This window comes from Azospirillum sp. OGB3 (genome assembly GCF_014192915.1).
Classification (GTDB): Bacteria; Pseudomonadota; Alphaproteobacteria; order Azospirillales; family Azospirillaceae; genus Azospirillum.
The window spans coordinates 1-109,839 of the sequence record NZ_JACHYN010000011.1 but is presented as its reverse complement, the minus strand read 5'-3'; the positions used below and the strand labels follow the sequence as shown (position 1 = coordinate 109,839).

The 109,839-nt window shown below is 69.5% G+C and carries 111 protein-coding genes, 1 other RNA gene and 1 riboswitch; of the genes, 40 read left to right on the top strand and 72 right to left on the bottom strand.

What is annotated here, in order from left to right; translation table 11 throughout:
• Positions 1-46: 46 nt before the first annotated feature.
• Complete coding sequence (locus FHW79_RS20890) at positions 47-598, top strand: NUDIX domain-containing protein (protein ID WP_183180720.1); 552 nt, start codon at positions 47-49, stop codon at positions 596-598.
• A 16-nt stretch (positions 599-614) separates the two neighbouring features.
• Here the strand turns inward: FHW79_RS20890 and FHW79_RS20885 are convergent, their stop codons facing one another.
• The gene (locus FHW79_RS20885) at positions 615-1,208 is read right to left on the bottom strand and encodes a hypothetical protein (protein ID WP_183180719.1); all 594 of its coding nucleotides are present in this window, start codon (positions 1,206-1,208) and stop codon (positions 615-617) included.
• A 67-nt stretch (positions 1,209-1,275) separates the two neighbouring features.
• A complete protein-coding gene (locus FHW79_RS20880) occupies positions 1,276-1,722 on the bottom strand; it encodes a hypothetical protein (protein ID WP_038528459.1) in 447 nt (148 codons plus the stop codon).
• 312 nt (positions 1,723-2,034) lie between these two features.
• On the opposite strand from FHW79_RS20880, the gene FHW79_RS20875 reads away from it, so the two are divergent.
• A complete protein-coding gene (locus tag FHW79_RS20875; RefSeq protein ID WP_183180718.1) occupies positions 2,035-2,445 on the top strand; it encodes a hypothetical protein in 411 nt (136 codons plus the stop codon).
• 78 nt (positions 2,446-2,523) lie between these two features.
• Here FHW79_RS20875 and FHW79_RS20870 read toward each other — a convergent pair whose 3' ends face one another.
• From FHW79_RS20870 to FHW79_RS20855, 4 genes are all read right to left on the bottom strand, one after another.
• Positions 2,524-3,600 (bottom strand): BMP family ABC transporter substrate-binding protein, encoded by a 1,077-nt coding sequence (locus tag FHW79_RS20870; protein WP_183180795.1) that lies wholly within the window; start codon positions 3,598-3,600, stop codon positions 2,524-2,526.
• Positions 3,601-3,694: 94 nt separating this feature from the next.
• On the bottom strand, positions 3,695-4,627 hold the full coding sequence (locus tag FHW79_RS20865) for an ABC transporter permease (RefSeq protein ID WP_183180717.1): 933 nt from the start codon (positions 4,625-4,627) through the stop codon (positions 3,695-3,697).
• A complete protein-coding gene (locus FHW79_RS20860; RefSeq protein ID WP_183180716.1) occupies positions 4,624-5,715 on the bottom strand; it encodes an ABC transporter permease in 1,092 nt (363 codons plus the stop codon). Before FHW79_RS20860 ends, FHW79_RS20865 begins: the two co-directional genes overlap by 4 nt.
• A 177-nt stretch (positions 5,716-5,892) precedes the next feature.
• A complete protein-coding gene (locus tag FHW79_RS20855; RefSeq protein WP_183180715.1) occupies positions 5,893-7,440 on the bottom strand; it encodes an ABC transporter ATP-binding protein in 1,548 nt (515 codons plus the stop codon).
• 318 nt (positions 7,441-7,758) lie between these two features.
• On the opposite strand from FHW79_RS20855, the gene FHW79_RS20850 reads away from it, so the two are divergent.
• From FHW79_RS20850 to FHW79_RS20840, 3 genes are all read left to right on the top strand, one after another.
• Entirely contained in the window at positions 7,759-8,166 is a 408-nt protein-coding gene (locus FHW79_RS20850) for a GreA/GreB family elongation factor (RefSeq protein WP_183180714.1), read from the top strand.
• Between the two features lie 157 nt (positions 8,167-8,323).
• Positions 8,324-9,229: a folate-binding protein YgfZ gene (locus FHW79_RS20845; RefSeq protein WP_183180713.1), complete on the top strand. Its 906-nt coding sequence runs from the start codon at positions 8,324-8,326 to the stop codon at positions 9,227-9,229.
• A gap of 160 nt (positions 9,230-9,389) precedes the next feature.
• Positions 9,390-10,010 (top strand): PRC-barrel domain-containing protein, encoded by a 621-nt coding sequence (locus FHW79_RS20840; protein ID WP_183180712.1) that lies wholly within the window; start codon positions 9,390-9,392, stop codon positions 10,008-10,010.
• Between the two features lie 70 nt (positions 10,011-10,080).
• On the opposite strand, the gene FHW79_RS20835 is transcribed toward FHW79_RS20840, so the two are convergent.
• The 4 genes from FHW79_RS20835 to FHW79_RS20820 all read right to left on the bottom strand — a co-directional run bounded on the left by FHW79_RS20835 (position 10,081) and on the right by FHW79_RS20820 (position 13,374).
• The gene (locus FHW79_RS20835) at positions 10,081-10,479 is read right to left on the bottom strand and encodes a hypothetical protein (protein ID WP_183180711.1); all 399 of its coding nucleotides are present in this window, start codon (positions 10,477-10,479) and stop codon (positions 10,081-10,083) included.
• A gap of 101 nt (positions 10,480-10,580) precedes the next feature.
• On the bottom strand, positions 10,581-11,279 hold the full coding sequence (locus FHW79_RS20830; protein ID WP_183180710.1) for an ATP12 family protein: 699 nt from the start codon (positions 11,277-11,279) through the stop codon (positions 10,581-10,583).
• A 21-nt stretch (positions 11,280-11,300) separates the two neighbouring features.
• Positions 11,301-11,996, bottom strand: coding sequence for an HAD-IA family hydrolase (locus FHW79_RS20825; protein WP_183180709.1), 696 nt, complete (start codon positions 11,994-11,996; stop codon positions 11,301-11,303).
• A gap of 154 nt (positions 11,997-12,150) precedes the next feature.
• On the bottom strand, positions 12,151-13,374 hold the full coding sequence (locus FHW79_RS20820; protein WP_183180708.1) for a benzoate/H(+) symporter BenE family transporter: 1,224 nt from the start codon (positions 13,372-13,374) through the stop codon (positions 12,151-12,153).
• Positions 13,375-13,457: 83 nt separating this feature from the next.
• On the opposite strand from FHW79_RS20820, the gene FHW79_RS20815 reads away from it, so the two are divergent.
• Positions 13,458-14,147: a GntR family transcriptional regulator gene (locus FHW79_RS20815; protein WP_183180707.1), complete on the top strand. Its 690-nt coding sequence runs from the start codon at positions 13,458-13,460 to the stop codon at positions 14,145-14,147.
• Positions 14,148-14,156: 9 nt separating this feature from the next.
• Here FHW79_RS20815 and FHW79_RS20810 read toward each other — a convergent pair whose 3' ends face one another.
• The 3 genes from FHW79_RS20810 to FHW79_RS20800 form a co-directional block, all read right to left on the bottom strand.
• Positions 14,157-15,176: an RluA family pseudouridine synthase gene (locus FHW79_RS20810; protein ID WP_183180706.1), complete on the bottom strand. Its 1,020-nt coding sequence runs from the start codon at positions 15,174-15,176 to the stop codon at positions 14,157-14,159.
• Positions 15,176-15,577, bottom strand: a complete 402-nt coding sequence (gene crcB, locus FHW79_RS20805) for a fluoride efflux transporter CrcB (RefSeq protein WP_014240063.1) — start codon at positions 15,575-15,577, stop codon at positions 15,176-15,178. Before crcB ends, FHW79_RS20810 begins: the two co-directional genes overlap by 1 nt.
• A gap of 67 nt (positions 15,578-15,644) precedes the next feature.
• Positions 15,645-16,556: a hypothetical protein gene (locus FHW79_RS20800; protein WP_183180705.1), complete on the bottom strand. Its 912-nt coding sequence runs from the start codon at positions 16,554-16,556 to the stop codon at positions 15,645-15,647.
• Between the two features lie 84 nt (positions 16,557-16,640).
• On the opposite strand from FHW79_RS20800, the gene FHW79_RS20795 reads away from it, so the two are divergent.
• Positions 16,641-17,117, top strand: coding sequence for a hypothetical protein (locus tag FHW79_RS20795; protein ID WP_183180704.1), 477 nt, complete (start codon positions 16,641-16,643; stop codon positions 17,115-17,117).
• Positions 17,118-17,124: 7 nt separating this feature from the next.
• Here FHW79_RS20795 and FHW79_RS20790 read toward each other — a convergent pair whose 3' ends face one another.
• Together FHW79_RS20790 and FHW79_RS20785 are read right to left on the bottom strand one after the other, a co-directional pair.
• Positions 17,125-18,462, bottom strand: a complete 1,338-nt coding sequence (locus FHW79_RS20790) for a replication-associated recombination protein A (protein ID WP_183180703.1) — start codon at positions 18,460-18,462, stop codon at positions 17,125-17,127.
• Positions 18,463-18,490: 28 nt separating this feature from the next.
• Positions 18,491-18,895 (bottom strand): hypothetical protein, encoded by a 405-nt coding sequence (locus FHW79_RS20785; protein WP_183180702.1) that lies wholly within the window; start codon positions 18,893-18,895, stop codon positions 18,491-18,493.
• Positions 18,896-19,019: 124 nt separating this feature from the next.
• Here FHW79_RS20785 and FHW79_RS20780 point away from each other — a divergent pair, with 124 nt between their 5' ends.
• The gene (locus FHW79_RS20780; protein ID WP_183180701.1) at positions 19,020-19,283 is read left to right on the top strand and encodes a hypothetical protein; all 264 of its coding nucleotides are present in this window, start codon (positions 19,020-19,022) and stop codon (positions 19,281-19,283) included.
• Between the two features lie 76 nt (positions 19,284-19,359).
• On the opposite strand, the gene FHW79_RS20775 is transcribed toward FHW79_RS20780, so the two are convergent.
• From FHW79_RS20775 to rpsM, 5 genes are all read right to left on the bottom strand, one after another.
• Positions 19,360-19,938, bottom strand: coding sequence for a YqaA family protein (locus FHW79_RS20775; protein ID WP_183180700.1), 579 nt, complete (start codon positions 19,936-19,938; stop codon positions 19,360-19,362).
• Between the two features lie 161 nt (positions 19,939-20,099).
• On the bottom strand, positions 20,100-20,522 hold the full coding sequence (gene rplQ / locus FHW79_RS20770; RefSeq protein ID WP_183180699.1) for a 50S ribosomal protein L17: 423 nt from the start codon (positions 20,520-20,522) through the stop codon (positions 20,100-20,102).
• Positions 20,523-20,738: 216 nt separating this feature from the next.
• Positions 20,739-21,758 carry a DNA-directed RNA polymerase subunit alpha gene (locus FHW79_RS20765; protein WP_183180698.1) on the bottom strand — a complete coding sequence of 340 codons (1,020 nt, stop codon included), beginning with the start codon at positions 21,756-21,758 and terminating at the stop codon, positions 20,739-20,741.
• 131 nt (positions 21,759-21,889) lie between these two features.
• A complete protein-coding gene (gene rpsK / locus FHW79_RS20760; protein WP_012974490.1) occupies positions 21,890-22,288 on the bottom strand; it encodes a 30S ribosomal protein S11 in 399 nt (132 codons plus the stop codon).
• 15 nt (positions 22,289-22,303) lie between these two features.
• The gene (rpsM, locus tag FHW79_RS20755; RefSeq protein ID WP_014240054.1) at positions 22,304-22,672 is read right to left on the bottom strand and encodes a 30S ribosomal protein S13; all 369 of its coding nucleotides are present in this window, start codon (positions 22,670-22,672) and stop codon (positions 22,304-22,306) included.
• Between the two features lie 334 nt (positions 22,673-23,006).
• On the opposite strand from rpsM, the gene pyk reads away from it, so the two are divergent.
• Complete coding sequence (gene pyk, locus FHW79_RS20750; protein ID WP_183180697.1) at positions 23,007-24,449, top strand: pyruvate kinase; 1,443 nt, start codon at positions 23,007-23,009, stop codon at positions 24,447-24,449.
• 15 nt (positions 24,450-24,464) lie between these two features.
• Here the strand turns inward: pyk and FHW79_RS20745 are convergent, their stop codons facing one another.
• The gene (locus FHW79_RS20745) at positions 24,465-26,426 is read right to left on the bottom strand and encodes an ATP-binding protein (protein ID WP_247884524.1); all 1,962 of its coding nucleotides are present in this window, start codon (positions 26,424-26,426) and stop codon (positions 24,465-24,467) included.
• A 203-nt stretch (positions 26,427-26,629) separates the two neighbouring features.
• On the opposite strand from FHW79_RS20745, the gene FHW79_RS20740 reads away from it, so the two are divergent.
• From FHW79_RS20740 to FHW79_RS20715, 6 genes are all read left to right on the top strand, one after another.
• Positions 26,630-27,055, top strand: a complete 426-nt coding sequence (locus FHW79_RS20740) for a YqaA family protein (protein ID WP_183180696.1) — start codon at positions 26,630-26,632, stop codon at positions 27,053-27,055.
• A gap of 18 nt (positions 27,056-27,073) precedes the next feature.
• Entirely contained in the window at positions 27,074-27,565 is a 492-nt protein-coding gene (locus FHW79_RS20735) for a YbaN family protein (RefSeq protein ID WP_183180695.1), read from the top strand.
• Between the two features lie 184 nt (positions 27,566-27,749).
• Positions 27,750-29,213, top strand: a complete 1,464-nt coding sequence (gene ccoG / locus FHW79_RS20730; RefSeq protein WP_183180694.1) for a cytochrome c oxidase accessory protein CcoG — start codon at positions 27,750-27,752, stop codon at positions 29,211-29,213.
• 32 nt (positions 29,214-29,245) lie between these two features.
• Entirely contained in the window at positions 29,246-29,785 is a 540-nt protein-coding gene (gene mog, locus FHW79_RS20725) for a molybdopterin adenylyltransferase (RefSeq protein WP_183180693.1), read from the top strand.
• A gap of 129 nt (positions 29,786-29,914) precedes the next feature.
• Entirely contained in the window at positions 29,915-30,481 is a 567-nt protein-coding gene (locus tag FHW79_RS20720; RefSeq protein WP_183180692.1) for a hypothetical protein, read from the top strand.
• A gap of 127 nt (positions 30,482-30,608) precedes the next feature.
• Positions 30,609-31,817 (top strand): NnrS family protein, encoded by a 1,209-nt coding sequence (locus FHW79_RS20715; protein ID WP_183180691.1) that lies wholly within the window; start codon positions 30,609-30,611, stop codon positions 31,815-31,817.
• Here FHW79_RS20715 and FHW79_RS20710 read toward each other — a convergent pair.
• Positions 31,769-32,527: an HAD family hydrolase gene (locus FHW79_RS20710; protein ID WP_183180690.1), complete on the bottom strand. Its 759-nt coding sequence runs from the start codon at positions 32,525-32,527 to the stop codon at positions 31,769-31,771. The two genes, FHW79_RS20715 and FHW79_RS20710, sit on opposite strands and share 49 nt — an antisense overlap.
• 167 nt (positions 32,528-32,694) lie before the next feature.
• Here FHW79_RS20710 and FHW79_RS20705 point away from each other — a divergent pair, with 167 nt between their 5' ends.
• Both FHW79_RS20705 and FHW79_RS20700 read left to right on the top strand, forming a co-directional pair.
• Entirely contained in the window at positions 32,695-32,835 is a 141-nt protein-coding gene (locus FHW79_RS20705; protein ID WP_170295928.1) for a hypothetical protein, read from the top strand.
• 168 nt (positions 32,836-33,003) lie between these two features.
• The gene (locus FHW79_RS20700) at positions 33,004-33,882 is read left to right on the top strand and encodes a methyltransferase domain-containing protein (protein WP_183180689.1); all 879 of its coding nucleotides are present in this window, start codon (positions 33,004-33,006) and stop codon (positions 33,880-33,882) included.
• Here FHW79_RS20700 and FHW79_RS20695 read toward each other — a convergent pair.
• The 5 genes from FHW79_RS20695 to FHW79_RS20675 form a co-directional block, all read right to left on the bottom strand.
• Positions 33,857-34,849: a threonine/serine dehydratase gene (locus tag FHW79_RS20695; protein ID WP_183180688.1), complete on the bottom strand. Its 993-nt coding sequence runs from the start codon at positions 34,847-34,849 to the stop codon at positions 33,857-33,859. The two genes, FHW79_RS20700 and FHW79_RS20695, sit on opposite strands and share 26 nt — an antisense overlap.
• A gap of 3 nt (positions 34,850-34,852) precedes the next feature.
• Entirely contained in the window at positions 34,853-35,608 is a 756-nt protein-coding gene (locus FHW79_RS20690) for an SDR family oxidoreductase (RefSeq protein WP_183180687.1), read from the bottom strand.
• Between the two features lie 6 nt (positions 35,609-35,614).
• Positions 35,615-36,481: an NAD(P)-dependent oxidoreductase gene (locus FHW79_RS20685; protein ID WP_183180686.1), complete on the bottom strand. Its 867-nt coding sequence runs from the start codon at positions 36,479-36,481 to the stop codon at positions 35,615-35,617.
• A 100-nt stretch (positions 36,482-36,581) separates the two neighbouring features.
• On the bottom strand, positions 36,582-37,700 hold the full coding sequence (locus FHW79_RS20680; protein WP_183180685.1) for an NnrS family protein: 1,119 nt from the start codon (positions 37,698-37,700) through the stop codon (positions 36,582-36,584).
• Positions 37,697-38,077: a helix-turn-helix domain-containing protein gene (locus FHW79_RS20675; protein WP_183180684.1), complete on the bottom strand. Its 381-nt coding sequence runs from the start codon at positions 38,075-38,077 to the stop codon at positions 37,697-37,699. Before FHW79_RS20675 ends, FHW79_RS20680 begins: the two co-directional genes overlap by 4 nt.
• A gap of 146 nt (positions 38,078-38,223) precedes the next feature.
• On the opposite strand from FHW79_RS20675, the gene FHW79_RS20670 reads away from it, so the two are divergent.
• The 4 genes from FHW79_RS20670 (at position 38,224) to FHW79_RS20655 (ending at position 40,958) form a co-directional block, all read left to right on the top strand.
• A complete protein-coding gene (locus tag FHW79_RS20670) occupies positions 38,224-39,237 on the top strand; it encodes a zinc-binding alcohol dehydrogenase family protein (RefSeq protein ID WP_183180683.1) in 1,014 nt (337 codons plus the stop codon).
• 133 nt (positions 39,238-39,370) lie between these two features.
• Entirely contained in the window at positions 39,371-39,790 is a 420-nt protein-coding gene (locus FHW79_RS20665; protein WP_183180682.1) for a winged helix-turn-helix domain-containing protein, read from the top strand.
• A 109-nt stretch (positions 39,791-39,899) separates the two neighbouring features.
• On the top strand, positions 39,900-40,556 hold the full coding sequence (gene rpe / locus FHW79_RS20660) for a ribulose-phosphate 3-epimerase (protein WP_183180681.1): 657 nt from the start codon (positions 39,900-39,902) through the stop codon (positions 40,554-40,556).
• Between the two features lie 144 nt (positions 40,557-40,700).
• Positions 40,701-40,958: a GlsB/YeaQ/YmgE family stress response membrane protein gene (locus FHW79_RS20655; protein WP_014240033.1), complete on the top strand. Its 258-nt coding sequence runs from the start codon at positions 40,701-40,703 to the stop codon at positions 40,956-40,958.
• A 77-nt stretch (positions 40,959-41,035) separates the two neighbouring features.
• Here the strand turns inward: FHW79_RS20655 and FHW79_RS20650 are convergent, their stop codons facing one another.
• From FHW79_RS20650 to FHW79_RS20640, 3 genes are all read right to left on the bottom strand, one after another.
• Complete coding sequence (locus tag FHW79_RS20650; protein WP_183180680.1) at positions 41,036-41,815, bottom strand: response regulator; 780 nt, start codon at positions 41,813-41,815, stop codon at positions 41,036-41,038.
• Between the two features lie 194 nt (positions 41,816-42,009).
• Positions 42,010-42,411: a thermonuclease family protein gene (locus tag FHW79_RS20645; protein WP_183180679.1), complete on the bottom strand. Its 402-nt coding sequence runs from the start codon at positions 42,409-42,411 to the stop codon at positions 42,010-42,012.
• Positions 42,412-42,538: 127 nt separating this feature from the next.
• Positions 42,539-43,237: an SOS response-associated peptidase gene (locus FHW79_RS20640; RefSeq protein ID WP_183180678.1), complete on the bottom strand. Its 699-nt coding sequence runs from the start codon at positions 43,235-43,237 to the stop codon at positions 42,539-42,541.
• 154 nt (positions 43,238-43,391) lie between these two features.
• Between FHW79_RS20640 and FHW79_RS20635 the strand changes: the two genes are divergently transcribed.
• A complete protein-coding gene (locus FHW79_RS20635) occupies positions 43,392-45,710 on the top strand; it encodes a xanthine dehydrogenase family protein molybdopterin-binding subunit (protein ID WP_183180677.1) in 2,319 nt (772 codons plus the stop codon).
• Positions 45,711-45,839: 129 nt separating this feature from the next.
• Positions 45,840-46,625 carry an EAL domain-containing protein gene (locus tag FHW79_RS20630; RefSeq protein ID WP_183180676.1) on the top strand — a complete coding sequence of 262 codons (786 nt, stop codon included), beginning with the start codon at positions 45,840-45,842 and terminating at the stop codon, positions 46,623-46,625.
• A gap of 13 nt (positions 46,626-46,638) precedes the next feature.
• Here the strand turns inward: FHW79_RS20630 and FHW79_RS20625 are convergent, their stop codons facing one another.
• Positions 46,639-46,935, bottom strand: coding sequence for a hypothetical protein (locus FHW79_RS20625; protein WP_183180675.1), 297 nt, complete (start codon positions 46,933-46,935; stop codon positions 46,639-46,641).
• A 280-nt stretch (positions 46,936-47,215) separates the two neighbouring features.
• Positions 47,216-50,575: a maltotransferase domain-containing protein gene (locus FHW79_RS20620; RefSeq protein ID WP_183180674.1), complete on the bottom strand. Its 3,360-nt coding sequence runs from the start codon at positions 50,573-50,575 to the stop codon at positions 47,216-47,218.
• A 230-nt stretch (positions 50,576-50,805) separates the two neighbouring features.
• Here FHW79_RS20620 and FHW79_RS20615 point away from each other — a divergent pair, with 230 nt between their 5' ends.
• Together FHW79_RS20615 and ppk2 are read left to right on the top strand one after the other, a co-directional pair.
• Positions 50,806-51,633 (top strand): PPK2 family polyphosphate kinase, encoded by an 828-nt coding sequence (locus tag FHW79_RS20615; RefSeq protein ID WP_183180673.1) that lies wholly within the window; start codon positions 50,806-50,808, stop codon positions 51,631-51,633.
• A 123-nt stretch (positions 51,634-51,756) separates the two neighbouring features.
• The gene (gene ppk2, locus FHW79_RS20610) at positions 51,757-52,719 is read left to right on the top strand and encodes a polyphosphate kinase 2 (protein ID WP_211108407.1); all 963 of its coding nucleotides are present in this window, start codon (positions 51,757-51,759) and stop codon (positions 52,717-52,719) included.
• Positions 52,720-52,792: 73 nt separating this feature from the next.
• Here ppk2 and FHW79_RS20605 read toward each other — a convergent pair whose 3' ends face one another.
• The 6 genes from FHW79_RS20605 to FHW79_RS20580 form a co-directional block, all read right to left on the bottom strand.
• Entirely contained in the window at positions 52,793-54,541 is a 1,749-nt protein-coding gene (locus FHW79_RS20605; RefSeq protein ID WP_348984232.1) for a chloride channel protein, read from the bottom strand.
• A 151-nt stretch (positions 54,542-54,692) separates the two neighbouring features.
• Positions 54,693-55,901: a hypothetical protein gene (locus tag FHW79_RS20600; RefSeq protein ID WP_183180671.1), complete on the bottom strand. Its 1,209-nt coding sequence runs from the start codon at positions 55,899-55,901 to the stop codon at positions 54,693-54,695.
• Positions 55,902-56,049: 148 nt separating this feature from the next.
• The gene (locus FHW79_RS20595) at positions 56,050-56,757 is read right to left on the bottom strand and encodes an ABC transporter ATP-binding protein (protein WP_183180670.1); all 708 of its coding nucleotides are present in this window, start codon (positions 56,755-56,757) and stop codon (positions 56,050-56,052) included.
• Positions 56,754-58,421: a branched-chain amino acid ABC transporter ATP-binding protein/permease gene (locus FHW79_RS20590; RefSeq protein ID WP_247884523.1), complete on the bottom strand. Its 1,668-nt coding sequence runs from the start codon at positions 58,419-58,421 to the stop codon at positions 56,754-56,756. The genes FHW79_RS20595 and FHW79_RS20590 overlap by 4 nt, the downstream gene beginning before the upstream one ends.
• A 67-nt stretch (positions 58,422-58,488) precedes the next feature.
• On the bottom strand, positions 58,489-59,373 hold the full coding sequence (locus FHW79_RS20585) for a branched-chain amino acid ABC transporter permease (protein ID WP_183180669.1): 885 nt from the start codon (positions 59,371-59,373) through the stop codon (positions 58,489-58,491).
• Between the two features lie 7 nt (positions 59,374-59,380).
• Complete coding sequence (locus FHW79_RS20580; RefSeq protein ID WP_183180668.1) at positions 59,381-60,535, bottom strand: ABC transporter substrate-binding protein; 1,155 nt, start codon at positions 60,533-60,535, stop codon at positions 59,381-59,383.
• Positions 60,536-60,604: 69 nt separating this feature from the next.
• Positions 60,605-60,702: riboswitch (TPP riboswitch) on the bottom strand.
• 160 nt (positions 60,703-60,862) lie between these two features.
• On the opposite strand from FHW79_RS20580, the gene FHW79_RS20575 reads away from it, so the two are divergent.
• The gene (locus FHW79_RS20575; protein WP_183180667.1) at positions 60,863-61,240 is read left to right on the top strand and encodes an STAS domain-containing protein; all 378 of its coding nucleotides are present in this window, start codon (positions 60,863-60,865) and stop codon (positions 61,238-61,240) included.
• Between the two features lie 4 nt (positions 61,241-61,244).
• Here FHW79_RS20575 and FHW79_RS20570 read toward each other — a convergent pair whose 3' ends face one another.
• Complete coding sequence (locus FHW79_RS20570) at positions 61,245-62,138, bottom strand: DMT family transporter (protein ID WP_183180666.1); 894 nt, start codon at positions 62,136-62,138, stop codon at positions 61,245-61,247.
• A gap of 213 nt (positions 62,139-62,351) precedes the next feature.
• Here FHW79_RS20570 and FHW79_RS20565 point away from each other — a divergent pair, with 213 nt between their 5' ends.
• Complete coding sequence (locus tag FHW79_RS20565; RefSeq protein ID WP_183180665.1) at positions 62,352-64,406, top strand: NAD(P)/FAD-dependent oxidoreductase; 2,055 nt, start codon at positions 62,352-62,354, stop codon at positions 64,404-64,406.
• An 8-nt stretch (positions 64,407-64,414) separates the two neighbouring features.
• Here FHW79_RS20565 and deoA read toward each other — a convergent pair whose 3' ends face one another.
• From deoA to FHW79_RS20525, 8 genes are all read right to left on the bottom strand, one after another.
• Positions 64,415-65,737 carry a thymidine phosphorylase gene (deoA, locus tag FHW79_RS20560; RefSeq protein ID WP_183180664.1) on the bottom strand — a complete coding sequence of 441 codons (1,323 nt, stop codon included), beginning with the start codon at positions 65,735-65,737 and terminating at the stop codon, positions 64,415-64,417.
• Positions 65,738-65,774: 37 nt separating this feature from the next.
• On the bottom strand, positions 65,775-66,650 hold the full coding sequence (gene deoC / locus FHW79_RS20555) for a deoxyribose-phosphate aldolase (protein ID WP_183180663.1): 876 nt from the start codon (positions 66,648-66,650) through the stop codon (positions 65,775-65,777).
• Positions 66,647-67,480 (bottom strand): purine-nucleoside phosphorylase, encoded by an 834-nt coding sequence (locus FHW79_RS20550; RefSeq protein ID WP_183180662.1) that lies wholly within the window; start codon positions 67,478-67,480, stop codon positions 66,647-66,649. The genes deoC and FHW79_RS20550 overlap by 4 nt, the downstream gene beginning before the upstream one ends.
• A 15-nt stretch (positions 67,481-67,495) precedes the next feature.
• The gene (cdd, locus tag FHW79_RS20545) at positions 67,496-67,924 is read right to left on the bottom strand and encodes a cytidine deaminase (RefSeq protein ID WP_183180661.1); all 429 of its coding nucleotides are present in this window, start codon (positions 67,922-67,924) and stop codon (positions 67,496-67,498) included.
• On the bottom strand, positions 67,924-68,898 hold the full coding sequence (locus FHW79_RS20540; RefSeq protein ID WP_183180660.1) for an ABC transporter permease: 975 nt from the start codon (positions 68,896-68,898) through the stop codon (positions 67,924-67,926). Before FHW79_RS20540 ends, cdd begins: the two co-directional genes overlap by 1 nt.
• Entirely contained in the window at positions 68,891-70,066 is a 1,176-nt protein-coding gene (locus tag FHW79_RS20535; RefSeq protein ID WP_183180659.1) for an ABC transporter permease, read from the bottom strand. The genes FHW79_RS20540 and FHW79_RS20535 overlap by 8 nt, the downstream gene beginning before the upstream one ends.
• Positions 70,067-70,181: 115 nt before the next feature.
• Entirely contained in the window at positions 70,182-71,717 is a 1,536-nt protein-coding gene (locus tag FHW79_RS20530) for an ABC transporter ATP-binding protein (protein WP_183180658.1), read from the bottom strand.
• Positions 71,718-71,846: 129 nt separating this feature from the next.
• Complete coding sequence (locus tag FHW79_RS20525) at positions 71,847-72,839, bottom strand: BMP family ABC transporter substrate-binding protein (protein ID WP_211108406.1); 993 nt, start codon at positions 72,837-72,839, stop codon at positions 71,847-71,849.
• Positions 72,840-73,076: 237 nt separating this feature from the next.
• On the opposite strand from FHW79_RS20525, the gene FHW79_RS20520 reads away from it, so the two are divergent.
• On the top strand, positions 73,077-73,739 hold the full coding sequence (locus FHW79_RS20520; RefSeq protein ID WP_236778199.1) for a LysE family transporter: 663 nt from the start codon (positions 73,077-73,079) through the stop codon (positions 73,737-73,739).
• Between the two features lie 18 nt (positions 73,740-73,757).
• On the opposite strand, the gene FHW79_RS20515 is transcribed toward FHW79_RS20520, so the two are convergent.
• On the bottom strand, positions 73,758-74,435 hold the full coding sequence (locus FHW79_RS20515) for a DedA family protein (RefSeq protein ID WP_119510012.1): 678 nt from the start codon (positions 74,433-74,435) through the stop codon (positions 73,758-73,760).
• Between the two features lie 196 nt (positions 74,436-74,631).
• Between FHW79_RS20515 and FHW79_RS20510 the strand changes: the two genes are divergently transcribed.
• On the top strand, positions 74,632-76,353 hold the full coding sequence (locus FHW79_RS20510; protein ID WP_348984230.1) for a methyl-accepting chemotaxis protein: 1,722 nt from the start codon (positions 74,632-74,634) through the stop codon (positions 76,351-76,353).
• 30 nt (positions 76,354-76,383) lie between these two features.
• Here FHW79_RS20510 and mrdA read toward each other — a convergent pair whose 3' ends face one another.
• The 5 genes from mrdA to FHW79_RS20485 all read right to left on the bottom strand — a co-directional run bounded on the left by mrdA (position 76,384) and on the right by FHW79_RS20485 (position 81,795).
• A complete protein-coding gene (mrdA, locus tag FHW79_RS20505) occupies positions 76,384-78,261 on the bottom strand; it encodes a penicillin-binding protein 2 (RefSeq protein WP_014240003.1) in 1,878 nt (625 codons plus the stop codon).
• Between the two features lie 43 nt (positions 78,262-78,304).
• The gene (gene mreD / locus FHW79_RS20500; protein WP_183180655.1) at positions 78,305-78,817 is read right to left on the bottom strand and encodes a rod shape-determining protein MreD; all 513 of its coding nucleotides are present in this window, start codon (positions 78,815-78,817) and stop codon (positions 78,305-78,307) included.
• Positions 78,814-79,683, bottom strand: a complete 870-nt coding sequence (mreC, locus tag FHW79_RS20495) for a rod shape-determining protein MreC (protein ID WP_183180654.1) — start codon at positions 79,681-79,683, stop codon at positions 78,814-78,816. The genes mreD and mreC overlap by 4 nt, the downstream gene beginning before the upstream one ends.
• A gap of 90 nt (positions 79,684-79,773) precedes the next feature.
• Positions 79,774-80,814 carry a rod shape-determining protein gene (locus tag FHW79_RS20490; protein WP_014240000.1) on the bottom strand — a complete coding sequence of 347 codons (1,041 nt, stop codon included), beginning with the start codon at positions 80,812-80,814 and terminating at the stop codon, positions 79,774-79,776.
• 441 nt (positions 80,815-81,255) lie between these two features.
• A complete protein-coding gene (locus tag FHW79_RS20485; protein ID WP_348984238.1) occupies positions 81,256-81,795 on the bottom strand; it encodes a TIGR00645 family protein in 540 nt (179 codons plus the stop codon).
• A 197-nt stretch (positions 81,796-81,992) separates the two neighbouring features.
• On the opposite strand from FHW79_RS20485, the gene phoU reads away from it, so the two are divergent.
• The gene (gene phoU, locus FHW79_RS20480; RefSeq protein ID WP_014239997.1) at positions 81,993-82,697 is read left to right on the top strand and encodes a phosphate signaling complex protein PhoU; all 705 of its coding nucleotides are present in this window, start codon (positions 81,993-81,995) and stop codon (positions 82,695-82,697) included.
• Positions 82,698-82,875: 178 nt separating this feature from the next.
• On the opposite strand, the gene ilvC is transcribed toward phoU, so the two are convergent.
• The 6 genes from ilvC to FHW79_RS20450 all read right to left on the bottom strand — a co-directional run bounded on the left by ilvC (position 82,876) and on the right by FHW79_RS20450 (position 89,494).
• Positions 82,876-83,895: a ketol-acid reductoisomerase gene (gene ilvC, locus FHW79_RS20475; protein WP_035672698.1), complete on the bottom strand. Its 1,020-nt coding sequence runs from the start codon at positions 83,893-83,895 to the stop codon at positions 82,876-82,878.
• A 177-nt stretch (positions 83,896-84,072) separates the two neighbouring features.
• The gene (gene ilvN, locus FHW79_RS20470) at positions 84,073-84,579 is read right to left on the bottom strand and encodes an acetolactate synthase small subunit (protein ID WP_174440724.1); all 507 of its coding nucleotides are present in this window, start codon (positions 84,577-84,579) and stop codon (positions 84,073-84,075) included.
• 50 nt (positions 84,580-84,629) lie between these two features.
• Positions 84,630-86,393 (bottom strand): acetolactate synthase 3 large subunit, encoded by a 1,764-nt coding sequence (locus FHW79_RS20465; RefSeq protein WP_014239994.1) that lies wholly within the window; start codon positions 86,391-86,393, stop codon positions 84,630-84,632.
• Positions 86,394-86,699: 306 nt separating this feature from the next.
• Positions 86,700-87,914: a PLP-dependent aminotransferase family protein gene (locus tag FHW79_RS20460; RefSeq protein ID WP_348984229.1), complete on the bottom strand. Its 1,215-nt coding sequence runs from the start codon at positions 87,912-87,914 to the stop codon at positions 86,700-86,702.
• A gap of 18 nt (positions 87,915-87,932) precedes the next feature.
• On the bottom strand, positions 87,933-88,925 hold the full coding sequence (gene miaA / locus FHW79_RS20455) for a tRNA (adenosine(37)-N6)-dimethylallyltransferase MiaA (protein ID WP_183180652.1): 993 nt from the start codon (positions 88,923-88,925) through the stop codon (positions 87,933-87,935).
• Between the two features lie 80 nt (positions 88,926-89,005).
• On the bottom strand, positions 89,006-89,494 hold the full coding sequence (locus FHW79_RS20450) for a cupredoxin domain-containing protein (protein WP_183180651.1): 489 nt from the start codon (positions 89,492-89,494) through the stop codon (positions 89,006-89,008).
• A 161-nt stretch (positions 89,495-89,655) separates the two neighbouring features.
• On the opposite strand from FHW79_RS20450, the gene serB reads away from it, so the two are divergent.
• A complete protein-coding gene (serB, locus tag FHW79_RS20445) occupies positions 89,656-90,567 on the top strand; it encodes a phosphoserine phosphatase SerB (protein ID WP_183180650.1) in 912 nt (303 codons plus the stop codon).
• Positions 90,568-90,666: 99 nt separating this feature from the next.
• Here the strand turns inward: serB and FHW79_RS20440 are convergent, their stop codons facing one another.
• The 4 genes from FHW79_RS20440 to hflK all read right to left on the bottom strand — a co-directional run bounded on the left by FHW79_RS20440 (position 90,667) and on the right by hflK (position 94,918).
• Positions 90,667-92,223 (bottom strand): DegQ family serine endoprotease, encoded by a 1,557-nt coding sequence (locus FHW79_RS20440; protein WP_183180649.1) that lies wholly within the window; start codon positions 92,221-92,223, stop codon positions 90,667-90,669.
• 257 nt (positions 92,224-92,480) lie between these two features.
• A complete protein-coding gene (locus tag FHW79_RS20435) occupies positions 92,481-92,669 on the bottom strand; it encodes a DUF2065 domain-containing protein (RefSeq protein WP_183180648.1) in 189 nt (62 codons plus the stop codon).
• A 123-nt stretch (positions 92,670-92,792) separates the two neighbouring features.
• Entirely contained in the window at positions 92,793-93,740 is a 948-nt protein-coding gene (hflC, locus tag FHW79_RS20430; RefSeq protein WP_183180647.1) for a protease modulator HflC, read from the bottom strand.
• A gap of 11 nt (positions 93,741-93,751) precedes the next feature.
• Positions 93,752-94,918 carry an FtsH protease activity modulator HflK gene (gene hflK, locus FHW79_RS20425; RefSeq protein WP_183180646.1) on the bottom strand — a complete coding sequence of 389 codons (1,167 nt, stop codon included), beginning with the start codon at positions 94,916-94,918 and terminating at the stop codon, positions 93,752-93,754.
• Between the two features lie 184 nt (positions 94,919-95,102).
• Between hflK and apbC the strand changes: the two genes are divergently transcribed.
• Positions 95,103-96,272: an iron-sulfur cluster carrier protein ApbC gene (gene apbC / locus FHW79_RS20420; protein ID WP_183180645.1), complete on the top strand. Its 1,170-nt coding sequence runs from the start codon at positions 95,103-95,105 to the stop codon at positions 96,270-96,272.
• 135 nt (positions 96,273-96,407) lie between these two features.
• The gene (locus tag FHW79_RS20415) at positions 96,408-98,216 is read left to right on the top strand and encodes a monovalent cation:proton antiporter-2 (CPA2) family protein (protein WP_183180644.1); all 1,809 of its coding nucleotides are present in this window, start codon (positions 96,408-96,410) and stop codon (positions 98,214-98,216) included.
• 31 nt (positions 98,217-98,247) lie between these two features.
• Here the strand turns inward: FHW79_RS20415 and FHW79_RS20410 are convergent, their stop codons facing one another.
• The 3 genes from FHW79_RS20410 to FHW79_RS20400 form a co-directional block, all read right to left on the bottom strand.
• Complete coding sequence (locus FHW79_RS20410) at positions 98,248-99,045, bottom strand: ABC transporter ATP-binding protein (protein WP_183180643.1); 798 nt, start codon at positions 99,043-99,045, stop codon at positions 98,248-98,250.
• Positions 99,042-99,941, bottom strand: coding sequence for an ABC transporter permease (locus FHW79_RS20405; RefSeq protein WP_183180642.1), 900 nt, complete (start codon positions 99,939-99,941; stop codon positions 99,042-99,044). The genes FHW79_RS20410 and FHW79_RS20405 overlap by 4 nt, the downstream gene beginning before the upstream one ends.
• Positions 99,942-100,082: 141 nt before the next feature.
• Positions 100,083-101,051 carry an ABC transporter substrate-binding protein gene (locus tag FHW79_RS20400; protein ID WP_183180641.1) on the bottom strand — a complete coding sequence of 323 codons (969 nt, stop codon included), beginning with the start codon at positions 101,049-101,051 and terminating at the stop codon, positions 100,083-100,085.
• Between the two features lie 81 nt (positions 101,052-101,132).
• On the opposite strand from FHW79_RS20400, the gene FHW79_RS20395 reads away from it, so the two are divergent.
• Positions 101,133-101,324 carry a hypothetical protein gene (locus tag FHW79_RS20395; RefSeq protein WP_183180640.1) on the top strand — a complete coding sequence of 64 codons (192 nt, stop codon included), beginning with the start codon at positions 101,133-101,135 and terminating at the stop codon, positions 101,322-101,324.
• A gap of 60 nt (positions 101,325-101,384) precedes the next feature.
• Complete coding sequence (locus tag FHW79_RS20390) at positions 101,385-101,789, top strand: DUF983 domain-containing protein (RefSeq protein WP_183180639.1); 405 nt, start codon at positions 101,385-101,387, stop codon at positions 101,787-101,789.
• 6 nt (positions 101,790-101,795) lie between these two features.
• On the opposite strand, the gene FHW79_RS20385 is transcribed toward FHW79_RS20390, so the two are convergent.
• A complete protein-coding gene (locus FHW79_RS20385) occupies positions 101,796-103,706 on the bottom strand; it encodes a glycosyltransferase family 41 protein (protein ID WP_183180638.1) in 1,911 nt (636 codons plus the stop codon).
• Between the two features lie 31 nt (positions 103,707-103,737).
• A complete protein-coding gene (gene thyX / locus FHW79_RS20380) occupies positions 103,738-104,676 on the bottom strand; it encodes an FAD-dependent thymidylate synthase (RefSeq protein WP_145678343.1) in 939 nt (312 codons plus the stop codon).
• A gap of 95 nt (positions 104,677-104,771) precedes the next feature.
• On the opposite strand from thyX, the gene ssrA reads away from it, so the two are divergent.
• From ssrA to FHW79_RS20365, 3 genes are all read left to right on the top strand, one after another.
• Positions 104,772-105,148, top strand: a transfer-messenger RNA (tmRNA) gene (gene ssrA, locus FHW79_RS20375).
• A gap of 31 nt (positions 105,149-105,179) precedes the next feature.
• The gene (locus FHW79_RS20370) at positions 105,180-105,755 is read left to right on the top strand and encodes a ClpXP protease specificity-enhancing factor SspB (RefSeq protein WP_183180637.1); all 576 of its coding nucleotides are present in this window, start codon (positions 105,180-105,182) and stop codon (positions 105,753-105,755) included.
• Positions 105,756-105,765: 10 nt separating this feature from the next.
• The gene (locus tag FHW79_RS20365) at positions 105,766-106,143 is read left to right on the top strand and encodes a TfoX/Sxy family protein (protein WP_183180636.1); all 378 of its coding nucleotides are present in this window, start codon (positions 105,766-105,768) and stop codon (positions 106,141-106,143) included.
• A gap of 4 nt (positions 106,144-106,147) precedes the next feature.
• On the opposite strand, the gene FHW79_RS20360 is transcribed toward FHW79_RS20365, so the two are convergent.
• A complete protein-coding gene (locus FHW79_RS20360) occupies positions 106,148-106,855 on the bottom strand; it encodes a COQ9 family protein (RefSeq protein WP_183180635.1) in 708 nt (235 codons plus the stop codon).
• Between the two features lies 1 nt (position 106,856).
• Complete coding sequence (gene def / locus FHW79_RS20355) at positions 106,857-107,399, bottom strand: peptide deformylase (RefSeq protein ID WP_183180634.1); 543 nt, start codon at positions 107,397-107,399, stop codon at positions 106,857-106,859.
• Between the two features lie 216 nt (positions 107,400-107,615).
• Between def and rpsU the strand changes: the two genes are divergently transcribed.
• Together rpsU and panB are read left to right on the top strand one after the other, a co-directional pair.
• Positions 107,616-107,819 (top strand): 30S ribosomal protein S21, encoded by a 204-nt coding sequence (gene rpsU, locus FHW79_RS32810; protein ID WP_012974546.1) that lies wholly within the window; start codon positions 107,616-107,618, stop codon positions 107,817-107,819.
• Between the two features lie 193 nt (positions 107,820-108,012).
• Positions 108,013-108,837: a 3-methyl-2-oxobutanoate hydroxymethyltransferase gene (gene panB, locus FHW79_RS20345; RefSeq protein WP_183180633.1), complete on the top strand. Its 825-nt coding sequence runs from the start codon at positions 108,013-108,015 to the stop codon at positions 108,835-108,837.
• Between the two features lie 69 nt (positions 108,838-108,906).
• Here panB and FHW79_RS20340 read toward each other — a convergent pair whose 3' ends face one another.
• The gene (locus FHW79_RS20340) at positions 108,907-109,194 is read right to left on the bottom strand and encodes a DUF1330 domain-containing protein (RefSeq protein WP_183180632.1); all 288 of its coding nucleotides are present in this window, start codon (positions 109,192-109,194) and stop codon (positions 108,907-108,909) included.
• Positions 109,195-109,290: 96 nt separating this feature from the next.
• The coding region (locus FHW79_RS20335; RefSeq protein WP_183180631.1) for an NAD(P)(+) transhydrogenase (Re/Si-specific) subunit beta at positions 109,291-109,839 on the bottom strand (549 nt) is incomplete at its 5' end.

Below are 109,839 nucleotides of genomic sequence, written 5' to 3'. Positions count from 1 at the left end.
CACCCGTCTCCGGCAGCGGAGCCAACGGGATGCGGGGGAAAAGGCGATGCGCCATGTCCATGTGGCGTTTCTGGAGGGGACGAAGGTCCTGATCGTCCGGCGGCGCGAGGTCAGCACCTGGTGGGGCCGCGGTCCGGCGGAGCCGCGGGTCGTCGACGCGGCGGGCCAATGGGCGGTTCCCGGCGGCGGCTACGAGAGCGTCACCAGCCCGCTCGCAGCACTTCAACGCCTGTTCCACGAGCAGACCGGACTCGCCTTCCCCGATTGCCGCTCGGCGGAGCCCTGGCGCCCGACATCGCGGAGTTTCACGCTGTATTTCGTTCCGGTGACCGGGCTGGAGTCGCTGGCCTCCTCGATCACCCTGCGGGTCGCGCCATCCGCCGTCACGCCCGGGCGCCCGGCGGGCGGCGCCATCGTGAATTGGGAACTGTCCTCAGCCCACGTCGTACCGCTTGCCAAGGTTGTCGCCCATCTGGGGGTGCGGCAGCCCGTTTCCCATGAGAATCAGCTCGCCATCACCCGGCAGGCGATGCGTTTGCCATCCTCCCAGTCGATCGAGCGCTACGCGACCATGGCCGCCATCATCGCCCTGCAGTAAGTCCGTCGCGGCGGCCTCAGCCCTTGCCTTCGGGCGGGGTGCGGGCAGCGGTGGCGGCGAGGTACTGCGCCGCCGTGCGCAGCAGGAACTCCGCCACCGCCATGTCGCCGAGGTCGCGGTCGGGACCGCCCAGCCGGTGGCGGCGGTCGGCGTCGATCAGGCCGGTGGCGATCACCTGCGCGGTCAGCCACGCCCGCTGCTCATCATCCGGCACCCCGGCCATGCGCTCCAGCATCTCGTTGCAGGCATGGTCGATCGTCCCCAGGCCGGGCCGGTCGGACGACAGGTAGCTGGTCTCGTTGCGCGGCGCCGGCTCCCCGACGTAGGAGCGGGCGAGCAGCGCCGTCTCCAAGGTCAGGCGGAAGGCGGTGCGGCGCGGCCGTCCCTTCCGCCGCAGGCGCAGCGCCATCATGGTGAAGAGTTGGGCCACCGCCTCGACCCGCTCCGCCGGCACCTCGTCGAGAATGTCGACGATCTCGGCGCTGACGGCGTTGCGCGGCGCCGTCTCGCCGGGCCGCACCACCGCGGTGGCGAAGACGGCGATCAAGGTGCGCAAGGCGTCGGCCTGCTCCACGGGAGAGATGCGGCCGATCTGGGCGGGGTCGAACATGGGGCGCTCCGCTCTGGCTGGGAGGGATCAACAACTCCTCCCAGCAATGTTGGAACGCGGAGGGCGGTCAGGAATCCCCCTCCTTCGGGTCGATGGTCTCCGCCCGACGGCTGATCAGCTGGTAGAGTCCGAGCCCAAGCACCATGAAGACGATGACCATCAGGAGGATGGCCGGATAGACCATGTCGCTCATCTGCGAGGTCCGCGCCTCGAACACCAGCACCAGCCCTTCCAGGCTGGCGGCGATGATGATGGTGGTCAGGAACTTGGTCAGGGTGCGCCGCGCCTCGTCGGCGTGCCGCAACTCGCGGTCGTGCTCCAGCTCCTCCTCGTAGAGATACTTGGCGATTTCGAAGACGGCGATGGCCAGAACGATCATGCCGACACCGTCCAGCAGCCCGTGCGTCGTCGCCTCGATGTCGAGGAGCAGAAGGCTGTGAAAGACCGAGTAAGCGGCGACGCCGATGAACACCAGGGCGAACAGCATCAACACGCCGGTCGCCAGAAAATACATGACCCGCGATGCCTTCTGAAATCCGTTCCCCACGATGCGCTTCCCTTCCCGACGCCGGTGTCTGTCCTGCGGCTGTCAACGCATAGTCCCGGCTTTCGGACCGCAGCCTTGCGGGTCACCCCGGAAGGGAAGGTGGAACCGGCGGCCCGGCGGGCGTGTTTGGATCAAGGCAGCACAGGGGATTGTGCCTCCTCGACAGGCTCCGCCGCGCTCCCTGAAGCGGCGGAGCCTTTCTTTTCCTGCCCCTTGTCTTCTCCTGCCCCTTGCGTTTATGGCTGCGGTGCCGGACCACGCCGACCACGGAACCGCCCCATGCCCGAGACCCCGCCGCCCTCCGCCGAGTCCCTTCACGCCCTGCTCGACCGCTACCTGCGCTGCCCGTCCGAGCCGCTGCGCGGGGAATTGAACCAAGCTCTGACCGCCTTCCAGACGGCCTGGATACACGCCCGCGCCGGGCTGGACGCCCCGCCGGCGGCTCCACCCGCCCCCACCGCGCCGAACCGCACCCCACCGAAGCCCAAATTCCCCATCGCCGCCGCCGATCTGGCGGTGCTGGAGCGGATGGCCGAGGGCTGGGTCCCCACCGCGGCCGAGGTTCCCCGCTGGGTCTGGTTCGAGAACCGGGAACTGGTGACGATGGAGCCCAACCCCGCCGGCAGCGGGCCGGAGGTGATGCGCCTCGCCGCCGCCGGCTGGGCCGCGCTGGGCCGCCGGCCGGGCTGAGGACCGGCCGCCAAGAGGTGCGGCCAACAAAAAAGGGAGGCCGAAGCCTCCCTTTTCCTCTCAGCGACCGGCTCCGGCTTACTTCGGAACCTTGCCCTGCACACCCTCGACATACCAGTCCATCTTCAGGATCTGCTCGTCGGTGGCCTGCTTGCCCTCGGCGATCACGACCTTGCCGGACTGGTCCTTCACCGGCCCCTGGAAGGAGTGGCGCTTGCCTTCCATGATGTCGGTGCGGGTCTTCTCCGCCGCCGCGACGACATCCGCCGGGAGCGCCGGGTTGTAAGGGGCCAGGAACAGCATGTGGTCCTTGAAGCCGCCCCAGGTGTCCTGCGACTTCCAGGAGCCGTCCAGAGCCGCCTTGACGCGGTTCACGTAATACTCGCGCCAGTCGTCCACGATGGCGGTCAGGTGCGCCTTCGGGCCGAAGCGGGTCATGTCCGACGACTGGCCGAACACCCACAGGCCACGCTCCTGCGCGACCTGGATGGCCGCCGGGCTGTCGGTGTGCAGGGAGATCACGTCGGCGCCCTGGTCGATCAGCGCCTTGGCGGCCTCGGCTTCCTTGCCGGGATCGTACCAGCTGTTCACCCAGACGACGCGCACCTCGGCCTTCGGGTTCACCTCGCGCATGGCGATGGTGAAGGCGTTGATGCCGCTGACCACCTCGGGGATCGGGAAGGAGCCGATGTAGCCGATGATGTTCGACTTGGTCATCTTGCCGGCGATCTGGCCGATGACCGTGCGGGCCTCGTAGAAGCGCGCCGAGTAGGTGGCGACGTTGGCCGAGCGCTTGTAGCCGGTGGCGTGCTCGAACTTCACGTCGGGATGGCGCTGCGCGACCTTCAACGTCGGGTTCATGAAGCCGAAGGAGGTCGTGAAGATCAGCTTGTGGCCGGAAGAGGCCAGCTGCTCAATCACGCGCTCGGCGTCGGCGCCCTCGGGCACGTTCTCGACGAAGGTGGTGGTGACCTTGTCGCCCAGTTCCTTCTCCACGGCCAGGCGGCCCTGGTCGTGCTGGTAGCTGTAGCCGTGGTCGCTGATCGGACCGACGTAGACGAAGCCGACCTTCATCTTCTCCTGCGCGCCGGCCGCGCCGACGCCCAGCGCCAGCATGGCGGCGCCGGTGGCCAGACCCATCAGGGCCTTGCCCATGGTCCTTCTGTTCACGTGTTTGCTCCCTGATCCAATTGATTGAGCACGAACGTAAGACTTGCGAACATCCCGGAGCCTGTCAGGCATCGGCCCATCAGGCGTCCGGATGGAAAACCTTCCCGAGGCTGGCCGGCGCGTTCAGCCGGATCCGGGCGACATCCCGTGAAATCACCACCAGGACGATGACGGTAGCCAGATAAGGCAGCATCGACAAGAGTTGTGACGGAATGTCGATTCCCAGCCCCTGGACGTGGAGCTGCGCGATGGTCACCCCGCCGAACAGCCAGGCTCCGAGCAGCACGCGGCCCGGCTTCCAGGTGGCGAAGACCACCAGCGCCAGCGCGATCCAGCCGCGCCCGGAGGAAATGCCCTCCGCCCACATCGGGGTGTAGTCGAGTGACAGAAAGGCCCCGGCCATGCCGCTCATCGCGCCGCCGAACAGCACGGCGAGGAAGCGGATGCGGATGACCTTGTAGCCGAGCGCGTGGGCGGCCGCGTGGTTCTCGCCGACCGCGCGCAGGATCAGCCCCTTGCGCGTGGCGTAGAGGAACCAGTGCACCGCCGGCACCGCCGCCAGCGCCAGATAGACCAGCGCGTCCTGCCCGAACAGCGCCTTGCCGATCACCGGCAGGTCGGTCAGGCCGGGGATGTAGAGTTCCGGCACGTCGGCGATGGGGATGCCGACGAAGCCCTGCCCGATCAGCGCCGACAGGCCGACGCCGAACAGCGTCAGCGCGAGGCCGGTCGCCACCTGGTTGGCGAGCAGGAGCAGGGTCAGCACGCCGAACAGCGCCGCCATGCCCGCCCCCGCCGCAGCCCCTGCGACGAATCCGGCGGTGGAACTGCCGGTCTGCACTGCCACGGCGAAGCCGCAGACGGCGCCCACCAGCATCATGCCCTCGACGCCGAGGTTCAGGACGCCGGACTTCTCCACCACCAGTTCGCCGAGGGCTGCGAACAGCAGCGGCGTGGCGGCCGCCAGCATGGCTGCGAGGATCGGGCCGAGAAGGGCCAGTTCGGCGCTCATGCCGCAGCCCTCCCAACGACGGCCCGTTTTGCGCCGAAGCGCACGCGGTAGCGGATCAGCACGTCGGTCGCCAGCAGGAAGAACAGCAGCATGCCTTGGAACACGCCGGTGATGGCTTTGGGCAGGCCGAGCGCGATCTGCGCCGCCTCGCCGCCGATGAAGGAGAGCGCCATCAGGAAGCCGGCCAGCAGGATGCCCACCGGGTGCAGCCGCCCCAGGAAGGCGACGATGATGGCGGTGTAGCCGTAGCCGGGGGAGATGGTCGGGTTCATCTGGCCGATCGGCCCGGCGACCTCGCCCAGACCGGCCAGACCGGCCAGCGCGCCGGACAGCAGCAGCGTCAGCCAGATGATCTTCTTCTGGTTGAAGCCGGCGTAGCCCGCCGCCGTCGGGGTCAGGCCGATGACCTTGATCTGGAAGCCGATGAAGGTCCGCGCCATCAGGAACCAGCCCGCCGCCACAGCCAGCAGGGCGAACAGCGATCCCAGATGGACGCGCGTCCCGGCGACGAGCAGCGGCAGCACCGCGTCGGCCTCGAACAGGCGGGATTCCGGGAAGGCGAAGCCGTCCGGGTCGCGGTAGGGGCCGTGCATCAGGTAGTTCAGCAGATGCAGCGCCACATAGTTCAGCATCAGGCTGGTCAGGATTTCGCTGGCGTTGAAGCGCACCCGCAGGAAGGCGGGGATCGCCGCCCACAGCGCGCCGCCGGCCATGCCCGCGACGATCATCAGCGGCAGCAGCCACCAGCCGCCCTCGCCGTAGAAGGCCAGCGCCAGACCGCCGCCGGTGATGGCGCCGAGCGTGAGCTGCCCTTCGGCCCCGATGTTCCAAACGTTGGCGCGGAAGCCGATGGCGAGGCCGATCGCGCAGAGCACCAGCGGGGTCGCCTTGACCGCCAGCTCACCGAGGCCGCGCAGCGACATCAGCGGCGCGATGAAGAAGGCGTGCAGCGCCTTCACCGGGTCGAAGCCCATGGCCCAGAACAGCAGGAAGCCGCTGGCGAGCGTGAGCGCGACCGCCAGCAGCGGCGTGGCGTAGACCATCGCGCGCGACGCCTCGCCGCGGGGTTCGAGACGGAGGAGGGTCATGAAAAGGCTCCGACGCACGTCGTCCCCTCTCCCGCCCCGGGAGAGGGTGGCCGCCGCAGGCGGCCGGGTGAGGGTGACGCGAGGATCAGGCGCTTTTTCCACGCCGAACCCTCACCCTTCCCGCGCGCGGCGCGGGCCCCTTCCCTCTCCCGGGACGGGAGAGGGGGCAAGTCGCGTTCACACCGCACGGTCCACCTCATCCTCATCGGGCGGGTGGTTGAACAGGCCGCCCATCAGCAGACCGATCTCCTCCACGCTGGTGTGGTGGGTGGGGCGGCTCTCCGACAAATGGCCGTGAAACAGCACGGCGATGCGGTCGCTCAGCACGAACAGCTCGTCCAGGTCCTGGCTGATCACTAGGACGGCGGCGCCGGAACGCGCGAGGTCGATCAGCGCCCGGTGGATCGCCGCCGCGGCACCCGCGTCCACGCCCCAGGTCGGCTGGCCGACCACCAGCAGGCGCGGCTTCTGAAGGATCTCGCGGCCGATGATGAATTTCTGGAGATTGCCGCCCGACAGCGACCGCGCCTCCGCCCGATGACCGTGGGTGACCACGTTGAAGGCGCCGATGATCCGCTCGGCGTAGGAGCGGGCGCGCCCGAAATGGACCAGCCCGCTGCGCACCAGCGGCTCGCGGGCGTAGCCGGAGAGCAGCGCGTTCTCCGACAGGCTCAGCTCCGGCACGGCGCCGCGGCCCAGCCGCTCCTCCGGCACGAAGGCGAGGCCGAGCAGGCGCCGCTCGCGCGGGCCGAGATGCCCGGCGGGCCGCCCTTCGATGGCGACCGACGCCGGGTCCGGCACCAGCGCCTCGCCGCTCAGGGCGGCCATCAGCTCCGCCTGCCCGTTGCCGGCCACGCCGGCGATGCCCAGGATCTCGCCGGCCCGCACCTCGAAGGACACGTCCTTCAGGTTGGTGGCGAAGGGGTTGTCGGAGGTGGTGGAGAGGTGCCGCACCTGGAGCTTCGCCGCCCCGGCCTCGCCCTGCGGCAACCGTTCCGGGGTTGACAGCTCGGTGCCGATCATCATCTCGGCGAGGCTGCGCGCCGTCTCCCGGCGCGGGTCGCAACTCCCCACCACGCGCCCGCCGCGCAGCACCGTGGCGGTGTCGCAGAGCGCGCGGATCTCCTCCAGCTTGTGGCTGATGTAGAGGATCGTGCAGCCCTCCGCCGCCAGCCGGCGCAGAGTCTCGAACAGGCGGGTCGCCTCCTGCGGCGTCAGGACCGAGGTCGGTTCGTCCATGATCAGCAGCTTGGGGTCCTGGAGGAGGCAGCGCACGATCTCCACCCGCTGCCGCTCGCCGACCGACAGGTTGTGGACGTGGCGGCGCGGGTCCAGCGACAGGCCGTAGCGTTCCGACACCTCGGCGATGCGCGCCGACAGCGCGTCCATCGGTCCGGGCTGGTCGAGGCCGAGCGAGATGTTCTCGGCGACCGTCAGCGTGTCGAACAGGGAGAAATGCTGGAACACCATCCCGATGCCCAGCCGGCGGGCGCCCGCCGGGTCTGGGATGTGCGTGTCCTGCCCGTTCCATTGGATCCGGCCGGCGTCGGCGTGCAGGACGCCGTAGATGATCTTCACCAGCGTCGACTTGCCGGCGCCGTTCTCGCCCAGCAGCGCGTGGATCTCGCCCGGCCGAAGGACGAGATCGACCTGATCGTTCGCCAGACAGCCCGGAAAGCGCTTGGTGACGCCGCGCAGTTCGAGCCGGTGCGGTGGGGATGACACGGATGGGGAATCCAAGGAGGCGGACCGGGTAGGGGTGAAGTCGGCAGGGCATTGCCAAAGCCATGCCACTTTCGGAGAGTCTTGCCCGTCAAGGCTGTTCGCCGTCAACAGGGGAAGCGGTTGCCCAGCCTGCGGTCATTCGCCCCGTTTCGGGCGCCTGTCGCAGCCCAACAAAGCGGCAGATGACCCAACAAATCAGCAGTTGCTTCGCACACGGACAGATGCCACGCCGCCGCACGGTTGACAAGAGGCCGCCGTCGTCCTCAGCTATGGGAAGGGCCGCCATTTCCGGCGGCCTTTCCTTATGGAGCTTTTGGAATGAACCGCAAGTCGATGCTCGGCGATCCGCCGCCGATCCGAATCACCCCTCATGACCTCGGGCGTCTCGACGTCCTTCTCGCCCATCTCAGCCAGCCCGCCGGCGTCATCGACTTCCTCCAGCGCGAGGTCGACCGCGCCGATGTCGCGGATTCTTCCGACGGCGGCGGCACGCCCTTCGTCCGGCTCGGCAGCCGGGTCACCTTCGCGGACGACCGGGGCACGCGGCACACCGCCACACTCATCACACCGGACGAAGCGGCCCGGCGCCAGGACGGCATCTCGATCCTGACCCCGGTGGGCGCCGCCCTGCTCGGCCTGTCCGAGGGGCAATCCATCGCCTACGGCACGCTCGACGGCCGCACCAAGTCGGTGCAGGTCCTGCGGATCGAACCTCCAGCCGGCTGACCGCCTACCTGAAGGTCCATCGACCACGGCTTGCACCGTGGCGCGTCCGCGGAAAAGGCGGACGCGCCATGCAAGGGCACAGACCTCGCCACCCTTGCCTCCCCTGCCCCCTTCGCCCAACTATCGGGGACTTGAACGGGACGATCGGAGCAAGGGCATGACGGCGGAACAGGCGGGCTACGCGATCCTGGAGGACCGGGGCGTCATCGCGGTCGCGGGCGAGGACCGGGCGGCCTTCCTGCAAGGGCTGGTGTCCAACGACGTGCGCCGCGTCGCCGAGGACCGCGCCGTCTACGCCCTGTTCCTGACCCCGCAGGGCAAGTTCCTGCACGATTTCCGCATCGCCGAATCGGACGGCGCCCTTCTGCTCGACCCCGAGACGGAGCGGCGCGAGGAATTCCTGCGCCGGCTGAAGATGTACAAGCTGCGCTCCAGGATCACGCTGGAGGACCGCGCCGGCGCCATGCTGGCCGTCGTCCTGTTCGGCGGCGACGCGCTGGCCCGGCTGGGTTTGCCGGAGGAGGCCGGGGCCGCGATCCCCTTCGCGGGCGGCGTCGCCTTCACCGACCCGCGCCTGCCGGCGCTGGGTGCCCGCGCCTTCCTGCCGCGCGACGGCGCCGCTGCGGCGCTGGAGGCGGCGGGCTTCGCGCCGAGCGGGGCGGAGGACTACGACCGGCTGCGCCTGTCGCTCGGCGTTCCGGAGGGCAGCCGCGACCTCACGCCCGACAAGTCGCTGCCCCTGGAGAACGATCTGGACGACCTCAACGCCATCTCCTGGGACAAGGGCTGCTACATGGGGCAGGAACTGACCGCCCGCACCAAGTACCGCGCCCTGATCAAGAAGAAGCTGTTCCCGGTGACGCTGGACGGCCCCCTGCCCGCCCCCGGCACGCCGGTGACGCTGGAGGGCAAGGAAGTCGGCGAGATCCGCAGCGGTTCCGGCTCCTCCGCCCTGGCTTTGTTGCGGCTGGAAGACCTCACCCGTGCGGGGCAAGACGGATTGGTCTTGACAGCCGGAGAGGCCACAGTCACGCCGGCAAAGCCAGTCTGGGCAAGCTTTTGAGTTCTTCGCCACTTTTATTCCCGAAACTTGCACGGACTAGCCGAAAGATTTTTTCGATTTTCCGCGTGACCATTCCCGCCGAGGCCCTGTTGTTGAACTGCCTTACCGAGACAAACCAAGGCACTCGACAGAAACGCCGAAACACGGAGAGGAGTGAGTTATGCGTAGGGAAATCATCGCGGCTGCGTCCGTCCTGGCGCTGATGACCGGCACGGCGATGGCGCAGACCACGTCGCCGACCACCGGCAGCCCCACCACCGGCGCCCCCACCGCGACCGAGATGAACAAAAGCGGCAGCGCCCCGGGTAGCGCCGCGACCGGCAGCGCCACGACCGGCAGCGCCTCGGGCCTGACCGGCGGCACGCTCGCCAGCGCCGAGAACATGATGGGCAAGAACGTCTACGGCACCGACAACGAGAAGGTCGGCGAGGTCGAGGACATCATCCTCGACAGCAACGGCAAGGCCCAGCAGCTCGTGATCTCCTCGGGCGGCTTCCTCGGCATCGGCGAGAAGCAGATCGCCGTGGACATCGGCAACGCCACCTGGGACGCCCAGCAGGAGCGCGTCCAGCTCTCGGGCATGACCCGCGACCAGGTGAAGGACATGGCGGAGTTCGAGTACTCCGACACCACCACCTCGCTGAACCGCAACAAGGACAAGGCCGGCGACACGGTGAACGGCGCGGCGAGCCGCTCCTCCACCGGCACCTCCGGCAGCATGACCGCCCCGGGCGGCGCCACCGGCACCCCGCCGGCCGCCCCGTCGGGCACCGGCCAGTAATCGCCGGTCCGGTCACGAGAAGCCCCCGCGGCCAAGCGCCGCGGGGGCTTTTTCCTGTTCGGAGTCGTGCTTACGGACGGGCGACGTGCCAGACGTTGTTCACACCATCACCGGTGGTGTCGCCCGGCTTGCCGTCCTTGGCCCAACCGTAGAGCGGCTTGCCCTTGTAGGCCCACTGCATGGAACCGTCGTCGCGGGTGACGACGGAATAGTCGCCCATCGCCTTGGCCCCCGCCGGGGCCATCAGCGGCGGCCAGTTGGTGGCGCACTGCCCGTTGCAGGCGGATTTGCCGCCCGAATCGCGGTCGAAGACGTAGAGCGTCATGCCCTTGCTGTCGGTCAGCACGGGGCCGCCGGCCGACTGGCCGGTCTTGGCGGGCATGGCGCCCTGTGCAAAGACGGACGGCGCAACAAGGCCGAGCGTCAAAGCGGTCGCCGCGGCGGCGGCGAAGCGGGTGAAGCGGTGCATGGACGGAACCTCCCTGTCGTGACGGGGCGGGTGATGGAACCCGGCCCTCACTGACAGGACGCCCGCCGCGGCGCTTTATTCCGTCCTCACCCGATGGAGGATCACGCCCGCAGCAGATCGACGAAGCGGCGGCAGGCGGCGATGTCCACGCGCAGGGCGGCGCGGCGCTTGGTCGTCTCCGGGTCCTCGCCCCAGGCTTCGATCTGGAAGGTCTCGTCGAGCTGCGACACCGCGAAGGCCTCCTCGGCGTCGATGTGCCCCTCGACCAGCGCCAGCGCGACGATCAGCGAGCCGCAGGAGCCGGTGGCGGTCTGGAGCGCCGACAGCGTCCAGTCGTCGTAGGCCTCCACCGCGTTGCGCAGGGCGCGCAGCGCCTCGGGCGGTTGCGGCTTGGGCATCAGCCCGGCGTTGACGTGCAGCGGCGCGTCGTAGCGCAGCGTCGCCCAGTCGAGCAGCGGCTGCCAGCGCTGCGCCTGCAACTCCACCAGATTCCGGGGATGCTCCGCGCGGTAGCAGAGCAGGTCCGTCTCCGCATAGGCGGCCACGCCGTCGACGATGGCCGCGCGGCCCTTGCCCATCAGGTCCACCGCCGTGCTGGCGAGCTGCATCAGCGGCATGCTGTCCGGGGCGATGTCCTCGGGCTGCGCGTCCCATTCGGCGGCGACGGCCTGGGCCAGCGGCCAGCTCGCGAAGACCAGCGGCGCCTTGGCCGGGCTGCGGATCGGGCGGTTGTCCAGGCGCACCTCGAAGCCGCCGCCGGCGGCCTCGTCGACGGAGGCGGTCTTGTAGAAGCGCTTCATCAGGGTCCTTCGAATGCTCTCTTAACGGTGCAACAGGTCCAGCACGGCGCCGGCCACCTCGCGCCCGCGATGGACGATGCGGTCGGCCCCGGCGCCCTCCAGCTCGGCCACCGCGTGATAGCCCCAGGAGACGCCGACCGACGCGACCCGCGCGTTGCGGGCCATCTGAATGTCGTAGGTGGTGTCGCCGATCACAACCGTCCGCGCCGCCACCACCCCGGTTTCGGCCAGGGCGCGGTAGACCATGTCGGGGTGCGGCTTGCCGGGGCCGATGTCGCTGGTCTGGAGCGTGACGAAACGGTGCGCCAGCCCGTGGTGGGCCAGCACGGCGTCCAGTCCACGGCGCGACTTGCCGGTCGCCACGCCGAGCAGAACGCCTTCGGCCTCCAGCGCGTCCAGCGTGTCGCGCAGGCCGGGAAACAGCGGCTCGTGCAGGTCGCCGCGGTGGCGCAGCGCCGCGAAGGCGTCCTTGTAGCTTTCCGCGACGGCCACATGGCGCTCGGTGTCGAGGTTCGGCAGCAGGTGCGACACCGCCTGCACCAGCGGCAGCCCGACCATGCGGCGCACCTCCAGCGGGTCCGGCTCGCCCAGTCCGTGAGCGGCCCAGGCGGTGGTCATGGCGTCGATGATGGCGAACTGGCTGTCCACCAGCGTGCCGTCGCAATCGAACAGGGCCAGCCGCAGGGAACGGGCATTCTCTGAGCTGCTCACGGGCATCGCCTCCGGGACACGGGTCGTACCGGACTTATGCGGCTCGCATTGGGAAAGCGCAACTCATACGGCCGGAAAATTATCATTTGAATCGTTTTCCGGCCGTATAATCCGACAGATCAATGCCAGAGCATTGATCGATAGGGTGATGCCAAAGGCATCACTTTGCCGGCTGCGACACCGGGGAGCGCCAATGGAGCAGGTGGACCGCCCCGCCCAGCAGCAGCCCCCAGAAGGCCGAGCCCACCCCGGCGAAGGACAGGCCGGAGGCGGTGACCAGCATGGTGACCAGCGCGGCGGTGCGGTTCGCCTCCACCTGCACGGCGCCCATCAGGGCGGAGCCGAAGGCGCCGACCAGGGCCAGCCCGGCCACCGCCTCGATCAGGATCGGCGGGGAGCGGGTGACCATCACCGCCGTCACCCCGGCCAGCCCGGCGAACAGGATGTAGCCGACGCCGCCGACGAAGGCCGCCTGCCAGCGCCGCGCCGGGTTCGGGTCGGCGTCCGGGCTGGCGCAGAGCGCCGCGGTGATCGCCGCGAGGTTGACGGTCGGTGCACCGCCCAGCGCCGTCAGGGCGGAGGCTGCTCCCGTCGCCAGGAAGATCGGGCGGGTCGGCGGCGCGTAGTTGTAGGTCGCCAGCACGGCGAGGCCGGGGATGTTCTGCGACGCCATGGTGACGACGAACAGCGGCAGCGCGATGCCGACCATCGCCTCCCAGGTGAACACCGGCTGGACGAAGGTCACGCCCGGCCACAGCGCACCGGACAGCGCCGCCCCGCCGGTCGAACCGCCGGAGGAGTCCAGCGCCATCGCCCCCAGCGCCACCGCCACCGCGGCGGGCACGGCGTAGAGACGCGCCACCCGCCCCACCACCGCCCAGGTCGCCAGCACCAGCAGCGCCATCCCCGGCACCTGCGACACCGCCAGGAAGGGGGCCAGGCACAGCTTCAGCAGGATGCCCGCCAGCATGCCGTTGGCCAGCGGCTTGGGGATCGCGGCGATCCAGCGGCCGAGCGGCGACCACAGCCCGGCCAGGACGATCAGCACCCCCGTCACCACGAAGGCCCCCACCGCGGCAGGGAACCCGCCCTCCACCGCGCCGGTGGCGGCGAGCAGCGCCATGCCCGGCGTCGTCCAGGCGATGCTGATCGGCTTGCGCCGGTGCAGGCTGAGCCCCATCGCCGTCAGGCCCATGGCGAGGCCGACCAGGACGAGGCCCGACACCACCTGCTCCGTACTCGCCCCCACGGCGGTCAGGCCATGGATGACCACCGCCACCGAACTGGCGTAGCCGACCAGCGCCGCCAGCAGGCCGGCGCCGACCGCGCGCAGGGAAAGCCCCGTCGAAAGGCCCGTTGCCGGGACGGTGTCGGAAGAGGACATGGCTTGGGACCCTCCATCGGGGGTGCAGGATGATGAGACCGGTGATAGATTGGATCCAATATCCTGGCAAGGGGAGATCACGCATGGCGGTCAACGACGGGCTGTCGCGCCTCGTGGCGCGCGCGCGGCCGCGCCACCGCACCACCACGGAGTTCGTGGAGGCGACGCTGCGCGAGGCGATCCTGACCGGGGTCATCGCGCCGGGGACGCCGCTGCGGCAGGAGGAGCTGGCGGAGACCTTCGGGGTCAGCCGCATGCCGGTGCGCGAGGCGCTGCGCCAATTGGAGGCGCGGGCGCTGGCCGAGTTCCACCCGCACCGCGGGGCGGTCGTCGCGGAAATTTCGGCGGCGGACGGCGCCGACATCGGGGCGATCCGCATGGCGCTGGAACCGATGGCGCTGCGCCTGTCGCTGCCCGGCCTGACGGCGGCGGACCTCGATCAGGCGGAGGAGCTGATCGCGGAGATGGATGGGGAGGCCGATCCGGGACGCATGGGGGAGCTGAACCGGCGCTTCCACATGACGCTTTACGCGCGGGCCGGGCGGCCCCGGCTGCTGGCGCTGACGGAGCAGCATCTGCTGGCCGCCGACCGCTATCTGCGCTTCCAGTTCGCGGCGCTGGGCTACCGGCCGCGATCGCAGGACGAGCACCGAGTGCTGCTGGCGGCCTGCCGGGCGGGGGACGCGGATACCGCCTGCCGGCTCGTCACCGAGCATGTCGGGCAGGCGGCGGAGCAGCTTACGGCGTTTCTGGAGGCGCGCGAGGCGGGGTAAACCCCGCCCTTACTCGACCCCCTCGAACGGGTCGCCCTTCAGGCTGGCGCTGAAGCCCAGATACTTCCAGGTCGTCAGCATGTGGTCCGGCAGCGGCGCCGTCACGTCGATCATCCGGTTGCCGCCGCGCGGGTGCGGCAGGATCAGGCGGCGGGCGTGCAGGTGCAGCTTCTTCTGGACCTCGGCGCCCGGAAGATAGGCCCCCTGCCCGGCGTACTTGCCGTCGCCGAGGATCGGCGTGCCGATGGCGTTCATGTGGACGCGGAGCTGGTGGGTGCGGCCCGTGCGCGGCCACATGGCGACGAAGGCCGCCTGCTTGCCCAGGTTTTCCAGCACCGAATAGTAGGTGACGGCGCGCTTGCCGTCGTCCTCGTCGCCGGCCACCCGCTCGCCCTGCGGCCCGCCTTCCTTGGCCAGCGCGAGGTCGATCTTGCCCTGGTAGGGCTTCGGCACGCCGACCGTGGCGGCCCAGTAGATCTTGCGCACGTCGCGGCCGCGGAACTGCTCGGTCAGCTTGGACGCCGCGAAGGTGTTGCGCGCCAGCAGCAGGACGCCCGAGGTGTCCTTGTCCAGCCGGTGCACCAGCTTGGGCCGCTCCTTCGCGTCGAAGCGCAGGGCGTCCAGCATGGCGTCGAGATGCTTGGTAGTGTTGGTGCCACCCTGAACGGCCAGCCCGGCCGGCTTGTTCAGCGCGATGACGTCGCCGTCCTTGAAGAGAACCAGCGCCTGGAGCGCCGCGACGTCCTTGTCCGACATGGCCGGCTTCTTCGGCGCCGGGGCCGCGGGGGCGCCCTCCGGCTTGGCCCAGTCGGCCAGCGGCGGGATGCGGATGGACTGGCCGGCGGCGAGCCGGGTCGAGGTCTCCGCCCGCTTGCCGTCCACGCGGATCTGGCCGGTGCGCAGCAGCTTCTGCAGATAGCCGTGCCCCACATCGGGGAAATGGCGCTTGAACCAGCGGTCGAGGCGGACGTCGGCCTCGTCGGACGTTACGGTCCGGGTTTCCACGCTGGGGGTTTTGTTCTCACTCATCAAACGGGCACCGAAACAAGAGAACGCACGACCGCGAGGCCGGCAAAGAAACCCGCGATGGTCAGCACCATCGAGGCCAGGATGTAACCCGCCGCCGCCGGCAGGGCGTTCCGCTCCACCAGCAGCCCGACGTCGAGCGTGAAGGAGGAGAAGGTCGTGAATCCCCCCAGCACCCCGACCATCAGCAGCGCCCGCAGCTCCGGCGAGGGCGACCACACCAGCGCGGCCAGCTCCGCCAGCGCGCCCATGGTGAAGCAGCCGACGGCGTTCACGATCAGCGTCCCGTAGGGAAACTGCGTGCCCAGCCAATGGCCGACCGCCGTCATCAGAAGATAGCGCGCCATGGACCCGACGGCACCACCGACGGCGACCGCGGCGAGCGTGGACGGTGATGCGATCACGGAACCTCCGGAGCGGATGGGACGACGGGCATCCCGCGCGGATTAGAGCCAGAATTGCGGCGGCTTGTCACGCGCCGGGCGCAGGAAGCCCCGCATTCCGGTCGCCGACCCCGAAGATCCAGCCCTCCTGCCGCCGCGCCCGCGCGTCCATCGCCGGCGGGCTCCACACCGTCTCCCGCCCGGCCAGCCAGCGCAGCCCCGCCGCGGAAACCAGCGCGTCCGCGTCATGGTCGGTCACCGCGCCGGACAAACCGGCGGGCGGCGCGCCGAGGGCGGCCAGCGCGGCATCCACCGCCGCCCCGTCGCGGATCTTGCGCAGACCGAAGCCGGCGCGGATCAGGAACAGGCGCGGGTAGATCTCGCAGAAGACGGTGCGCCCCGGCAACGGCGGGTCGAAGGGCCAGACGGCCACTTGGTCCGGCGCCGCTTGCTTCAGCGCACGCAGCATGCGCATTCCGGCCAGCCCGCCCTTCCCCACCTGCTTGGCGCCGATCAGCTTGTAGGGGCTCTGCGGGCTGCCATAGCCGTCGGCGCGGCACACCCGCTCGGTCAGCCGGTGCGGGTCGCGGTACCAGTCCGGCTGCGTCCCGGCGCGCCAGAAATCCGCGCCATAGTCGGGATGGGCCGCGAAGCCGCCCCCGGTGAAATCCGGTTCCGCCCCGACCACCGCCTCCACCCGGTCCCACAAATCGAAGGCCGTCGCCGCCTCGGGGTCGGGGAAGTAGCGCCCGGCGACGTCGAAGGGCAGCGAGAAGGCGCAGTCGATGCCGACCAGCGCCGGCCCGCGCGCCAAGCCATCCAGCAGCCAGTCGAACACGGCGGAGCGTGACCAGAGGCGGTCCATCGGCGCAACGATCCGGGGCGGCCCCTCTGCGCCGCATTCCGCCACCGCTACCCCGGCGTAGCGCCTGCCGGCGGCGCCCGACCAGTCGATGGCGATGAAGCGCCCCAGCTCCGGCACCGCGCCGCCCGTCGTCATTCCTGATCGCCCCAATCCAATTTCACGATGCTGAAAACGGAACGTCCGACTGTCAGCGCAGGATCATTGCACTGGAGTATCGCCATGCCCACCCTCAAGATCGCCGGACTGCTCATCGTCGGTTTGCTCTTGTCCACCGCTCCGGCGCGGAGCGCTCCCTGCCTGGAAATCCAAAGCGTCCGGCTTTCCGCCGATCCCGAACGCAACATGGCGGAGGGCGGGCGTCTCGCGCGACACATTCTGGGCGCGGTGCCACTGCCCAAGGCCGGGCAGAGCGTCGGCATGCCGATGTTCGCCGACCGCCGGGCCTGGGATGCGGCATGGCAGGCCTTGACCGGCTATCCGGGACAATTGCTGTGCGACCACGAACTTGGCAGCAGCCAATACGGCAAGACGCTGAGCGTTCAGGTCCCCTCGATGCGGTGCGAAGAAGCCGACGGCGCGGGGCGCTGCGTTCGCGCGCAGCCCTTCACGAGCGAAACCGTGACCTATGTGTTCGAGGTTTCCGGTCCGCCGGAAGCGCCGGCCTGGATTCTGGGAACCGCCTATCCGAAACCGTGAAACCCGCCTACTCGTCCCCGTCCACGGCTTTGCGTTCGCGCAGGCGCGCCCAGTAATCCTGGCGCTTCTTGATCTCGCGCTCGAAGCCGCGCTCCACCGGCTGGTAGAAGGCGCGCCGCGCCATGCCCTCCGGGAAGTAGTTCTGGCCGGAGAAACCGTCCGCCGTGTCGTGGTCGTATTCGTAGCCCTTGCCGTAGCCGATCTGCTTCATCAGCTTCGTCGGGGCGTTCAGGATGTGCTTGGGCGGCATCAGGCTGCCGGTTTCCTTGGCGGCGCGCACCGCGCTCTTGTAGGCGGTGTAGCCGGCGTTCGACTTGGGCGCTGTCCCCAGATAGATGACAAGCTGGGCGATGGCGAGTTCACCCTCCGGGCTGCCCAGCCGCTCGTAGGCCTCCCAGGCGGCGGTGGCCTGCGCCAGCGCGTTGGGGTCGGCCATGCCGATGTCCTCCACCGCGAAGCGCGTTAGCCGGCGGGCGATGTAGCGCGGGTCCTCGCCGCCCTCCAGCATGCGGGCGTACCAGTAGAGCGCCGCGTCGGTGTCGGACCCGCGCAGCGACTTGTGCAGCGCGCTGATGAGGTTGTAATGCCCCTCCTGCGCCTTGTCGTAGAGCGGGGCGCGGCGCTGGATGGCTGTGGCGAGCGCGTTGTTGTCGAGAAGCGCGCCGTCCTCCGGAACCGGCAGGGCGAACAGCTCCTCGCAGAGGTTCAGGCAAAAGCGCCCGTCGCCGTCGGCCATCGCCTTCAGCGCGGATCGGGCGTCCGGCGTCAGCGGCAGCGGACGGCCCATCTCCGCCTCGGCCCGCGACAGCAGCTTTTCCAGCGCCGCGTCGTCGAGCCGGTTCAGCACGAAGACCTGGGCGCGGGACAGAAGCGCCGCGTTCAGCTCGAAGGACGGATTCTCGGTGGTGGCGCCGACCAGCGTGACGGTGCCGTCCTCCACATAGGGCAGGAAGCCGTCCTGCTGGGAGCGGTTGAAGCGGTGGATCTCGTCGATGAACAGCAGCGTGCCCTGCCCGGCCGCGCGCCGTGCCCGGGCGGCGTCGAAGACCTTGCGCAGGTCGGCCACGCCGGAGAAGACCGCCGACAGCGGCTCGAAATGCAGGTCGGTGGACAGGGCCAGCAGCCGCGCGATGGTCGTCTTGCCGCAGCCGGGCGGCCCCCACAGGATCATGGAGGCCAGCCGGCGCGCGGCGACCATGCGGCCCAGCGGCCCGTCGGGCTTCAGCAGATGCTCCTGCCCGACGACCTCGCCGAGGCTGCGCGGGCGCAGCCGGTCGGCCAGCGGGCGCGGGGCGCCCGCCTCGAACAGGCCACCGGTGGCGCCGGAGTCGCCGCGCTTGCTCATCGTTGATCCACCGATCGCACCGGACCGGTCACTGGTTGGTGGGCGCGCCGCAGCGCTGGTAGCACATGCGCAGCGAATGCTGGCAATTGTCGGTCGGCGAGAAGATGCCGCCGCGATCCGGGCGGTCGAGCCCGCTCTGCGTGCGCGCAGCCACCGAGTCCATGCAGGAGTTGTTGCTGCGCTCGCACTGGGCGCGGCAGGAATCGTCGCTGCCGACACCGCCATCCAGGCGCAGCGACGGGTCTTCGACACCGCGAGCCTGCCCCTGGGCCGGGCGCGGCGTGGACGGGGCTCCCGTGGAGGTCGTGGTGGAGGCCGCCGGAGCACCGCCCACGGCGGCGCCGGACGAACGCCCCGGCGCGTCCGCGCAGGCGGCGAGCGCAACCAGGGCGAGGGCCAGCACCGGCCCCAGAATGAGTTTTGGACGGAACATCTCGGCTTTGACTCCCATTGTTCTTGCGTGACCCCGGACGTTGGCGGATGGTCCCCCGCATGGACCATGCCGCGGGCTCGGCGCCCACTATGCCGGGAACGCAAGCGATAAGGGAATGCCTCAAATGAGTCCCAACAATCCCGGCCCGTCTCCGCGCCGCCGGACCTCAACCACCATCTTCGTGGCACTGCTGATCGGCGGCCTGTTGCTGCTTGTCGTGCGCATGCTCGCCATGCCCACCGTCAGTGCCGGCGAGGTCGTCCTGCCCCTGCTGGCCGGCATCGGCATGGCGCTGGCCATCGGCGTGATGGTCATGCGCGACCGCCGCGAGCGCAACGCCCTGCCCCCGTCGGAGCGCAACCGCCAGGACCACGGCATGCCGGATTGATTTGGCCGGCCGGATTGATTTGGCCGGATTGATTCTTGGTGGATGCGGATGACGCGCGGGGCAAGCCCCGCGCCGCTCACACGAACTTGAAGCTGAGCAATCCGCCGATGATGATGACCAGCAGAACGGTCGTCACCAGCATCAGCCGCTTCTCGATGATGTCGCGCACCTGCGGCCCATAGAAGTGCAGCAGGATCGCGATCATGTAGAATCGCGAGAATCGTGCGACGATCGAGCACAGGATGAAAACCGTCAGGTCGAGGTGTGCGAATCCCGCGGTGATCGTCAGCAATTTGTAGGGTATGGGCGTGATGCCCTTGAGGATCAGGAACCAGGGGCCGAACTCGGCGAACATGTCCTGGAAGCGCTGGAACGAGTCCTGCGCGTTGTAGAAGTCGATGATCAGCCGTCCGACACTCTCGAACAGGTAGAACCCGACCGCATAGCCGAACAGCCCGCCGATCAGCGAGGCCAGTGCGCAGATGTTGGTGTAGCGCCAGAGCTTCTTGGGCTCCGCCAGACACATCGGCACCAGCATGATGTCGGGCGGCAGAGGGAAGAAGGAGCTTTCCGCGAAGGAGACGGCGGACATCCACCAGACGGCGTCCTTGCGGGCGGAGAGCTTGAGTATCCGGTTGTAGAGAGGCTTCAGCATACCGCGCGCGCGGCGCCCTCCCGAAGTGACGGAACCCGAAAACCGGAAACCCTCCCTCCGGGGGTGAACCCGAAGGGAGGGCCGGTCGGTCACCTATATCGTCGTCCGAAACCCGGTGGGCAACGGCGGCGACAAGATTTCACGATCGCTCAACCGTGGGCTCAGCCCTCGGCCTCGACCTCTTCCTTGATCTCCACCGGGCCCGAGTCCTGGCCCTTGGCGGCGACGTCGCGGTCGACCAGCTCGATCACGCCCATGGCGGCGGCGTCGCCGTAGCGGAAGCCGGCCTTCAGGACGCGGCTGTAGCCACCCTGGCGGTCCTTGTAGCGGTCGGCCAGGACGGTGAACAGCTTGGTCACCATCGCGTCGTCGCGCAGCTGCGCGAAGGCGAGACGGCGGTTGGCGAGGCCACCCCTCTTGCCGAGCGTGATCAGACGCTCGACGATCGGGCGCAGATCCTTGGCCTTCGGCAGGGTCGTCTTGATCTGCTCGTGCTTGATCAGCGCATTCGCCATGTTCGAGAACATGGCCTTGCGGTGGCTGGTGGTCTTGCTGAACTTACGTCCGGAAACGCCGTGACGCATGACGGTCCTCCTTCATGGCGTGGCCCCCCTCGGGGAGCCGGTGGTGAACCCGACCGCCCAGTTTTCGGCTGGTACGGCGCGGGGCGGGCCGGTTGGTGGCCCTGGGAACATTTGCCCCCTCCCCGGCCCTCCCCCGCCTTCGGCAAGGGAGGGAGCTTGTCCCCTCCCCTGCGGAGCGGGGGAGGGTCAGGGAGGGGGCAATGGAACGTGCGAGACTTAGTACGGCTCTTCCAGACGCTTGGCCAGCTCTTCGATGTTCTCGGGCGGCCAGTTCGGGATTTCCATACCGAGGTGCAGACCCATCTGGGCCAGCACTTCCTTGATCTCGTTCAGCGACTTGCGGCCGAAGTTCGGCGTGCGGAGCATCTCCGCCTCCGTCTTCTGCACCAGATCGCCGATGTAGACGATGTTGTCGTTCTTGAGGCAGTTGGCCGAACGGACCGACAGTTCCAGCTCGTCCACCTTGCGGAGCAGGTTCTTGTTGAACGGAACCTCCTCGTGCTTCTCCTCGGCGACCGCGTGGGTCGGCTCCTCGAAGTTGATGAACAGCTGCAGCTGGTCCTGGAGGATGCGGGCGGCCAGAGCCACCGCGTCGTCCGGCTTCACGGCGCCGTTGGTCTCGACGACCATCGACAGGCGGTCATAGTCGGTGACCTGCCCGACGCGGGCGTTGTCGACCTTGTAGGAGATCTTGCGCACCGGCGAGAACAGCGCGTCGACCGGGATCAGGCCGATCGGGGCGTCCTCCGGACGGTTCTGGCTGGCCGGGACGTAGCCCTTGCCGGTCTCGACCGTCAGTTCCATGTTCAGGCGGGCGCCGGTGTCCAGCGTGCAGATCACCAGATCCGGGTCCATCACCTGGATGTCCGCGCCGGTCTCGATCATGCCGGCCTTCACCTCGCCGGGGCCTTCCGCGCGCAGGCGCATGCGCTTCGGGCCGTCGCCGCCCATGCGCAGACCCATCGACTTGATGTTGAGGACGATGTCGGTCACGTCCTCGCGCACGCCGGGGATCGAGGAGAACTCGTGCAGCACGCCGTCGATGTGGATCGCCGTGACGGCCGCACCCTGCAGCGAGGAGAGCAGCACGCGGCGCAGCGCGTTGCCGAGCGTCAGACCGAAGCCGCGCTCCAGCGGCTCGGCCACGACGGTCGCCACGCGGTCGGCGTCGTCACCGGGCTGGATGTCCAGCTTGTTCGGCTTGATCAGTTCCTGCCAGTTCTTCTGAAGAGCCACGGTATTACCTCATGCCATCGGGGTGGACACACGTCCGCGGGGACCGGCCGTTCCCATCCGATGGCGCCGCGATGGCTGCGGCGCCTGTCCCGGAACGGCGGGTCCCCGCGGGTGCGGAGTAGCGATGCTTCTTAGACGCGACGCTTCTTCGGCGGACGGACGCCGTTGTGCGGAATCGGCGTGACGTCGCGGATCGAGGTGATCTGGAAGCCGATCGACTGCAGAGCGCGCAACGCCGACTCACGGCCCGAACCCGGACCCTTCACCTCGACCTCGAGGGTCTTCATGCCGTGCTCCTGGGCCTTGCGGCCCGCGTCCTCGGCGGCGACCTGAGCGGCGTAGGGGGTCGACTTGCGCGAACCCTTGAAGCCCATCGTGCCCGACGACGACCAGGCGATGGTGTTGCCCTGCGCGTCGGTGATGGTGATCATCGTGTTGTTGAAGGAGGCGTTCACGTGAGCGACGCCGGCGGTGATGTTCTTGCGCTCGCGACGACGAAGACGCTGCGAAGCGGCTGAGGGCTTGGCCATGGTCCGTGCGTCCTCTTACTTCTTCTTGCCGGCGATCGGCTTGGCCGGACCCTTGCGGGTGCGGGCGTTCGTGTGGGTGCGCTGGCCGCGGACCGGCAGGCCCTTGCGGTGACGCAGACCACGGTAGCAGGCCATGTCCATCAGACGCTTGATGTTCATGGCGACCGAACGGCGCAGGTCGCCCTCGACGCGGTAGTCGGCGTCGATGGTCTCGCGGATCTTGAGGATCTCGTCGTCCGTGAGCTGGTTCACACGGCGCTCCGCCGGGATCTCCAGCTTCGTGCAGATTTCCTTAGCCTTGAAGGGGCCGATGCCATGAATGTAGGTCAACGCAATCTCCACGCGCTTCTGCGCGGGGATGTTGACGCCAGCGATACGCGCCACGCCTGCTCTCCTCGATATCTCAACGGCAGCCCTCATGGGCCGCCTACACACCGATTGATCCCCGATCCGGACGCCGGGACCCGAAAGCCGGACGACGAAACACGGATACGGGACGCACAATGTCTCCCGCCGGGCCGGTTGGGCCGCGGGAGGGTGCGACTATAGAAAAAGCCGGAAATCTGTCAAGGCCGTTCTGCGGCGTTACCGTGCTTTTCCCGGTGCCCGACCATTGTGGGGAGGATGGCCGCGGTTGACAAGCCGGACGGCAGAACTTGAGATGAACGGCCCGCCCCGAACGGAACAACCCGAACGGCACATATCAGAAGGCAGTCCCATGACCCGCAAAGGCATCCCCTTCCGGCGCTTCCGCCTGACCAAGATCGTCGCCACGCTGGGGCCGGCCACCGCGACGCCGGAGATGATCCGCGCGCTGTTCGAGGCGGGCGTGGACGTCTTCCGCCTGAACTTCAGCCACGGCACGCACGAGGACCATGGCCAGCGCCTCGCCACGCTGCGCGCGCTGGAGGCGGAACTCGACCACCCCATCGCGGTCATGGCCGACCTGCAGGGGCCGAAGCTGCGGCTCGGCACCTTCGCCGAAGGTCCGGTCACCGTCGAGCCGGGGCACCGCCTCCGCCTCGACCTCTCTACCGAGCCGGGCGACGCGACCCGCGTCGGCCTGCCCCACCCGGAGATCTTCGCGGCTCTGGAACCGGAGGCGGAACTGCTGGTGGACGACGGCAAGGTCCGCCTGCGCGTCGTCGATTGCAGCCCGGACCATGCCGACTGCGTCGTGCTGTCCGGCAGCCGCCTGTCCGACCGCAAGGGCGTCAACGTGCCGGGCGTCGTCCTGCCGCTGACGCCGCTGACCCCGAAGGATCACGAGGATCTGGCCTTCGCGCTCGACCAGGGGGTGGATTGGGTGGCCCTGTCCTTCGTGCAGCGGCCGGAGGATGTGGCCGAGGCGCGCAAGCTGGTCGCCGGGCGCGCCGCCCTGCTGTCGAAGATGGAGAAGCCGCAGGCCATCCAGCATCTGGAGCGCATCGTCGAGTTGTCGGATGGCGTGATGGTCGCCCGCGGCGACCTCGGCGTGGAAATGCCGGCGGAGGACGTGCCGAGCATCCAGAAGCGGATCATCCGCGAATCGCGCAAGGCCGGAAAGCCGGTGATCGTCGCGACACAGATGCTCGAATCGATGATCGGCTCCCCCGCCCCCACCCGCGCCGAGGCGTCGGACGTGGCGACTGCGGTCTATGACGGGGCGGACGCGGTGATGCTCTCGGCCGAGACGGCGGCGGGCACCTACCCCATCGAGGCGGTGTCGATGATGGACCGCATCGCCCGCCGGGTGGAGCAGGACCCGCTCTACCGCACCATCACCGACGCCCAGCATCCCGACCCGCAGCAGACCTCGACCGACGCCGTCACCGCCGCGGCGCGGCAGGTCGCCCACACCATCCAGGCCGCGGCCATCGTCACCTACACCACCAGCGGCTCCACCACCCTGCGCGCCGCCCGCGAGCGGCCGGAGGTGCCGATCATGTGCCTGACCTCCAGCCTGGAGACGGCGCGGCGGCTCCAGCTCGCCTACGGGGTGCACAGCGTGCATTCCGCCGACGTGGCCGACTTCAACGAGATGGTCCAGAAGGCCGCCCGCTGCGCCTACGAGGACGGGCTGGCGGTGGAGGGGCAGCGGCTGGTCATCACCGCCGGCGTGCCCTTCGGCACCCCCGGCAACACCAACATCCTGCGCATCGCCTGGGTGGACGCGCAGTGAAGCATCGAGCGGACCTCAGGCGGTGGCACGCTCCGCCGGCGCGACGCGGGGAAAGCGCAAGGTGAAGGCCGTGCCGCGGCCCGGCGCGCTGTCGAGCGCGATGCGGCCCTTCAGCTTGCGGGTGGCGATGTTGTAGACGATGTTCAGACCCAACCCGCTGCCGCCCGCTCCACGGCTGGTGGTGAAGAAGGGCTCGAACACCTTCCCGTGGAGTGCGGGCGGGATGCCGCGTCCGTCGTCGGCGTAGACCAGCTCGACCTCGTCGGCACCCACCGAGCGCACGGCGACGCGCAGCGTCCCGTGCTGCCCCGGCGCGTAGCCGTGAATGATCGAGTTCATGACAAGGTTGGTCAGCACCTGGCTGAGCGCCCCCGGATAGCCGTCGATCAGCAGATCCGCCGGGCAATCCACCTCCACGCCGTGGGCCGCCCGCTTGATGCGGACGCCCAGGCTGCGCAGCACCTCGTCGATATAGTCGCGCAAGTCGAAGACGCGGCGCTCCTCGCTCGCCTGGTCCACGGCGATCTGCTTGAAGCTCTGGATCAGCTGGGCGGCGCGGTCGATGTTCAGCAGCATCAGCTGCGCCGCCTCCCCCGCCGTGTCGAGGAAGTCGGCGAAGTCGGGCCGGCGCAGCGTTCCCGCCTCGAAATCGCGCCGGATGAGGCGGGTGCGCTCCGCCACCAGCGAGGCGCCGGTTAGGGCGATGCCGATGGGGGTGTTGATTTCGTGCGCCACCCCCGCCACCAGCGAGCCGAGCGCGGCCATCTTCTCGGACTGGATCAGATGGGCCTGCGCCTCCTTCAGGTTGCGGAGCGCGCGCTCGGCCTCCTTCCGCGCCGCGTGGGCGCGCTCCTCCGCATGGACCCGTTCCGACACGTCGGTGTGGGTGAGGACAAAGCCGCCGTCGGGCAGGGGCCGGATCAGGCATTCCAGCACCTGCCCGTCGGACCGTGTGCACTCCCATGACCGCTCGTCCGGAGCGGGCCGGGCAGGAAGCGGCGATCCCAACGCTGCGGACGGACCGCTTCCTGCCCGGCCCGCTCCGGACGAGGTGTCGGGGCACACGCCCCCCGGGCCGAAGGCCACCCCCTCCCCGACCCTCCCGGCGATGGTGCCATAGGGCCTGTGGTAGGTCAGAAACTCCGGTTCCAGCCCGAGAAGCTCACCAGCCCGCCCGTTCCAGGCGACGAGGCGGAGCCCCCGGTCGAAAGCCATCACCCCCTGGCCCAGCCCGTTGAGGACCGCCCGCGTCTGGTCCCACTGGGCTTCGAGCGCCTGTTCGGTGCGCTTGCGGGCGGAGATGTCGCTGATGCAGGCGAGCATGGCGTCCTCGCCCCGGAACCGGAACCGCCGCGCGGAGACCATCGCCCAGAGATCGCTGCCGTCGGGCCGGCACAGCCGCGTCTCGAAGCCGTCCACGCCGCCCGCCCCGTCGCGCAGGGCGGCGAGCAGCCGCTCCCGCTCCGCCGGGTCGGTGTAGTAGGCCTTTGCGAAGCTGCGTCCGACCACATCGTCGAGCGGCACCTTGAACAGCAGCCCGGCGGGCTGGTTGACCGCCATGACCAGACCGTCGGACAGCCGCGTCACCACCAAGGGCACGGCGATGGCCTGCATGATCGCCCGCTCCGCCTCGCCGGCCCGGTCGCCCAGCAGTCCCTCCAGTCCGATGAAGCCCGTCTCATCCGGAGGCCCCGCCGGGGCAACGCTGCCATCGGTGAGGGTCAGCACCAGCTCGCCGCCCTCACCCTCGGCGGGGATCAGCGTCGCATGCGGACCACCGTCGGGCGACACAAGGATCAACGGTTGTCCGGCGCGCAGCCGGCCTGCCGCCCCGGCACCGCCACCCTGCACCGGAAGCGCGGCCAGAAGGGCGTCGAGCCTGTCCCCCGGGCAACCGCCCAGCGACGCCCGGAAGGCGGCGTTGGCCCAGATCAGACGCCCCTCGGCATCGAAGCGGGCAAGGCCGGCAGCGGCCATCCGCGAACACTCCCCTCATTTCCCCAAGACGGCGCCCGCCAGCCAAGATCTGGTCGGACGCCCCGAATCCATCCGCTGCGAATCCAGTCAAAATGAATCTACACCAGATCAACGCGGCCGCACCATGGCGCCTCCCGCATTCCTGTATGCACACCCATGTTCTAGCCTCCGCCACCCCCGAGCCCGGAAGGACCGACCGCCGCATGTCCGAGATTGCCGCCTACGGCGGGCTGTTCCTGACCGCGTTCCTGGCCGCGACCATCTTTCCGGCCCAATCGGAAATCCTGCTGGTCGGCATGCACGCCTCCGGCCATTACGACCATCTGGCGCTCCTGCTGTTCGCCACGGTGGGCAACGTGCTGGGGTCTGTGGTCAATTGGGCGCTCGGGCGCTACCTGATGCATTTCCAGGACCGCCGCTGGTTTCCGGTTCCCGCGTCGATGGTGGTGCGGGCCACCGGCTGGTATCAGCGCTTCGGGGTGTGGTCGCTTCTGCTGGCCTGGATGCCCTTTATCGGCGATCCGCTGACGCTGGTGGCCGGCATCCTGCGGGTGGACCTCCGGCTGTTCCTGCTGCTGGTCACGGCGGGCAAGGCCGCCCGCTACGCGGTGCTGGTCCTGGCCGTGTGAGCGTTCTATCTTCACCTCATGGATGACCCGACCGCCCTTCCTGAGGACGCCCCCGTCTGCGCCTCCCCCCTGCGGCGCCGGCTGTGGCTGGCGCTGGGCTACGCCGCGGTCGGGCTGGGCATCGCCGGGACGGTGCTGCCGCTCCTGCCGACCACCCCGTTCCTGCTGTTGGCAGCCGGGGCCTTTGCCAAGAGCAGCCCGGCGCTCCGCGACCGGCTGTACCGCGACCCGCGCTTCGGCCCGCTGCTGCGCGACTGGCAGTCCGAAGGAGCGATCCCTCGCAAGGCCAAGGCGGCGGCGCTGATCGGCATGAGCGCGAGTTGGGCGATCGTGGCCCTGACCGCCAGTCGGCCGCTGGTCCCCATCCTGGCCGGAACCTGCATGGCGGCGGTCGCCGTCTACATCGTCACCCGCCCCTCTCCCTCCCGGCCGGGACCACAGGACGCGGCGCCCGACGGCGTCGCGGCGGCGGAGGGCGGAAACGTTTCCGCATTGCGAAACGAAGCTTGAGCCAATCGGCCGATGGACGTATTACAGCCGGCGATCCCGGCCGGTCACCAGCGCCGCTGAAAAATCCTTATAATCCATATGGATTTTTCGAATCCGTTCTCGTCTTGATCCCGATCAAGAGGCGATCGGGTCCTGTCCGCTATTGTCCGGTCTTGCGTCCCTATCCGGAGCCAAGGCAGACGATATGCCAGACGGAAGCGCTGTCACGCCGGCGAAAATCCAGTTTTTCGAAAGCCAGAAGAAGATCCACCCGAAGGCCGTCTCCGGACGCTACCGGCGGTGGAAGACCATCCTGACCTGGGTGCTTCTGGCAGTCTTCTTCATCGCCCCGTGGATTCGCTGGGAACGCGGCCCCGACGCGCCGGCCCAGGCGGTGCTGTTCGACCTGACGACGCCCCGCTTCTTCATCTTCTGGATCGAGATCTGGCCGCAGGAGATCTACTACCTGACCGGCGTCCTGATCGTGGCGGCGCTGGGGCTGTTCCTGGCGACGGCGCTGGCCGGGCGCGTGTGGTGCGGCTTCACCTGCCCGCAGACGGTGTGGACCGACCTGTTCGTCTGGATCGAGCGCGCTTTCGAGGGCGACCGGGCGGAGCGCATCCGCCTGGACAAGGCCCAGTGGAGCGCGAAGAAGGTCCTGCGCAAGACCGGCAAGCACGCCGGCTGGCTGGCGCTGTCCGTCATCACCGGCTTCGGCTTCGTCGCCTTCTTCACCGACGCGCCGCGGCTCGCCGTCGATCTGCTGACCTTCAACGCGTCCTACGAGGCGGCGGGCTTCTTCGCGCTGTTCGCGGGCATGACCTACGTCATGGCCGGCTGGACGCGCGAGCAGATGTGCTACTACATGTGCCCGTGGCCGCGCATCCAGACCGCGATGCTGGACGAGCACAGCCTCGTCGTCACCTACGACACGCTGCGCGGCGACACCCGCGGCCCGAAGCGCAAGTCGCAGAGCTGGGACGAGCGCCGTTCCAAGGGCTTCGGGGACTGCATCGACTGCGGCCAGTGCGTGCAGGTCTGCCCGGTCGGCGTCGACATCCGCACCGGCGAGCAGGCGGACTGCATCAATTGCGGCCTGTGCGCCGACGCCTGCGACAACATCATGGTGTCGCAGGAGCTGCCGAAGGGCCTGATCCGCTTCGACAGCCTGGCCGCCCAGGACACCCGCGCCCAGGGCAAGACCTACCAGTGGCGGCTGATCCGCCCGCGCACCATCGTCTACGGGCTGCTGATGCTGGTGATCACCGGCGCCATGGCCTGGAGCTACGCGCTGCGCCCGCGGCTGGACATCGCCGTGCAGCGCGACCGCGCCCCGCTCTTCGTCACGCTGCAGGACGGCACCATCCGCAACGCCTACACCTTCAAGGTCTCCAACAAGACCCGGCAGGACCGTTCCTACACGCTGGCCGCCGCCGGCATCGCCGGCGCCGAGGTGAAGGTGGTGGGCGAGCGCGACGAGGACAGCGGCAGCGCGGTCAGCCACATCTCCGCCTCCCCGGACAGCGTGGCGACCTACCGCGTCTACGTCACGGTTCCGCGCGACTCCGTGCCGGACGCCTCCACTCCGGTCACCTTCCAGCTGACCGACACCAACAACGGCGACCGGGACAGCTACAAGAGCGTGTTCCTGGCGCCGGGCAGCAAGTAAGCCTGCCGGACACTCCATAAGGACCGCCGCCCATGACCTCCGCACAGCCCGCCCGCATCGGCATCGTCACCGTGTCCGACCGGGCCAGCCAGGGCATCTACGAGGACAAGGGCGGCCCGGCCATCCGGGAGGAGCTGACGCGCATCGTCGCCTCCCCCTGGGAAGCGGTGGCCCGCGTCATCCCCGACGACCGCGAGGGCATCGCCGCCACCCTGATCGATCTGGCCGACCGGGAGCGTTGCGACCTGATCGTCACCACCGGCGGCACCGGCCCCGCCCCGCGCGACGTGACGCCGGAGGCGACGGAGCAGGTCTGCGAAAAGATGATGCCTGGCTTCGGCGAACTGATGCGGTCGGTCAGCCTGACCGTGGTCCCGACCGCCATCCTGTCGCGCCAGACCGCCGGAATCCGCGGTTCCAGCCTGATCGTGAACCTTCCGGGCAAGCCTTCCGCCATCCACGACTGCCTGATGGCGGTCTTTCCGGCAATTCCGTATTGCCTCGATCTGATCGGCGCGGCGCGCATCGACACTGACCCATTGGTCTGCAAGGCATTCCGCCCGAAGTCCTGAGCTTTTGCCTATACCCTTTTTGCGCGTGCGGAGAGGAATACCATACGCATGGCCATGTTGCCTTGCGGGAACCCATGCTCACCTTTTTCGTTCGAGGGGAGCGGGGTCCCCGATCAAGGTGAGCCAGCCATGCTGTTCGATTTCGAGCCTTCGGGCATCAACGACACCTATCTGCGCCTGACCCGGCGCGGTGTTTCCTGCATCGTCGCTCCAGCCGGGGCGTGGAACGGGTTGCTTCGGGTCAACTACATCGTCGCCGGGTCGCCGGGCGGTGCCGATCCGCACATGATCTACCGCTGCCTGGACATCGGATGGGACGACGGGCGCTTCTGCTGGAAGGGCCGCGCCGCACCGGTGATGACCACCTCCGCCATGGTGGACATCCTGCAGGAGCGCGGGCTGGTCACCAGCGGCGAGGCCGAGCGGCTGCTGTTCGGCATCAACAGCCCGGCGTCGGGCGGCTCGACGGACGAGGCGCTGATCGCCCGCGCCATGCTCCTGGGCTGCACCTTCTCGCCGATCTACGAGGACGCGCCGCTGAGCAGCGGCCCGCCGCGCGTGGGCGGTTTCGCCCTGCGCACCCTGGCCGATCCCGGCGCTTTCGTGCTGACCGCCCGCGACGGCCTTCCCGTTCTGGACGCGCCCGCCCGCGACGCGCTGAAGCGCCTGATGGCTGAAAACGGCATCACGGTCTGACCGCGGCTTTTCTCCAATGTGACGGATTCTGTTTGCAGGGATTCTGTTTGACCGCGGTCAAAGAAGGGTGACCGCCCCCGGCGCAGTGTGACGGCATGACCGATGCCTCCAACGCGCGGGGAACGCCATGACCAGTTCCGTTGCCGACCAGCCCGATCGCCCTCCGGTGCCCCTGATCTTCGCCTATGGGTTCCGGCCCTTCTTCCTGCTCTCCGGCCTTGCCGCGCCCGTCCTGCTGGCCGCCTGGATCGCCGTGCTGGCGACCGGGTCCTGGCCGGACGGCGCCGTCCCGGCGGCCTCCTGGCATGCACACGAGATGCTGTTCGCCTTCGTGGTCGCCGCGGTGGCCGGTTTCCTGCTGACCGCCGTGCCGAGCTGGACGGGAACCAAGGCGCTGTCCGGCCTGCCGCTCGCCGGCCTGACGGCGCTTTGGCTGGCCGGGCGGGTGGCGCTGCTGCCCTTCATCGGCGTGCCGCTGCCGGTTGCGGCCATCCTCGACCTCGCCTTCCTGCCGGCGCTCGGCGTCGCTCTGGCCGGCCCGCTGGTCGCGGCGGGCAAGATCCGCAACACCGCCTTCCTCATTCTGCTGGGCCTGCTGACCGCCGCCAACCTGCTGTTCCATCTGGATTGGCTGGGTGTGCTGTCCGGCGGCACCGCGCTGGGCGAGACGCTGGCCATCGGCGTCGTGCTGATGATGGTCGCGGTGATCGGCGGGCGCATCGTCCCGGCCTTCACCCGCAACGCCCTGCGGCTGCGCGGGCTGGACGGCACTGTCGTCTCCCGCCCCTGGGTGGAGAAGGTGACGCTCGTCGCGACCCTGCTGATGATCCCCGCCGACCTCGCCCTGCCGGGCACCGCCATCGCCGGCCTGCTGGCGCTCGTCGCGGCGCTCGCCCACGCCCTGCGGCTGACGGGCTGGCAGCCGGCGAAGACGCTCGACCAGCCGATCCTGTGGGTGCTGCATCTCGGCTACGCCTGGGTGCCGGCGGCGCTGGCGCTGAAGGCCGCGCATCTGCTCGGAGTGGGCGTGGACAACTCCGCCTGGGTCCATGCCCTGACGGCGGGAGCCTTCGCCACGATGATTGTGGCGGTGATGACGCGGGCCTCGCTCGGCCACACCGGGCGAATGCTGGTGGTGACCCGCCCGACCGTGGCCGCCTACGTCCTGGTGACCGCCGCCGCCCTGCTGCGGGTGCTGGCCCCCGAACTGCCGGGCGGCCTCTACTGGACCGCCCTGGAAGGGGCCGGTGCGGCCTGGATCGCGGCCTTCGCCTGCTACCTGTACGTCTACGCGCCCATCCTGCTCGCCCCGCGGGCCGACGGCCGGCCCGGCTGAGGTCCATCGGGCTGAAGGAGACCCATCGCGCGTGGGCTGCGTTTCCCGATGAGGCTGGTGGCGAAGCGGCGCTGGAGGTCTTCCGGATCACGGAAGATCTCCGCGCAGCCGGCCTTGCGCAGATCCTGCTCCGCGAAGCCGCCGCACAGCACGCCCACCACGGTCAGGCCCGCCCGCCCCGCCGCCTTGGCATCCCAGGGGCTGTCGCCGACCACCACGGCCTCCGGCGCCGGTAGGCCCAGCCTTTCCAAAGCCGCTTCGAAGATGTCCGGATGCGGCTTCGACCGCTCCGCGTCGTCGGACGAGGTTTCCACGTCCACCAAGTCCGTAATCTCCGCGGCGCGCTTGTACCGTTCCAGCTCGTCCCCCTTGGCGGAGGAGGCGAGCGCGATGCGCAGCCCCTCGGCGTGGAGGTGCTGGAACAGGCCGCGCACCCGGCGGAAACCGCGGACCTTCGGCATGTATTTGCGGGCGAACAGCTCGTGCCGGAAATGGTCCAGCGCGTCCTCGACGCGGGCCAGATCCTGCTCCGGCACGAAGACCGGCATCAGCTGATCGCCGCCCTTGCCGATCTGGGAGCGCACCGCGTCGAACTCCGCGTGGTAGCCGAAATGCCGGATCGCCTCCACCCAGGCGTGGGCGTGCAGATCCACCGAGTCGACCAATGTGCCGTCCACGTCGAAAATGACGGCCTTCAGAACGCCGCTCATCGCCGCCTCCTCACCATGGGTTGCCCGTGTCTTTGGGGGTATTCCTTCTCGAACAGGCGGCACGGCACGGCGTTCCTCGAGACGGTGTGCAGTGCGATAGAATTTGTCACATGGACCCGTCATAGCTGTGATCCGTTCACCCCCTGCACAGATTGGGAAGAACGGACATGCCCAAGACGTTGAAGAGCTACGCCTCGCTGATCGGTCGCGCCCGCCACGCCGTCCGACGCTTCAACCGCCGTCGCGCCCGCCGTGTGCCGATGGAGCATCTCGACCTCGGCCTGTTCCAGAGCGACATCCGGCTGTAGCGCCACCCTTTCGGATGAGGACTCCATCAAGCTGAGGCGCTCCCTTCGCGCCCCGCGGCCCCGCTCCGCCATAGGCCTCCCCCTCCGTCCTAGGCGGGCAAGCTGAATGTTTCCGCCGGAACCGGCGCGCTATCGTCGCGCGGACCATCCAGCGGAGCCTCAGCCCCCATGACCGCCACCTTCGAGTCCGCCAGCTTCGAGACCGCCAGTTTCGAGGATCGGTATTTCTCTGGCGCCGCCCTCTACGGCGACGACTTCGACGCGGCCCGGATCGCCGGCTGGTACGGCGTCGCGACGCGGGACCCGGCGGAGGAATTCGCGCGCACCGCGCCCGACCGGTCCGGCTACCGCTACGAATACCACGCGCTGAACCAACGCCACGCCTTCCGCTTCCTGGCCGGGCGGCGCTTCCGGCAGGCGCTGGCCTTCGGCTGCGCTGCGGGCGACGACGTGGCGCCGATCGCCGGGCAGGTGGAGCGATTCCTGGCCGTGGAACCCATCGAGCGCTTCTGGAAGACCGATATCGCCGGCACCCCCGCCGAGTACCGCCGCCCCACGCTGGGCGGGCGGATCGACTGCGCGGACGGGGCCAACGACCTGACCGTCTGCCTGCACACGCTGCACCACATTCCGAACGCGGGCGCGCTTCTGGCGGAGTTCGCCCGCGTCACCGCTCCCGGCGGTCTGTTCATCCTGCGCGAGCCGATCAGCACCATGGGCGACTGGCGCCGGCCCCGCCGAGGCCTGACCGCCAACGAGCGCGGCTTCCCCGTACAATGGCTGGAGGAGCGCTTCGCCCGGCTGGGCTTCACCGTGCGGCAGCGCCGCTTCTGCTCCTTCCCGCTGACCGAGCGGCTGGGGCCGCTGCTGGGCGTCTCCCTGCCCTACGGCAACCCGCTGCTGGTGCGGCTGGACGAGGCGGCCTGCGCGCTGACGCGGTGGAACATCGCCTACCACCGCGACTCGCTCCGCAAGAAGTTCGCGCCCGGCGCCGTCTATTACGTGCTGGAACGCGACGCTGCTACGACGCCGCCAGCGCGTCGCTGAAGGTCGCCGCGTCGACGTTGCCGCCGCTCAGCACCACGGCGACGGTGCGGCCAGCCGCCGGCAGCTTGCCGGTCAGCACGGCGGCCAGCCCGACCGCCCCGCCCGGTTCGACCACCAGCTTCAGCACGGTGAAGGCATAGGCCATGGCGGCCTTAACCTCGGCGTCGGTGACGGCGAGGCTGCCGGACAGCAGTGTCTTCATCACCGGGAAGGTCAGGGCGCCCGGCGTCGGGGTCAGCAGCGCGTCGCAGATGGAGCGTTGCCCGGCGGCGTTCTCCACCCGCTCCCCCGCGGCCAGCGAGCGCGCCACGTCGTCGAAGCCCGCCGGCTCCGCCGCCCACAGGCGGGTGTCGGGGAAGCTGTGGCGGACCGCCGTGGCGACCCCGGACATCAGCCCGCCGCCGCTGCACGGCGCGATCACGTCGTCGGGAACCGCGCCGATGGCCTGCGCCTGGGCGGCGATCTCCAGCCCGACCGTGCCCTGCCCGGCCATGATGTGCGGGTCGTCGTAGGGCGGCACGGTGGCGGCACCCCGCTCCGCCGCGATGGCCTGGGCGATGCCTTCGCGGCTTTCGGTCCAGCGGTCGTAGAGCACCACCTCGGCGCCGTAGCCGCGGGTGTTGGCGATCTTCAGGGCCGGGGCGTCGCTGGGCATGACGATGACCGCGGGCATGCCGAGCAGCGCCGCCGCCGCCGCGACGCCCTGGGCGTGGTTGCCCGACGACCAGGCGACCACCCCGCCCTTGCGCTCCCCCGGCGTCAGTTGGGACAGGCGGTTGAAGGCGCCGCGGAACTTGAAGGAGCCGCTGCGCTGCAGGACCTCCGGCTTCAGCAGGACGCGCCCGCCGACCCGCTCGTTCAGCAGCGCGCTCTCCAGCAGTGGCGTGTGCACGGCGACGCCGTCCAGCCGCGCCGCGGCCTCCACGATGTCCCGATGGCCGATGGCGAAGGAACTCGAAGCGGGCATGGCTCAGCGGCCTCCGGAGACGTTGAGAAGGGCGCCGGTCACGTAGGACGCGGCGTCGGACAGCAGCCACAGCACGGTCTCGGCGACCTCGTCCGCCGTCCCGGCGCGCCCGGCGGGCGGGATCAGGGCGGGGTTGTCGAGCCGGTTGCCGATGCCGGGGATGATCTGGATGTCGGTGTCGATCAGGCCGGGCCGCACGCAATTCACGCGGATGCCCTCCTTCGCCACCTCGCGGGCGAGGCCGACGGTCAGGCTGTCCACCGCGCCCTTGCTGGCCGCGTAGCCCACATACTCGTTGGGCGAGCCCAGCACGGCGGCGATGGAGCCGACGTTGACGATGGCGCCACCTTTCCCGCCATGACGGGTGGACATGCGGCGCACCGCCTCCCGCGCGCAGAGGACGGCCCCGGTCACGTTGATGTCCAGCATGCGGCGCAGCTCGTCCGGCGCGGCCTCGTCGAGCCGCCCATAGGGGCCGATGATGCCGGCGTTGTTGACCAGCCCGGCGGTGGGGCCGAAACGGTCCTCCGCCGCGTCGAACAGGGCGCGGATGTCCTCTTCGCGCGCGGCGTCGCCTTTCACCGCCTGGGCCTGCCCGCCGGCCTCGCGGATCGCCGCCAGGGTGGCCTCTGCCGCCGCTTCGTTGCCGATGTAGGAGAAGGTGACGGCGTGGCCGCGCCGCGCGGCCATGCGGGCGACCGCCGCCCCGATGCCCCGGCTGCCTCCGGTGACGACCAGCGATGTCAGCGTGGTGGACATGGTTCCTCAGCCCTCCTGCGGGTTGCCGGCCAGCCGGTCGAAAATTTGGGCGAGCGCGCCGTCGCCCTCGCGCCCCAGCCCGACCGCGGCGGCCATGGTGAAGAGTTGCAAAGCGGAGGCGGCGAGCGGCGTCGGCACGGTCAGCCGCCGCGCGGCGTCCATCACGTTGCCCAGGTCCGTCCCGACGATCCCCAGCGGCCGCTGCGACGGGATGTGGAAGGGACCGGCGGCGAGGATCTCGGCCAGCCGCTGCGGATCGACCCCGGCGCGGACGCCGAAGGCCGTGGCCTCAGCCACCGCGGCGGCGTGGATTCCGGTCAGCATCTGCTCCACGGCCTTCACGGCGGAGCCCTGCCCGTGCCCCGTGCCGACGCGGTGCAGCGTGCCCGACGCGGCGGCAACGAGGTCAGCCGCCCGCGCGAAGGCGTCCTCGGGACCGGACGCCATCACCACCATGCGGCCCTCCGCCGCCCGCACCGGGCCGCCGCCGACCGGCGCGTCGAGCATCAGCAGGTCCCGCTCGGCGAGGCGGCACCCGACGGCGGCGGCCATGTCCGGCGGGACGCTGGTGGACAGGACGACCACGCCGCCCTTCGGCAGCGTGCCGGCCACGCCCTCGGTGCCGAACAGCACCTCCTCCGCCTGCTCCGCCGTGGCGACCAGGACCATGACGCGGTCCACCCGGCGCCCGACGTCGGCGGGCGATCCAGCGGCCTCCCCGCCGTGGGTGACGAGGCTCATGCATTTGGCGGCGTCGAGGTCGCAGCCGACGACCCGGAAGCCGGCGCGCAGCAGCGACAGCGCCACCCCCATGCCCATGGAGCCGAGTCCGACGACGCCCGCGCTGCGGGCCGGTTCCAACGCGTCGCTCATGATCCCCCCTTGCGGGTTTGCCCGCCTCCTCATGGCCCTTGGCCAAGGCCGTTGCGTCGGAGTGTCGGGGGCGCAGCGGGGAGCGTCAAGTGCGGATGGGTCAGGCCCTGATCCGCTTCGGCACGCGCAGCAGCACCCACAGCACCAACAGGTGCGCTCCCATCCAGGCCAGCGCCGCCGCAGGCATCAGCAGGTCCGGCGCCGTGCTGGCCGCGGCGACGCGCAGCGCGGCGGCCAGCCCGACCAGAGCGATGGCAGCGGTGGCGGGCCGGGAGAAGTCCGGCGGCATCGCCTCCCGCTGCAGGGTCGCGCGCACCATCATCGAGGCTGCCAGCGTGCCGAGCGCGCCCGCGCCGATCACGTGCCAGCCCGCCCCGCCGGTCAGCGGGGCCACCCGCTCGACGCCCAGGAACAGCCAGCCGAGCCCGAGCCAACCGTACCCCAGATGCAGGCTCCACAGGTCCGGACGCCCCAGCACGGCGCCGGTCCGCCAGCGCGCCAGGCGCGCCCAGGCGGTCAGCCCGGCAAGCGCCGCGCCCGCCGCCCCGATCCAGGCCAGCGGACCGCTCGCCACCCCGGCGGCCACGGTCAGGGCGGCCAGCACCGCCCCGGCGACGCCCGCCCATTCCAGGCGCGGCTGCACCCGCTCCACCAGCGTCCCGCCCTGCTTGCGCAACTCGCCCGCCGTGGCGGAGGGGATGATGCGCCCGCCCATCACCAGCATCAGGATGCCGACGAGATGCAGCGCGAACAGCGCGCCCGTCCGCCCGCCGTCGCCGCCCCACCAGACCAGCGCCTCGGCCAGCGCGAAGGCGCCGATCACCGGGCCGAACAGCCTGTTGTGGCCGCTCTTGGCGGCGCGCAGAAAGGGAACGCCGGCGACCACGAACAGCGTCACCGGATAGGCCAGCGCCAGCGGCGCCGCGATCTCCGGCGGCAGTCCGACCAGCACCGCCAGCCGCCCGGCCAGCCACGCGGCGAAGGCGATGCTCAGCGCCACGCCGGACGGCCGCGTCAGCAGGAAGCCGCCGACCACCGCAAGGGCGTAGCCCATCAGCATCTCGTGCGCGTGCAGCGCCGGCGTCCAGCCGATGCCGAGCCAGCCGAAGTAGCCGGCCACCCACAGCGGGACGCTGAGCGCCCCGTAGAGGGCGGCGGCAGGGAAGAACAGGCGGTGCCCCCAGGGACGCTGCGGGGGCGGCGGGACGAAGGCGCTCATGCCGCGGCGACAGCGGCAGAGGCGGCGTCGGAAACCGCGGCGGCGGGGCGCAGATGCTCCTCGCCCCAGGCCTTCAGCGCCAGGATGATCGGCTCCAGGCTGCGCCCGCGCGGCGACAGGCTGTATTCGACGCGCGGCGGCACCTCCGCGTAGACGGTGCGGACCAGCAGCCCGTCCGCCTCCAGCTCGCGGAGCTGGGTGGTCAGCATGCGCTGGGTGACGTTCGGCACGCGGCGGCGGATTTCGTTGAAGCGCAGCGTGCCGTCCAGCAGATGGTAGAGGATCAGCCCCTTCCACTTCCCGCCGATGAGGGCGAGGACGCCCTCCACCGGGCAGCCCGGCGAGCAGTCCAGGTTGGCGTGCGGGACGCGGGCCATGACGGTATCCTTTTCGACACTATGTGCGTTTCATGTGCATTCTTGCGCCCTGGTGCTGCAAGGCGCAAGTCTGTCGGCAGAGCACAACACGCCGCAACAAGCAGGCAACACCAAGCACCCAACAACAAGCACAAGGACTTCAGGCCATGCGCGCCGTCGCCTTCACCCGATCCCTGCCCATCGACGCCCCCAACGCCCTGATCGACGTGGAGCGTCCCCGTCCCGAGCCCCGGGGCCGCGACCTGCTGGTCGAGATCAAGGCCGTCTCGGTCAACCCCGTGGACACCAAGGTCCGCCGCAACATGCCCCCCGCGCCGGGCGCCATGAAGGTGCTGGGCTGGGACGCCGCCGGTGTCGTGGTGGCCGCCGGGCCGCAGGCCACGCTGTTCAAGCCGGGCGACGCCGTCTTCTACGCCGGGGCCATCGACCGCGACGGCACCAACGCCGAGTTTCATCTGGTGGACGAGCGCATCGTCGGGCCGAAGCCGGCCAGCCTCGACTTCGCCCAGGCCGCGGCGCTGCCGCTGACCAGCATCACCGCGTGGGAAGCCATGTTCGACCGGCTGGACGTGCGGCGCCCGGTGCCGGGGGCGGCGAACGCCATCCTGATCGTCGGCGGGGCCGGCGGCGTCGGCTCCATCGCCATCCAGCTCGCCCGGCAGTTGACCGACCTGACGGTCATCGCCACCGCCTCCCGCGAGGAGACGCAGGCCTGGTGCCGCGATCTGGGCGCCCACCATGTCGTCGACCACCGCAAGCCGCTGGCCGCGCAAGTGGAGGCTCTGGGCATCGGCGCCCCGGCCTTCGTCTTCTCGACCAACGACACCGGCGCCCATCTGCCGGAGATCGCCGCCCTGATCGCCCCGCAGGGCCGCGTCGCGCTGATCGACGATCCGGCGGGGCTGGACGTCATGGTGCTGAAGCGCAAGAGCGTGTCGCTGCACTGGGAGTTCATGTTCACCCGGCCGGTGTTCGGCACCGCCGACATCGCCGCCCAGCACGCGCTGCTCAGCGAGGTGTCGCGCCTCGTCGACGCCGGCACCGTCCGCACGACGCTAGCCGAGACGTTCGGCACCATCAACGCCGCCAACCTGACGCGCGCCCACGCCCTGCTCGAAAGCGGGCGGGCCAAGGGCAAGATCGTGCTGGCCGGCTTCTGATCCGCGCCTTGCCTTTTGGGTGGGGGACGGTCAGTCTCCCCCCTCAAGGGAGCGGAGGAGCGCGCATGACTGGGGTGAAAGGGGGCAGAGGCCGGGCGGGGACCGGCGGGGCGATTCTGTCTTGGACGCCGCCATGACCCGCCTGCGCATCCGCATCGACTTCGACACCGGCGGCTCGGTCGGGCCGGGCAAGATCATGCTGCTGGAGCGGATCCGGGAAACCGGCTCCATCTCCGCCGCGGCGCGGACCCTGGACATGTCCTACCGCCGCGCATGGCTGCTGGTCGACGACCTCAACCGCATCTTCGCCGAGCCGGTGGTCTCCGCCGCGGTGGGCGGCAAGCACGGCGGCGGGACCGCGCTGACCGCCTTCGGCGAACGGGTGATCGAGCATTACCGCGCGGTGGAGCGCGACGCCTTCGCCGCCACCACCCCCCGGCTGGAGGCGCTGGAGGGGATGCTCAACGCCGGATATGGCGCGGGAAGCGACCCGGCGGACGACGGCAGCTTTTCCAGCGATCCTGGGCTGAAGCCCGGCTGCAAGCCGGCCTGACAGTGTCTTCCAGACGGCGAGAGGGGTTGGGGCGGCGGGGGAGCCGTGGTATGGGAAGGCGGATTTTCCACCGCCCTTCCCCGCACCGTTCACGCCAAGGATTTCCGCCATGCGCCCGGTCAAGATCGCCCCGTCCATCCTCTCCGCCGATTTCGCCCGGCTGGGCGAGGAAGTGCGCGCCATCGACGCGGCGGGCGCCGACTACATCCACATCGACGTGATGGACGGCCATTTCGTCCCCAACATCACCATCGGCCCGGCGGTGGTGAAGGCGCTGCGCCCGCACACGGCGAAGCCCTTCGACGTGCACCTGATGATCTCCCCGGTGGACCCTTACATCGCCGCCTTCGCCGACGCCGGCGCCGACATCATCACCGTCCATCCGGAGGCCGGCGCGCACGTCCACCGCACCATCCAGCTAATCAAGTCGCTGGGCAAGAAGGCCGGCCTGTCGTTGAACCCGGCCACCCCGCTGGAGGCCGTCGACTATCTGCTGGAGGACCTCGACCTGGTTCTGGTCATGACGGTCAACCCCGGCTTCGGCGGGCAGAACTTCATCGCCAGCCAGCTTTCCAAGATTCATGAGCTGCGGCGCCGCATCGACGCGCTGGGCAAGCCCATCGACCTCCAGGTGGACGGCGGGATCAACGGCGAGACCGCCCGCATCGCCATCGAGGCGGGCGCCGACGTTCTGGTCGCCGGAACCGCCACCTTCACCGGCGGACCGGACCGCTACGCCGCCAACATCCGCGCCCTGCGGAGCTGATTCCACCCCTAACCCTTCTCCCTCCCGGCCATGCTCCAGGTGGGTTTATCCGCAAGGGGGTCCTCCTTCGGGCAGAACCAAACGCCGTTTTGGGCGTTATGGCTGCGTGGGATCGAGGACATCGATACTGGAGGGAGAGAGGTTATGGGTATTCTGTGGACGATCATCATCGGCTTCCTGGCCGGCATCGTCGCCAAGTTCCTGATGCCGGGCCGTGATCCGGGCGGCTTCATCATCACCACGCTGCTCGGCATCGCGGGTGCCTTCGTCGCCACCTATCTGGGCGAGGCCGTGGGCTGGTACCGGGCGGGCGAAGGGGCCGGCTTCATCGGCGCCATCGTCGGCGCCATCATCATCCTGGCCATCTACCGCATGATCGCCGGGCGCCGCACCACCGTCTGAGGCAGCGGCAAACCACACCGCACATGCAAAGGGCGGCCCGACGGGGCCGCCCTTTCGTTTTCAAGGCAAGCCGCGGTTTACGCCAGGGCCACCGGGCTCGGCATGAAGACCGCGCGGGAGATCGCGGCCTGGATCGCCTCGTTGGTGAAAGGCTTGCGGACGATCTGGCCGAGGTGGCGAGCGTCCGCCTCCTCCAGGTCACCGTCGAAGGCCGTGACAAAGATGGTCCGCATGGCGCGCTTCTGGCGCAGCCGGCGGGCGACCTCCACCCCGCTGCCGCCGTCGGCCAGCCGGACGTCCAGCAGGGCCAGCGTCGGCTTCTCGGCCTCCAGCAGTTCCAGGGCCTCCTGCTCGTTGTTGGCGGTGCCGCAGACGACGTGGCCCATATCGGTGACCAGCGAGCCGATCTCCATCGCCAGGATCGGGTTGTCCTCCACCACCAGGACCCGCTGGGTCAGGGCGTTGCGCACCTTGTCGCGGGCGACGGTCAGCCGCTCCTGGGCTTCCGGCGCGGGAAGCTGGAGCACCTGGGCGGCTTCGGGGACCGTCAGCCCCTCCAGCGTGATCAGCAGATACATGCGCCGCTCGCCCTCCGGCAGAGAGGCCAGAGCCCGTTCGATGGGGTGCGGCGACGGCGACGGCAACCCGTCCCCGTCCTCGTCGAACAGCAGATTCAGCAGGGCGTAGAGCGGCACCCGCGCCCCGGCTTCCAACCCGAAGCGGGACGGGGCCATCACGGCGACCTCGACGCAGCGCGTCACGAGATCGTCACCGCGTTCGGTCGCTCCGGTCAGCGCGCGTGCGTAGCGGCGCAGGTAGGGGAGATGATCGTAAAGCTGGCGTGCGTAGACTCGCATGACCCGTTCTTCCGCGCCGGTGGGTGGGTCCGTCCGGCCTTCGGCACCGAGGGGCGCTGGCCGGTCGGCTTAATTAATAACTTGTTAACACTCTGAAACACTATCACGCCCCCCAAGGAGGGCGAACCGAAAAAAAGGCCGAGTCCCCCTTCCCCCGTTGGCAGAGGCCAGATGGCCGAACCGCATCGCTGGGCCTACCGCGCCTGCTCACGCTGCTGGCGCGATCGCCACTGCCAGGGCTTCTCCACCTGACCGGCCCACAAGCCCAGCCGGCGGCTCTGCGCGAAGGCCTCGCTGGAAGTGTAGGCCGGCGACAGGCTGCGGTAGGCGAAGGCCCAGCCGCGCGCCACCATGGCCGCCCCCAGATCGACGCCGAGCACCCGGCATTCGCCCAATTGCTGGCCGTTGCGGTCGCGTTCGGCGATGGTGCAGGTCACCTCCTGGTCCTTGATCAGGCCCGCCAGCACCGCCGTGGCGATGCGGAAGCAGTCCAGCTCATGCCCGTAACGGTTCCGGCATTTCTGCCCGACATCGGGCGCGTCGACTCCCATCAGGCGAACCGGCGTGCCCTTGATGGACAGCGTGTCGCCCTCCATCGCGACACCCTGCCCTTTTAGCGTTTCATTGGGGGTGTTGGCGACCTTGCCTTTGGTCGTCCCTCCCTGGGCATACACCGTTTCGGTTGAGCACAAGACGAGAATCGCTACCAAAGGAGCGAACCATTCAGAACAGGGTCGGCGCGTCATCGGGTGGTGCATCGTCGAAGGGAGCCGCGCACGCCTCGTCGTCGTTGCGCACGTTGTTGACGCGCGGTCCCACCGGGTGGGTTTCCAGCAACGCGTCGGGCGCCGGCTTCAGAAGCCCTTCCAGCACCGGCAGCGGGGCGGCGGGGTCCAGCCACAGGTCCCAGTTCGTCTCGTCGAGGATCACCGGCATGCGATCGTGCAGCGGCTTCAGCACCGCGTTCGCCGTGGTGGTGACGATGGTCAGCGTCTCCAGCGGCTCCGCGAGGGCCGGGCCGCCCTTCGGGCCGTTCCAGCGCTCCCACAGGCCGGCGAAGGCGAAGGGCGCGCGGTCGCGGCGGCGGATGGCATAGCCCTGCTTGCGCTTGCCCTCGGCCTTCCACTCATAGAATCCGTCCACGGGAACCAGGCAGCGCCGCTTGCGGAAGGCCTCCCGGAAGGACGGCTTCTCGGCCAGCGTCTCTCCGCGCGCGTTGATCAGCCGCGCGCCGATGGACGGGTCGTCCGCCCAGAAGGGCACGAGGCCCCAGCGCAGGGTGACCAGATGGCGCCCATCCTCCTCCCGCCGCACGGCGGGCACCGGTTGGGTGGGAGCCACGTTCCAGCGGGGCTGGAGGTTCGGCAGTTCGGGGAAGCCGAACAGCCGCTGGACCTCCGCGGCCGGCGTGGCGAGTATCATGCGTCCGCACATGGCCTAAGAATAGGTGGCCCGGCGCCCCCACGCCACCGCCGGCTTATGCCCTACCGAGGGTTTTCGCCGGCCAAGGCTCCGCCTATCTTCTCCGGGTGTTTCTCCACGCGACAGGCCCGCGCAACAGGAAAGACCCCGCCCCATGATGAAGTTCGGCATCGGCCAGCCGGTCCCCCGCACCGAAGACGCGCGCCTGCTGACCGGCGGCGGGCGCTACACCGACGACGTGTCGCTTCCCGGCCAGACCCACGCGGTCTTCGTGCGCTCCCCCCACGCCCACGCCGACATCCGCGGCATCGACGCGGCGGAGGCGGCGGCGCAGCCGGGAGTGCTCGGCGTCTTCACCGTCGCCGACCTGGAGGCCGACGGCGTCCAGCCGATCCCCTGCGCCGCGGCGCTGACCCAGCGCGACGGTTCCCCCTACGTCGCCCCGCCCCGCCCGGCGTTGGCCAAGGGACGGGCGCGCCACGTCGGCGATCCGGTCGCCGTGGTGGTGGCAGAAACACTGGACGCCGCCCGCGACGCGGCGGAGCTGGTGATGGTCGATTACGACGACCGTCCCGCCGTCACCGGCACGGCGGAGGCTCTGGAGGCGGGCCGCCCGCAGGTGTGGGACGAGGCGCCGGGCAACCTCTGCTTCGACTGGGAACAGGGCGAGGAGGCGGCGGTGGAGTCGGCGATTGCCAAGGCCGCCCGCGTGGTGGAGCTGGAGATCGTCAACAACCGCGTCGTCGCCAACCCGATGGAGGGCCGCGCCTGCCTCGCCGCGGTGGAGCCGGAGACCGGCCGGCTGGTCATTTACGTCACCAGCCAAGGCGTGCACGGGCTGCGCAAGCAATTCGCCCAGCTGTTCGGCCTGCCGGAGGAGAAATTCCGCGTCGTCACCACCGACGTCGGCGGCGGCTTCGGCATGAAGCTGTTCAACTACCCGGAATACATGGTCTGCCTGTTCGCCGCGCGCCGCCTGAACCGGCCGGTGAAGTGGGCGGCGGAGCGGACCGAGGGCTTCCTCAGCGACGACCACGGGCGCGACCATGTCAGCCGCGCCCGGCTGGCGCTGGACGGCGACGGGCGCTTCCTCGGGCTGCGGGTGGACACGGTCGCCAATCTCGGCGCCTATCTGTCGAACTACGGCCCCTTCATTCCGACCGACGCCGGGTCGGCGATGCTCGTCGGCTCCTACACCACGCCGGCGGTCTATGTGCGGGTGAAGGGCGTCTTCACCAACACCCAGCCGGTCGACGCCTACCGCGGCGCCGGTCGTCCGGAGGCGGCCTATCTGCTGGAACGGCTGATCGACCACGCCGGGCGCGTCACCGGCCTCGGCCCGGCGGAGATCCGGCGGCGCAACTTCATCCCGCCCGGCGCCATGCCCTACGCCACCCCGATGGGCCAGACCTACGACACCGGCGAATTCGAGCAGAATCTGCGCGACGGGCTGGAGCTGTCCGACCACGCCGGCCTTCCCGCCCGCAAGGCGGCGGCGAAGGCGCGCGGAAAACTGCGCGGGGCGGGGATCGCCACCTACATCGAGGCCTGCGCGGGCGGCGGCGCGGAGCAGGCGACGGTGCAGGTCAACGGCGACGGGCGCATCGTCCTGATGATTGGCACCCAGACCAACGGCCAGGGCCACGAGACCGCCTACAAGCAGATCATCGCCGACCGGCTGGGCGTCCCGCCGGAGGATGTCGAGGTGATCCAGGGCGACACCGACCGCGTGTCCTGGGGGGCCGGCACCGGCGGTTCCCGCTCCGTCCCGGTGGGCGGGGCGGCGCTGGCCGAGGGTGCCGCGCGCGTGGTGACCAAGGCGACCGAGGTCGCCGCCGACCTGCTGGAGACCGCCGCGGTGGACGTCGAGTTCGTCGAGGGCCGTTTCAGCGTCGTCGGCACCGACCGCAGCGTCTCCTTCAAGGAGGTGGCCGCCAAAGCCGCCGCGCAAGGCCCCATCGCCTTCACCGAGGTGGCCCGCTGGACCCCGCCCGCCAACACCTTCCCCAACGGCTGCCATGTGGCGGAAGTCGAGGTCGATCCCGAAACCGGGGTGGTCGAGGTCGTCGGCTACACCGTCGTCGACGATTTCGGCACGGTGGTGAACCCGCTGCTGGTCATGGGTCAGGTCCATGGCGGCGTCGCCCAGGGCATCGGGCAGGCGCTTCAGGAACGGGTGGTGTTCGATCCGGACAGCGGCCAGCTGCTCAGCGGCTCCTTCATGGACTACCAGATGCCACGCGCGGTGGATGTGCCGGACATCCGCATCAAGCTGAATTGCGTGCCCAGCACCACCAACGCGCTGGGCATGAAGGGCGCCGGCGAGGCCGGGGCCATCGGGGCACCGCCCGCGGTCATCAACGCCCTGGTGGACGCGCTGTCGGAGTATGGAATCGACCACATCGACATGCCGGCGACCCCGCTGTCCGTATGGACCGCGATCCAGACGCATAGTAAAACCGCTGCGGAATGACGAAGAACGGAGTAACGACGTCATAGGCCCTATTTCCAGACCCGATGTCACACCTTGCGTCGAATAAATTTGAGACAATATACGTGCTATAATGAATTAACATAGAATCACCCCACGAAAGAAACGGGCATGACGGCGGAGCGGATCAAGGGCGGCGGGTGCGGCGGGCAGTGCAGCGAGGGATTGGGGTTCGACTTCACCATGGCCTTCCAGCCGATCGTCGATGTCGGCGGCGGCGGACGGCCGTGGGCGCACGAGGCGCTGGTGCGCGGCCTCGACGGCCAGGGGGCCGGTTGGGTGCTGGGCCAAGTGACCGAGGCCAACCGCTACGCCTTCGACCAAGCCTGTCGGGTCAAGGCCATCGAGCTGGCCGCCAGCCTCGGCATGGGCCAGCAACCTGACACCCGGCTGTCGATCAATTTCCTGCCCAACGCCGTCTATCAGCCCGAAGCCTGCATCCGCGCCACGCTCGCCGCCGCCAAGCGCACCGGCTTCCCGCCGGAGCGCATCATCTTCGAGGTGACGGAGAACGAGCGGGTCGTCGACGGCGCCCATCTGAAGTCGATCTTCACCGAATACAAGCGCCAGGGCTTCCACACCGCCATCGACGATTTCGGCTCGGGTTATTCCGGCCTGAACCTGCTCGCCGAGTTCCAGCCGGACATCATCAAGCTGGACATGGAGTTGACCCGCTCCATCGACACCGACCGCGCCCGCCGCAGCATCGTCAGCGCGATCCTCACCGTGTGCCGCGATCTCGGCATCACCCCGGTGGCCGAGGGCATCGAAACACCCGGCGAGGCGAAGGCGCTGCGCGACCTGGGGATCACGCTGATGCAGGGCTATCTGTTCGCCCGCCCGGCGGTGGAGACGCTGGTGGTGCCCACTATGGATTTCGCGCCAGCGGTGGCCTGAGAACGGTGACCTGTCACAGCATCCGCGGGCGACGCACCGCCCGCGGCCGGGGGGCGGCGTAACGCCCCCGCTGCTCGGTCGCGAGAGTCAGCGCCTCATGCGCGATCAGACGGCGGTAGTCGCCGTCCACCCGTAAGAACATGGCGAAGGCGAACTTGACCGCGTCGGGGCTCGGACTGATGGAGGCCTCGCGGAGCGCGTTGCGCAGCATGCGCAGTTCCAGCACGCCTTTGACGCAGATGCGCTCGACCGCCTGAGCCAGGATGTCGATCGAACACAGGGACGCCTCGTCGTCGAGTCGGTACTGCACCCGTCCCCCACAAGGAAGAACCGTCACGGACCGGCCGGGTTCTAGCTTGGGTTGGGCGGGAATGCCAGAGTTTCGGTGAAGCGGTGGTGGGGTGGGCAGGTGGTCGCGACGCCCGCCTCCCTAACCTCCCCCCGCTCTCGGCGGACCGGAGGTCCGCCTGCCGCGTCAGCGCAAACCTCCGGTTTGCGCGAGAGCTGACGCAGGGGGAGGAGATAAGCCCTCCCCTGCGAAGCAGGGGGAGGGTTGGGTGGGGGGCCCGTCGCGACCACTCCCCCTTCCCTCACCGCCCCGGCGGACGGATGCGCCAGATCGCCGCCGGGTTCTGCTGCGGGTCCAGCCAGACATGCTGGAACTTGCCGATCCAGGTGAAGCGCTGTCCGGTGAACAGGTCCTCCACCTGGACATGCGCACCGTCGTCCAGCCCCAGTTCCCACAGCGGAACCTCGATGGTGCCGCCATGGCCATTGTGCGGGTCGAGGTTCACCGCGATCAGGATGACGTTGTCCTTGCTCTCGGTCATCTTGCCGTAGAGCAGGATGTTGTCGTCGTAGGCGTTGTAGAATTTCAGGTTCGTGAACTTATGAAGCGCCGGGTTCTCCGCGCGGATCTTGTTCAGCCGCGTCACGTAGTCGACGATGTTGCCGGGCTTGTTCCAATCCCAGTGCCGGATCTCGTATTTTTCGGAGTGGTTGTACTCTTCCTTGCCCGGGTAGGGGTCGGCCTCGCAGACGAAATACGGGGCGTAGAGCCCGTAGACGCCCGACAAGGTGCTGGCCAGCACGGCGCGCATCATGTGCGCCGGTCGCCTGCCATGGACCAGGATCGGCGGCAGGATGTCCGGCGTGTTGGCGAAGAAGTTGGGCTGCATGTAGTCCTTGGATTCGCCCTGGGTCAGCTCCGTCAGATACTCGGTCAGTTCCGCCTTGGTGTTGCGCCACGTGAAGTAGCTGTAGGATTGGGTGAAGCCGATCTTCGCCAGCCGCCGCATCAGCTTGGGCCGGGTGAAGGCTTCGGCGAGGAACAGCGCGTCGGGGAAGCGGTCCTGCACCTCCCGGATCATCCATTCCCAGAAGGGGAAGGGCTTGGTGTGCGGGTTGTCGACGCGGAAGATGCGCACACCCTCGTCGCACCAGAACAGAACCACGTCGCGCAGCGCGTACCACAGGTCCGGGTAGGATTCGCGGTAGAAGCTGACGTTGACGATGTCCTGGTATTTCTTGGGCGGGTTCTCGGCGTAGCGGATCGTGCCGTCGGGGCGCCAGTAGAACCACTGCGGGTGCGACTTGATCCATGGATGGTCGGGGGAGCACTGGACGGCGAAGTCCAGCGCGATCTCGATCCCATGCCGCCGCGCCTCCTTGACCAGCCGGCGGAAACCCTCGAAGTCGCCGATCATCGGGTCGATGTCGGCGTGCCCGCCCTCCGAGGCACCGATGGCGTAGGGCACGCCGGGATCGTTCGGGCCGGGGTTCAGCGTGTTGTTGCGCCCCTTGCGGAAGCTGCGCCCGATCGGGTGGATCGGCGGGAAATAGAGAACGTCGAAGCCCATGCCGCGGATGAAGGGCAGCATGTTCGACACGTCGTCGAAGGTGCCGGGCCGTGACGGGTCCGGGGAGGCCGAGCGCGGGAAGATCTCGAACCACGCGGAGTAGCGGGCCGCGGTGCGGTCCACATAGACCTCCAGGTCGCAGCCGTAGCGGGACAGATACTGCCGCTCCCCATACTTCGCCATGGCCTGGCGCGGTTCGTCCGACAGGGCGTAGGCGGTCAACTCCGCGCCTTGCAGGGTGGTCATCCGTTCGACCACCCGCTCCAACGCGGCGCGGCCCTCGCCCCCGTCCTCGCCCCGGTTCAGCCCGACCGCGTGCTCGACGAAGCGGCGGCCCTCGATCAGTTCCAGCCCGACGTCGAGCCCCGCGTCGTTCTTCTTCTTGAAGTCGGCGCGCCAGCTCTCCCAGACGTCGCGCCACGCCAGGATGCTGTACTGGTAGCGCGTGTTGCGGGTCAGCGGCAGCTTGCCCATCCAGCGGTCGTTGTCGACGAAGGTCATGGGCACCTCGCGCCACTCCTCCTCGTCGACCGGGCGGTAGGTGACGGCGGCGCCGAGGACGAAGGTGCCGTCGGTGTAGATGTCCGCCCACACCTCCATCACGTCGCCGACCACCCGCTTGACCGGGAAGCGCCCGCCGTCCAGCTCGGGATAGACGTTCTCGATGGTGACGCGTCGCGCCGCCAGCTCGTCCATCCAGGCGCGGGTGGCGGAGTCATGCTCCGCCCCGCGTTCGCCCAGATGGTTCAGCTCGATGGGGCGGCTCTGCGCCGGACGGGCGCGGAAGACGCGCATCTCCAGCGGGCGCAGGCGCAGGTCGCGGCCCGGCTCGAAGGGCAGCGGCGCCACCTCCGGGGTCACGTCCTCGAAGTCGGCGAAGCCGCCGCCGCTGCTGGCCAGCAGCGGGCCGGGGTCGATGGCGTGGGGCTGGTTCTCATCGGGGTTGATGAGCAGGACGGAACAGCCCTCCCCGCTCCCGTTGGCCCAGCCGCTGGTCTCGCGGATCAGCCCGATCACCGGGTTGTGGGGTGAGGTGACGCGCCGCTGCGGCCCTTCGACGTTCAGCGCCGGGCTGTCCGCCTTCATGGCGTTGACCGCCCTGATGAAGCCGGTCAGGTCCAGCTTCGGCTGCTCCCAGTCGTCCGGCGTCGTGCTCACCACGTCGAGCTTGCGGGTGAAGCCGTATTCGTAGCCCACCGGCATCATCACGCCGGTCGAGAAGGAGGCGGCGAACAGGTAATGCATCTTCAACTGGGCGGCCAGCCGTTCGCTGTCCTGGCTGCCGACCTCCGCCGCCAGACGGTCGGTGTCGTGGCTCTCCGGAAAGGCGATGGACGGGGCGATCCAGCGGAACTCGTCATACTGGTCGAGCAGCCAGTCGGACTTGAAGTCCCACCATTTGGCGCTGTTGAACAGGAAGTCGAAGCCCGCCCCACACAGGTCGCGCACCTGCTCCACCGTGCAGCCCAGCGTCTCGGCGAAGAATTTCACCTCCGGATCGGCCTCGCGGGAGCGGTCGATCAGCGTCTTCCACACCTCCGCCGGGATCTGGTAGGCGGCGTCGCAGCGGAAGCCCTTCACGCCCAGCCCGATGAAATGACGCAGGTACCGCGTCCAATAGTCGGTCAGCCCCGCCCGCACATCGGCCCGCTCGTAGTCGAGCATGGCGAGGTCGCCCCAGATGGTCACCCGCGACGGGTCCACCGGGTCGACGGCCCGCGGGCTGTAGAGGTCGCCGTTGCCGTCGCGCCGGTACCAGTCCGGATGCTCGCCGACCAGGATCGCGTCCTTAGCGGTGTGGTTGATGACGAGGTCGAGCATGACCGACTGGCCGTGCCGCCCCGCCTCGGCGATGAAGCCGCGCAGCAGCTCGTCCGGATGCTCCGGCGCGCCGCCCTGGATGCGGTCGTGCAGCCGGTAATAGTCCTTCACGGCGTAGAGGCTGCCGGAGAAGCCGGGATAATGGATCGGGTTCAGGAACAGCCAGTCGAAGCCCATGCCCTGGATGCGGGGCAGGTGCCCGGCCCAGTCGCGCATCGGGCCGACGAGCGTGGGAAACAGGTTGTAGATGCGCGGTCCGGCGGTGGCCATCGGGGAATTCCTCCTGGTCGGCAGCGGCACGCCAGCCGGTCGCCGCTGGTTGACAAGCGTGGCGCCTCCCGTGGATCGTCCGACAGGCCGTTAACGGCCGAAGGACCATCACCGGAAGGACCATCGCGAGGTTGCAACGCGCGCCCTGCGGGGCGCACGCGCTCAACCCCTGCGAAGCGCGAAGGTTCCGAAACCTGACACTTGGGCCAGACATTTCGAAAGGTGCGTGCATGGGCAACGGAAACGGCAAGATCCGTCTCGACAAGCTCGATATGACGGCGGAAGGCATCGGCAGCAAGGACGACTACGAACGCCGCCTCGCCAAACTTCAGAAGGACCTGCTGCACATCCAGCAGACCTATTGGCACGAGAAGCGCCGCGCCATCCTGGTGTTCGAGGGCTGGGATGCCGCCGGCAAGGGCGGCTGCATCCGCCGCCTGACCGAACCGCTCGACCCCCGCGGCTTCCATGTCTGGCCGATCGGCGCCCCGGCGGCGGACGAGCAGGGCAAGCACTATCTCTACCGCTTCTGGACCAAGCTGCCCGCCCCCGGCACCTTCGCCATCTTCGACCGCTCCTGGTACGGCCGCGTGCTGGTGGAGCGGGTGGAGGGCTTCGCCGAGAAGGAGCAGTGGAAGCGCGCCTACGACGAGATCAACCAGTTCGAGAAGATGCTGACCGACGACGGGGTCCGCATCATCAAGATCTTCATGCACATCACGCCGGACGAGCAGCTCAACCGCTTCCGCGAGCGGCTGAGCAACCCCTACAAGCGCTGGAAGCTGACCGAGGAGGATCTGCGCAACCGCTCCCGCTGGGACGACTACAGCAAGGCCATCGAGGCGATGTTCGACAAGACCTCGACCGAGACGGCGCCCTGGCAGGCGGTTCCCGCCAACTCCAAATGGCACGCCCGCCTGAAGGTGATGGAGATCGTGACCGAGGCGCTGAGCCGTGGCGTCAACGTCGCCCCGCCGCCCATCGACCTGACCGTCGCCCGGATCGCTGCGGAGGTTCTGGGCGTCCACCTGACCTTCGACACGAACGCGAAGGACTGACCGCCCCTCCCCCGGCGCCCTGGCCTCGGTCACTTCGTCGCGGTGGGCGCGCGGGCGGTTGCCTGACGCGCCGGCATCTCCTAGCGTTGGTTGGCGGGGACAACAATAAGCAGGGTGTGTTCGATGGACGAGGTCAAGACGGGTGCCGGGGCCGGGGCGGAGGACAAGCCGCGGAAGAAGCGCAAGGCGCTGAAGCTGAAGGACCTCGGGCTCGGCGTGCCGGCCACCGGCGGCGAGGTGCTGCGCGACGCCAAGGAGGTCGCGGCCATCGAATCCCACTGGCGCGACCTGAGCGGCGGCAAGCCGGCGAAGGACGGCAAGAAGGTGAAGTACATCGATGAACTGGCCCGCCTGCAGTTCGAGCTGATCAAGCTGCAGGAGTGGGTGCGGGTCAACGGCCTGAAGGTCTGCGTGCTGTTCGAGGGGCGCGATGCGGCCGGCAAGGGCGGCGTCATCAAGCGCATCACCGAAAGCCTCAACCCCCGCGTCTGCCGGATCGTGGCGCTCGGCACGCCGACCGAGAAGGAACGCGGGCAATGGTACTTCCAGCGCTATGTGGCGCAGCTTCCCGCCAAGGGTGAGATCGTCCTGTTCGATCGCAGCTGGTACAACCGTGCCGGCGTCGAGCATGTCATGGGCTTCTGCACCGACGCGGAGTACCAGGAGTTCCTGCGCGCCTGCCCGCTGTTCGAGGAGATGCTCGTCAAGTCCGGCATCATCCTGATCAAATACTGGTTCTCGGTCAGCGACGAGGAGCAGGAGAAGCGCTTCACCGAGCGGATGCGCAACCCGATCAAGCGCTGGAAGCTCAGCCCGATGGACCTCGAATCGCGCAAGCACTGGGTCGAGTACTCCAAGGCCAAGGACGCCATGCTGGAGCACACCGACAAGAAGCTGACGCCCTGGTACATCGTCGACGCGGACGACAAGAAGAAGGCGCGGCTGAACTGCATCAGCCACCTGCTGCAGCAGATCCCCTACCAGGACATCGCCCCGGTCGAGCTGGACCTGCCGCCGCGGCAGAGCGACGACGGCTACAAGCGGCCGAAGAAGTCCAAGCAGAACTGGGTGCCGGAGGTCTACTGACAAGGCTTTCGCATTCAGCCTTCTTAACCCCCTCCCCTCTGGGGAGAGGGGACTTCAACCGCGAGCCGGACGGTCAGTCCCGCCCGTAGAGGCTGCGTTCCCCCAGTTCCTCGCCGCGCTGCCGCTCCAGCTCCTGGCTGTAGCGGCGCAGGGCATAGGCCTCGGTGACGTAGCCGACGATCCGCCGGTCGGTGGGCGACGTCACGACCGGCAAGGCCTCCACCTCGGCGCTGCAAAAGCGGTTGAGCACGCTGCGCACGTCGTCGCCGGGCCGCAGGAAGTCGTCGGCGTGCTTGGCCAGCTCGCCGACCGGCGTCTTCGCGTCCTCGTCGCCCAGCGACGGGTCGTGCACCGCGCCCATGTCGATGATGCCGGCGTAGGACCCGTCCGGCTCCACCGCGAAGACGGTCTTGGCGGCGCCCAGCGGGTGCAGGCGGCGCAGCGTGTCGAGCGTCTGGGTGGTCAGGATCGTCTTCACGTCGCCGCGCATCAGCCGCATCGCCGTCAGCTCCGACACCCAGCCGACGTCGTAGGCGCCGCGGATCGGCACGCCGCGCAGGTGGAAGCGCCACGTCGCGAAGGAATAGCCGAAGGCCTGCCGGACCACGGTGGTCGACACCACCACGCCGATCAGCACGCCGGACGCCGCCCAGAAATCCTGCGTCGCCTCCAGCACCAGAAGCACCATGGTGACCGGCGCGCCGATGATGCCGGCGGCCACCGCCCCCATGCCGGCCAGCACCAGAAGCATCCGGTCGAGCCCCAACCCCGGCACCAGCAGATCGAGCACCCCGTAGGCCAGCCCGCCGAACAGCCCGCCGAGAAGCAGCGAGGCGCTGAACAGCCCGCCGCGGAAGCCGGAACCGAGCGACAGGGCCGACGCGACGATCTTGGCGACCAGCAGCACCGCCATGGCCTCCAGCCCGCGGGCCAGTTGCGACGGGTCGGCGCCGGGACCGGCGCCCAGCACCTGCGGCACCGCCAAGGCCAGCGCGCCGAGCGCCAGCCCGCCCAGAGCCGGGCGCCCCCAGACAGGGATGGGCAACGCGCGGAAGCCGCGCTCGGCCACCGTCACCGCCTGCATGGCGAGGATGCTGAGCCAGCCCGCCAGGAAGCCGAGGACCCCGCACGCCACATAGTCCCAGCCCTCCACCGCCACCGGACGGCCGAAGAACAGGGCCGGGGACGGGTCGGTCAGCCAGTGGGCCACCGCCACCGCGGCGACCGAAGCCGCCCCGATCGGGGCCAGCGTGGCGATGGTGTAGCCGCCCATGACCAGTTCGAAGGCGTAGAAGGCGCCGGCCAGCGGCGCGCCGTAGGCCGCGGAGATGGCCGCGGCCGCCCCGCAGCCGACCAACATGCGCAGGTCCGCCCGCCGCAGATGAAGCCTTTGCCCGAGCGTCGAGGCGATCCCCGCCCCCGCCTGGGTGTAGGCCGCCTCCATTCCCACCGACGCGCCGGAGCCGTTCGACAGCAGGGTTGCCAGGGTCAGGCGCAGGCTGTCGATCAGGGACATCTTGCCGCCGTAGAGCGCGTTCGCCTCGACGGGGTCGACGATGTCGTTGGAGCGCCAGCGCCGCACCAGCTTCACCATAACGCCGAGCAGCAGGCCGCCAATGGTCGGAACCAGCAGGGTCCGCCAGGGGTCGGCCAGTGCGGCCTCGCCCAGATCCTGCCCATGGGCCACCGAGAACACGAAAGACTGCGTCCAGACCACGGCCTCGTGCAGCAGGGCCACGGCCAGCCCGACCCCGGCGCCGATGGCCCCGGCCAGCATCAGCACGCCCAGAACGCTGTCGCGCAGGCTTCGCCGTGTCAGCACCCTGAGGAACCGCCGGCCGGGGTTTCGTGCTCTCGTCAGGGCGCCGGCCGCATCCCCCGCGGCGCCCCGGATTCCCGTCATGTCGTCCGGCATGCCGGTCAATGTGTGCCCTGCCCGCGCGCCGTCAACCGCAGGGCGCGGCCCTACCCCCTTAGGGCTTGCCCGTCTGGGCCGGCACCGGAGCGGCCGGCGACTGGCCGGAGGACGGCTGGGCGGAGGGTGGGTTCACGGCGAGGCGGCGCAGCACCTCCGCCAGATTGTCGCGCACCTTGTCGGCCAGCCCGATGTCGGCCTCCTGGGCCTCGTGGAACAGGATCGTGAAGAGGCGGCCCGGCGACAGGAAGAAAGTCAGCGAGACGTGCATCTTGCCCTCCTTCAGCGCGCAATCGACCGAGCCGGTGCGCAGCATCAGGCCGGGCAGATCCTCGACGGCGCTCAGCGACGCGGTCGGCGTGCCGCCCTCGCAGCGCTTCTTCATGGCGTCGACGTAGCCGGCGGACAGATCCTCCAGCTTGGAGCCCTCCTCGACCATCCGCTCGCGGATGCCGCCGACGATCGGGCCGATGCGCCAGGCCATGTCGGCGGGCCGCTCGCCCTTCGGCACATTCTCCAGCGACACGCGCTTGACGTCGCGCACGCCGGCCGCCTTCAGCAGGTCGGCCAGCCCTTCCGGCAGTTCGTCGGGGCGGGTCGCGACCTTCTTGGTGCGGGTGTCGATGGGCGGAACGGCGCCGGCCTTGTCCACGCAGGTCTTCAGATCGGTGAGCACCTTCTTGGTGCCCTTCAGCGCGAAGGACATGCGGTCGGCGTCGGAGGCGAAGACCACCTCCTTGCCGTTCATCAGGGCGGTGTAGAGTTCCTCGTCCTTGCCGTTGGGGATGACCAGCATGTCCGGCTTGGGCGCCAGCGCGCGGCGCTCGCGCGTCAGCTTGCCGTCCACCACGACCTTGACCTTCCACTGCTCGCCGCCCGGCAGCTCGGCGCCGGGGATGCCCATGCCGAGATTGACCTCGCCCTTGACGTTGCGCGCGATCATCAGGACATGGCCGGTGTCGAAGCGGCCCTCGATGGCGCAATAGGCGAACTTGCCGTCCCGGTCGCGCGACGGGCCGCCTTCCCAGCCATCCTCGAGCTCGGCCGGCCCGGTCTTCTCGGTTGGATCGGCGGCGGCCGGAGCCGACGGCGCCGAAGGAGCGACCGTGCGGGGCGCCGGCGCCGGGCCGGAGGACGGCGCCGGGTAATACATGGTTGGCGGGTTGACGGGGACCAGCTCCGCCACCTGCGCCCCATCGGCGTGGGCGGCGGCGGCGCCCAGCAGAAGAAGGGAGGAGAGTGCAGCAGCGACGGCTTTGTCCAGCATGGCAGAGGTAATCCTTACGGGCAGGGCGACGCCGGAAGCTAGCCCCGCCGTCTGGGATCGGCAAGCGCAAGACGAGAAAGTCACGACAAAGATCCCGGCCTGTTGCCGCAATGCCGAATTGCGTTCGGCGCCGCCCTGCGACCGCGGATCAGCCGCCCAGAAAGGCGTCGCGCAACGCCTCGGCAGGGAGGGTTTCCACCGGCCCGTCATGCACCGCCCGGCCGAGCCGCAGCAGGACGACGCGCCCGGTGGCGGACAGGGCGCGGGCGGCGCTCTGCTCGGCGACCAGCACCGCCGTCCCCGCCGCGGCGATGGCGCGGACGGCGGCGAAGACTTCCCCGGCCAGCTTGGGCGACAGGCCGAGCGACGGCTCGTCGAGCAGCAGGACCCGGGGGCGGCCCATCAGGGCGCGGCCCACCGCCAGCATCTGCTGTTGCCCGCCGGACAGGCGCCACGCCCGTTCCTCCGCCTTGCCCTCCAGCGCCGGGAACAGGGCGAAGACGCGCTCCAGGTCGCGGGCGCGCCCGGCCCGGTCCAGCCAGCTCGCCACTTCCAGGTTGTCGCGCACGCTCATGCCGGGGAAGACGCGCCGCCCCTCCGGCACATACCCAAGGCCACGGCGCACCCGCCGTTCCGGGGCGAGGGCATCGATCGCCTCCCCCGCCAGCCGGACCCGCCCGGCCGTCGCCGGGACGAGGCCGAGGATGGCCTTCAGCAGCGTGGACTTGCCCGCTCCGTTGGCGCCCAGCAGGGCCACCGCCTCCCCCGCCGCCACGGACAGCGACAGGCGGTCCACCGCCATCGCCCCGCCATAGCCGGCGGTCAGCCCCTCGACCTGCAACAGGGGTTCGCTCATCGCGCCCCCTCGCCCAGATAGGCGGCGACCACGGCGGGGTCGCTGCGCACCCCCTCCGGCGGGCCTTCGTAGAGCGGGCGCCCCTGGTCAAGGCACAGCACATGGCCGGCGAGCGGCAGCAGGAAGCCCATGTCGTGCTCCACCACCAGCAGCGCGGTGCCCGTGGCGGCGATGGCGCGCAGATGGCCGGCCAACTCCGCCTTCTCCCCGTCGGTCAGCCCTGCCGCCGGCTCGTCGAGCAGCAGGACGGCGGGCTGGCGAGCCAGCGCGCGGGCCAGTTCCACCCGGCGGCGCAGCGCCGCGGGCAATCCGGCGCAGGGCTTGGCGGCGAGGTCCGCCGCGCCCAGCCGCTCCAGCGCCCACAGGGCGTGGGCCTCGGCCTGGGCAATCGAGCCGTCGCGCTCCAGCCGCGCCGCGGCCACGGCGGCCAGGACGCTGGCGCCCTCCGGCAGGCTGACCGCCTGGAAGGTGCGGGCGATCCCGGCGCGGGCGATGCGGTCGGGCCGCTGCCCGGCCAAATCCGCACTCCCCATCAGCACCCGCCCGCCGTCCGGCGTCTCCAGGCCGGAGATCAGGTTGACCAGCGTCGTCTTGCCGGAACCATTGGGGCCGATCAGACCGGTGATGGTCCCGGCCTTCAGCGTCAGCGACACGCCGTCCACCGCCCGCACCCCGCCGAAGCCCTTGGTCAGCCCTTCCACCCGCAGCAAAGGCCCGTTCGCAATGGCCAATCCCGACGGCGCTTCGGGCTTCGGCAACGGCGCCGGGCGGGCCGGGAACAGCCGGTCGAGCAGGCCGGTCAGCCCGTGCGGCGCCAGCACGATGGTGGCGAGCAGCGCCACGCCGTAGACGATCAGATAGCTGCGCTCCAGAAAGCGGAACCACTCCGGCAGGTGGAGCAGCAGCACCGCCCCCAGGATCGCCCCGGCCACGCGCCCCCGCCCGCCGACCACGGCGATGGTCAGGACGGAGACCATGACGGGAAATTCCAGCACCTCCGGCGAGACGACGCGCTGGGTGTGCACGGCCAAGGCGCCCGCCGCCCCGGCATAGACGGCGCTCAGCGCGAAGGCGGCGAGCCGCAGCCCGCCGACGTCCAGACCCAGCGTGCCGGCGGCCAGCGGGTCGTCGCGCACCAGCGTCAGCGCCCGCCCCCAGCGTCCCCGCGCCAGCCTCCAGGCCAGCAGCCCGCCCAGCGCCACGAAGCCCCAGACCACCGCCGCCAGCGGCAGGCCGCGCGGCACCGCCCAGCCGAACAGGACGATGCCCGGCACACCCGGCAATCCATTGGCGCCGCCGGTCAGGGCGGGGCTGTTGACCGCCAGCAGATGGACGACCTGCGCGATGCCCAGCGTCGCCAGGGCGAAGTAATGGGATTCCAGCCGCAGCACCGGCAGCCCGACCAGCAATGCCAGCAGCAGCGGCACCAGCAGCGACACCGGGAAGGTCGCGGCGAAGCCCCAGCCCCATTGGCTGCCCAAAATGCCGGTGGCGTAGGCCCCCAGCCCGAAGAAGGCGCCATGGGCCAGCGACAGCGCCCCGCCCAGCCCGAAGACGATCTGGAACCCGATGGCGGCCAGCGCGTACACCCCCGCCACGGTCAGCACGCGCAGCCCGTACGGCGACGCGTACAGCAGCGCGTACGCCAGCAAGGCCGCAACCATCATCCCCTCCCCTGCGAAGCGGGGGAGGGTCAGCGTGGGGGCAAGCGCCCGCAACTTGCGTACGCTCCTACGCACGGCGCCGCGCCGCCTCCCCGAACAGCCCCTGCGGGCGGGCGACCAGGATGACCAGCAGCGTCGCATAGAGCAGCCCCAGCGCCACCGGATAGGAGAGCACCGACGACACCCCCACCTCGAACAGCGCGATCAGCAACGCGCCGGCCACCGCTCCGGGAACCGAGCCCCAGCCGCCGATGGTCACGGCGATGTAGGCCTTCAGGATCAGGTCGCCGCCCGCCGTCGGCGTGACGAAGTAGCGGTTGGCGAGCAGCAGCCCCGCCGCCCCGGCGAAGGCGGTGCCCAGCGCGAAGGTGATCAGGATCATCGCCGTCACCGGCACGCCGCAGGCCCGCGCCATCTCCGGATCCTGCGCCGTGGCGCGCAGGCGCCGGCCGAGCTGGGTCCGTCCGAACAGCCACTGCTGCCCGGCGATCAGCAACGCTGCGACGGCGATGATCGCCAGCGACTGCTCCGCCACCACCAGACCGCCGAGGTCGAGCGTTCCCCCGCCCAGCAGCGGCGGTGCCGCCCGCGGCTCCGGCCCGAACAGGACGGAGGCGCCGTTCTGCAGGATGATCCCCGCCGCGATGGTGCTGATGAAGACCGCCACCGGCGGGCGCCGCCGCAGCGGCAGATAGGCCGCCACCGCCAGCAGAAGCCCCAGCCCGGCCATCAGCACCAGCACCACCGGCAGCAGGAGCAGACCGGGCAGCGGCAGATAGCCCGGCAGATGCGGCGCCAGCGCGACGCCGAGCAGCCCGCCGGCCATCACGAGATCGCCCTGCGCGAAATTCACCGCCGCGGTGGCGTTCAGCACCAGCACGAAGCCTAGCGCGACCAGCGCGTAGGCCGCACCCAAGGCGAGGCCGTTGACGAGAAGCTGCAGGGTGATCAAGGCCCGCTCACTTCACCATGCCGGTCACCACGCCGGTGAGGTTGTCGTAGCGCTTGGTGATCGACGGCACGCGCGAGGCGCCGTCGTAGCAGACGATCACCGCGGAATGGGCCATGTTGCCCTTGCCGTCCGACTTGTAGGTCATGGCGAGGCCCTGGTGGGTCCCGCCGGACAGGGCCTTGCGCACCGCCTCCGCGCTGTCCGCCCCGCCCTGCACCGCCGCCAGCACCATGCGGATGCTGTCGTACTGGCCGAGCGCGAAGGCGTCCGGCTCCGCGTTGAAGGCCGCGCGGTAGGCGGCGGTGAAGGCCTCCATCTCCGGGCTCCCTCCGGAGATCGGCGAGGCTGCCGTTTCGGCGCAAACGCCCTTCAGCTCGGCCGGCTCCAGCAGCGCCGCGGTGCTGGGCTGATGCATGGCCGAGCCGGCGACGATGGGCACCGCCACCCCGTTGGCCGCCGCCTGCCGGATGAACAGGGCGGTCGGGCCGGAATGCAGGTGCAGCACCAGCACGTCGGGCTTGGCCGCCAGCGCCTTGGTCAGGACCGGCAGCAGATCCTTGGCGGCGGGGTCCACCCCCTCCTCGAACACCGGCTCGACGCCGAGCGTCTTGAAGGCCTGCTCCAGATGGGCCTTGCCGCTCTGCCCGTAGGCGGTCGTCTGGTAGATCACCGCCGGACGCTTCTTGCCCAGCTCCTCCGTCACGTAGCGGGCGTGGGCCTCCTTGGTCACGGCGTCACCGGGGAAGAAGCGGAAGACCCAGGGGTTGTTCTGCTCGGTGATGCTCGCCGTGCCGGAGACGGTGACCAGCGGAATGCCGTAATCCTGGGCCAGCGGCAGCATCGCCAGCATCTGCGTGCCCAGCATGCTGGCCGCCACCGCCGTGACCTTGCCGCCCGCCGCGCGCTCCAGCGCCGTGACCGCGGCCTCCGGCGAGGTGCCGGTGTCGATCACCTCCGACCGCACCGCGACACCCGCGGGCGCGTCCTTCAGCGCCAGGACGGCGCCGTTGCGCTGGCTCGTGCCTTCCAGCGACAGGAAGCCGGTCAGCGGCACCAGCACAGGGACCGAGGCCTCGCCCGCCAGCGCCGCGCCCGGCAGGAGCGTCGCCGAGAAAACCGCCGAAAAGGCCGTCGCCGAGAGGATGGAAAGGAAGCGCCGCATGGATGTGTCTCCTCCTGCCCGGCGAAGAACCGCGCGAGGACGAGGAGGCCAGGGGTGTAGCGGCGGCACAGCCTCGAACGCTTGGCTCCCTTCGCTGGCATGACCCAGATCAGGTTCGATGGGTGTGGTCTCAGCCCGCCCTGCGGCAGGCACCCCAGCCGTTCGTGTGCACAGTGTGAGCCCGGCGCGCGGCTGTCAAGCGGCGGCCCGACGCCTTTTCACAATTTCGCAACGCAACAGACACCGGAGAGTCGCGCTTCCCGTGGTTCCTTCCGCCGCCCCCGGCCCGCTCGGGGCCGTCGCCCCAACCGGAAGTCGCCCCGAAGCATGCGGCCCACCCCGTCGCACAGCACCGTCACCCTGCACCCCTTCGCCACCGCACGGGGCGGCTGCGGGCTGCGCGCCGTCCTGTCGGGGCGGGTTGACCATGCGGCGCTGCCCGGCCTGACGCCCTTGCTCCGCCGCGTCGCGGACGCGCGGGCCCTGACCCTGTGCGTCGACCTGGGGGCGGTGGAGTTCCTCGATTCCTGCGGCATCGGCATTCTGCTGGCGCTGCGCAACGCGGTCCTCGAACGGGGCGGCGCCATCGCGTTCGAGAATCACCCGCCGCGAATCCGGCGCGTGCTGGAGCGCAGCCGGATCATCGCCCTGACGGAGTCTCCGCTCGTCATCGACCACGGGCCGGCGCTTCCCGCCGCCGCCTGAGCCGTCAGCCGCCGCGGCGCAGCGTTTCCCGATAGAGGATGTAGAGCCCGCTGGCGATGATAATCCCCGCCCCGGCCAGGACCGTGGGCGTCGGCACGTCGCCGAAGACGAGGAAGCCGAGCAGCGTCGCCCAGATCATTCCCGTGTACTCGAAGGGCGCCACCACCGCGGCGCGGCCCAGGCGGAAGGCCTGGGTCATCAACACCTGCGCCGCCCCGCCCAGCGTGCCGACCAGAAGCATCAACCCGAGGTCGAAGCCGCCCGGTTGCACCCAGTCGGGGATCGCCGCCACGCCGCTCACCACCGTGGTGGTCAGCAGCAGATAGACGACGATGGCCGTGTTGCTCTCGGTCCGCGACAGGCCGCGCACCGCGATCATCGCCAGCGCGTAGAAGAAGGCCGCGGCCACGCCGACGAGGATCGGCAGGAGCGGCGCGTCGGCCTCCGGGCGTGCCATCACGACCACGCCGCCGAACCCGACCAGCACCGCCGCCCAGCGCCGCCAGCCCACCGGCTCGCCGAGCAGCGGCATGGACAGCGCCGTGATGAACAGCGGCCCGGCGAAGCTCAGCACATAGACCTCGGCCAGCGGCAGATGCTTGAAGGCGTAGAAGAAGCAACCCATCGACAGCAGCCCGGCGAGCGAACGGAAGACATGGGCGAAGGGCCGCCGCGTGCGCATCCCGCCCCAGCCGCCGCGCGCCACCGAAATGCTGCCGACCAGCACCAGCGCCACCACCGATCGCGCGAACATGAGCTGCGCCACCGGATACCCGTTGCTCAGATATTTGATGAGCGTGTCCATCCCCGCGAACAGGAAGATGGCCAGCAGGAAGCAGCCGATGGCGCGGCGCGTGTCATCGCTGTCAACGGCGGGAAGAGCGGCGGCTTGGGTCATGATTGCACAGTATCTGAGCAACCACGACGCTGCCCAATGCCGCAACCGCAGGTCTGGCCCGCGCGACGGCGCCCGGCGGAGCGCCGGCGTTTCACGCTTCGTGAATCGACGGGCGGGCGTTTGGCGAAGCGAAACCGGCCTTTCGCGGATCGGTTCTGGCCCCGGCCGGTGCTTTGAACAGTCTGGCGGGCGTCACCACCGCAAAGGTCCGCCATGCTCCTGTCAAAGCCGATGCCCCAATCGACCCGCATCCTCGTCGGCGTCTCGCCCTGGATCGCCTTCGGCGTTCTCCAGCCGGCGGGCCATCCGGCGGCCGCGCTGGCGGCGCTGCTGCTCAGCCTGACGCTCTGCGCCCATGACCGGCGGCGGGGTTCGCCGAAGGCGCCGGAGCTGGTCGCCGCCGCCTTCTTCGCCATGCTGCTCCTCATCGGGCCGTTGGAACATATGGGGGTGACCGTCCATCTCGCGCTGGCCGGCATGGCCTTCGCCTCGCTCGCGCTGGGCCGTCCCTTCACCCTGCCCTACGCCCGCGAGACGACATCGCCCGGCCTGTGGCACCTGCCGCAGTTCGTCGCCGTCAACAAGGCGGTCACCGCGCTGTGGGGGGTGGTCTTCCTGGCTGGCGCCGCCGGCTTCGCCGTCGCGACGGAGGTCGGCGTCGTCACCTCCGCCCTCGGCACGCTGGCCGGCATTCTAGGGAACCGCCACTTGCCGGATTGGCTGGTCAACCGGGCCGTCGCCCGCCGTCTGGCCGAGCGGGAGCCCCATCCCTGGCCCGCGCCTTCCATCCATGGACAACAGGACGGTGTCGTCGTGGTGGGCGCCGGCATCGGCGGGCTGACCGCAGCGGCCCTGCTGGCTGAGGCCGGGGCCCGCGTCACCGTCCTGGAGGCGCACGACCGCCCGGGCGGCTATTGCTCCTCGTGGGAGCGCAAGGTGCGGCTGCGCGACGGGACGGTCGGGCGCTTCACCTTCGACGCCGGCGTGCACGACGTCAGCGGCACCCGTCCGAACGGGCCGGTCGGGCATCTGCTGCGCACGGTCGGCGTGGCGGACCGCGTGCGCTGGCAGCCGGTGAACCGCGGCATCGTCCGAAGCGGTGTTCTTGAGCCGCTGCCCGGCGACGCCGCGGGTCTGGCCGCCCTGATCGCGCGGAAGCATCCCGGCAGCGCCGCCGGAGCCGCCGCCTTTCTGGAGGAGATGCGCGGCGTCTACCGCGACCTCTACCGCGGCTGCGTCGAGACCGGCCTTCCCCACATCCCGCGCAACGTCGCGGCGATGCGCGCCTACCCGCTGGAATGCCCGCAAGCCTTCCGCTGGCAGGACCGCGGCTTTCTGGAGATGCTGGAGCATTACGTGCCCGACGCCGAAGCCCGCGCCCTGCTGTCTAGCCTGACCGGCTATCTCTCCGACCGGCCGGAACGGCTGGGCGCCACCCAGATGGCGCCGATCTTCGGCTATGTCTTCGACGGCGGCGCCTATCCGGAGGGCGGATCGCAGCGGCTGGCCGACGCGCTGGTCGAGGCGATCCGCGCCAAGGGCGGCGAGGTCCGGCTGCGCACCCCGGTCCGCCGCATCCTGGTCGAGGACGGCCGGGCCGCCGGCGTCGAAACCCTGGATGGGGAGCGCATGGCCGCCGCCGCAGTGATCTCCAACGCCGACGCCCGGCGGACCCTGCTGGAGTTGGTGGGGGAGGAGCATCTGCCCGCTGCACGCATCGAACAATACCGCGCGCTGCGCCCCACGACCTCCGCCTTCCTGGTCACGCTGGCGCTGGACATCCGTCCCGACCTGCCGGCGATGACCTTTCTGAGGGATGAGGGGATGGCGCTGGCCCTGCCCTCGGCCCACGACACCACCCTGGCCCCGCCGGGCTGCGCGGCGCTGACGCTGATGCGGCTGGAGCCTGCGGGCGGCACCTGGGACCGCTCCGCCCCCGACTACCGAGCGCGCAAGACACGGGAGGGCGACGCGATGATCGCCGCCGCCACGGCCGTGATCCCGGATCTGGAGCGCCACATCCTGCACCGGCAGGAGGCCAGCGCGGCCACCTTCGCCCGCTACGCCCACACGACGGAGGGGGCGATCTACGGCATCGATCCGGCGCTCCCCGCCAAGTCGCCGCTGCCCGGCCTGCTGCTGGCGGGCGGTGGGGTCTTCCCCGGCCCGGGGGTCGAAGCCTGCGTCATCTCGGGCCGCCTCGCCGCGGAGGCGCTGGTCGGGCCAGCGCGGGCGCGGCAAGCCGAGGACGGACGCCGCGCTGCGTGACCCCGCCTTTACAGCCGGATACGGTCGGCGATCAGCGGCCCGGCCGGCGGGGCGGTGTCGGCCACGGTGAAGGCGCGACGGAGCAGCGCCGCCGCGTCCTCCGCCTGCGCCGCGCTGCGGGCGTGGACCACGGCGAGCGGGCGCTCCGCCGGCCCCACCGAAGCGCCCAGCCCGGCCACGTCGGCCAGCCCGACGGCGAAGTCGATGGGATCGGTCGTCTTGGTCCGCCCGCCGCCCAGGGCCACCACGGCGATGCCGACCGCCCGCACGTCGATGGCCGCCACCACGCCCGCACGCTCGGCGAAGACCGGCTGGACGACGGGGGCGGCGTCCAGATAACGGTCCGGCGCGTCCAGCAGGTCCGCCGGGCCGCCCAGCGCGTGGACCATCCGGGCGAAGCGCTCGGCGGCCTGCCCGCTCGCCATCGCCTGGTCGAAGCGGGCGCGGCCGGCGGCGGCGTCGGGAACCAGCCCGGCCAGAACCAGCAGCTCGGCGGCCTGGGCGGCGGTGACCTCGTAGAGCCGGGAGTCGGCCGCTCCGCCGCGCAGGATGTCGATGCACTCCCGCATCTCCAGCGCGTTGCCGGCGGTCAGGCCCAGCACCTCGTTCATGTCGGTCAGCAGCGCGACGGTGGGCAGCCCGGCGCCCTCGGCAACGGTGACGAGGCTGTCGGCCAACTCCCGCGCCTTGGCGATGTCGGGCAGGAAGGCGCCGGAGCCGAACTTCACATCCATCACCAGCGCCTGCAGCCCCGCCGCCAGCTTCTTCGACAGGATGGAGGAGGTCAGCAGGTCGATGGTCTCCACCGTCGCCGTCACGTCGCGGATGGCGTAGAGGCGGCGGTCGGCGGGGGCGATGTCGTCGGTGGCCCCGATCACCGCGCAGCCGACCTCCTTCGCCACCCGCTCCAGCGTCGCCCGGTCGGGCTTGGCGCGGTAGCCGGGGATGCTCTCGAACTTGTCGAGCGTGCCGCCGGTGTGACCCAGCCCGCGGCCCGACACCATCGGCACGAAGCCGCCGCAGGCGGCCAGCGCCGGGGCGAGGATCAGGCTGACCTTGTCGCCGACGCCGCCGGTCGAATGCTTGTCGACCACTGGGCCGGGCAGGTCGAGATGGTCCCAGCGCATCACCGTCCCGGAATCCCGCATGGCCAGCGTCAGGGCCACCCGCTCCTCCAGCGCCATGCCGCGGAAGAAGACGGCCATGGCGAAGGCCGCCGCCTGCCCTTCGCTGACGGAGCCGTCGGTGATGCCGCGCACGAAGGCGCCGATCTCCGCCGCGTCCAGGCGTGCGCCGTCGCGCTTCTTGCGAATCAGTTCCTGGGGAAGCATCCGTGCGTCCGTTCCGTGGTCTGGTCTGTCGCGCGGATCAATAGCCGGCGGTGGCCGGTTGGGCAACCGCCCCACCGCCCTTGCCGTCACCCTTGCCGTCCTTGCCCTCGCCCTTTCCCTCACCCTTGCCGCCATGGCCGGCGGTGGCGAGCAGCGAGTCGAGCAGCGCCGACGCGCCGAAGCGGAAGGTCTCCGGCTTCGCCCAGCCCTTGCCCTGGATCACGGTGGCAAGCGCCAGGAAGGCCGCCGCCCCATCGGCGTCGCGGATGCCGCCCGCCGCCTTGAAACCCACCGGCTTGCCCGACTCGTGGATGACGTGCAGCAACAGCGCCGCCGCCTCCAGCGTCGCGGCGGGCTGCACCTTGCCGGTGGAGGTCTTCAGGAAATCCGCCCCGGCGGCGATGGAGTCGCGGGCGGCCCAAGCCAGCAGCTCCGGGTCGGGGAAGCAGCCGGATTCCAGGATCACCTTCATCGTCACGTCGGTCCCGCAGGCCTCGCGGCAGGCGCGGATCACGTTCATCGGCTGGGTGCGGGCGCCGTCGATGAAGGCGCGGTAGGGAAGCACGACGTCGATCTCGGTCGCGCCGTCCTTGATGGCCGCCTTGGTCTCCGCCGCCACCGTCGCCGCGTCGGCCTCGCCCGAGGGGAAGTTGATGACGGTGGCGATCTTCACGCCGCTGCCCTTCAGCGCCTTGCGCGCGGTCTTGACGAAGCGCGGCCAGACGCACACCGCGGCGACCTTGCCGGCGGGGGTGACGGCGCGCTTGCACAGCGCCTCCACCGTCTGGTCGGTGTCGTCGTCGTTCAGGCTGGTCAGGTCGAGCAGGCCGATGGCCCGGCCGGCCCCCTTGGCGTCGGCCTTGACGGCGGCCGCGGTGTCGAGCGCCCGTTGCAGATCGGCGGGAAGTTTCATGACCGGCGTCCTTCGTCTATGTTCAGCCCGTCGAGAAAGCCGGTCAACAGCCGCTCCAGGTCGGAGGCGGCGGCCGAGGCGGCGCGCAGGGTCTGGTCATGGTCCACCGGCCCGTCGCCGAGTCCCACCCCCAGGTTGGTGATGACCGCGCAGCCCGCGACCCGAAGGCCGCAATGCCGCGCGACGATGCATTCGGGCACCGTGGACATGCCGACCGCGTCCGCCCCCAGGACCTTCAACATCCGGACCTCGGCCGGCGTCTCGAAGGAGGGGCCGGGATAGGCGGCGTACACGCCCTCGACCAGATCGATGTTCAGCTCCAGCGCCCGGCGCCGCATCAGCGCCCGCAAGGCGGGGTCCCAGGCGTCGGTCATGCTGGGAAAGCGCGGGCCGAAGCTGTCCTCGTTGGGACCGGTCAGCGGGTTGGCGCCCAGCATGTTGATGTGGTCGGAGATCGCCATCAGCCGCCCCGGCCCGACCTCCACCCGCAGCGAGCCGGCGGCGCAGGTCAGCACCAGCGTGTCGCAGCCGGCCAGTTTCAGCGCGCGGATCGCCGTCTTCAGCGCGTCGAAGCCGTTGCCCTCGTAGGCGTGGACGCGGCCCTGCATGCAGGCGACGGGCTGGCCGCCGAGACGACCCAGCACCAGCCGGCCCATATGCCCCTCCACGCTGGGCAGCGGAAAGCCGGGCAGGTCGCCGTAGGGCATGACCGTCGCCCCCTCGATCCGGTCGGCGACCCCGCCCAGGCCGGAGCCGAGCACGATCCCCACCCGCGGGCGGAAGCCGGGGACCCGATGCAGGATTTCCGCGGCGGCGCGTGCGGCGGTCATGGCGGTCAATTCCCCTCAGAAATCGAGATTGTCAGGGCCGAAGGAGTGCGGCAGCAGTTCCTCCAACGTAAACGTGCGACGAAGCCCTTCCGGTCCACAGACATGAATCGGCGTATCGGGTCCGGCGAATTCGCGCAGCCGCTGGCGGCAGCCGCCGCAAGGCGTGCACAGCCGCCCGTCGCCGGACTGGCCGCCCATGACGGCGATCGCCCGGATGCTCCGGTCCCCGGCCAGGACCATTGCCCCGATGGCCGAGGACTCGGCGCACTGCCCCTGCGGGTATGCGGCGTTCTCCACATTCGCCCCGGCGTGGATGCGCCCGGATTCGCCCAAGATGGCCGCACCGACCGAAAAATGCGAATAGGGCGCGTAGGCCTGCGCCATCGCGTCGCGGGCGGCGGCGATCAGAGAGTCGACGACCGGGACGTCTTGCGGGTCGCTCATCACCGCTCCTTCACATAGGGAACACCACTGGCCCTGGGGGCCACCGCCCGGCCGACGAAGCCGGCGAGCAGAAGCACGGTCAGAACATAGGGCAGCATCTGGATGAACTGCACCGGGATCACCCCCACCACCGGCAGCGGCACGCCCTGCAGGCGCACCTGCACCGCGTCGGTGAAGGCGAAGAGCAGGCAGGCGAACAGAGTCGGCCAGGGCCGCCATTTCCCGAAGATCAGCGCGGCCAGCGCCAGATAGCCCTTGCCCGCCGTCATGTCGCGCACGAAGCCGGCGCCGTGGGCGGTGGACAGATAGGCGCCGGCGATGCCGGTCAGCACCCCGGTGATGATCACCGCCTGATAGCGCAGCCGCGTGACCGACAGGCCCGCCGTGTCGACCGCCGCAGGGTTCTCCCCCACCGCGCGCAGCCGCAGCCCGAAGCGCGAGCGGGTGAACAGCCAGTGGGTCGCCACCACCAGAAGGACGGTCAGCCAGATCAGCACGTTGGCGTCGTCGATCAGCTCCCGGTAGACGGGGCCGAGGACCGGAATCCCGGACAGCGCCTCCACCCCCGGCAGATGGATTTGCGGCAGGCGCGCCTCTCCCGGCAGCAGCGGGGTCTGGCCGCCCTGGCGGAACCAGGCGTAGGCCAGGGTCGGCGCCAGCCCGGCGACCAGGATGTTGATCGCCATGCCCGACACCACCTGATTGCCCTTGTGGGTGATGCAGGCGAAGCCGTGGACCAGCGCCAGCGCCACCGAGGCCGCGACCGCGGCGCCCAAGCCAAGCCACGGGTTGCCGGTGGACGACGCGACGGCGGCGGCGAAGAAGGCGCCGGCCAGCATCTTGCCCTCCAGCCCGATGTCCACCACCCCCGCCCGCTCGCTGTACAGCGCGGCGAAGGCGGCGAGCACCAGCGGAGTCGCCACGCGGATGGTGGCGTCGGCCAGCAGCAGGACGACGAGCAGGGCGTCATCCATGGGCCGCTCCCCCGTCATGGCCCCCGCCGCGCCCCTCGCTACGACGGCGGAACAGCGCCTCGACCCGCGGCTTGAACAGGTTTTCCAGCGCCCCGGCGAAGAGGATGACGAGGCCCTGGATGACCATCACCAGCTCCCGGTTCACGGTGGGGTATTCGAAGGACACCTGCCCGCCCCCCTGCGCCAGCACGCCGAACAGCAGCGCCGCCAGGATGATCCCCACCGGATGGTTGCGCCCCATCAGCGCCACGGCGATGCCGACGAAGCCCACCCCGCCGGTGAAATTCAGCAGAATGCGGTGCTGCACCCCCATGATCTCGTTCACGCCGACGAAGCCGGCAAGCGCCCCGGAGATCGCCATGGCGAGGATGATGTTCCGCGCCGGGGAAATCCCGGCATAGACCGCCGCCCGCTCGTTCCGCCCGACCGTGCGGATCTCGTAGCCCCAGCGGGTCCGCCAGAGGAACAGGTAGAACAGCGCGCAGCAGGCCAGCGCCCACAGGAAGGACAGGTTCAGCGGCGAGGCCGGAATGGCGACGCCGACCCAGCCGAGCGCCCGGTCCATGGTCGGCAGCCAGACGCCCGGATCGAACTCCCGCGTTTCCGGCGACTGCGATCCGGGGCGGATCAGCACGTCGACCAGCAGGTAGGTCATGATCGCGGCGGCGATGAAGTTGAACATGATCGTCGTGATGACGATGTGGCTGCCGCGCCGGGCCTGGAGCCAGCCGGGAACCGCTCCCCAGGCCGCCCCGAACAGCGCCGACAGGGCCACCGCCCCCAGCGCCGCCACCGGCCAGGGCCAGCCGGTCAGCGCCAGCCCGACCAGCCCGGCCCCCAGCCCGCCGAGATAGGCCTGCCCTTCCCCGCCGATGTTGAACAGCCCGCAATGGAAGGCGACGGCGACCGCCAGCCCCGTGAAGATGTAGCTGGTCGTGTAGTAGAGGGTGTAGCCGATGGCCTCCGGGTAGCCGACCGCCTCGGTCACCAGCAGCGCCAGCACGTCCAGCGGATTCTCGCCGATCACCAGGATGACCAGCCCCGACAGGGCGAGGGCGGCGATCAGGTTCAGCAGCGGCAGAAGCGCGTAACCGACCCAGCCGGGAATCGCGCCCGGCGGCCGGCCGAAGCCCCGGCCCGTCACCCCCTGCGCCGCGTCCTGCGCCATCCCGGCTCCATCCGTGGTGAATTCCGTTCACAAGCCGGACGGCGTCAACGCTCCAGCGTCAAGGAAAGTGCCCCGCGCCACGGCCCAGCGCAAGCGGGAGCGTTCGGGGTCAGCCTTACGCAGCCCCCGCCACCCCGGCCATCATCAGGCCGAGGCGCCGCTCGTCCGCTTCGTCCGGGGCTGCCTCGCCGACCAGACGGCCGTCGAACATGACGAGGATGCGGTCGGACAGGGCGCGGATCTCGTCCAGCTCCACCGACACCAGCAGAATTGCCTTGCCCTGGTCACGCAGCGCCACCAGACGGCGATGGATGAACTCGATGGCCCCAATGTCCACGCCGCGGGTGGGCTGGCCGACCAGCAGCAGGTCGGGATTCCGCTCCATCTCGCGGGCCAGGACGATTTTCTGCTGGTTGCCGCCGGAGAAGTTGGCGGCGGGCAAGCGTGGGTCGCGCGGGCGCACGTCGTAGGCGTCCATCTCCGCCGCACAGCGGTCGAACAGCGCGTGGCGGTCCATCAGGAGCCGCCCGTTGAAGGCCGGATCGCCCTGATGGCCGAGGATCGCGCATTCCTGCGCCTCGAAGCTCGTGACGAGGCCGACCCGCTGCCGGTCCTCCGGCACATGGCCGACGCCGAGCGCGCGCAGCCCCCGCGCGGTGAAGCGGTCGGGCCGGTCGGTCAGCTCCTCCCCGCGCAGGCGGACGGAGCCGCCGGCCAGCGGGCGCATGCCGGCCAGCGCCTCCAGCAACTCGGACTGGCCGTTGCCGGACACGCCGGCGATGCCGACGATCTCCCCGGCGCGCACGGTCAGCCCGACGCCCTTCACCCGCTCCACCCCAGCCCCGTCGCGCACGCGCAGGCCGGAGACCTCCAGCACCGCCGGGCCGGGCGTGGCCGGCGCCTTCTCCACCCGCAGCAGCACCTTGCGTCCGACCATCAGCTCGGCCAGTTCCTCGCGGCTGGTGTCGGCGGTGGCGACGTTCGCCACCACCTGCCCGCGGCGCATGACCGTCACGTTGTCGGTCAGCTCCATGATCTCGCGCAGCTTGTGGGTGATGATGACCACCGTCTTCCCCTGCCCGCGCAGCGCGCGAAGGATGCGGAACAGGTGGTCGGTCTCCTGCGGGGTCAGGACGCCCGTGGGCTCGTCGAGGATCAGGAGGTCGGCGCCTCGGTAGAGCGCCTTGAGGATCTCCACCCGCTGCTGCGCCCCCACCGGCAGCTCGCCGACCGGGCGGTCGAGGTCCACCTCCAGCCCGTAGTCGCGGGCCAGCCGGGTCAGCTCCACCCGCGCCCGCGCCATCCCGGCTGCCAGGGTGACGCCGCCCTCCGCCCCGAGCAGCACGTTCTCCAGCACCGTGAAGGGATCGACGAGCATGAAATGCTGATGGACCATGCCGATTCCGGCGACCAGGGCGTCGCGCGGGCTGCGCACCGCCACCGGGCGGCCGTCGACCAGGATGGTGCCGCCGTCGGCCGGCAGATAGCCGTAGACGATGCTCATGATCGTCGACTTGCCGGCGCCGTTCTCGCCGATCACGCCGTGGATGGTGCCCTTCGGCACGGCCAGCGACACGTCGCGGTTGGCGTGGTTGGCGCCGAACCACTTGTTGACGCCGCGGGTTTCCAGGGCGGGAGGCTGTCGGGGCATGGGGACTTTCATGATTGGAAGGTCCTTGCCCCCACCCTTCCCACGGCTTGCGCCGCGGGTCCCTTCCCTCCCCTGCTTCGCGGGGGAGGGTCAGGGAGGGGGCAATGCTCGGCGATGCAGAAGCTCAGCTCACGGCTGATACGGCTTCACCACCAGCTCGCCCGCGATGATCTTGCGCTTGGCACCCTCAACGGCCTTCTCCATCTCCGCCGTGACGAGCTTGCGGTTGTTTTCGTCGAGCGCGTAGCCGACGCCCTCCTCCTTCAGCCCGACGACGCGGTGGCCCGCCGTCCAGCTGCCGTCCTTGGCCGACTTCATGCAGTCGTAGACGGTCACGTCCACCCGCTTGACCATCGAGGTCAGGATCTTGCCCGGGTGGATCCAGTTCTGGTTGCTGTCCACCCCGACGCTCAGTTTCCCCGCGTCCGCAGCGGCCTGGAGCACGCCCAGCCCGGTCGCCCCGGCCGCCGCGAAGACCACGTCGGCACCGCGCCCGAACTGGCTCTTGGCCAGCTCCGCCCCGCGGGTGGGGTCGTTCCAGGCGGCGGGGGTGGTGCCGGTCATGTTGGTGAAGACCTCGCCGTCCGCCTTCACATGTTTCACCCCCTGCTCGTAGCCGGTCAGGAAATTGCGGATCAGCGGGATGTCCATGCCCCCGATGAAGCCGACCTTCCCGCTCTGCGAGGCCAGCGCCGCCAGCATGCCGACGAGGAAGGAGCCCTCATGCTCCTTGAAGGTCACCGACTGGACGTTGGGCAGGTCCAGCTTGTCGTCGATCAGGCAGAATTTCGTGTTGGGGTATTCCCGCGACACCTTGTCCACGGCGGCGGACTGGGAGAAGCCGACCGCCGTGATGACGGTGGCGCCCCGCCGCGCCATGTTGCGCAGCGCCTGCTCGCGCTGGCTCTCGCTGGTGACCTCGAACTCGCGGTAGACGATCCCGGTTTCCTTCTTGAAGCGCTCCGCCCCGTTGTAGGCCGCCTCGTTGAAGGACTTGTCGAACTTGCCGCCCTGGTCGAACACCACCGCCGGCATGAACTCGTCCGCCGCCAGGGCGGGTCCCGCGGCGGGAACGGTCGCCGCCGTCAGCGACAGGGCCAGCATGCTCAGAATGCGCGTCATCGTCATCGTTCCGCTTCCCCGTTCCGGTGCGCCCGCTTGCCGGGTCGTGGCGGCCAGGATAGCCGCTCCTCCCAGCCCGCGACAGAGGGCACATGGCGGAGGGGATTTCCGCCGCAGGTCACAGCCCGTATGGGACCTCATGCCGCGACGCCGGTTGACGGAAGGGCGGTGGCCCGCTATCACGCCCGCCATTGCCCGGAGGAGGCGCCCGCAGGAGGGAATCGCAGATTGGACGAGGTGATCGGCGTGCATGGTCTGGTGGTGCTGCTGCAGGGCATCGTCCTTGGAATCGCCATCGCCGCTCCCGTCGGTCCCATCGGCCTGCTCTGCATCCGGCGCACGCTTCAGCACGGACCGCTGATGGGCTTCTTCACCGGCTTCGGCGCCGCCGTGGCGGACACCATCTACGGCGCCATAGCGGCCTTCGGCGTGTCCGCCGCCCTGGACTTCCTGCAGGGGCACGAAATCGCCTTCCAGCTCGTCGGCGGCATCTTTCTGCTCGTTGTCGCCATCCGCACCTTCCGCCAGAAGCCGGAGGACGAGGAGCGCGAGGCCGCCAGCGCGCCCGACACGCCGTCGTTCCTCGGCGGCTTCATGACCGGTCTGTCGCTTACCCTGACCAACCCGGCGACCATCATGGCCTTCATCGCCATCTTCGCCGGCTTCGGTCTGGGTGGAAATCTGGGTCGGGTGGACGCCTCCACGCTGGTGGCCGGCGTCTTCATCGGCGCGTCCTTGTGGTGGTTCACCCTGTCGATGGGCGTGGCCGCCGTGCGCCACCGCATCTCCGACCGCGGGCTGACCCGGCTGAACCATTGCACGGGAGTGGCGCTGGCGGCCTTCGGCCTGTGGGCGCTCGGGATGGCCGTAACGGGCATGGCCGGCTGGGCCATGGGATGAGGCGTCCAAAGCTGGGCCTTAAGGACTGAGCGGGGCCCCCGCTACCGGCGGATCGCCGTCCGGCCCACGCGACGACTTCTGCGCGCGGCGGATGCCGTGGAAATGGCTGACCAGTCGGTACAGGTACAGCCCCACCAGGACCACCAGCAGCCCCACGGTGAAAAAGCCCACCAGACTGTGGGCGAAGGGCCAGCGGGACAGCATGTAGCCGGTCCAGGCCAGCAGCAGCGTCCACAGGATCGACCCGGCCCCGGAATAGAGGCAGTAGAGCGGGATCGACATCCGGCAGGCCCCCGCCGGGATCGAGATCAGGGTCCGCACCCCCGGCACAGGCTGGGTCAGGAAAACGGCGATCCCGCCATGCTTTCCAAACCACTCCGTGCTTCGTCGGACCTTCCTCGGGTGAATCGTCAGCCAATGGCCGTAGCGTTTTAGAAAGGCTTCCAGCCGGTCACGGCCCATCAACCGGCTGGGCAGGAACCAGACCAACTGCCCGGCCAGCGACCCCAGCCCGCCAGCCAGGGCGACACCGAGCAGACTGTACTCGCCCTGCGCTGCCGCGATGCCCGCCAATGGAATGACGGATTCCGCCGGAACCGGCGGGATGACCCGCGCCAGGACCAGCAGCAGGAAAATGCCCACGTAATTCATCGTGTGCATCACATCGACCAGCCAATTGGTCAGTCCGCCAGCCATTTCCGCTCACCCAGGTTTTAATCCCTGGAAAAAACAGGTTGGCGGGCCGTCGGTTCCTGAACGTTGTCGCGGCGCGAAACCGCATGTCACATTCAGACGATAAATGCTTAGATGTAGAATAGGCAAGAGACGTACACACCCCTGTATGCAGTCGATCGTCTCTGTCCGATACCGGCCATGACGTATTCACTCCGCCATGGTGAGAAGAGAGAGAACCGCCATGCTTCTGAGCAACTTCAAGATATCCACGAAAATCTTGTCCATTATCATCATGCTGGGAGCGATCTGCGCTGGCATTACTGCCACGTCGGTCACCGGATTGGACGCGCTGAGCCGCGCCACCGACGAGATCAAAGCTTCCGGCGATGAGATGAGGCTCGGCGCACGACTGAATCGCCTGGTGGTCGAATTGCTCCGCGACGAATACCGTCTTGCTGCCAACCCGGCCGATCTGCCGGAGGTTCTGCCCTCCATCGCGACGAGCCGCGACACGCTGTCCACGAACCTCGCCAAGATCAAGGAGACCGCCGACCCCGAGCAGATGCGTCTGCTGACAGACTTCGAAGCGGCGTTGTCGCTCTACAAGACTCAGTTGGAACAGACCCTGGCCTTAGCCCGTCAGATCAATGCGAAAGGCGCGGTCGGATATCATCAGGACATTCTCTCTTCGGTCGAAAACAGTGCCGTTGCCGCCCGGAAGCTCCAGGAGCTGAGCGTCAAATACACCGCCTACACCGACGACAAGGCGTCACGGCTGTCCGACGATGCCTCCCAACTGGCGGAGCGGCGGGCCGTCCAGCTCATCGCCGCCGCCGTGGTCGGCATTGTCGTCGGGCTGCTGCTGGGCTGGCTCATGTCGCAGTTCGGCATCGTCCGCCCGGTGACCGCCATCGTCGCCTGCCTGCGCGGACTGGCCGACGGCAAGCTGGACACCGAGGTGTACGGCACCGACCGCAAGGACGAAGTCGGCCAGATTGCCGCCACCGCCGACGTCTTCAAGCGCAACCTGCTCCACAGCCGCGCGATGGAGCGCGAGGCCAAGGAGGCCGAAGCCCGCTCCCAGGCGGAAAAGCGCGCTGCGATGCTCGCCCTGGCCGGCCGTTTCGAGTCGCAGGTGGGCGTCATCGTGAACGACGTCGGCGGCGCCGCCACCGAGCTTCAGGCCACAGCGGCGCAGCTCGCCTCCGCGGTCGAGGAGGTCGGCGCCCAATGCAACGCCGTGGCCGGCGCATCGGAGGAGGCCAGCGCCAACGTCCAGACCGTCGCCTCGGCATCGGAGGAGATGTCCGCCTCCATCCACGAGTTGGCCGAGCGCGTGAGCCGGGCCGCCGCCCGCTCCAAGGCTGCGGCGGAGGGGGCCAATCTGGCCCAGACCCAGCTCGATTCCCTGTCCGCCGCCATCGAGCAGGTCGACCAGATCGTCGCTTCCATCAACGCCGTCGCCTCCCAGACCAATTTGCTGGCGCTGAACGCGACCATCGAGGCCGCCCGCGCCGGGGAGGCCGGCAAAGGCTTCGCCGTGGTCGCTCAGGAGGTCAAGAATCTCGCCAACCAGACCCACGCGATGACGGAGCAGATCGGCAACCAGATCGCCGCGGTGAAGAGCGCCTCCGGCCGGACGGTGGAGGCGATGCGCGCCATCATCACCCAGGTCGAGGAGATCGACCGCTCCACCGCGGAGATGGCCGCCTCCGTCGAACAGCAGAGCGCGGCGACCGGCGAGATCAGCCGCAACGCCCAGCAGGCCGCCAACGGCACCGCGGAAGTGTCCAGCAACGTCGCCGGCATCCAGCAGGCGGAGTCGGAGACCAGCGCCGCCACCCACAGCGTGAAGGAGGCGGCCGACCAGTTGGCCGAACGCGCATCGAGCCTGAAGCGCGAGGTCGATCAGTTCCTGTCCGAAGTGCGCGTGGCCTGATCGGCCGCCCGGCCCCTCAGCCCACCCCCCTTAGCCCCGGGTGCCGCCCGGTGGCGGGGGCGGCGGGGCGCTTTCCGCCACGGCGGCACGGCCCGGATCGCGTTTCTGGCATTCCAGCAGGATGTCGCGCGCGATCGGTGCCGCCGCGGTGGAGCCGCCGCCGCCGTGCTCCACGAACACCGCGCAGGCGTAGCGCGGCGAACTGACCGGGGCGTAGGAGATGAACAGCGCGTGATCGCGCTCCCGCCAGGGCAGATCCTCGTTCTTCTTCACGCCGGTGCTGCGCTCGGCCATGGTGATGCGGCGGACCTGGGCGGAGCCGGTCTTGCCGGCCATCTCATAGCCGGGTTCGGTGATTCGCGACTTGTAGGCGGTGCCGTTCGGCGCGTTGGTCACCTCGTAGAGGCCGCGCAGGACGAGGTCGAGGTTCTCCTTCTTCACCCCGATCGGCGGCCAGCTCGTCTGCTCGCCCGACAGCGCCTTGATCTGCTTGGTCAGATGGGGCTTCACCGCGAAGCCGCCGTTGGCCAGCCGCGCGGTCATGGCGACGAGCTGCATCGGGGTGGACAGCACGTAGCCCTGCCCGATCGCCGCGATCAGCGTCTCGCCCTGTGCCCAGGGTTTGCCGAGCGCCCCCTTCTTCCAATCGATGGAGGGGATCAGGCCCGGCCGCTCATGCGGCAGGTCCAGCCCGGTCAGCTGCCCCATGTCGAAGCGGTTGGCCATTTCGGCGATGCGGTCGATGCCGATGCGCCGCGACACGTCGTAGAACCACACGTCGCAGGAATGGCGCAGCGCGCCAACCACGTCCACCGTGCCGTGCCCACCCTTCTTCCAGCAGTGGAAGCGGTGGTCGCCGAGATCCATGTGGCCCGGGCAGAACACCGAGTGGTTGCGGCTGATCAGGCCGGACTCCAGCGCCGCCAGGGCCACCACCGGCTTGAAGGTCGAGCCCGGCGGGTATTGCCCGGCCACCGCCTTGTTGTTCAGCGGGGTCGCCTGGTTGGACAGCAACTCCTCCCACAGCTCGGCGCTGATGCCCATGGTGAACTGGTTGGGGTCGTAGCTGGGGTGGGAGCACAGGGCGTAGATGCCGCCGGTGTGCACATCCATCACCACACAGGAGGCGCTGACCTCCTGCGCCAGCCGCTGCTGCACGAATTTCTGCAACCCGATGTCGATGGTCAGCTGGACCTCGCGGCCCGGCTGACCCTCGTCGCGCGACAGCTCGCGGATGACGCGCCCGACCGCGTTGACCTCGAGCTGGCTGGTGCCCGCCGTGCCGCGCAGCGCCTTTTCGTGATACTTCTCCATCCCGGCCTTGCCGATGCGGAAGCCGGGCAGCGACAGCACGGGGTCGCCGTTCAGCTCCGCCTCCGACACGGCGCCGACATAGCCCAGGATATGGGCGGTCGCCTCCGCCTCCGGGTAATGGCGGATCTCGCCGACTTCGATGGCGACGCCGGGCAGATCCGGCGTGTTCATCTCGATGGTGGCGACCTGCTCCCAGGTCAGGTTCTCGCGCACGGTGACCGGCACGAAGCGGCGCTTGCGGTGCAGTTCGCGCATCACGCGGCGGCGGTCGCCGTCGGTCAGCGGGACGATCTTGGAGATCTTGTCCAGCGTGTCCTGGATGTTGCGCGTGCGCTCCGACACCACGACGACGCGGTAGTTCTGCTGGTTCACCGCCAGCGGCGCGCCGAACCGGTCGACGATGGTGCCGCGCGACGGGGCGACCAGCCGCAGGCTGATGCGGTTCTCCTCCGCCAGCATGGTGAAGCGCGCGGATTCCACCACCTGCAGGTAATAGAGCCGTCCGACCAGGGCGGACAGACCGGCGAGCTTCAACCCGCCCAGCACGGCGGCGCGGCGGGTCAGCAGGCGGTAGCGGTCGGTGTCGCGGTCCATCGCAGTCAAAGGCTCACATCCCCTGCCAGATCATCCCTGCCGGCTATCCCTGAAGAAACGCCCGATGGACGCGGATCAGCATCCAGGCGACCGCCGGGAAGAAGGCCATGGTGAGCAGCGCCTGGAACAGCGCCGGGCGGAACGGCAGAACCGTCGCCTGAAGCGCCGAAAAAGCCAGCCACTGGACGCAGGCCACGCCCATCATGACCAGCCCGAAGCCGAACCACATCAGGGCGAAGGTGCTGGACACCAACACGCGCCGCTGACTGGACACCGCCCAATGGACCAGCACCAGCACCAGCGCGTTCACCCCCAGCGGCCCGCCGGTCAGCAGGTCCTGCAGAAGCCCGATCAGGAAGGCGGTGCCCGGCCCCATCAGGTCGGGCCTGTGGATCGCCCAATAATAGACGGCAATGGCGGTCAGGAAAGGCGCCACCGACGCATAGCCGGGCAGCGGCACCGGGATCATCCCGACCAGCGCCAGCATCACCGTCACCGCGAACGGGGCGAGATTCCGCCCCGTCTTGTCCAGCCGCTGCCACAGGGTCAGCGTCATTTCGACTCGGACGACGGTTCCGCCTCGCTTCCCGGCAAGCTGAACTCGACCAGTTGCAGGTGCTCGACCCGCGACAGATCGACGTTCGGCTGCACCCGGACGCCACGTTCACCGGCCGAGGACACCACGCCCACCGGCAGGCCCGGCGGGAACTGCCCGCCGTGACCGGAGGTCACCACCCGCTCGCCGACCTGCACCGGCGCTTCCGGCGGCAGGTAGAGCAGGCGGGTCTGGTCGGAGTTGTCGCCCGCCATCACCGCCCGCTGGCGCGAGCGCTCAAGCACCACGGGGATGCGCGTGTTGATGTCGGTCAGCAGGAGGACGCGGGCCGACCACTCCCCGACCTCGATCACCCGGCCGACCAGCCCGCTGCCGGCGATGGCCGCCTGCCCCTTGCGCACCCCGTCGCGGCGGCCGGCGGTCACCACCAGCGTGCGCAGGAAGGAGCTGCCGGGAGCGGCGATGACCCGCGCCGTGATGAAGGAGGAGGACGGCTCCGGCGTCGCCTTCATCAGCGAACGGAGGCTGATGTTCTCCGCCTCCAGGCGCAGCGCCGCCTGCTTCCACTGCAACAGCCGCGCGTTCTCCGCCTTCAGCCGCTGGTTCTCCTCGAAGGCGTTCTGCACCTCGACCACCGACTCCACGACGTGGGCGGCGGTGGCGGCGGGGCGCGAGATCGCGTCGAGGATCGGGGCGAAGGCGTCGGTCACCCGGGCGCGCGCGCTGTCCACCGACAGCGCGTCGATCCGGCCCACCATCATCAGAGCGACGGAGGCGAGCACCAGCAACAGGAAGGAGAAGCGCTGAGCGAGCGCCCGCAGGGGAGCGGCAAGGCGCAAGACGGAACCGGAATTGCGAGGCTTCACAGGATCATCCCGTCCAGGTACGCGATCCGCCCCCGGCTACGCCGGCGAATGGACGAACCACCGGGGGAACCCAACCGAGCAATACACCAATCAGTAGGCGCTGACCAAGACGTTTCGCAGCGTCTTCATCTCTTCCAACGCCCGCCCGGTGCCCAGCGCGACGCAGGACAGCGGGTCGTCGGCGATCGACACTGGCAGGCCGGTGGCGTGGCGCAGGACGAAGTCCAGGTTGCCCAGCAGGGCGCCGCCGCCGGTCAGCACGATGCCCTTGTCCACGATGTCCGCGGCCAGTTCCGGCGCCGTGTGCTCCAGCGCAACCTTCACGGCCTCGACGATGGCCGACACCGGCTCCGCCAGGGACTCGGCGATCTGCCGCTCGGAGATGATGAGTTCCTTGGGCACGCCGTTCATCAGGTCGCGGCCCTTGATCTCCAGGATGCGGCCCTCGCCGTCTTCCGGCGGGCAGGCCGAGCCGATTTCCTTCTTGATCCGCTCCGCCGAGCCTTCGCCGACCAGCAGATTGTGGGTGCGGCGGATGTAGCCGATGATGGCCTCGTCCATCTTGTCGCCGCCCACGCGGACCGAGCGGGAATAGACGATGCCGCCCAGCGACAGCACGGCCACCTCGGTGGTGCCGCCGCCGATGTCCACGACCATGGAACCGGTCGGCTCCGTCACCGGAAGCCCGGCGCCGATCGCGGCGGCCATCGGCTCCTCGATCAGGAAGACCCGGCGGGCGCCGGCGGCCTCCGCCGATTCCTGGATCGCCCGGCGCTCCACGGCGGTGGAGCCCGACGGCACGCAGATGATGACCTGCGGGCTCGCGAAGCTGCGCCGGTTGTGCACCTTGCGTATGAAGTGCTTGATCATCTCCTCGGCGACTTCGAAGTCGGCGATGACGCCGTCGCGGAGGGGGCGGATGGCCTGGATGTTGCCGGGCGTGCGGCCCAGCATCATCTTGGCCTCGTCGCCGACGGCCAGCACCTGCTTCTTGCCGCGGACATTGGCGATGGCCACGACCGAGGGTTCGTTCAGAACGATGCCGCGGCCCTTGACATAGACCAGGGTGTTGGCCGTCCCCAAATCGATCGCCATGTCGGCGGAAAGCACGCCGAGGAGTTTGGAAAGCATGGACCCGACTAACTCTTCAATGCGGTTGAGACGGCCTTGCCGGCGATGTGCCCGCTCCGGTGCGGAGGGCCACGCCCGCCAACGGTTCCATAGACGAATGCCCCTTCGCGCTCAAGCGGAGAGTGCAGACGGCACGCCTTGCCGAACCCTGTGTCCAGCGCCCGTGGGGCGGGTGCCGGCGCCGGTCCGGCGCTCTGGTCGATGGGAGGCGGTCCTTGAGGCAGGGCCGGTCCCGGCGGAATGTCCAGTCCCCGAAGTCCTGGCGCAACGCCGTCCTCCGGTGCCCGCCACACTGCCGCGTCAGGGTTAATTTTCCGTCAACAGGAGGCGGGAACCTCCGGCGTCCGGCCAAACCGCCCCGCTCGCGGCGGGGGTATCCTTAGGCTGATTCCCAACCCGCCGCAACGGCTTTGTGTCGCGTTTGAAACCGCTCCGGCGGCCTCAGTGATGATCGGATTTCGCCCCGGCCGCAGCCTTGCCGTGCGCTCCGTGATGGCTCCCTTCCAGCCGGTCCATCAGGGCCAGCAGGACGCCCGACACCACGAAGGTCATGTGGACGATGACCATCCACATCAGGTTTTCCTTGCTGGTGTTGTCGATGTTCATGAAGCTTTTCAGCAGGTGGATGCCGGAGATCGCCACGATGGAGGCGATCAGCTTCAGCTTCAGCCCGCCGAAGTCGACCTTGCCCATCCAGTCCGGGCGATCCTTGTGGTCGGCCACGTCGATCTTCGACACGAAGTTCTCGTATCCCGAAAAGATCACCATCAGCAGCAGGTTGCCGGCCAGCGACAGGTCGATCAGGGTCAGCACGGCCAGCAGCACGTCCTTCTCCTGCATCTCCAGCACATGCGGAACGATGTGGAAGATCTCCTGGGTGAACTTCACCAGCAGGAGCACCAGCGACACGACGAGCCCCAGGTAGAAGGGGGCGAGCAGCCAGCGGCTGGCGAAGATGATCTGTTCGAAACGGCGTTCGATCATGACGGTCGGCGTCCGTGCTTGGTCATAAGGGGTAGGAGCGCCGGACTCTTGCCATTTCGCATCTGCGAAATCAACCGTTCCCATGCAGCGCGCGCTGCCAGCCCCGCGGCAACGGCACTGGCCTGCCGGGACGCAAAACTGTAAGGTTTCCGGCCGTCCGCCGCACCGACGCCCGCACTGACAAGGCCAGCCCCATGAAGCACCCCGCCCCGCACATCGTCACCGCGTTCGAAGACGCCATGAAGCGGCTGAAGGCCAGCATCGTGCAGATGGCGGGCGCCGCGGAAACCCAGCTCGACGGCGCGCTGACCTGCCTGACCCAACGCAACCCGGAGCAGGCCCGCGCGATCGTCGAGTCCGACGCGCGCCTCGACAGCTACGAGCACGAGATCGAGGCGAACTGCATGCGCATGCTGGTGCTGCGCCAGCCGGTGGCCGACGACCTGCGCGAGGTGATCGCCGCCCTGAAGATCGCCGGCAACCTGGAGCGCGTCGGCGACCACGCCGCCAACACCGCCCGCCGCGCCGTCGCCGTGGCCGAATTCCCCGAATCCCCGGCGATGAGCACACTGCCCAACCTGGGCCGTCTGGTGCGCCAGCGCCTGACCACCGCGGTAGACGCCTATGTGGACGGCGACGTCGAACTGGCGCTGCGCGTCTGGCGCACCGACGACGAGGTGGACGCGCTCTACACCAGCCTGTGCGAGAGCATCAACCAGTCGGCGGCCCGCCTGCCGGAGATGTTCACCGCCCACATGCACCTGCTGTTCATCGCCAAGAGCCTGGAGCGCATCGGCGACCACGCGACCAACATCGCCGAGGTCGTGCATTTCGTGCACACCGGCCGGCCACTGCTCGACGAGCGGCCGAAGGCGGACCGGTCGCGGGGGGATGTGTGAGCGTGTTGCGGCGCTTGCCCCCACCCTAACCCTCCCCCGCTGACGCAGGGGAGGGAATTTTCTCCTCCCCCTGCGAAGCGGGGGGAGGCCGGGAGGGGGGCAAGCCAATGCAGCACTCCCCACAAACGAAAAAGCGCGCCTCGCGGCGCGCTTTCCCATTTCTCGATCCAGGAACCGATCAGTTCTTGGACTTGTCGACCAGACGGCGCTCGGCGATCCAGGGCATCATGGCGCGCAGCTTCTCGCCGACCTGCTCGATCGAATGCTCGGCGTTGCGGCGGCGGGTCGCCTTGAAGGACGGCTGGCCGGCTTTGCACTCCAGCATCCAGTCGCGGACGAAGCGGCCGGTCTGGATGTCCTCCAGGACGCGCTTCATCTCGGCCTTGGTCTCCGGGGTGATGATGCGCGGGCCGGTCTTGTAGTCGCCGTACTCGGCGGTGTTGGAGATCGAGTAGCGCATGTTGGCCATGCCGCCCTCATACATGAGGTCGACGATCAGCTTCACCTCGTGCAGGCACTCGAAATAGGCCATCTCCGGGGCGTAGCCGGCCTCGGTCAGGGTCTCGTAGCCGGCCTTGATCAGCTCGGTCAGGCCGCCGCAGAGCACGGCCTGCTCGCCGAACAGGTCGGTCTCGCACTCTTCCTTAAAGGTCGTCTCGATGATGCCGGCGCGGCCGCCGCCGATGGCCGAGGCGTAGGACAGGGCGATGTCCAGCGCGTTGCCCGAGGCGTTCTGGTGCACGGCCACGAGGCAGGGCACGCCGCCGCCGCGCTGGTACTCGCCGCGGACGGTGTGGCCGGGGCCCTTCGGCGCGATCATGAACACGTCGAGGTCAGCGCGCGGCTCGATCAGGTTGAAGTGCACGTTCAGGCCGTGCGCGAAGGCCAGAGCGGCGCCTTCCTTCAGGTTCTTGGCGAGGTCGTCGCGGTACAGGTCGGCCTGCAGCTCGTCCGGGGTGAGGATCATCACCACGTCGGCCCAAGCGGCGGCCTCGGCCGGGGACATGACCGTGAAGCCGGCGTTCTCGGCCTTCTTGATGGTGGCCGAGCCGGGGCGGAGGGCGATGCGCACGTCCTTCACGCCGCTGTCACGCAGATTGTTGGCGTGGGCGTGGCCCTGGCTGCCGTAGCCGACGATGACGACCTTCTTCCCCTTGATCAGGTTCACGTCGGCATCACGATCATAATAGACGCGCATGGTGGTCTTCCTTGGATTTTTCGATCTGGTGGTGCGGGTTTTGCGCAGCGGAATTACTCCACCGGCGAAAGGGCCGCGTCAAGCAGAACACTGTTCGTTAGACGGATAAAGGGCGGCGGGCTGGGTCGCTTCAAACTCATGGCCCGCCGTCGTCCTTGGTTGCCAGGGGGGCCGGGATCAGAACCCGGTGGGACCTTTGGACATGGCGACGACGCCGGTCCGGCTGGCCTCGACGAGGCCGAGCTGGGCCATCAGCCCGACGAAGTCGTCGACTTCGGCCGTCGTGCCGGTCAGCTCGAACACGAAGGAGGTCAGGGTGGCGTCCACCACCTTCGCCTTGAAGATGTCGGCCAGACGCAGCGCCTCGATGCGGCGCTCGCCGGTGCCGGCGACCTTGACCAGCGCAAGCTCGCGCTCCACCGAGGGTCCCTCGTCCGTCAGGTCGTGCACCTTGTGCACCGGGACGAGGCGGTCGAGCTGGGCCTTGATCTGCTCCACCACCATGCGGGTGCCGGAGGTGACCAGGGTGATGCGCGACAGGTGGTCGGCGTTGTTCACCTCCGCCACCGTCAGGCTTTCGATGTTGTAGCCGCGGCCCGAGAACAGGCCGATGACGCGGGCCAGCACGCCCGGCTCGTTGTCCACCAGCACGGCGATGGTGTGCTTCTCGATCTTCTCTTCCACGATCCGTACTCCGCCAGAGGGCCTTCAACCGTTCGTCTTGGTCGCCGCGATCAGACCAGCACCATGCCGTCTTCCGGCGTGGCGTCGGACGGGCTGTCCTCCGGACCGAACAGGATTTCGTTGTGGGCCTTGCCGCCGGGGATCATCGGGAAGCAGTTCTCCTTCGGGTCCACGGCGATGTCGATGATGCAGGGGCGGTCGGTGACGGCCAGCATCTTCTCGATGACCTCGTCCACCTCGGCCACCGTGGTCGCGCGCAGGCCGACGCAGCCCCAGCTTTCCGCCAGCTTCACGAAGTCGGGCAGCGCCTCGGAGTAGCTGTTGGAGTAGCGGGAGCCGTGCAGCAGCTCCTGCCACTGGCGCACCATGCCCATGTACTTGTTGTTCAGGATGAAGATCTTGACCGGGGCGCGGTACTGCACCGCCGTGCCGATCTCCTGCATGTTCATCAGGAAGGACGCCTCGCCCGAAACGTCCACGACGATGGCGTCGGGGTGGGCGAGCTGGGCGCCGATGGCCGCCGGCAGGCCGTAGCCCATGGTGCCCAGGCCGCCGGAGGTCATCCAGCGGTTCGGCTCGTCGAAGGGCAGGAACTGGGCGGCCCACATCTGGTGCTGGCCGACCTCGGTCGTCACGTAATGGTTCTTGCCGCGCAGCGCCTCGCGCAGCCGCTCCAACGCGTACTGCGGCTTGATGACCGCCTCGGTGCGGTTGTAGTTCAGGCAGTTGCGGGCGCGCCAGCCCTCGACCTGACCCCACCACTCCTTCAGCGCGGTCTGGTCGGCGCGCTTCTGGCGGGCCTTCCAGATGCGGATCATGTCCTCCAGAACGGCGCCGGCGTCACCGACGATGGGGATGTCCACCGCGACGTTCTTGTTGATCGAGCTGGGGTCGATGTCGACGTGGATCTTCTTCGAGCCCGGCGCGAATTCCGACAGCTTGCCGGTCACGCGGTCGTCGAAGCGGGCGCCGATGTTGATCATGACGTCGCAGTTGTACATGGCGAGGTTCGCCTCGTACGTGCCGTGCATGCCCAGCATGCCCAGCCACTGCGGGTCCGACGCCGGGAAGGCGCCCAGCCCCATCAGAGTCGAGGTGATCGGGAAGCCGGTCATCTTCACGAACTGGGTCAGCAGCTTGGCCGCGATCGGGCCGGCGTTCACCACGCCGCCGCCGGTGTAGAAGATCGGCCGCTTGGCGGTGGCGATCAGCTCGATGGCCTCCTCCACGCGGGCGATCTCGGGCTTCACCTGCGGGCGGTAGGTCTTGTGCTTTACCTCAGTCGGCGGGATGTAGGTGCCGTCGGCGAACTGCACGTCCTTCGGGATGTCGACCAGCACCGGGCCGGGCCGGCCGCTGCGCGCCACGTAGAAGGCCTCGTGCATGGTGCGGGCCAGCTGGTTGACGTCCTTCACCAGGTAATTGTGCTTGGTGCAGGGGCGCGTGATGCCGGTGGTGTCGGCCTCCTGGAAGGCGTCGTTGCCGATCAGATGGGTCGGCACCTGCCCGGACAGGCAGACCAGCGGAATGCTGTCGCACAGCGCGTCGAGCAGACCCGTCACGGCGTTGGTGGCGCCGGGGCCGGAGGTCACCAGCACGCAGCCCACCTTGCCGGTGGAGCGGGCGTAGCCTTCCGCGGCGTGCACGGCGGCCTGCTCATGCCGGACCAGGATGTGCTTGATGTCGTTCTGCTGGAAGATGGCGTCGTAGATCGGAAGTACCGCGCCGCCCGGATAACCGAAGATGATGTCGACGCCCTGATCCTTCAGGGCCTTGATGACGATCTGCGCGCCGGTCAGCTTCTGTTCGGGCATAGCTCACGACCTTCCAATGGGGGCCCCTCTTTTCACGGGCGGCCCTGTTCCTTCTCAAACCCCGGCGATGGCCTGCTGGGAAAACAAGGGGTTATCCCCAAAGGCGAAAGGCCGGGACCGGCAAACTAGACAATTCGTCGGTCCTCGGTCAACCCATTTTGCGAATGATCGAAAAGATTTTTTGCCGCAGTTTTTCCAAATATTTCGCAAGCTGGAAAGACCGCCCTCCCCGCAAAGCCGCCCACGAACGCGAACGGCCTGCCCCGCGGGTGCGGAGGCAGGCCGTTGCGCAAGAGATGGCGGAGGTTACGCCGCGACGGTCTGGAGCAGGCCGCAGAGGCGGCGGATGCCTTCGCGGATGCGTTCCGGGTTGTTGTTGGAGAAGCTGAGGCGCAGCGTGTTCTTGCCCGAGCGGTCGGCGTGGAAGGCCGAGCCGGGGACGAAGGCGACGTTGGCGTCCTTGATGGCGCGGGCCAGCAGGTCCACCCCGTCGGTGCCCTCCGGCAGTTCGATCCAGACGAACATGCCGCCTTCCGGCTTGGTCCAGGTCACCCCGGCCGGGGCGAACTCGTCCAGCGCGGTCAGCATGGCGTCGCGGCGCTCCTTATAGGCGGCGCGCAGGCGGCGGATGTGGCTGTCGAAGTTCTGCGACACCACGTCGTGCAGCACGATCTGGTTGATGGTGCTGGTGTGCAGGTCGCCGGCCTGCTTCATCAGGACCAGCCGGTTGATGACCTCGGCCGGGCCGTTGATCCAGCCCACGCGCAGGGCCGGCACCATCGTCTTGGAGAAGGAGCCGCAGAACAGCACATTGGTGATCTTGCCGCCATTGCGGGCGGCGTCCAGCGCGGCGATGGACGGGATCGCCTCGCCCTCGTAGCGCAGCTCGGTGTAGGCGGCGTCCTCGACGATCGGCACGCCGTGCTTGGCGCAGAGGTCGAGCAGCGCCTCGCGGCGGGCCAGCGAGATCGTCGTACCGTTGGGGTTCTGGAAGTCGGGGACGAGGTAGAAGAACTTCGGCTTCTGCTCCAGCGCCGCCTCCACCGCGGCGAGGTCCGGCCCCTCGGCGTCGCCGGGGACAGACAGGTACTGCGGCTCGTAGGGTGAGAAGGCCTGGAGCGCGCCGAGGTAGGTCGGGCGGGTCACCAGGATCTTCTCACCCGGCCCGATCAGCAGCTTGCCGACGAACTCCAGCGCCTGCTGCGACCCGCTGGTCACCAGCACCTCGTCCAACCCGGCCTGGATGCCGCGGCGGCCCATGTAGGCGCCGATCCACTCGCGCAGCGGCGTGTAGCCCTCGCTGATGGTGTACTGGAGCGCGTCGCCGGCCCCGCTGTTGGACTGGAAGATCTTCTCATAGGCGCGGGCGATGGCCGCGGTCGGGAAGAAATCGGGGTCCGGGATGCCCCCGGCGAAGGAGATGATCTCCGGCCGCTGGAGCAGCTTCAGCAGCTCCCGGATTTCCGAGGCCCCCATGCCGGCGACGCGACCGGCAAACACGTTTCCCCAATCGACCGTCACTTTCAATCCTCCTGAGGGTCAACGACGCAACGTCGTTTCAAGATAGGTCAGTATTGCTTCACTAAGTGGTCTTGTGTAGAGCGAATTGATCGTATGGCAGCCATGCAGCGCGGAGGCCGGAGGCCGCGCCGCGAGCTGGTGGCGGAACCAGGTGACCTGCCGCTTCGCGTAGCGGCGCGTCGATTGCTGTGCCAGCGCAATGGCTTCGTCGAGGGTCAGCGCGCCGCGCAGATGGTCGCGCAGTTCCGGCACGCCCAGCGCCTTCATCGCCGGCAGGTCGGCGTCGAGGCCGAGCGCGTCGAGCCGCCGCACCTCCTCCAGCGCGCCCTGCCCCATCATCACGCGAAAGCGGCGGTCACAGTTGGCGTAGAGCGCGTCGCGCGGCGGGTCGATCACCAGCACGGAGAACAACAGCCCCTCCGGCGCGCCCTCGGCGCGCTGGGTCTGCCAGTGGGACAGCGGATGGCCAGTGGCCTCCAGCACCTCCCAGGCGCGGGTCAGGCGGGTGGTGTCACCGGGATTCAGCTTGGCCGAGGCCGGATCGCGGCGGATCAGCTCCTCGCGGAACGCCTCGCCGCCAATATCCCGCAGGCGGGCGTGGGCGGCCTTACGCACCTCGTCCGGGACGGCGGGGACGGCGCTCAACCCCTCCATCAGCGTGCGCAGGTAGAGGCCGGTGCCGCCGACGACGATGGGCAGACGCCCGGCGGCGTGCGCCGCGGCGATCTCAGCCAGCGCCATGTCGCGCCAGCGCGCCGCAGAGCCGCGCTCCGCCGCCGGCAGCACGCCATAGAGCCGATGCGGGGCCTGCGCCAGATCCTCCGCCCCCGGACGGGCGGTCAACACGTCCAACTCGGCGTAGAGTTGCATGCTGTCGGCGTTGATGACCGTGCCGTTGCGCGCCAGGGCGATGTCGAGCGCCATACCCGACTTGCCCGAGGCCGTCGGGCCGCCGATCACCACCACATGCCGGTGCTGCACATCCCGGTCGCGCGGGCTGTTCTCTGCCATATCGCCTTGCCTGACGTTCCTCCGGCTACAGCGTATGGCAGGGGAAGGCTCGGCTTGGCAAGGGCGACCGGTGCGGGGCCTCAGCGAACCGTGATCGTCCCGGTCATGCCGAAACCGCTGTGCAGCGGTTCGTGGCAGGCCAGGTCGTAGGTTCCAGCCTGGACCGGAACGAACTCCACCACGTCGGTCTGACCGGCGGGGATCTCCAGATTCACCAGGGCCGGCGTTTCGACGGCGCCTTGCGCGGTGGTGACCCGACGCACCGCGATGGCCTTGAAGAAGCCTTCGGAGGTGAAGGTGTGCGCGACGGTCCCGTGGTTCTCCAGCTTCAGGCGATAGGGCGCTCCCCGCTCGAAGGCCAGACGGTCGGGCTGGAACCGGAACTCGTCCAACCGCACGGTCACGGGGCGGGCCTGCGTCCAGTCCACCGCCGAGACGCGCGCCCCCACGTCGCCGACATAGCCGGGCGGCGGGCGCTGCGCCAGATCGGTCCCGGCGCCGCATCCGGCCAGGATCAGGGTGAAGGCGAGAATGGGCGGTGTAAGAAGGGTGGCGGGCCGCTGGATCATGGACGAGCCCTCCGGCGATTTGAGCGGAAACACGGCGGGACGTGTCCAGGTCCCCGGCGCGGAATGTCTACGACGCTTGGCGGAGTGGGTTGGCGCAAACTCCCGGCTGTGCTAGGGAGCGCGCGCGCCCTTCCCCACGGCTCTTCCAGGATCGCCCCGCCATGAGCGCTGTCGTTACGCTGATCGCCGCCGCCTCCGCCGTTCTCGACGAGCAGGCCGTGCAGGCCGCCCGCGCGTCCCTGACCGCGCTCGGGGCCGACACCGCCAAGCCGGACTGGCTGGCGCCGGACCGCGCCTGCGACATCGCCGAGGAAGGGCTGGTGCCCGAGCAGGCCGAGGCCGCCGTGCGCCGCGCCCTGGCCAATCTTGCGTCGGACGGCCTTGCTGTGGACGTCGTCGCCCAGAAGCCGGGCAACCGGAGGAAGCGCCTGCTGGTCGCCGACATGGAATCGACGATCATCGAGCAGGAGATGCTGGACGAACTGGGCGATTACGTCGGGCTGAAGGACCACATCGCCGCGATCACCGCCCGCGCCATGAATGGCGAGATCGACTTCAAGGGCGCGGTGCGCGAGCGGGTCGCCCTGCTCAAGGGCCTGAACGAGAGCGTCGTCGACGAGGTTTGGCAGCGCGCCACTCTGATGCCGGGCGCCAGGACGCTGGTCTCCACCATGCGCGCCAACGGGGCGACCTGCGTGCTGGTCTCCGGCGGCTTCCGCTGTTTCACGGAGCGGGTGCGCCAGTGGGTCGGCTTCGACGACGACCGCGGCAACGTGCTTGAGGTGGTGGATGGCGTCATGACCGGCGCGGTGGTCGAGCCGATCCTCGACAAGGACAGCAAGCTGGAGGCGCTGCTCGCCTATGCCGGGGAGCGCCACGTCCCGACCGTCGAGACGATGGCCGTCGGCGACGGCGCCAACGACCTGCCGATGCTGCTGGCCGCCGGGCTGGGCGTCGCCTTCCACGCCAAGCCGACGGTGGCCGCCCAGGCCCGCGCCCGCGTGGACCATGGCGACCTGACCGCCCTGCTGTTCGCCCAGGGCTACCGGATCGGGGAGTTCGTGGAGGGCTGACCGTCCACCTTTGACGGGCACGCTCCACGACCTCACAAAGCGAAAGGGCACCGGCGGGAGACCGCCGGTGCCCTTTTCGTTTGGAAATGGCCTCTCCGATCAGCCCTGGCTGAGCGGGATGGCGACGAAGCGCAGGTCGCCGTGGCGGTCCACCAGAAGCAGGATGGACTTCTTGCCCTGCTCCTTGGCCTTCTGGATCTTGGACGTCACGTCCTCCGGCTTGCGGACCTCCTCCTGGCCGACCTCGATGATGACGTCGCCGGCGCGGATGCCCTTCTCCGAGGCGGTGGAGTTGCCCGCCACCTCGGTCACCACGACGCCCTTCAGCTCGGGCTTGATCTCGAACTGCTGGCGCAGCTCCGGGGTGATGTTGGTCAGCTTCAGGCCCAGAGTCTCGGTCGGCTTCTGGGCCGGGGCCTGCTGCGGCTGGCGGCGCTGCTCCTCCGGATTGGCGGCGAGAAGGCCCGATTCCTCGGCGGCCTCAAGCTCGCCCACCTTCACCTGGAGCTGCTGCGACTTGCCCTTGCGCCACACCTCGACCGGGACGGCTTTCTCGATCGGCGTTTCGGCGACGACGCGCGGCAGGCGGCGCATCTCGTTGATTTCCTTGCCGTCGAACTTGGTCACCACGTCGCCCGCCTGGATGCCGGCCTTGGCCGCCGGGCCGTTCGGGGTGACGGAGGCGACCAGCGCGCCCTTGTGGCCCTGCAGGCCCAGGCTCTCGGCGATCTCCGGGGTCACGCCCTGGATGCGCACGCCCAGCCAGCCGCGGCGGGTCTTGCCGTACTCACGGAGTTGCGCGACCACCTGCTTGGCGAGGTTGGACGGGATGGCGAAGCCGATGCCGACCGAACCGCCCGACGGCGAGAAGATCGCCGTGTTGATGCCGATGACCTCGCCGTTCAGGTTGAACATCGGGCCGCCGGAGTTGCCGCGGTTGATCGAGGCGTCGGTCTGCAGGAAGTCGTCGTAGGGACCGGCGTTGATGTCACGCTGGCGGGCCGAGATGATGCCGGCGGTGACCGAGCCACCCAGGCCGAACGGGTTGCCGATGGCCAGCACCCAGTCGCCCACGCGCATGGCGTCCGAATCGCCGAAGGGCACGGCGACCAGCGGGTGGTTGGTGGTGATCTTCAGCAGGGCGACGTCGGTCTTTGGGTCCTTGCCGATCAGCTCCGCCTTGATGTTGGTGTCGTCCTGCAGGATGACGGTGATCTCGTCGGCGTCCTGGATGACGTGGTTGTTGGTGACCACGTAGCCGTTCTTGGCGTCGATGATGAAGCCGGAGCCGAGCGATGTCGACTTGCGCGGCTGCTGCGGCTGGTCCTGCTGCTGGCGGTCGAAGAAGTCGCGGAAAAACTCCTCGAACGGCGAGCCCGGCGGGAACTGCGGCATCTCGGGACGGGCACCCTGCTGGCGCTGCGCCACCGCCTGGCTGGTGGAGATGTTGACCACGGCGGGCAGCAGCTTTTCCGACAGGTCGGCGAAGCTGGTCGGCGCCGGGCGCGACTGGGCCATGGCGGGGGTGCCGACGGCGGCGGACAGCCCCAACAGGAGAGCGGCGATCAGCGGCACGACGCGCAGACGGCGGCCCAGCGACCGGTTGCCCGCTTCGCGGCCGGATTCGGCGCGGTGGATGGGGTGGTTCGGGTTCAACTCAGCTCTCCCTGCCGGACATCCGGCACCTTCTTGTTCCAATCGGCCATCTGTTCCAATCGGCCCGCGGCTTCATGCCAATCGCGGTCCGAGGGGGCGCTTCACCGATCCGTGTGCCGGATGTAATCCCCGCGCGTCACCGCTTCAAGCAAAGGCGCACGGGTCCCATCCGCCACGGAGGACGCGCGAGTATAGAAGTCGGAGTATGGCCGGAAAATGGCGGCGCGGTCCAGCGACGCGCGCGCGGCAAAAGGGTGTCAAACGCCCCGCAGAAGCCAGACGAATCCGACACCGGCCATCGCCGTCGCCAGCCCGACGGCGCGCAACCGGTTCTCCGGCATCGTCAGCGCCTCGACGATCAGGCGCCGCATCGCGGACGGGAACAGCGCGTAGAGCACGCCCTCGATCACCAGGACCAGGGCCAGCGCGGTGAGAAAATCCGTCATCGGTCGGGCGGCATTTCGGAGAAGGGAGCCAATGCGGCAAGACAAAAGCGGGGTGGGAGAACGGGAGCCCCCACCCCACCCCCTCCCCCGGGACAAAGGGGGAAGGGAATCGAGCGCGACGTCTTACTGCTGCTGGGCGGTCGCCGGGGCCGGGGCCCGCTGCGGCGCCGGGCCGCTGCCCGAGGCCGGAGCGGGCTGGCCGTTGCCGCCGCCGGTGATGTCGCCGAAGTAGCGGAAGAACTCGCCGGTCGGGGACAGCACCATGGTGGTGTCGTCCTTGTTCAGCGACTTCCGGTAGGCTTCGAGCGTCCGGTAGAAGCTGTAGAACTGCGGGTCCTGCGACGTCGCCTCGGCGATGAGCTTCAGCGCTTGGTTGTCGCCTTCACCGCGCAGGATCTGCGAATCGCGCTGCGCTTCGGCCAGGATGACGGTGCGCTCGCGGTCCGCGCGGGAGCGGATCTGCTGCGACTGCTCCTGGCCCTGGGCGCGGGCCTCGGCGGCTTCGCGCTCACGCTCCGACCGCATGCGGGCGAAGATCGACTGGCTGGTCTCCTCCGGGAGATCGGCGCGGCGGATTCGAACGTCGACGATCTCGATGCCGAAGCGCTTCGCCTCGTCGTTCACCTGCCCGCGGATGTCGTTCATCACGCGCGGACGTTCGTCCGACAGGATGGCGAGCAGCGTCACGCTGCCGAGAACGCGGCGCAGCGCCGAGTTCACGATGGCGTTCATCCGCGTCTCGGCCACCGCCTCGTTGCCGGCGGTCTGGTAGAAGCGCAGCGGGTCCAGGATGCGGTAGCGCGCGAAGGCGTCCACGTCCAGGCGCTTCTGGTCGGCCAGGATGACCTGCTCCACCGGCGGATCGAGGTCGAGCACGCGGCGGTCGAGGATGCGGACTTCCTGGATGAAGGGGACCTTGGCCTTCAGGCCGGGTTCGCGGATGACGCGCATCGGCTCGCCGAACTGGAGGACGAGCGCCTGCTGCGCCTCGTTCACCGTGAACAGCGAGGCCGAGGCGAGCACGCCCGCGGCGAGGATGCCGATGCCGGCGACCAACAATGTGCGGTTCATGGCATCCCTCCTCAACGGGCCGGCTGCTGGCCGGCGGGCCGCGCCGGGGCAGTCTGGAGCTGGTTGAGCGGCAGATAGGGAACCACGCCCTGGGCACCCTGCGCGTTGCCGTCGATGATGACCTTGTTCGCGCCGCGCAGGATCTCTTCCATGGTCTCCAGATACATGCGCTTGGCGGTCACGTCCTTGGCGGTCGTGTAGGCGTCGTAGACCTTGCGGAAGCGGTCGGCGTCACCCTGGGCCAGGTTCACGACCTGCTCGCGATAGGCGGAAGCCTCCTGGATCAGCCGTTCCGCGTCGCCTCGGGCGCGCGGGATCACGTCGTTCCGGTAGGCCTCGGCCTCGTTGCGGGCGCGTTCGCGGTCGGCGCGGGCGCGCTGCACGTCGTTGAAGGCGTCGATGACGGGCGACGGCGGGTCGGCCTTCTGCAGCTGCACCTGCGTCACCTCGATGCCCGCCTCATAGTCGTCCAGCATGGCCTGGAGGAGCTGGCGGGTGGAGGTTTCGATCTGCTGGCGGGCCTCGGTCAGGGCCGGCTGCAGGTCGGTGCGGCCGATGACCTCGCGCATCGCGCTTTCCGCCGCCTTCTTCACGGTGGCCTCGGGGTCGCGGATCTTGAACAGATACTCGCCCGCGTCCTTGATGACCCAGAAGACCGTGAAGTCGATGTCGATGATGTTCTCGTCGCCGGTCAGCATCAGCGACTCGTCGGGAACGTCCCTGTCGCCGCGCCGGCCGTCGCCGGCCGAGCGGTAGCCGACCTCGATGCGGTTGACGCGCGTCACCTTGGGCATCAGCACCGTTTCGATGGGCGACGGCAGGTGGTAGCGCAGGCCGGGCTGTTCGGTGCGCACCCACTGGCCGAAGCGCAGCACGACGCCCTGCTCGTCCGCCTCGACGCGGTAGATGCCGCTGGCCAGCCAGACCACGGCCAGCAGGCCGACGACGAGCGCGATGCCCCGGCCGCTGCCGACGCCGCCCGGCATCACCCGCTTCAGGCGGTCCTGGCCGCGGCGCAGCAGATCCTCCAGGTCCGGCGGCTGCGGCCCTCCGCCGCCGCCACCACCGCCGCCGCCGCCGCCACCCGGCGGACGGCCCCACGGATTCTGACCGCCACCACCCGGCGGAGGACCCCAGGGGCCGCCACCGCCGCCCCCTCCCTGATTGCTCCACGGCATTCCGTTCGTTCCCCTTCGCGCTCTCTCAATTCTTGGGACGGAAATTCCGGAAAACAAATCGTTTCCGGACCGTCCGATCCCTTTACCATTATTGTCCGCCGGCCCTATAGTGCCCATCCCATTCGGGGAAGGATTTCACCGACGGATATCCGCCAATATCGGGAAGGAAGCGGAGTTTTCAACCATGGCGCAGGTCAGCGAAGCTCAAGTCCTTGAAGCTCTGAGGACGGTTGTCGATCCGGAACGGGGCAAGGACGTCGTCAGCCTCGGCATGCTTTCCGGCCTTGTCGTGCGTGACGGGCACGTCGCCTTTTCGATCGAAGTGGATCCCAAGCGCGGCGCCCAGGCCGAGCCGGTGCGCCACGCCGCCGAGAAAGCGGTGGAGTCCCTGCCGGGCGTCCTGTCGGTCACCGCGGTCCTGACGGCGCACCGCCCCGCCGGCCAGGGCGCGGCTCCGCAGCAGGGCCATGGCCATGCTCATGGGCACTCCCATGGCGGCCAGGGGCACTCCCACGGCCACTCCCATGGGCAGCCGGCGGAGCAGAAGCCGCTGGTGCCGGGCGTGAGGGCCATCGTCGCCGTCGCCTCGGGCAAGGGTGGCGTCGGCAAGTCCACCACGGCCAGCAATCTCGCCCTCGCCATGGCGGCGAACGGGTTGAAGGTCGGACTTCTGGACGCCGACATCTACGGCCCGTCCATGCCGCGCATGCTGGGCATCTCCGGCCGGCCGACCAGCCGCGACGGCAAGATCCTGGAGCCGATGGAGAATTACGGCATCAAGGTGATGTCAATGGGCTTCCTGGTCGCCGAGGACACGCCGATGATCTGGCGCGGCCCGATGGTGATGAGCGCCCTGCAGCAGATGCTGCGCGACGTGAACTGGGGCACGCTCGACGTTCTGGTGGTGGACATGCCGCCGGGCACCGGCGACGCCCAGCTCACCATGGCGCAGCAGGTGCCGCTGGCCGGGGCGGTGATCGTCTCGACCCCGCAGGACATCGCCCTGCTCGACGCTCGCAAGGGGCTGAACATGTTCCGCCGCGTGGACGTGCCCGTCCTCGGCATCATCGAGAACATGAGCTACTTCTGCTGTCCCAACTGCGGCCACCGCACGGACATCTTCAGCCACGGCGGCGCCCGCAAGGAGGCGTCGGACCTGGGCATGGAGTTCCTCGGCGAGGTCCCGCTGCACCTCGACATCCGCGAGACCTCCGACCAGGGCCAGCCCATCGTGGTGTCCCAGCCCGAGTCGGAGCACGCGAAGGTCTACCGCGGAATCGCCAAGCGCCTGTGGGAGAAGATCGCCGGCGAGCAGGGCCCGGCGCGGGCGGCGCCGCGGATCGTGGTGTCGTAAGGGGGCGCACTTGCCCCCACCCTCCCCACTTCGTGGGTCCCCTCCCTCCCCCGCTAACGGGGAGGGCCTAAGTTCCCTCCCCTGCGTCAGCGGGGGAGGGTTAGGGTGGGGGCAAGCCTTTAGGGGGTGGGACCGATGCCGGATTTCGTGACGTTGGTGGTGCTGCTGGCCGCCGTGGTCCTGGCGGTGCCGGTGGCCAAGCGGATCGGCTTCGGCGGGCCGCTCGGCTATCTCGCGGCGGGGCTGGCCATCGGACCGGGCGGGCTCGGGTTGGTGACGGACGTCGAGGCGATCCGGCACGTTTCGGAACTCGGCGTCATCATGCTGCTGTTCCTGATCGGGCTGGAGCTGCGCCCCGCCCGCCTGTGGGTGATGCGACGATCGGTCCTGGGGCTCGGCGGCGCCCAGGTTGCGGTGACCGCCGTCGTGATCGCCGCCGCTACCATTGTCCTGCTGGGTTTCTCCCCGGCCGCCGCCGCGGTGACCGGATTCGGCCTTTCGCTGTCCTCCACCGCCATGGTGCTGCCCATGCTGGCGGAGCGGGAACTGCTGACCACCAACGCCGGACGCAGCGCCTTCTCGATCCTGCTCTTCCAGGACCTCGCCATCATCCCGGCGGTGGCGCTGCTGCCCCTGCTCGGCCATGGCGCCGGGGAGGTGCCGGACGCCGGAACCGCGTGGCTGGCCGTGCTGAAGGCTGGCGGAGCGATCGCGGTGATCCTGGCCGGCGGCCGCTATCTGCTGCGCCCCGTGCTGCGCATCGTGGACGGCGCCCGGACGCCGGAGATCTTCACCGCCACCGCCCTGCTGATCGTTCTGGGCACCGCCCTGTTCGCCGCCTGGGCGGGGCTGTCCATGTCGCTCGGCGCCTTCATGGCCGGGGTGCTGCTGTCCGATTCGGAATACCGGCACGAGGTGCAGGCCGACATCGCGCCGTTCGAGGGGCTGCTGCTCGGCCTGTTCTTCGTCTCAGTGGGCATGGGGGCCGACGTGGCGGCGCTGATGGCCGAGCCGGTGCGCTACCTGTCGCTGGCGCTCGGGCTGATGGCGCTGAAGGCGGCGGCGCTGTTCGGGCTGGCCCGCCTGTCCGGGCTGCGCCCGGGCGGCTCGACGCGGTTGTCGACCGTGCTGAGCCAGGGCGGCGAGTTCGGCTTCGTGCTGTTCGGGCTGGCCGTCGGCGTCGGAGCAATGAGCGGGGGGCAGGCGGCGACGGCCATGCTGGTGGTCACGCTGTCGATGATCGCCACTCCCTTCGTCTTCGCGGCGGAGGAGCGCTGGCTGGCGCCGCGGCTGATCGTGAAGCCCGTCCGCCCCTACGACACCATCGCGCCGGACGGGGAGCCGCCGGTGCTGATCTGCGGCTTCGGCCGGGTCGGGCAGATCGTCGGCCGCGTGCTGCGGCTGCGCGGCATCCCCTTCACGGCGCTGGAGCAGAGCGCCGAGCAGGTCGACGTCGTGCGGCGATTCGGCAACAAGGTCTATTACGGCGACCCGTCGCGGCTCGACCTGCTGCGCGCCGCCGGGGCGGACAAGGCCAAGGTGCTGGTGGTGGCGCTGGAGGACATGGAGCAGTCGCTGCGCGTGGTGGAGCTGGCGACGCGCCATTTCCCCCACCTCGTCATCCACGCCCGCGCCCGCAACCGCCGCCATGCCCATTTCCTGATGGACCGAGGAGTCACGCATTTCGTGCGCGAGACCTACGATTCCAGCCTGCGGCTGACCGGCGGCGTGCTGGAGTCGCTGGGCCTGCCGCCGGAGGAGACCCGGCACACGCTGGACACCTTCCGCGAGCATGACGAGCGCACGTTGATCCGGCAGCACGCCGTGCACCACGACGAGAACCGCCTGATCCAGACCTCCCGCCAGGCCGCCGCCGAGCTTCAGGCCCTGTTCGAGGCCGACCGCGAGGACCCGGAGCAGGAGCGCGACCGCAAGACCGTCTGACGCCCCTCCCCCTGCCTCAGGCGATCAGGCCTCAGCCGATCAGCAGGCTGTCGTCGGTGATGTCCTCGCCGCCGCGCTGCTTGGCGAACAGCGCCAGCAGGTGCGGCACGTCCAGCCCGGCGCGTTGCTCGCCGGACACGTCCAGAACGATCCGACCCTCGTGCAGCATCACCGTGCGGTCGCCGTAGTCCAGCGCCTGCCGCATGGAATGGGTGACCATCAGCGTGGTCAGCCGGTTCTCCTCGACGATGCGGCGGGTCAGGCCCAGCACGAACTCCGCCGTTCCGGGGTCGAGCGCCGCCGTGTGCTCGTCGAGCAGCAGGATCTTCGACCCGGCGAGCGTCGCCATCAGCAAGCTGACCGCCTGCCGCTGCCCGCCGGACAGCAGGCCCATGCGGTCGTGCAGCCGGTTCTCCAGCCCCAGCCCCAGCTCCGCGATGCGCTCGCGGAAATGCCGGCGGCGGTCACCGCGCAGGGCGGATCCCAGGCCGCGGCGCCGCCCGCGGGCGGCGGCCAGCGCCATGTTCTCCTCGATGGTAAGCGCGGTGCAGCTTCCGACCATCGGGTCCTGGAAGACGCGGGCGACCAGCGAGGCGCGCTTCGGCGTCGCCCAGCGGGTGACGTCCACCCCGTCGATGGCGATGCGGCCCTCCTCGGCGATCACGTCGCCGGCCAGCGCGCCCAGGAAGGTGGATTTGCCGGCGCCGTTGGAGCCGATGACGGTGACGAACTGCCCTTCTGGGATCGTCAGGTCGACGCCCCGCAGGGCGTGCTTCTCCAGCGGGGTGCCGAGCCCGAAGGTGACGTGGATGCCGTTGACCGTGATCATCGGACGGCCTCCCTCTTCTTCGACGCGGCTTTAAGCCGCACCCGCGGCAGGATCAGCGCCACCGCGACCAGGACGGCGGTGACGAGGTTGAGGTCGGAGGCCTGGAGCCCGATGGCGTCCGCCGACAGGGCCAGCTGGACCGCCAGACGGTAGAGGATGGAGCCGACGACGCAGCCGACCAGCGCCCACAGGATCGCGCGGGCCGGCAGCACCGTCTCGCCGACGATCACCGCGGCCAGACCGACCACGATGGTGCCGATGCCGGTGGTCACGTCGGCGAAGCCGTTGGTCTGGGCGAACAGGGCCCCGGCCAAGGCGCACAGACCATTCGACAAGGCCATGCCGGCGTAGATGTGGAAGTCGGTCTGCACCCCCTGCGCGCGGGCCATCCGCGCGTTGACGCCGGTCGCCCGCATGGCGAGGCCGAATTCGCTGTTCAGGAAGCGCGACAGCAGCAGGACGATCACCACGACCACAACCAGGACGACCAGCGGCCGCACCACATGGTCGGGCAGCCCCAGCCCGTAGAAGGGCGTCAGCACCGTGTCCTGCATCAGCAGCGCCACGTTCGGGCGGCCCATCACGCGCAGGTTCACCGAGAACAGCGCGATCATCGTCAGGATGCTGGCCAGCAGGTGCAGGATCTTGAAGCGGACGTTCAGCGTCGCCGTGACCAACCCGGCCATCGAGCCGGCCAGCGCCGCGACGAGACTGGCGATCCACGGGTTGACCCCGGCGACCAGCAGCGTGGCGCAGACCGCGGCACCCAGCGGGAAGCTGCCGTCCACCGTCAGGTCCGGGAAATCGAGCACCCGGAAGGACAGGTACACGCCAAGGGCGACCAGCGCGTACACCAGCCCGATCTCGACGGCCCCGAAAAAGGCGATTTCACTCATGATCGGTCCTTGGGAAGTGTCGCGTCGGGCCCCCACCCAAACCCTCCCCCGCTCCGCAGGGGAGGGCTTTATCCTCCCCCTGCGAAGCGGGGAGAGGCCGGGAGGGGGCCCGTCTCAACCACTCCCCCTCAACGAAACAACTTACTGCCCGACCACCTTGGTCGCGCGCTGGGTCACCGCCTCGGGGATGGTCACGCCCATCGCCGCCGCGGATTTCGGATTCACGAACAGGTCGGTGCCCTTGGCGAAGGTCACCGAGACGTCGCCCGGCTTCTCGCCCTTGAGGATGCGGACCACGGCCTCGCCGGTCTGGCGGCCGACCTGCCGGTAGTCGAAGCCGATGGAGGCCACCGTGCCGCGCGCCACGCTGTCGGTGTCGGCGGAGAAGACCGGCAGCTTGGCTTGCTGGCCGACCGCCACGACGCTCTCCAGCGCCGAGACCACCGTGTTGTCCAGCGGCACGTAGATGGCGTCGGCCTTGCCGACGAGGCTGCGGGCGGCGGGCTGGGCGTCGGCGGACTTGGTGGCGGTCGCCTCGACCACGGTCAGCCCGGCCTTCTGCGCCTCGTCCTTCAGCGCCTTGACCAGCGAGACGGAGTTCGGCTCGCCGGCGTTGTAGAGGACGCCCAGACGCTTGACCGACGGCACGATCTCGCGGATCAGCGCCACATGCTCGGCCACCGGGGCCATGTCCGAGACGCCGGTCACGTTGGCGCCCGGCTTGTCCAGGCTGCGGACGAGCTGCGCGCCGACCGGGTCGGTCACCGCGGTGAAGACCACCGGAATGTCGCGGGTCGAGGCGACGACGGCCTGGGCGGAGGGGGTGGAGATCGGAACGATCACGTCCGGACGGGAGCCGGCGAACTGGCGCGCGATCTGCGCGGCGGTTGCGGGGTTGCCCTGGGCGCTCTGATACTCGACCTTCAGGGTGTCACCCGGCGTGTAGCCCGCGGCCTTCAGCGCCTCGACCACGCCGTCGCGCGTGGCGTCCAGCGCCGGATGCTCGACGATGGCGGTGATCGCGACGGTCTTGGTCTGGGCGAAGGCGGCGGCGCTGGTCAGCGCGACAGCCGCCGTGGCGGCGGCGAAAAACAGGCGGGTGATCGTCATGGCTCCCAGGCTCCCGGAGGGGGTTTGTGCATCCCGTAGACGCCCAGGGGCCGGTCCGTCAACTGCCCGAACAGGAATCCGATGAGCGAAGACCCGCGCGACTCCCGAATCCACGCCCTCGAATCCGCCATCGCCGACATCGAGGCCGAAGCCCGCGCCGCCGCGCACGCCCTGTGCGCCCATGAGCTTCAGATGCGGCTGGAGAACATCGCCCGGCGCGTGGAGGCCCTGCGCGCGGCGCAACCCCGGGGTGCGGGCGACGGAACGGCGTGACGATCGGTCGCTCCCTCCCCATATGAGGCCCTTCGGGGAGCGGAACGCAGGGGGACGGTCATGACGGCGGAAGACAGGGCGGCGGCGGTCGGAGCGGAAGACGGCGCGCGGTCGAAGACGACGGCGGCGCTGCGCGGGCTGATGGGGCAATGCCCGGCCTGCGGACGGGGACGCCTGCTGCGGAACTACCTGAAGCCGGTGGACCACTGCGCCCATTGCGGCGAGGCGTTCGGCCATCTGCGCGCCGACGACGCCCCGCCCTGGATGACCATCCTGATCGTCGGTCACATCATCATCCCGGCGGTCCTGTCGGTCGAGCAGAGCTACGAGCCGGCGACCTGGGTGCATCTCACCATCTGGCCGTTGCTGACCCTGCTGCTGACCGGCCTGCTGCTGCCGCGCTGCAAGGGCGTGGTGCTGGGGCTGCTGTGGAGCACCGGCGCGCCGGGGTCCGAGCGCGCCTGATCTTGTTTAATCGAAGCTAAGGGCGAAGCTCGCCCGCCCCTGCTCGGCCTGGAAGCGCTGCCACATCACGCCGTAGGCGGCCTCCAGCGCGCGGGTGAAGCGCACGCCGTTCAGCGCCGGGGACGCCGCCAGCCGGTCCCGCAACCCGCCGCGCAGGGCCGCCAGCACCGCCGGGTCGGCGACCAGCGCCGCCGCCTTGGCGACGTAGCCGTCCGGCCCGTCGGCCACCAGATCGGACAGCCCCGCCGAGGCGAGGTGCGTCACCGAATGGCGGGCGCAGAAGCGGTCGCCGCCCAGCGTCACCACCGGCACGCCCATCCACAGCGCCTCCAGGGTCGTCAGACCGCCGGAATAGGGGAAGGGATCAAGCGCCACGTCAATTTCGCCATAGCCGGCCAGGAAGTCGCGGTGCGGCGCCCCACCCCGCAGATCCACCCGCGCCGGGTCCAGCCCGGCCCGCTCGAACAGGGCCAGCGTGCGCGCGGCGGTGCCGGCGTCGTCCAGCCCCGGCGTGCGCAGCAGCAGGCGGGAGCCGGGGACGGCGCCCAGCACGCGCGCCCACAGCGCCGCGACCTCCGCGTTCAGCTTGGGCAGCGCGTTGAAGGAGCCGAAGGTCGCGTGACCGCGCGTCGCCAGCGGCAGCGCCGCGACCGGCGGCGCGTCCTCGGGCGGCGCCCAGGGCACGTAGGCGTCGGGCATGCGCACCACGCCTTCGATGCACCAGCCGTCCGACCCCGGCGGGCTCTGCCGCGAATCGGAAATCAAATAGTCCATGGCCGGCAGGCCGGTGGTGCCAACATAGCCCGCCCAGGTTGCCTGCACCGGCGCCGCGCGCCGCGCGAAGACCGGCAGGCGGTTGCCGAAGGTGTGGCCCGCCAGATCGACCAGGATGTGGACGCCGTCCGCCTGGATGCGCTGGGCCAGAGCCGTGTCGTCCAGGCCGGTGGTCCAGACCCAGTGCTCGGCGTGGGCCATCAGCCGCTCGGTCTTCCAATCCGGGTTGGCGGTGTTGGCGTAGCAGACGACCTCGAAGGCGGTGCGGTCGTGGTTCGCCAGCACCGGCTCCAGGAAGAAGCCCACGGGATGCGCGCGGAAGTCCGGAGAGACATAGCCGATGCGGATCTTCGGCGCCGGAGCGGCCACCGCGGGCGCCGGGCGGTCGGGGTAGCGGGCGCCCCAGTCCGCGTGGGCCTGGGCGATCGCCGGCATGGCCAGCCCCGGCACGAACTGCATCAGATAGAGGCGCGAGGCGTGCAGCGAATCGACATTGCCGTGCTGCGCCACCACGGCTTCAATGTCCGTCAGAGCCTCCTCCGCCCGCCCCTGCATGGCGAGCACGCGGGTGGCGCGGTTCGCCCGCACCTCTGCCCGGCCCGGCGCGAGGTCCAACGCCGCCTGATAGGCGTCGTCGGCCTCGTCCAGCCGGTTCATCTCGGCCAACGCGTTGCCGAGGTTGTAGGGGTGCGCCCAGTTGGCCGGGTCGAGCCGCCCGGCGCGCCCGTAGAGCGCCACCGCCTCCGCCCGCCGCGCCTGGGCGCGCAGCAGCACGCCGAGATTGGCGACGGCCGCCAGCGTCTTCGGGTTCAGCGCGATGGCGCGGCGGAAGAAGGCCTCCGCCCGCGCCGAATCGCCGGCCCGGCGGACCGCTTCCGCCATGGTGAGCAGCCCGTCCATCGCCATCTCCAGCGACGGGTCGAGGTTCAGCGCCCCGGCGTAGGCGTTGGCCGCCCCGGCGACGTCGCCCAGGCTTTCCATCACCAGCCCGTAGTTGGCCCACCAGACGGGGACCGAGGGATAGGCGGCGATGGCCCGCCCGATCCGATCCAGGGCCTCGTCGAACCGCCCGGCCTGCGCCGCGACGAGGCCTTGGCGGTGAAGTCCATCGGCCTCGTGCGGCGTCATCGGGGGCGGTGTCATGACGGTGATCCTTTGGAGATTGAAGCGGGCGTTACTCGGCGCGGCCGAGTTGGTCCATCAGCTCCCGCCACTCGCGCTTGGACAGGCCGCTGGCCTCCTGGGTCACCGCCTCGCCCGACAGCAGACGCTTCACGACCTCCAGGCCGGTCTTCGACATGTGGGTGCCGCCCAGCCGGTACTCGCTGAAGGCGTCGAACACGGCGGGAACCCAGCGCTTCACCACGTCCAGCATGGCCTCGGCGTAGACGCGGATCTCGTACTGGGCGTGCGGGTCGGCGCGCAGGCTGAGGAAATGCAGAAGGTTGTGGAGATCGACCTTCCAATACCACTGCGTGTAGTAGTTCAGCGTCAGGTTCATGCGCGCCAGCTCGCGCGCCAGACCCTGGCGGCCCTCCTCGATGGTGGTGCCGTCCTCGCGCTGGTTCAGCATCTCCTCGTAATGGGCGTAGACCGCCTCCGAATCGTCGCGCAGCAGCTTCATCACCGCCGCCGCCTCATCGCCCTGGAGGACGTCGCCGCGGCCCTGCCGGTTGACGACGGCCTGGGCACCCAGGTTCTCCGGCGTCGGGATGTAGAACTCGCGGTCCAGGATGGAGTAGCGCGCGGAGTATTCGTTGACGTTCGCCGTGCGGTGGCGAATCCACTGGCGGGCCACGAAGATCGGCAGCTTGACGTGGAACTTGATCTCGCACATCTCGAAGGGGGTCGAGTGGCGGTGGCGCATCAGATACTTGATGAGGCCGGCGTCCTCGGTGACCTTCTTGGTGCCCTTGCCGTAGGACACGCGCGCCGCCTGGACGACGGCCGAATCGTCGCCCATGTAGTCGACGACGCGCACGAAGCCGTGGTCTAGGACCTCCAGCGGCTCATAGAGGATCTCCTCCAGGGCCGGAACGGTGGCGCGGCGGGTGGTGGCGGTGACGGCGCGCAGGCGGTCGATCTCGGCGCGCTGCTCGGGCGTGATCGGCATGGGTACTCCGGGGACTGAATTCGGCCGGCACTCTACGTCCGCGAACCCGGACAGTCACCCCCTTCGCAAGGGCGTCGGGTCAGAATCCGCCGGACCCCCTTTCCATCTTCGGACGAAGGGCCTATATTGGGTCCGTCGGCAGCAGCCGACTATGGCGATAAACGCCTTGCGGAATAAGCGTTGTGGACCCGGGGGCGGTACCCGGCGCCTCCACCAAACAAACCACCGGTCTCTCGGGCGTTGCCGTAGGGAGCGGGTTCGTTGGGGGCGAAATAGGATCGACACGCGTGGTAAAGGCATGGTCTTCGCCCGGCATGGTTCCGCCGTTATCGGGCCATTGCAATAGTTGCCAACGACAACGTTGCTCCGGTCGCCGTTGCCGCCTAACGGCGGTGACTGACCGAAATCAATCCCCGATGGGTAGCACCTGAGGGTGGGGCCGTGGGCCGCCTAGCAACAGAAGGCCCACACTTACCCGTCTGGCGTTAAGGACCCGCCCAAGAATGCCGAGAGAGCAGTTGCGTTATGACCGCATGGTCGAGGCCGCCCTGCGCGGTGTCGTCCGTGACGCGCTCCGCCAGGTGACGGACCGCGGGCTCCCCGGCGATCATCACTTCTACCTGACCTTCCGGACGGGTTACCCGGGCGTCGACATCCCCGAATATCTGTCGTCCCAGTATCCCAACGAGATGACCATCGTCATCCAGTACCAGTTCTACGGGCTGGAAGCGCTGGATGATCATTTCGAGGTGACGCTGAGCTTCAACAACGTGCATGAGCGGCTGGTCATCCCCTACGCCGCCATCACAACCTTCGCTGATCCGTCGGAGAATTTCGCCCTCCAGTTCCAGCCCGTGGAACCCGCCGAGTCGGCGGAGATCGCCACCATCCCCACGCGCGAGGCGCCGGAGAAGAAGGCGATGGATGGGGCGAAGCCGTCCATTGCGAAGCTGGCCAAGTCCGATATGGCCAAGTCCGACACGGCGAAAGCCGACGGCGGCAAACCCGACACGGACCGTTCCGGCGAGGAGCCGAAGCGCGGCGAGGTCGTGACGCTCGACGCGTTCCGCAAAAAATAGGCGTTCCGCCATGGCCACGGTCAGCGAACTCGTCCGTTTCCTGTGCGAGTCGCTGACGCCCTTGGGGGCCATCACAGCCCGCCGCATGTTCGGCGGGTACGCGGTCTATTGCGACGGCGTCGTCTTCGCGCTGGTCGCCCGCAACATCCTGTACTTCAAGACCGACGACGGCAACCGGCCGGATTACGAGGCGCTGGGCCTGCGCCCGTTCAAGCCCTTTGACGACAAGCCGACGGTCCTGCCCTATTTTCCGCCGCCCGACTCGGCGCTGGACGACCCGGACGAGCTTCTGTTCTGGGCACGTCCGGCCCTGGCGGCGGCGATCCGCACCGCCGCCGTCAAGAAGCCCGCCCGTAAAAAGGTTCCCCTTAAGAAGGCCGGGGCCTGAACCGTCAGATGTTCTCCGCCATATGGGCGGAGGCGGTGTCCACCGGAGCGGCGCCGGCGCGCTGACGGACCTGACGGGCAAAGCGCGCGGGGCTCGGCAGATGGCTGAGCAGGCGCCCGGCGCGCCCCATGGCGGACATCGCCTTGCCCATGCTCATCACATCGCCCAGACGGCGGTCCACGAAGGCCCAGGTCTCGGCATGACCCTCCGACTGGTCGTCGAGCCAGTAGAAGGTGGCGGAGCTGAGCACCGCGGCCAGGGTGGCACGCTTGGTGTAGTGGTTGAAATCGGTGGCCGTGTCGCCCGCGGCGAACCACATGGCGTCCACCGTGCGGTAAAGCATGCTCAGCCCCATGCCGATGTTCTGCGGCATGGCGAGGTAGGCGAGCAGCCGGCGCTTGGCCTCCATGTGCGGCTCCAGCACCTCGAAATGGGTGCGGATGGCGAGCGCGATCTTCTCCCCCACCCTCATCTCGTCGAGCGGATGCTTGTCCAGCTCCGCCAGCATGCGGCGGTCGGTCCAGGCGCCGAAATGCTCGACCAGCTCCGGCACGCCGCCGGGAAAGGCACGGTGCATGGTCGCGGTGTCATAACCGGCCATCTGCGCGCCATCGCGCAGCGCCTGCTGGCTCCAGCCGTCGAACACGATGTTGGGAAGCGTGGAGAGCAGGATGTCGTCCCGCACCGCGTCCATATCCAGCGCAGCGTCCATGTCAGTCACTCCTCTCCTGCTGTTCCAGCGCCTCGGTCACGTGATGCGCCTCGTCGGTGAAGGCCAGATAGCGCAGATCGGTCATCCGGTCGATGTAAAGCACGCCGTCCAGGTGATCGCACTCATGCTGGATGACCCGGGCGTGGAATCCCGACGCTTCGCGCTCGATGGGTTCGCCGTCCAGCCCGACGCCGCGGTAGCGGATGCGCGCGAATCGCGGAACGACACCGCGCAGCTCGGGAATCGACAGGCAGCCCTCCATCCCATGCTCCATCCCATCGTCCAACGGCTCGATCACCGGGTTGATGAGGACGGTCGGCTCCACCGACTCGCCGCCGGAACGCATGGCGGGAACGCGGAACACGATCATGCGCAGCGATTCGTGCACCTGCGGCGCCGCCAGCCCGACTCCGGGCGCGTCCAGCATGGTGTCGATCATGTCGGACGCCAGCCGCCGGATCTCCGGGGCCGTCGGGTCGGGCACCGGGTCTGCGACCTTGCGCAGCACCGGGTGCCCCATGCGGGCGATCTTCAACAGGGCCATGCCCTATTATCTGGGCGCCGCGGGCCGCCGGGCAACCGTTTTGCCCACACATTGTCCCCTTGGGACACGCAGGGTTGGAAGACTCCGCTTCACAGGCGGCCCCGTCCGTGCTACATAAAGGTCCACACAAGGGGTGCGCCCGAAAGCGCATGCCTGTCGCATGCCTGTTTGTTGCTTCATGGCAACTCGGCTCACTTGATAAAGGTGACGGTTAACGTGCAAGTTCTGGTCCGAGACAACAACGTCGATCAGGCCCTCCGCGCGCTGAAGAAGAAGATGCAGCGCGAGGGCATTTTCCGGGAAATGAAGCTGCGCCGGAACTACGAGAAGCCCTCGGAGAAGCGCGCGCGTGAGAAGGCTGAGGCGGTGCGTCGCACCCGCAAGCTGCTCCGCAAGCGCATGGAGCGCGAGGGCTATTAATCCTCAGGCGCGTTTCGCGCCGGATTGACAGGCGCGCTCCGGCGCGCCGGGCATCCATGCGCGTTCGCGCGCTTGCCCCTCTTGTGTCCTGCACCTGCCGCCCCGCGTCTGCGCGTGGGCGGTTTTGGTGCATCTGCGGTCCGCTTCGCCGCGCAAGAACGTCTGCCAAGAAAATATAAGGGGAGGGTCGCCAATGAGCGCATCCAAGGACACTCCGCGCGTCTCCGTGCCGGCGCTGCGCGCGCGCAAGGGCGGTGAGCCGATCGTCTGCCTGACCGCCTATACGACCCCGGTCGCCCGCCTGCTCGACCCGCATGTCGACCTGCTGCTGGTCGGCGACTCGCTGGGCATGGTGGTTTACGGCTTCGACAGCACGCTTCCCGTCACGCTCGACATGATGATCGCCCATGGCGGCGCCGTGGTGCGCGGTTCGCGCCACGCCTGCGTGGTCGTCGACCTGCCCTTCGGCAGCTACCAGGAGAGCCCGCAGGTGGCCTTCCGCAACGCCGCCCGCGTCATGGCGGAGAGCGGCGCCCAGGCGGTGAAGGTGGAAGGCGGGCTGGAGATGGCCGAGACGGTGGCTTACCTGACCACCCGCGGCGTGCCGGTGATGGGCCATGTCGGGCTGCTGCCGCAGTCGGTCAACGCGCTCGGCGGCTACAAGGCGGTGGGCCGCGATCCGGAAGCGGCGGAGCGCATCCGCGCCGACGCCCGCGCCATCGCCGAATCCGGCGCCTTCTCCCTGGTCATCGAGGGCACGATGGAGTCGCTGGCCCGCCAGATCACCGAGGATGTGACCATCCCGACCATCGGCATCGGCGCCTCCCCCGCCTGCGACGGGCAGGTTCTGGTGTCCGACGATATGTTCGGCCTGTTCGGCGAATTCCAGCCCAAGTTCGTCAAGCGCTACGCCCAGCTCGGCACCGCCATCGGCGAGTCCGCCGCGACCTACGCCGCCGAGGTGAAGGCCCGCAGCTTCCCCGGTCCGGAGCATTGCTTCGGCATCAAGAAGGCGTAAGGGGCCCCTGCCCTTTCCGAAAGAGAAGCCGTGCGGCTCCGCACGGCTTTTTTCTTGTTCCGGGGAATGTCAGGCGCCGTCCACCACGATCATGCGGAAGTCGGCGGCGCCCTTCCGGGCCGCGCGCGCCTCGCGGTACTCGGGGCTGTCGTAGAAGGCCTTGGCGGCGGCGTAGTCCGGGAACTCCAGAATGACGACGCGGCTGGGCTGCCAGCCGCCTTCCAGCTCCTCCGCCTGCCCGCCGCGGGCGATGAACCGCCCGCCGTTCTTGGCGACCGCGTTCGGGGTCAGCTTCTTGTAGTTTTCATAGGCCTCGGGATTCGTCACGTTCACGTCGGCGATGATGTAGGCGGGCATGGCGTCCTCTCTCCGTTTCTTGTGATGGCAAAAAGAAACCCCCGGGGCGAGCCGACCCCGGGGGTTCATCCTAACCCACAGCCGTAAGGGCGCGGATCACTCCATCGACTTCACGACCTCTTCGGTGACCTTCTTGGCGTCGCCGAAGAGCATCATGGTGTTGGGGCGGAAGAACAGCTCGTTCTCGACGCCGGCGTAGCCGGCGGCCATGCCGCGCTTGATGAAGAACACCGTCTTGGCCTTCTCCACGTCGAGGATCGGCATGCCGTAGATCGGCGACTGCGGATCGGTCTTGGCCGCCGGGTTGGTCACGTCGTTGGCGCCGATCACGAAGGCCACGTCCGCCGTGCCGAAATCGCGGTTGATGTCCTCCAGCTCGAACACCTCGTCGTAGGGCACGTTGGCCTCGGCCAGCAGCACGTTCATGTGCCCGGGCATGCGCCCCGCCACCGGATGGATGGCGTACTTGACCTCGACGCCTTCCTTCTTCAGCAGGTCGGCCATCTCGCGCAGCGCGTGCTGGGCCTGGGCCACCGCCATGCCGTAGCCCGGGACGATGATCACCGACTGGGCGTTCTTCATGATGTAGGCCGCGTCCTCCGGCGAGCCGGCCTTGACCGTGCCGCGCTCGCCGCCGCCGGCCGC

Coding starts and splice junctions, on each gene's coding strand:
- FHW79_RS20415 (WP_183180644.1), top strand. CDS start 96,408: ATGCCGGATTTCGTGACGTTGGTGGTGCTGCTGGCCGCCGTGGTCCTG.
- FHW79_RS20525 (WP_211108406.1), bottom strand. CDS start 72,839: ATGACGCGCATTCTGAGCATGCTGGCCCTGTCGCTGACGGCGGCGACC.
- mog (WP_183180693.1), top strand. CDS start 29,246: ATGACCTCCGCACAGCCCGCCCGCATCGGCATCGTCACCGTGTCCGAC.
- FHW79_RS20550 (WP_183180662.1), bottom strand. CDS start 67,480: ATGACCGCCGCACGCGCCGCCGCGGAAATCCTGCATCGGGTCCCCGGC.
- FHW79_RS20670 (WP_183180683.1), top strand. CDS start 38,224: ATGCGCGCCGTCGCCTTCACCCGATCCCTGCCCATCGACGCCCCCAAC.
- FHW79_RS20565 (WP_183180665.1), top strand. CDS start 62,352: ATGCTCCTGTCAAAGCCGATGCCCCAATCGACCCGCATCCTCGTCGGC.
- serB (WP_183180650.1), top strand. CDS start 89,656: ATGAGCGCTGTCGTTACGCTGATCGCCGCCGCCTCCGCCGTTCTCGAC.
- FHW79_RS20650 (WP_183180680.1), bottom strand. CDS start 41,815: ATGCGAGTCTACGCACGCCAGCTTTACGATCATCTCCCCTACCTGCGC.
- FHW79_RS20675 (WP_183180684.1), bottom strand. CDS start 38,077: ATGGCCCGCGTCCCGCACGCCAACCTGGACTGCTCGCCGGGCTGCCCG.
- FHW79_RS20695 (WP_183180688.1), bottom strand. CDS start 34,849: ATGCCCGCTTCGAGTTCCTTCGCCATCGGCCATCGGGACATCGTGGAG.
- rplQ (WP_183180699.1), bottom strand. CDS start 20,522: ATGCGTCACGGCGTTTCCGGACGTAAGTTCAGCAAGACCACCAGCCAC.
- mrdA (WP_014240003.1), bottom strand. CDS start 78,261: ATGGACCGCGACACCGACCGCTACCGCCTGCTGACCCGCCGCGCCGCC.
- FHW79_RS20875 (WP_183180718.1), top strand. CDS start 2,035: ATGCCCGAGACCCCGCCGCCCTCCGCCGAGTCCCTTCACGCCCTGCTC.
- rpe (WP_183180681.1), top strand. CDS start 39,900: ATGCGCCCGGTCAAGATCGCCCCGTCCATCCTCTCCGCCGATTTCGCC.
- FHW79_RS20705 (WP_170295928.1), top strand. CDS start 32,695: ATGCCCAAGACGTTGAAGAGCTACGCCTCGCTGATCGGTCGCGCCCGC.
- FHW79_RS20885 (WP_183180719.1), bottom strand. CDS start 1,208: ATGTTCGACCCCGCCCAGATCGGCCGCATCTCTCCCGTGGAGCAGGCC.
- mreD (WP_183180655.1), bottom strand. CDS start 78,817: ATGACGCTGACCCTGTGGCAGCGGCTGGACAAGACGGGGCGGAATCTC.
- hflC (WP_183180647.1), bottom strand. CDS start 93,740: ATGAACCGCACATTGTTGGTCGCCGGCATCGGCATCCTCGCCGCGGGC.
- FHW79_RS20715 (WP_183180691.1), top strand. CDS start 30,609: ATGACCAGTTCCGTTGCCGACCAGCCCGATCGCCCTCCGGTGCCCCTG.
- FHW79_RS20510 (WP_348984230.1), top strand. CDS start 74,632: ATGGTGAGAAGAGAGAGAACCGCCATGCTTCTGAGCAACTTCAAGATA.
- FHW79_RS20685 (WP_183180686.1), bottom strand. CDS start 36,481: ATGAGCGACGCGTTGGAACCGGCCCGCAGCGCGGGCGTCGTCGGACTC.
- FHW79_RS20530 (WP_183180658.1), bottom strand. CDS start 71,717: ATGCCCCGACAGCCTCCCGCCCTGGAAACCCGCGGCGTCAACAAGTGG.
- FHW79_RS20655 (WP_014240033.1), top strand. CDS start 40,701: ATGGGTATTCTGTGGACGATCATCATCGGCTTCCTGGCCGGCATCGTC.
- FHW79_RS20870 (WP_183180795.1), bottom strand. CDS start 3,600: ATGGGCAAGGCCCTGATGGGTCTGGCCACCGGCGCCGCCATGCTGGCG.
- FHW79_RS20370 (WP_183180637.1), top strand. CDS start 105,180: ATGCCGAGAGAGCAGTTGCGTTATGACCGCATGGTCGAGGCCGCCCTG.
- ilvC (WP_035672698.1), bottom strand. CDS start 83,895: ATGCGCGTCTATTATGATCGTGATGCCGACGTGAACCTGATCAAGGGG.
- FHW79_RS20570 (WP_183180666.1), bottom strand. CDS start 62,138: ATGACCCAAGCCGCCGCTCTTCCCGCCGTTGACAGCGATGACACGCGC.
- FHW79_RS20810 (WP_183180706.1), bottom strand. CDS start 15,176: ATGAGTGAGAACAAAACCCCCAGCGTGGAAACCCGGACCGTAACGTCC.
- FHW79_RS20860 (WP_183180716.1), bottom strand. CDS start 5,715: ATGACCCTCCTCCGTCTCGAACCCCGCGGCGAGGCGTCGCGCGCGATG.
- cdd (WP_183180661.1), bottom strand. CDS start 67,924: ATGAGCGACCCGCAAGACGTCCCGGTCGTCGACTCTCTGATCGCCGCC.
- deoC (WP_183180663.1), bottom strand. CDS start 66,650: ATGAAACTTCCCGCCGATCTGCAACGGGCGCTCGACACCGCGGCCGCC.
- FHW79_RS20835 (WP_183180711.1), bottom strand. CDS start 10,479: ATGCACCGCTTCACCCGCTTCGCCGCCGCCGCGGCGACCGCTTTGACG.
- FHW79_RS20800 (WP_183180705.1), bottom strand. CDS start 16,556: ATGACGACGGGCGGCGCGGTGCCGGAGCTGGGGCGCTTCATCGCCATC.
- panB (WP_183180633.1), top strand. CDS start 108,013: ATGAGCGCATCCAAGGACACTCCGCGCGTCTCCGTGCCGGCGCTGCGC.
- FHW79_RS20850 (WP_183180714.1), top strand. CDS start 7,759: ATGAACCGCAAGTCGATGCTCGGCGATCCGCCGCCGATCCGAATCACC.
- FHW79_RS20340 (WP_183180632.1), bottom strand. CDS start 109,194: ATGCCCGCCTACATCATCGCCGACGTGAACGTGACGAATCCCGAGGCC.
- FHW79_RS20630 (WP_183180676.1), top strand. CDS start 45,840: ATGACGGCGGAGCGGATCAAGGGCGGCGGGTGCGGCGGGCAGTGCAGC.
- FHW79_RS20645 (WP_183180679.1), bottom strand. CDS start 42,411: ATGGAGGGCGACACGCTGTCCATCAAGGGCACGCCGGTTCGCCTGATG.
- FHW79_RS20580 (WP_183180668.1), bottom strand. CDS start 60,535: ATGCGGCGCTTCCTTTCCATCCTCTCGGCGACGGCCTTTTCGGCGGTT.
- FHW79_RS20665 (WP_183180682.1), top strand. CDS start 39,371: ATGACCCGCCTGCGCATCCGCATCGACTTCGACACCGGCGGCTCGGTC.
- FHW79_RS20830 (WP_183180710.1), bottom strand. CDS start 11,279: ATGAAGCGCTTCTACAAGACCGCCTCCGTCGACGAGGCCGCCGGCGGC.
- miaA (WP_183180652.1), bottom strand. CDS start 88,925: ATGGCAGAGAACAGCCCGCGCGACCGGGATGTGCAGCACCGGCATGTG.
- FHW79_RS20865 (WP_183180717.1), bottom strand. CDS start 4,627: ATGAGCGCCGAACTGGCCCTTCTCGGCCCGATCCTCGCAGCCATGCTG.
- apbC (WP_183180645.1), top strand. CDS start 95,103: ATGGCGCAGGTCAGCGAAGCTCAAGTCCTTGAAGCTCTGAGGACGGTT.
- phoU (WP_014239997.1), top strand. CDS start 81,993: ATGAAGCACCCCGCCCCGCACATCGTCACCGCGTTCGAAGACGCCATG.
- FHW79_RS20385 (WP_183180638.1), bottom strand. CDS start 103,706: ATGACACCGCCCCCGATGACGCCGCACGAGGCCGATGGACTTCACCGC.
- FHW79_RS20640 (WP_183180678.1), bottom strand. CDS start 43,237: ATGATACTCGCCACGCCGGCCGCGGAGGTCCAGCGGCTGTTCGGCTTC.
- FHW79_RS20635 (WP_183180677.1), top strand. CDS start 43,392: ATGATGAAGTTCGGCATCGGCCAGCCGGTCCCCCGCACCGAAGACGCG.
- rpsK (WP_012974490.1), bottom strand. CDS start 22,288: ATGGCCAAGCCCTCAGCCGCTTCGCAGCGTCTTCGTCGTCGCGAGCGC.
- FHW79_RS20815 (WP_183180707.1), top strand. CDS start 13,458: ATGGCGGTCAACGACGGGCTGTCGCGCCTCGTGGCGCGCGCGCGGCCG.
- FHW79_RS20435 (WP_183180648.1), bottom strand. CDS start 92,669: ATGACGGATTTTCTCACCGCGCTGGCCCTGGTCCTGGTGATCGAGGGC.
- FHW79_RS20690 (WP_183180687.1), bottom strand. CDS start 35,608: ATGTCCACCACGCTGACATCGCTGGTCGTCACCGGAGGCAGCCGGGGC.
- FHW79_RS20720 (WP_183180692.1), top strand. CDS start 29,915: ATGCTGTTCGATTTCGAGCCTTCGGGCATCAACGACACCTATCTGCGC.
- FHW79_RS20465 (WP_014239994.1), bottom strand. CDS start 86,393: ATGCCCGAACAGAAGCTGACCGGCGCGCAGATCGTCATCAAGGCCCTG.
- FHW79_RS20735 (WP_183180695.1), top strand. CDS start 27,074: ATGGATGACCCGACCGCCCTTCCTGAGGACGCCCCCGTCTGCGCCTCC.
- FHW79_RS20890 (WP_183180720.1), top strand. CDS start 47: ATGCGCCATGTCCATGTGGCGTTTCTGGAGGGGACGAAGGTCCTGATC.
- FHW79_RS20780 (WP_183180701.1), top strand. CDS start 19,020: ATGAGTCCCAACAATCCCGGCCCGTCTCCGCGCCGCCGGACCTCAACC.
- FHW79_RS20400 (WP_183180641.1), bottom strand. CDS start 101,051: ATGACGATCACCCGCCTGTTTTTCGCCGCCGCCACGGCGGCTGTCGCG.
- thyX (WP_145678343.1), bottom strand. CDS start 104,676: ATGCCGATCACGCCCGAGCAGCGCGCCGAGATCGACCGCCTGCGCGCC.
- FHW79_RS20395 (WP_183180640.1), top strand. CDS start 101,133: ATGAGCGAAGACCCGCGCGACTCCCGAATCCACGCCCTCGAATCCGCC.
- FHW79_RS20785 (WP_183180702.1), bottom strand. CDS start 18,895: ATGTTCCGTCCAAAACTCATTCTGGGGCCGGTGCTGGCCCTCGCCCTG.
- FHW79_RS20405 (WP_183180642.1), bottom strand. CDS start 99,941: ATGAGTGAAATCGCCTTTTTCGGGGCCGTCGAGATCGGGCTGGTGTAC.
- FHW79_RS20490 (WP_014240000.1), bottom strand. CDS start 80,814: ATGCTTTCCAAACTCCTCGGCGTGCTTTCCGCCGACATGGCGATCGAT.
- ppk2 (WP_211108407.1), top strand. CDS start 51,757: ATGGACGAGGTCAAGACGGGTGCCGGGGCCGGGGCGGAGGACAAGCCG.
- FHW79_RS20615 (WP_183180673.1), top strand. CDS start 50,806: ATGGGCAACGGAAACGGCAAGATCCGTCTCGACAAGCTCGATATGACG.
- FHW79_RS20410 (WP_183180643.1), bottom strand. CDS start 99,045: ATGATCACGGTCAACGGCATCCACGTCACCTTCGGGCTCGGCACCCCG.
- FHW79_RS20740 (WP_183180696.1), top strand. CDS start 26,630: ATGTCCGAGATTGCCGCCTACGGCGGGCTGTTCCTGACCGCGTTCCTG.
- FHW79_RS20450 (WP_183180651.1), bottom strand. CDS start 89,494: ATGATCCAGCGGCCCGCCACCCTTCTTACACCGCCCATTCTCGCCTTC.
- FHW79_RS20880 (WP_038528459.1), bottom strand. CDS start 1,722: ATGTATTTTCTGGCGACCGGCGTGTTGATGCTGTTCGCCCTGGTGTTC.
- FHW79_RS20845 (WP_183180713.1), top strand. CDS start 8,324: ATGACGGCGGAACAGGCGGGCTACGCGATCCTGGAGGACCGGGGCGTC.
- FHW79_RS20540 (WP_183180660.1), bottom strand. CDS start 68,898: ATGGATGACGCCCTGCTCGTCGTCCTGCTGCTGGCCGACGCCACCATC.
- FHW79_RS20575 (WP_183180667.1), top strand. CDS start 60,863: ATGCGGCCCACCCCGTCGCACAGCACCGTCACCCTGCACCCCTTCGCC.
- FHW79_RS20515 (WP_119510012.1), bottom strand. CDS start 74,435: ATGGCTGGCGGACTGACCAATTGGCTGGTCGATGTGATGCACACGATG.
- FHW79_RS20840 (WP_183180712.1), top strand. CDS start 9,390: ATGCGTAGGGAAATCATCGCGGCTGCGTCCGTCCTGGCGCTGATGACC.
- ccoG (WP_183180694.1), top strand. CDS start 27,750: ATGCCAGACGGAAGCGCTGTCACGCCGGCGAAAATCCAGTTTTTCGAA.
- FHW79_RS20600 (WP_183180671.1), bottom strand. CDS start 55,901: ATGCTGGACAAAGCCGTCGCTGCTGCACTCTCCTCCCTTCTTCTGCTG.
- pyk (WP_183180697.1), top strand. CDS start 23,007: ATGACCCGCAAAGGCATCCCCTTCCGGCGCTTCCGCCTGACCAAGATC.
- FHW79_RS20535 (WP_183180659.1), bottom strand. CDS start 70,066: ATGGCGCAGGACGCGGCGCAGGGGGTGACGGGCCGGGGCTTCGGCCGG.
- FHW79_RS20790 (WP_183180703.1), bottom strand. CDS start 18,462: ATGAGCAAGCGCGGCGACTCCGGCGCCACCGGTGGCCTGTTCGAGGCG.
- FHW79_RS20745 (WP_247884524.1), bottom strand. CDS start 26,426: ATGGCCGCTGCCGGCCTTGCCCGCTTCGATGCCGAGGGGCGTCTGATC.
- FHW79_RS20365 (WP_183180636.1), top strand. CDS start 105,766: ATGGCCACGGTCAGCGAACTCGTCCGTTTCCTGTGCGAGTCGCTGACG.
- FHW79_RS20795 (WP_183180704.1), top strand. CDS start 16,641: ATGCCCACCCTCAAGATCGCCGGACTGCTCATCGTCGGTTTGCTCTTG.
- FHW79_RS20620 (WP_183180674.1), bottom strand. CDS start 50,575: ATGGCCACCGCCGGACCGCGCATCTACAACCTGTTTCCCACGCTCGTC.
- FHW79_RS20775 (WP_183180700.1), bottom strand. CDS start 19,938: ATGCTGAAGCCTCTCTACAACCGGATACTCAAGCTCTCCGCCCGCAAG.
- FHW79_RS20820 (WP_183180708.1), bottom strand. CDS start 13,374: ATGTCCTCTTCCGACACCGTCCCGGCAACGGGCCTTTCGACGGGGCTT.
- FHW79_RS20710 (WP_183180690.1), bottom strand. CDS start 32,527: ATGAGCGGCGTTCTGAAGGCCGTCATTTTCGACGTGGACGGCACATTG.
- FHW79_RS20680 (WP_183180685.1), bottom strand. CDS start 37,700: ATGAGCGCCTTCGTCCCGCCGCCCCCGCAGCGTCCCTGGGGGCACCGC.
- FHW79_RS20700 (WP_183180689.1), top strand. CDS start 33,004: ATGACCGCCACCTTCGAGTCCGCCAGCTTCGAGACCGCCAGTTTCGAG.
- FHW79_RS20390 (WP_183180639.1), top strand. CDS start 101,385: ATGACGGCGGAAGACAGGGCGGCGGCGGTCGGAGCGGAAGACGGCGCG.
- def (WP_183180634.1), bottom strand. CDS start 107,399: ATGGCCCTGTTGAAGATCGCCCGCATGGGGCACCCGGTGCTGCGCAAG.
- hflK (WP_183180646.1), bottom strand. CDS start 94,918: ATGCCGTGGAGCAATCAGGGAGGGGGCGGCGGTGGCGGCCCCTGGGGT.
- FHW79_RS20360 (WP_183180635.1), bottom strand. CDS start 106,855: ATGGACGCTGCGCTGGATATGGACGCGGTGCGGGACGACATCCTGCTC.
- FHW79_RS20825 (WP_183180709.1), bottom strand. CDS start 11,996: ATGCCCGTGAGCAGCTCAGAGAATGCCCGTTCCCTGCGGCTGGCCCTG.
- FHW79_RS20595 (WP_183180670.1), bottom strand. CDS start 56,757: ATGAGCGAACCCCTGTTGCAGGTCGAGGGGCTGACCGCCGGCTATGGC.
- FHW79_RS20590 (WP_247884523.1), bottom strand. CDS start 58,421: ATGGTTGCGGCCTTGCTGGCGTACGCGCTGCTGTACGCGTCGCCGTAC.
- deoA (WP_183180664.1), bottom strand. CDS start 65,737: ATGCTTCCCCAGGAACTGATTCGCAAGAAGCGCGACGGCGCACGCCTG.